This is a genomic window from Pseudoalteromonas sp. P1-7a (assembly GCF_001401855.1).
Lineage (GTDB): Bacteria > Pseudomonadota > Gammaproteobacteria > Enterobacterales > Alteromonadaceae > Pseudoalteromonas.
Map to the genome: position 1 here is coordinate 57,672 of NZ_LKDU01000006.1, position 92,050 is coordinate 149,721.

The 92,050-nt window shown below is 40.9% G+C and carries 86 protein-coding genes, 5 tRNA genes and 1 other RNA gene (1 of these 92 running past the window's edge); 31 read left to right on the top strand and 61 right to left on the bottom strand.

Features of this window, described 5'->3' with window-relative positions:
- Both glnD and dapD read left to right on the top strand, forming a co-directional pair.
- A protein-coding gene (gene glnD, locus AN389_RS06260) for a [protein-PII] uridylyltransferase (RefSeq protein WP_055018257.1) crosses the window boundary here: on the top strand, positions 1-424 show its 3' end. Its footprint begins 2,195 nt before the window's first position; the window shows 424 of its 2,619 coding nt (coding positions 2,196-2,619); its start codon lies beyond the left edge, outside the window; it ends in the stop codon at positions 422-424.
- 9 nt (positions 425-433) lie between these two features.
- Positions 434-1,261, top strand: a complete 828-nt coding sequence (gene dapD, locus AN389_RS06265; protein ID WP_055016171.1) for a 2,3,4,5-tetrahydropyridine-2,6-dicarboxylate N-succinyltransferase — start codon at positions 434-436, stop codon at positions 1,259-1,261.
- A gap of 146 nt (positions 1,262-1,407) precedes the next feature.
- Here the strand turns inward: dapD and AN389_RS06270 are convergent, their stop codons facing one another.
- The 9 genes from AN389_RS06270 to pspA form a co-directional block, all read right to left on the bottom strand.
- Entirely contained in the window at positions 1,408-2,406 is a 999-nt protein-coding gene (locus AN389_RS06270) for a DUF2971 domain-containing protein (RefSeq protein WP_055016172.1), read from the bottom strand.
- A gap of 245 nt (positions 2,407-2,651) precedes the next feature.
- On the bottom strand, positions 2,652-2,996 hold the full coding sequence (locus AN389_RS06275; protein WP_055016173.1) for a 4a-hydroxytetrahydrobiopterin dehydratase: 345 nt from the start codon (positions 2,994-2,996) through the stop codon (positions 2,652-2,654).
- Positions 2,997-3,034: 38 nt separating this feature from the next.
- A complete protein-coding gene (gene phhA, locus AN389_RS06280) occupies positions 3,035-3,832 on the bottom strand; it encodes a phenylalanine 4-monooxygenase (protein ID WP_055016174.1) in 798 nt (265 codons plus the stop codon).
- 237 nt (positions 3,833-4,069) lie between these two features.
- Positions 4,070-5,251, bottom strand: coding sequence for a methionine gamma-lyase (megL, locus tag AN389_RS06285; protein ID WP_055019465.1), 1,182 nt, complete (start codon positions 5,249-5,251; stop codon positions 4,070-4,072).
- Between the two features lie 142 nt (positions 5,252-5,393).
- A complete protein-coding gene (locus AN389_RS06290) occupies positions 5,394-6,422 on the bottom strand; it encodes a YcjF family protein (protein WP_055015782.1) in 1,029 nt (342 codons plus the stop codon).
- Entirely contained in the window at positions 6,419-7,843 is a 1,425-nt protein-coding gene (locus tag AN389_RS06295) for a YcjX family protein (protein WP_055015783.1), read from the bottom strand. Before AN389_RS06295 ends, AN389_RS06290 begins: the two co-directional genes overlap by 4 nt.
- Positions 7,844-7,900: 57 nt before the next feature.
- Positions 7,901-8,302, bottom strand: coding sequence for an envelope stress response membrane protein PspC (gene pspC / locus AN389_RS06300; RefSeq protein WP_055015784.1), 402 nt, complete (start codon positions 8,300-8,302; stop codon positions 7,901-7,903).
- On the bottom strand, positions 8,299-8,532 hold the full coding sequence (gene pspB, locus AN389_RS06305) for an envelope stress response membrane protein PspB (RefSeq protein ID WP_004586907.1): 234 nt from the start codon (positions 8,530-8,532) through the stop codon (positions 8,299-8,301). The genes pspC and pspB overlap by 4 nt, the downstream gene beginning before the upstream one ends.
- A gap of 66 nt (positions 8,533-8,598) precedes the next feature.
- Positions 8,599-9,258, bottom strand: coding sequence for a phage shock protein PspA (gene pspA / locus AN389_RS06310; RefSeq protein ID WP_004586906.1), 660 nt, complete (start codon positions 9,256-9,258; stop codon positions 8,599-8,601).
- 186 nt (positions 9,259-9,444) lie between these two features.
- Here pspA and pspF point away from each other — a divergent pair, with 186 nt between their 5' ends.
- Genes pspF through AN389_RS06340 form a run of 6 tightly spaced genes read left to right on the top strand, consistent with a single transcriptional unit; the run spans position 9,445 to position 15,800 of the window.
- Positions 9,445-10,509 carry a phage shock protein operon transcriptional activator gene (gene pspF, locus AN389_RS06315; protein WP_055015785.1) on the top strand — a complete coding sequence of 355 codons (1,065 nt, stop codon included), beginning with the start codon at positions 9,445-9,447 and terminating at the stop codon, positions 10,507-10,509.
- A 15-nt stretch (positions 10,510-10,524) separates the two neighbouring features.
- Positions 10,525-12,132, top strand: coding sequence for an ABC transporter substrate-binding protein (locus AN389_RS06320; RefSeq protein ID WP_055015786.1), 1,608 nt, complete (start codon positions 10,525-10,527; stop codon positions 12,130-12,132).
- Entirely contained in the window at positions 12,132-13,166 is a 1,035-nt protein-coding gene (locus AN389_RS06325; RefSeq protein ID WP_055015787.1) for an ABC transporter permease subunit, read from the top strand. The genes AN389_RS06320 and AN389_RS06325 overlap by 1 nt, the downstream gene beginning before the upstream one ends.
- The gene (locus AN389_RS06330; RefSeq protein WP_055015788.1) at positions 13,153-14,046 is read left to right on the top strand and encodes an ABC transporter permease subunit; all 894 of its coding nucleotides are present in this window, start codon (positions 13,153-13,155) and stop codon (positions 14,044-14,046) included. The genes AN389_RS06325 and AN389_RS06330 overlap by 14 nt, the downstream gene beginning before the upstream one ends.
- A complete protein-coding gene (locus tag AN389_RS06335; RefSeq protein WP_055015789.1) occupies positions 14,047-15,039 on the top strand; it encodes an oligopeptide/dipeptide ABC transporter ATP-binding protein in 993 nt (330 codons plus the stop codon).
- Complete coding sequence (locus tag AN389_RS06340; RefSeq protein ID WP_055015790.1) at positions 15,039-15,800, top strand: ATP-binding cassette domain-containing protein; 762 nt, start codon at positions 15,039-15,041, stop codon at positions 15,798-15,800. The genes AN389_RS06335 and AN389_RS06340 overlap by 1 nt, the downstream gene beginning before the upstream one ends.
- Positions 15,801-15,865: 65 nt before the next feature.
- Here AN389_RS06340 and AN389_RS06345 read toward each other — a convergent pair whose 3' ends face one another.
- From AN389_RS06345 to AN389_RS06395, 11 genes are all read right to left on the bottom strand, one after another.
- Complete coding sequence (locus tag AN389_RS06345) at positions 15,866-17,767, bottom strand: SurA N-terminal domain-containing protein (protein WP_055015791.1); 1,902 nt, start codon at positions 17,765-17,767, stop codon at positions 15,866-15,868.
- Between the two features lie 172 nt (positions 17,768-17,939).
- Positions 17,940-18,239, bottom strand: a complete 300-nt coding sequence (locus tag AN389_RS06350; protein WP_286247754.1) for an HU family DNA-binding protein — start codon at positions 18,237-18,239, stop codon at positions 17,940-17,942.
- Between the two features lie 183 nt (positions 18,240-18,422).
- A complete protein-coding gene (gene lon, locus AN389_RS06355) occupies positions 18,423-20,783 on the bottom strand; it encodes an endopeptidase La (RefSeq protein WP_055015792.1) in 2,361 nt (786 codons plus the stop codon).
- Between the two features lie 150 nt (positions 20,784-20,933).
- A complete protein-coding gene (gene clpX / locus AN389_RS06360) occupies positions 20,934-22,217 on the bottom strand; it encodes an ATP-dependent protease ATP-binding subunit ClpX (RefSeq protein WP_004586896.1) in 1,284 nt (427 codons plus the stop codon).
- A 135-nt stretch (positions 22,218-22,352) separates the two neighbouring features.
- Complete coding sequence (gene clpP, locus AN389_RS06365) at positions 22,353-22,970, bottom strand: ATP-dependent Clp endopeptidase proteolytic subunit ClpP (RefSeq protein ID WP_055015793.1); 618 nt, start codon at positions 22,968-22,970, stop codon at positions 22,353-22,355.
- A gap of 163 nt (positions 22,971-23,133) precedes the next feature.
- Complete coding sequence (tig, locus tag AN389_RS06370; protein WP_055015794.1) at positions 23,134-24,438, bottom strand: trigger factor; 1,305 nt, start codon at positions 24,436-24,438, stop codon at positions 23,134-23,136.
- A gap of 355 nt (positions 24,439-24,793) precedes the next feature.
- A tRNA-Pro gene (locus AN389_RS06375) sits at positions 24,794-24,870 on the bottom strand.
- 51 nt (positions 24,871-24,921) lie between these two features.
- Positions 24,922-24,998 (bottom strand) — tRNA-Pro (locus AN389_RS06380).
- Between the two features lie 15 nt (positions 24,999-25,013).
- Positions 25,014-25,089, bottom strand: a tRNA-His gene (locus tag AN389_RS06385).
- 24 nt (positions 25,090-25,113) lie between these two features.
- A tRNA-Arg gene (locus AN389_RS06390) sits at positions 25,114-25,190 on the bottom strand.
- 54 nt (positions 25,191-25,244) lie between these two features.
- Positions 25,245-25,321 (bottom strand) — tRNA-Pro (locus AN389_RS06395).
- A 341-nt stretch (positions 25,322-25,662) separates the two neighbouring features.
- Here AN389_RS06395 and folD point away from each other — a divergent pair.
- Entirely contained in the window at positions 25,663-26,517 is an 855-nt protein-coding gene (gene folD / locus AN389_RS06400) for a bifunctional methylenetetrahydrofolate dehydrogenase/methenyltetrahydrofolate cyclohydrolase FolD (protein ID WP_055015795.1), read from the top strand.
- Positions 26,518-26,590: 73 nt separating this feature from the next.
- On the opposite strand, the gene cysS is transcribed toward folD, so the two are convergent.
- The gene (cysS, locus tag AN389_RS06405) at positions 26,591-27,970 is read right to left on the bottom strand and encodes a cysteine--tRNA ligase (protein ID WP_055015796.1); all 1,380 of its coding nucleotides are present in this window, start codon (positions 27,968-27,970) and stop codon (positions 26,591-26,593) included.
- A 413-nt stretch (positions 27,971-28,383) separates the two neighbouring features.
- Here cysS and AN389_RS06410 point away from each other — a divergent pair, with 413 nt between their 5' ends.
- The 3 genes from AN389_RS06410 to AN389_RS06420 all read left to right on the top strand — a co-directional run bounded on the left by AN389_RS06410 (position 28,384) and on the right by AN389_RS06420 (position 30,551).
- Positions 28,384-28,875, top strand: a complete 492-nt coding sequence (locus tag AN389_RS06410; RefSeq protein ID WP_024032242.1) for a peptidylprolyl isomerase — start codon at positions 28,384-28,386, stop codon at positions 28,873-28,875.
- A gap of 85 nt (positions 28,876-28,960) precedes the next feature.
- Positions 28,961-29,698, top strand: a complete 738-nt coding sequence (locus AN389_RS06415) for a UDP-2,3-diacylglucosamine diphosphatase (protein ID WP_055018771.1) — start codon at positions 28,961-28,963, stop codon at positions 29,696-29,698.
- Positions 29,699-29,750: 52 nt separating this feature from the next.
- Positions 29,751-30,551: an ABC transporter substrate-binding protein gene (locus AN389_RS06420; RefSeq protein ID WP_055018772.1), complete on the top strand. Its 801-nt coding sequence runs from the start codon at positions 29,751-29,753 to the stop codon at positions 30,549-30,551.
- Positions 30,552-30,582: 31 nt separating this feature from the next.
- On the opposite strand, the gene miaE is transcribed toward AN389_RS06420, so the two are convergent.
- Positions 30,583-31,353: a tRNA isopentenyl-2-thiomethyl-A-37 hydroxylase MiaE gene (gene miaE, locus AN389_RS06425; RefSeq protein WP_055015799.1), complete on the bottom strand. Its 771-nt coding sequence runs from the start codon at positions 31,351-31,353 to the stop codon at positions 30,583-30,585.
- 211 nt (positions 31,354-31,564) lie between these two features.
- Between miaE and AN389_RS06430 the strand changes: the two genes are divergently transcribed.
- Positions 31,565-32,164: a Yip1 family protein gene (locus AN389_RS06430; protein ID WP_004586887.1), complete on the top strand. Its 600-nt coding sequence runs from the start codon at positions 31,565-31,567 to the stop codon at positions 32,162-32,164.
- 98 nt (positions 32,165-32,262) lie between these two features.
- On the opposite strand, the gene purF is transcribed toward AN389_RS06430, so the two are convergent.
- The 10 genes from purF to fabB form a co-directional block, all read right to left on the bottom strand.
- Complete coding sequence (gene purF, locus AN389_RS06435; RefSeq protein ID WP_055015800.1) at positions 32,263-33,789, bottom strand: amidophosphoribosyltransferase; 1,527 nt, start codon at positions 33,787-33,789, stop codon at positions 32,263-32,265.
- Positions 33,790-33,807: 18 nt separating this feature from the next.
- A complete protein-coding gene (locus tag AN389_RS06440) occupies positions 33,808-34,302 on the bottom strand; it encodes a CvpA family protein (protein WP_055015801.1) in 495 nt (164 codons plus the stop codon).
- Positions 34,303-34,471: 169 nt separating this feature from the next.
- The gene (locus AN389_RS06445) at positions 34,472-35,110 is read right to left on the bottom strand and encodes an SPOR domain-containing protein (protein WP_055015802.1); all 639 of its coding nucleotides are present in this window, start codon (positions 35,108-35,110) and stop codon (positions 34,472-34,474) included.
- Positions 35,111-35,121: 11 nt separating this feature from the next.
- Positions 35,122-36,387: a bifunctional tetrahydrofolate synthase/dihydrofolate synthase gene (gene folC, locus AN389_RS06450; protein ID WP_055018774.1), complete on the bottom strand. Its 1,266-nt coding sequence runs from the start codon at positions 36,385-36,387 to the stop codon at positions 35,122-35,124.
- A 25-nt stretch (positions 36,388-36,412) separates the two neighbouring features.
- On the bottom strand, positions 36,413-37,288 hold the full coding sequence (gene accD / locus AN389_RS06455) for an acetyl-CoA carboxylase, carboxyltransferase subunit beta (protein WP_055015804.1): 876 nt from the start codon (positions 37,286-37,288) through the stop codon (positions 36,413-36,415).
- A 140-nt stretch (positions 37,289-37,428) separates the two neighbouring features.
- Entirely contained in the window at positions 37,429-38,223 is a 795-nt protein-coding gene (gene truA, locus AN389_RS06460; RefSeq protein WP_055015805.1) for a tRNA pseudouridine(38-40) synthase TruA, read from the bottom strand.
- Between the two features lie 146 nt (positions 38,224-38,369).
- Positions 38,370-43,103 carry a FimV/HubP family polar landmark protein gene (locus AN389_RS06465; RefSeq protein WP_055019466.1) on the bottom strand — a complete coding sequence of 1,578 codons (4,734 nt, stop codon included), beginning with the start codon at positions 43,101-43,103 and terminating at the stop codon, positions 38,370-38,372.
- 352 nt (positions 43,104-43,455) lie between these two features.
- Complete coding sequence (locus AN389_RS06470) at positions 43,456-44,472, bottom strand: aspartate-semialdehyde dehydrogenase (protein WP_055019467.1); 1,017 nt, start codon at positions 44,470-44,472, stop codon at positions 43,456-43,458.
- A gap of 45 nt (positions 44,473-44,517) precedes the next feature.
- Entirely contained in the window at positions 44,518-45,639 is a 1,122-nt protein-coding gene (locus AN389_RS06475; protein WP_055015808.1) for a 4-phosphoerythronate dehydrogenase, read from the bottom strand.
- Positions 45,640-45,751: 112 nt separating this feature from the next.
- Positions 45,752-46,966, bottom strand: a complete 1,215-nt coding sequence (fabB, locus tag AN389_RS06480; protein WP_055015809.1) for a beta-ketoacyl-ACP synthase I — start codon at positions 46,964-46,966, stop codon at positions 45,752-45,754.
- A 182-nt stretch (positions 46,967-47,148) separates the two neighbouring features.
- Here fabB and mnmC point away from each other — a divergent pair, with 182 nt between their 5' ends.
- The 5 genes from mnmC to AN389_RS20650 all read left to right on the top strand — a co-directional run bounded on the left by mnmC (position 47,149) and on the right by AN389_RS20650 (position 53,104).
- A complete protein-coding gene (mnmC, locus tag AN389_RS06485; protein WP_055019468.1) occupies positions 47,149-49,158 on the top strand; it encodes a bifunctional tRNA (5-methylaminomethyl-2-thiouridine)(34)-methyltransferase MnmD/FAD-dependent 5-carboxymethylaminomethyl-2-thiouridine(34) oxidoreductase MnmC in 2,010 nt (669 codons plus the stop codon).
- Between the two features lie 106 nt (positions 49,159-49,264).
- Positions 49,265-49,588 carry a hypothetical protein gene (locus AN389_RS06490; protein ID WP_055019469.1) on the top strand — a complete coding sequence of 108 codons (324 nt, stop codon included), beginning with the start codon at positions 49,265-49,267 and terminating at the stop codon, positions 49,586-49,588.
- A 169-nt stretch (positions 49,589-49,757) separates the two neighbouring features.
- Complete coding sequence (locus tag AN389_RS06495; RefSeq protein WP_055015812.1) at positions 49,758-50,393, top strand: NAD(P)-binding oxidoreductase; 636 nt, start codon at positions 49,758-49,760, stop codon at positions 50,391-50,393.
- A 355-nt stretch (positions 50,394-50,748) separates the two neighbouring features.
- Positions 50,749-51,816, top strand: a complete 1,068-nt coding sequence (locus AN389_RS06500) for a hypothetical protein (RefSeq protein ID WP_055019470.1) — start codon at positions 50,749-50,751, stop codon at positions 51,814-51,816.
- A 385-nt stretch (positions 51,817-52,201) separates the two neighbouring features.
- Positions 52,202-53,104: a YbjQ family protein gene (locus tag AN389_RS20650; protein ID WP_235575955.1), complete on the top strand. Its 903-nt coding sequence runs from the start codon at positions 52,202-52,204 to the stop codon at positions 53,102-53,104.
- A gap of 108 nt (positions 53,105-53,212) precedes the next feature.
- On the opposite strand, the gene AN389_RS06510 is transcribed toward AN389_RS20650, so the two are convergent.
- From AN389_RS06510 to ssrA, 7 genes are all read right to left on the bottom strand, one after another.
- A complete protein-coding gene (locus AN389_RS06510; protein ID WP_055019471.1) occupies positions 53,213-53,716 on the bottom strand; it encodes a hypothetical protein in 504 nt (167 codons plus the stop codon).
- A 396-nt stretch (positions 53,717-54,112) separates the two neighbouring features.
- A complete protein-coding gene (locus tag AN389_RS06515; protein WP_235575956.1) occupies positions 54,113-54,586 on the bottom strand; it encodes an inovirus-type Gp2 protein in 474 nt (157 codons plus the stop codon).
- A gap of 477 nt (positions 54,587-55,063) precedes the next feature.
- The gene (locus tag AN389_RS06520; RefSeq protein WP_055019472.1) at positions 55,064-55,531 is read right to left on the bottom strand and encodes a hypothetical protein; all 468 of its coding nucleotides are present in this window, start codon (positions 55,529-55,531) and stop codon (positions 55,064-55,066) included.
- Positions 55,524-55,802 (bottom strand): AlpA family transcriptional regulator, encoded by a 279-nt coding sequence (locus AN389_RS06525; RefSeq protein ID WP_055019473.1) that lies wholly within the window; start codon positions 55,800-55,802, stop codon positions 55,524-55,526. Before AN389_RS06525 ends, AN389_RS06520 begins: the two co-directional genes overlap by 8 nt.
- An 81-nt stretch (positions 55,803-55,883) precedes the next feature.
- Positions 55,884-56,612, bottom strand: coding sequence for a hypothetical protein (locus AN389_RS06530; RefSeq protein WP_055019474.1), 729 nt, complete (start codon positions 56,610-56,612; stop codon positions 55,884-55,886).
- Complete coding sequence (locus AN389_RS06535) at positions 56,613-57,845, bottom strand: integrase domain-containing protein (RefSeq protein WP_055019475.1); 1,233 nt, start codon at positions 57,843-57,845, stop codon at positions 56,613-56,615.
- A gap of 185 nt (positions 57,846-58,030) precedes the next feature.
- Positions 58,031-58,387, bottom strand: a transfer-messenger RNA (tmRNA) gene (gene ssrA, locus AN389_RS20145).
- Positions 58,388-58,652: 265 nt separating this feature from the next.
- Between ssrA and AN389_RS06540 the strand changes: the two genes are divergently transcribed.
- Entirely contained in the window at positions 58,653-60,278 is a 1,626-nt protein-coding gene (locus tag AN389_RS06540; protein WP_055019476.1) for a DUF342 domain-containing protein, read from the top strand.
- Here AN389_RS06540 and rnt read toward each other — a convergent pair.
- Positions 60,262-60,954 (bottom strand): ribonuclease T, encoded by a 693-nt coding sequence (gene rnt, locus AN389_RS06545; RefSeq protein WP_055015815.1) that lies wholly within the window; start codon positions 60,952-60,954, stop codon positions 60,262-60,264. The two genes, AN389_RS06540 and rnt, sit on opposite strands and share 17 nt — an antisense overlap.
- A 201-nt stretch (positions 60,955-61,155) precedes the next feature.
- On the opposite strand from rnt, the gene AN389_RS06550 reads away from it, so the two are divergent.
- Positions 61,156-62,034, top strand: a complete 879-nt coding sequence (locus tag AN389_RS06550; protein WP_055015816.1) for an OmpA family protein — start codon at positions 61,156-61,158, stop codon at positions 62,032-62,034.
- A gap of 133 nt (positions 62,035-62,167) precedes the next feature.
- The gene (locus AN389_RS06555; protein ID WP_082430540.1) at positions 62,168-63,370 is read left to right on the top strand and encodes an aromatic amino acid transport family protein; all 1,203 of its coding nucleotides are present in this window, start codon (positions 62,168-62,170) and stop codon (positions 63,368-63,370) included.
- A gap of 48 nt (positions 63,371-63,418) precedes the next feature.
- Here AN389_RS06555 and ggt read toward each other — a convergent pair whose 3' ends face one another.
- Both ggt and AN389_RS06565 read right to left on the bottom strand, forming a co-directional pair.
- Positions 63,419-65,092 (bottom strand): gamma-glutamyltransferase, encoded by a 1,674-nt coding sequence (ggt, locus tag AN389_RS06560; protein ID WP_055019477.1) that lies wholly within the window; start codon positions 65,090-65,092, stop codon positions 63,419-63,421.
- 95 nt (positions 65,093-65,187) lie between these two features.
- Entirely contained in the window at positions 65,188-65,724 is a 537-nt protein-coding gene (locus tag AN389_RS06565; protein WP_055019478.1) for a GNAT family N-acetyltransferase, read from the bottom strand.
- A 57-nt stretch (positions 65,725-65,781) separates the two neighbouring features.
- Here AN389_RS06565 and AN389_RS06570 point away from each other — a divergent pair, with 57 nt between their 5' ends.
- Positions 65,782-66,150, top strand: coding sequence for a hypothetical protein (locus tag AN389_RS06570; protein WP_055015819.1), 369 nt, complete (start codon positions 65,782-65,784; stop codon positions 66,148-66,150).
- A gap of 108 nt (positions 66,151-66,258) precedes the next feature.
- Here the strand turns inward: AN389_RS06570 and AN389_RS06575 are convergent, their stop codons facing one another.
- Positions 66,259-66,597 (bottom strand): P-II family nitrogen regulator, encoded by a 339-nt coding sequence (locus AN389_RS06575; protein WP_004588371.1) that lies wholly within the window; start codon positions 66,595-66,597, stop codon positions 66,259-66,261.
- Between the two features lie 178 nt (positions 66,598-66,775).
- Between AN389_RS06575 and AN389_RS06580 the strand changes: the two genes are divergently transcribed.
- Together AN389_RS06580 and AN389_RS06585 are read left to right on the top strand one after the other, a co-directional pair.
- Complete coding sequence (locus tag AN389_RS06580) at positions 66,776-67,327, top strand: GspH/FimT family pseudopilin (protein ID WP_055019479.1); 552 nt, start codon at positions 66,776-66,778, stop codon at positions 67,325-67,327.
- A gap of 79 nt (positions 67,328-67,406) precedes the next feature.
- Complete coding sequence (locus tag AN389_RS06585; protein ID WP_055015821.1) at positions 67,407-67,937, top strand: GspH/FimT family pseudopilin; 531 nt, start codon at positions 67,407-67,409, stop codon at positions 67,935-67,937.
- Positions 67,938-67,951: 14 nt separating this feature from the next.
- On the opposite strand, the gene AN389_RS06590 is transcribed toward AN389_RS06585, so the two are convergent.
- The 13 genes from AN389_RS06590 to murJ all read right to left on the bottom strand — a co-directional run bounded on the left by AN389_RS06590 (position 67,952) and on the right by murJ (position 82,826).
- Positions 67,952-68,374, bottom strand: a complete 423-nt coding sequence (locus AN389_RS06590) for a type IV pilin protein (protein ID WP_055015822.1) — start codon at positions 68,372-68,374, stop codon at positions 67,952-67,954.
- Between the two features lie 9 nt (positions 68,375-68,383).
- Positions 68,384-71,605 carry a pilus assembly protein gene (locus AN389_RS06595; RefSeq protein ID WP_055018093.1) on the bottom strand — a complete coding sequence of 1,074 codons (3,222 nt, stop codon included), beginning with the start codon at positions 71,603-71,605 and terminating at the stop codon, positions 68,384-68,386.
- 2 nt (positions 71,606-71,607) lie between these two features.
- The gene (locus tag AN389_RS06600; protein ID WP_055019480.1) at positions 71,608-72,111 is read right to left on the bottom strand and encodes a hypothetical protein; all 504 of its coding nucleotides are present in this window, start codon (positions 72,109-72,111) and stop codon (positions 71,608-71,610) included.
- The gene (locus AN389_RS06605; RefSeq protein ID WP_055019481.1) at positions 72,099-73,094 is read right to left on the bottom strand and encodes a PilW family protein; all 996 of its coding nucleotides are present in this window, start codon (positions 73,092-73,094) and stop codon (positions 72,099-72,101) included. Before AN389_RS06605 ends, AN389_RS06600 begins: the two co-directional genes overlap by 13 nt.
- A 1-nt stretch (position 73,095) precedes the next feature.
- The gene (gene pilV / locus AN389_RS06610; protein ID WP_055019482.1) at positions 73,096-73,656 is read right to left on the bottom strand and encodes a type IV pilus modification protein PilV; all 561 of its coding nucleotides are present in this window, start codon (positions 73,654-73,656) and stop codon (positions 73,096-73,098) included.
- Positions 73,657-73,763: 107 nt separating this feature from the next.
- Complete coding sequence (locus tag AN389_RS06615; protein ID WP_055019483.1) at positions 73,764-74,468, bottom strand: LytTR family DNA-binding domain-containing protein; 705 nt, start codon at positions 74,466-74,468, stop codon at positions 73,764-73,766.
- The gene (locus tag AN389_RS06620; protein WP_055019484.1) at positions 74,468-75,499 is read right to left on the bottom strand and encodes a sensor histidine kinase; all 1,032 of its coding nucleotides are present in this window, start codon (positions 75,497-75,499) and stop codon (positions 74,468-74,470) included. The genes AN389_RS06615 and AN389_RS06620 overlap by 1 nt, the downstream gene beginning before the upstream one ends.
- Positions 75,500-75,539: 40 nt before the next feature.
- Positions 75,540-76,469 (bottom strand): 4-hydroxy-3-methylbut-2-enyl diphosphate reductase, encoded by a 930-nt coding sequence (gene ispH, locus AN389_RS06625; RefSeq protein ID WP_055015829.1) that lies wholly within the window; start codon positions 76,467-76,469, stop codon positions 75,540-75,542.
- Positions 76,469-76,909, bottom strand: coding sequence for an FKBP-type peptidyl-prolyl cis-trans isomerase (fkpB, locus tag AN389_RS06630; protein ID WP_004588360.1), 441 nt, complete (start codon positions 76,907-76,909; stop codon positions 76,469-76,471). Before fkpB ends, ispH begins: the two co-directional genes overlap by 1 nt.
- Positions 76,906-77,406, bottom strand: coding sequence for a signal peptidase II (gene lspA / locus AN389_RS06635; protein WP_004588359.1), 501 nt, complete (start codon positions 77,404-77,406; stop codon positions 76,906-76,908). Before lspA ends, fkpB begins: the two co-directional genes overlap by 4 nt.
- Positions 77,407-77,418: 12 nt before the next feature.
- Positions 77,419-80,247 (bottom strand): isoleucine--tRNA ligase, encoded by a 2,829-nt coding sequence (ileS, locus tag AN389_RS06640; RefSeq protein WP_055019485.1) that lies wholly within the window; start codon positions 80,245-80,247, stop codon positions 77,419-77,421.
- Between the two features lie 29 nt (positions 80,248-80,276).
- Complete coding sequence (gene ribF, locus AN389_RS06645) at positions 80,277-81,203, bottom strand: bifunctional riboflavin kinase/FAD synthetase (protein WP_055018089.1); 927 nt, start codon at positions 81,201-81,203, stop codon at positions 80,277-80,279.
- 84 nt (positions 81,204-81,287) lie between these two features.
- Positions 81,288-82,826, bottom strand: coding sequence for a murein biosynthesis integral membrane protein MurJ (gene murJ / locus AN389_RS06650; protein WP_055015841.1), 1,539 nt, complete (start codon positions 82,824-82,826; stop codon positions 81,288-81,290).
- 294 nt (positions 82,827-83,120) lie between these two features.
- Between murJ and rpsT the strand changes: the two genes are divergently transcribed.
- Positions 83,121-83,381, top strand: a complete 261-nt coding sequence (gene rpsT / locus AN389_RS06655) for a 30S ribosomal protein S20 (RefSeq protein ID WP_004588355.1) — start codon at positions 83,121-83,123, stop codon at positions 83,379-83,381.
- Between the two features lie 70 nt (positions 83,382-83,451).
- Here rpsT and AN389_RS06660 read toward each other — a convergent pair whose 3' ends face one another.
- On the bottom strand, positions 83,452-83,835 hold the full coding sequence (locus AN389_RS06660) for a response regulator (RefSeq protein WP_055015832.1): 384 nt from the start codon (positions 83,833-83,835) through the stop codon (positions 83,452-83,454).
- A 102-nt stretch (positions 83,836-83,937) separates the two neighbouring features.
- Here AN389_RS06660 and AN389_RS06665 point away from each other — a divergent pair, with 102 nt between their 5' ends.
- From AN389_RS06665 to smrA, 3 genes are all read left to right on the top strand, one after another.
- Positions 83,938-84,375, top strand: coding sequence for a hypothetical protein (locus AN389_RS06665; RefSeq protein ID WP_055019486.1), 438 nt, complete (start codon positions 83,938-83,940; stop codon positions 84,373-84,375).
- Positions 84,376-84,481: 106 nt separating this feature from the next.
- Positions 84,482-84,727 (top strand): hypothetical protein, encoded by a 246-nt coding sequence (locus tag AN389_RS20655; RefSeq protein ID WP_082429328.1) that lies wholly within the window; start codon positions 84,482-84,484, stop codon positions 84,725-84,727.
- A gap of 128 nt (positions 84,728-84,855) precedes the next feature.
- On the top strand, positions 84,856-85,437 hold the full coding sequence (smrA, locus tag AN389_RS06670) for a DNA endonuclease SmrA (protein WP_055019487.1): 582 nt from the start codon (positions 84,856-84,858) through the stop codon (positions 85,435-85,437).
- Between the two features lie 137 nt (positions 85,438-85,574).
- On the opposite strand, the gene AN389_RS20535 is transcribed toward smrA, so the two are convergent.
- Together AN389_RS20535 and AN389_RS06675 are read right to left on the bottom strand one after the other, a co-directional pair.
- Positions 85,575-85,715, bottom strand: a complete 141-nt coding sequence (locus tag AN389_RS20535) for a hypothetical protein (RefSeq protein WP_162838342.1) — start codon at positions 85,713-85,715, stop codon at positions 85,575-85,577.
- Positions 85,716-85,811: 96 nt separating this feature from the next.
- A complete protein-coding gene (locus AN389_RS06675) occupies positions 85,812-86,729 on the bottom strand; it encodes a glyoxylate/hydroxypyruvate reductase A (protein ID WP_055015835.1) in 918 nt (305 codons plus the stop codon).
- A 161-nt stretch (positions 86,730-86,890) separates the two neighbouring features.
- Here AN389_RS06675 and AN389_RS06680 point away from each other — a divergent pair, with 161 nt between their 5' ends.
- Positions 86,891-88,597: a lysophospholipid acyltransferase family protein gene (locus tag AN389_RS06680; protein WP_055018087.1), complete on the top strand. Its 1,707-nt coding sequence runs from the start codon at positions 86,891-86,893 to the stop codon at positions 88,595-88,597.
- A gap of 41 nt (positions 88,598-88,638) precedes the next feature.
- On the opposite strand, the gene dapE is transcribed toward AN389_RS06680, so the two are convergent.
- A complete protein-coding gene (gene dapE, locus AN389_RS06685) occupies positions 88,639-89,823 on the bottom strand; it encodes a succinyl-diaminopimelate desuccinylase (RefSeq protein WP_055019493.1) in 1,185 nt (394 codons plus the stop codon).
- Between the two features lie 261 nt (positions 89,824-90,084).
- Between dapE and AN389_RS06690 the strand changes: the two genes are divergently transcribed.
- A complete protein-coding gene (locus AN389_RS06690; RefSeq protein ID WP_055019488.1) occupies positions 90,085-90,738 on the top strand; it encodes an OmpW family protein in 654 nt (217 codons plus the stop codon).
- Between the two features lie 60 nt (positions 90,739-90,798).
- On the opposite strand, the gene AN389_RS06695 is transcribed toward AN389_RS06690, so the two are convergent.
- Complete coding sequence (locus AN389_RS06695) at positions 90,799-91,335, bottom strand: thioesterase family protein (RefSeq protein ID WP_055015838.1); 537 nt, start codon at positions 91,333-91,335, stop codon at positions 90,799-90,801.
- A 103-nt stretch (positions 91,336-91,438) separates the two neighbouring features.
- Here AN389_RS06695 and AN389_RS06700 point away from each other — a divergent pair, with 103 nt between their 5' ends.
- The gene (locus AN389_RS06700; protein WP_055018086.1) at positions 91,439-91,933 is read left to right on the top strand and encodes a hypothetical protein; all 495 of its coding nucleotides are present in this window, start codon (positions 91,439-91,441) and stop codon (positions 91,931-91,933) included.
- Positions 91,934-92,050 lie beyond the last annotated feature (117 nt).

The window sequence follows — 92,050 nt, forward strand, 5'->3', positions numbered from 1 at the left end:
ATTTAACTTTGTAATACTAGAAGTGAGCGGCGACCCTATTGCAAGTAGCCGTGCTCAGTCAATTAAACGTGGGCTTGAGCAAGCACTGAACGAGCCACGTAAAAAAATACGCTTTAAAAAGAATCGCTCGCAACGATTTAAAGACTTTAATATTAAACCCAAAATTGTACTGCGCCCACACGCGCGTAAAGATCGCAGCCTAATAGAAATTCAAGCTGTAGATATACCCGGTTTACTAACCAAAATTGCCGAAGTTTTCCAAGCGCATTTATTACACATTCACGCTGCCCGTATCACAACGGTAGGTGAACGTGCCGAGGATTTCTTTGTCGTATCAAATAACGAATACCAAGCGCTGACTGATGAAGAGCAAGCCAAAATTCATCAGGCATTACGTAAAAAATTCAACGCCGAAACAGAATAAGGACACACCATGTCAGATTTAAAAACGATGATAGAAAACGCGTGGGACAACCGCGACAACATTAGCCCAAGCACCGTGTCTAGCGATGTTAAACAAGCTATTATCGATGCACTAGAACTACTAGATAGCGGCGCTGCCCGCGTTGCTGAAAAAATATCAGGCGAATGGGTTGTACACCAATGGCTTAAAAAAGCCGTATTACTGTCGTTTCGAATTCGCGATAACCAACCAATGAACGACGGCGTAAATCAGTTTTACGACAAAGTACCGCTTAAATTTAGCGACTACACGCCGGAGCAATTTCAGCAAGGCGGTATGCGCGTAGTACCCAATGCGGTAGCGCGTAAAGGCAGCTTTGTAGGTAAAAATGTGGTACTTATGCCATCGTATGTGAACATTGGCGCATTTGTAGACGAAGGCACCATGGTTGATACATGGGCCACAGTGGGCTCGTGTGCACAAATAGGTAAGAACGTACATTTATCGGGTGGTGTTGGCATAGGCGGCGTGTTAGAGCCACTACAAGCTAACCCAACCATCATTGAAGACAACTGTTTTATTGGCGCACGATCTGAAATTGTTGAAGGCGTAGTCGTAGAAGAAGGCGCTGTAATTTCAATGGGCGTTTATATCAGCCAAAGCACCCGTATTTACGACCGTGAAACCGGCGAAATTCACTACGGCCGCGTACCAGCAGGCGCTGTAGTTGTGCCAGGCGCGCTCCCATCAAAAGATGGCACCCACAGCCTGTACGCAGCAATTATCGTGAAAAAAGTAGATCAACAAACACGCGAAAAAGTAGGCATCAACGCCCTACTACGCTCAATTGATGATTAAAATAAGCGATAAGCTTTTAGTTGATTTGTGTTAAACGTAGGTTGGGTTGAGTGAAACGAAACCCAACAACACATTAAAGCTTATTGCTTTAGCTAAACTTTAATTGTATATAGAAAAGCGCTAAGTCCGTATGGGATTAGCGCTTTTTAAATTCTTCTAAATGAAGTTTCAGTGCTAGAAACTTTTACATTGTAATCTAATGAACTCAAAAGAGACCTCAAGCCTTTAACAGCCAAGTCTTTGTTCTCTGATGGGCCAACTATAATCTCTTCAATTGAATTTTTAGGAAAAGGTATCGCTCTATATGGGGCTATAATGCCAGACTTTAGGGTTCTGTAGCGTAAAGGAAAAAACTCTTTCACTCCATTTTCAAGCTCTATAAAATCAATATTTGAGGAGTCTATAAAATCAAAATAACCCTTTTCAGTATTTTCATTTAATGAGACTAAACCAGGGTAAAAAAGAGTAAAACGATACTCTTCTTCATATTCGAACGCTTGATCTTTTATGCTAGCAATCTTAAAAATCGCTTCATTAAAAATTTCAATTGCAGTAATAGCACATTTTTCATTTAGGTCATTTCCACTTAAATTTGGATCTAACACATAACTTAAAACCTCAGGCAGATAGTGTTCTTCAATTAAAGAATGAAGCATTTCCTCAGTTGGTTGGTAATCAACATCATCATAGCCACTCAAAAGTTTTCTTTGCCTAAAGTACTCATCATCAAATAGCTTTTCTTTATTAAACTTTATGCAATATGAAGTTTGCTCTGACCCGTAAGTTAGCCAGTGGTTTAGGCTATCACGCTTAGTTGTAAATGAAGTGGTATAAATTTCATCAATGGTATTATTATCAATTATATTCCATAGAAAATTTAAAAAATGATTTGCGAGATGCACGTCCTTACTTCGCATTTCTTTTTGGGTAACATCTAAAGGTATATTTTTGTGTTTGGCATAAATTTCTTCGAGTTTGATTTGTGAAAACTCAGACAAACTCCCTCTGAGTGATTTTATTCTATCAATTCCTTGCTTTATTTCTCTAAAATCATTTAGATACTCTGCGTTAGTAGCCCATAAACTTTTGCTCTCTAAAATTCCCTTTAAACCATCTGCAGAAGTGTAGTGATAAACATAATCCATATTTAAAGCCTAAAAAATTCCCGAGATTAACTCCGAGTCTAACTCTTTTATACAAAACAATAAAATTGAGATGACACAAAGTACTATAACCCTGTTGGGTTTCGCTTCACTCAACCCAACCTACGGCGATAAAATTAACGCCGAGCAGCTCGTCACTGATAGCTGACAACTAGAAACTTCCATTAAACCAATAAAAAAGCACTTATAAAAATAAGTGCCTTTTAATTTGCTCAATTAACTTTTAATTACAGCGCGTTAAAAACGTCGTCTGTTTTAGCTGCGCAAATAAAGTCGTTTTTGTGTAGGCCTTTAATTGAATGGCTCCACCATGTAACCGTTACTTTGCCCCACTCGGTTAATAAACCAGGGTGATGGCCTTCATCTTCTGCCATATCGCCTACTTTGTTAGTAAACGCCATAGCTTGCTTAAAGTTTTTAAACTTATAAACACGCTCTAGCTGCATGATGCCGTCGCGTACCTCGGGTACCCAGTCTGGAATTTTAGTAATTAATTGTGCAAGCTCTTCGTCAGATACTTTTGGTGCATCTACGTGGCAAGCTTCGCATTTTTGTTCACTTAATGAAGACATTTTAAATCCTTACTTTAGCGTTTCTTTTTAAATTAAAGTTAACTGGCTAATTTTTCTTTTGGTGGAAATTTTGGGTCGTGCAAACCAAGCGCTTTAGCTTGCTCAACCAAAGACATAATGTCCATTTGCGATATATCAAACAGATCATGAATCGAATTAATGGTGTAGTACTGTGGTTGCATAATATCAATGCGGTACGGCGTACGCAGCACATCAATGACGCTCATGGGCGTTATCTCTGGTGTATCTGAATACACGTATTGCGTTTCACCCGGGCTTGATAAAATACCGCCGCCATAAATACGCAGGCCGTTTTCGGTTTGCATTAAACCAAACTCAACCGTAAACCAATACATACGTGCAAGGTACACGCGATCTTTTTTCTGCGCTGCGTACCCTAATTGGCCATATTTGTGTGTAAATTCGGCAAAGTCAGGGTTGGTTAGCATGGCGCAGTGGCCAAATATTTCATGAAAAATATCTGGCTCTTGAAGGTAGTCAAACTCTTCGCGGCTACGAATAAACGTGGCTACCGGAAATTGTTTGTTTGCCAACAACCTAAAAAACTCGTCAAAATCGATAAGCGCAGGTACAGGCGCTACTTGCCAACCAGTAGAGGCAAGAAGCACTTCGTTAAGTTCGCTTAACTGCGGTATACGATCCAGAGGTAGGTTTATTTTTTTAAGCCCCTCCATATATTCATCGCACGCTTTGCCTTCTATGCACGCAAGTTGGCGTGCTACAAGCTCAGACCAAATTTTATTTTCTTCTTCGCTCCAATGTATAACACCATTTTCATCAGGTGTTTTAGAGGTGTACTTACTTGCTTTAGCCATAATAACCTTCTTGGGGTTAAGCCCTAAATGTGTGTCAGTGTGATACTCAAGATGAGTGAATATCTAATGCAGCCATACTATGCAAAAGTGAAGAAAAGTTTAATAGTTAAGCGTATATCGACATTTGGCACGATCACCTAAAATGTAAATTTAAAATTACACCAAAGGAACGAATAGTAAACACCTCCATTTATAAAGGCCTTAAAAGCCAAATGCACCGTATACAATTAAATACACTTAACCAATTTTGGTAAAAGCTTGGTTTAAATCACTAATAATGTCGTTAACATCTTCAAGCCCTACTGAGAGCCTTATTAAGCCATCACTTATGCCTGCGGCTGCTCGCTCCTCGGGTGTATAAGGCGAGTGAGTCATTGATGCCGGGTGCTGAATAAGCGTTTCAGCATCACCTAAACTTACAGCAAGCGTGCAAAGCTTCATGCTATCAATAAACTGCGCTCCCTGAGCAAGGGTGCCTTTAATTTCAAATGCAATAACGCCACCTGCAGCTTTCATTTGATTGCCTATGTATTTGTTACCAGGATGCGATTTAAGCCCGGGGTAATAAACAATATTAACCTGTGGATGCGCCTCTAAATATTCGGCAACCGTTTGCGCGCTTTGGCAGTGACGCTCCATGCGTATGGCTAAGGTTTTTAAGCCGCGGTTTATTAGCCAAGCGTCGTGCGGGCTTATGGTGGCACCAATATCTTTAAGTACCGTCATTTTTATTAAGGTAATGTGCTCTTGCGTTCCGCACACAAGCCCGGCTACTACATCACCATGGCCGTTTAAGTATTTGGTAGCGCTGTGCATAATAATATCTATCCCATATTGCTTAGGTGATTGCAGCAGCGGCGTTAAAAAGGTGTTGTCGACCACACTTATTAAATTGTGCTCTTTTGCAACTGCGCCAATCAGTGCCAAATCAATAACCGCCATAGTGGGATTAATTGGCGTTTCTACAAATATCATTTTTGAATTAGGTTTAATGGCAGCGCGGAGTTCATCCTCGCAGGTCATATCAACAAACGTGACTTCGATTCCCCAGCGCGGCAACATATGTGCAAAAAACGCGAACGTACAACCGTATAATGCACTTGATGCAACAAGGTGATCGCCCTGCGATAAAAAGCTCAATACCGATGCCGATACAGCCCCCATACCTGTAGCCGTCGCCGCTGCAGCTTCGCAGCCCTCTAACTGTGCTACTTTTTGCTCAAGTTCGGTGGTGGTTGGGTTACCTAAGCGGGTGTAAATATAACCTGGCTCTTCGCCTGCAAAACGAGCAGCGCCTTGTGCGGCGTTTTCAAAATGAAAGGTAGAGGTTTGATACAAAGGCGACGTGAGTGCGCCGTGCGGATCGTTTGCTTTTTGTGGGCCGTGAATGCATTGGGTATTAATATGATGCTTGCTCATTATGGGATCTCGTTTTTATTATGTGTGTCAATTACATAAATAAAACGCACCGCAGTTTAAATCACAAGCATGCCGGATGCTCAGACGGCTATTTGTACAAAAACCGCTCAGCGCGGTTTTGTACACAAATATTGCCACTTTTTTATCGCGTTGGCTCGCCCTTTTTTCGGTTCATAATTTTACTGGCGATACTTTGCACTGTGCCTTTTAACAAGCTGCGTTTATTTTCAAGCCTTGGTAGTGGGCGGCTAAGCTCCATTGCTTTGTAACCAATACGCGCTGTAAAAATACCGGCGCTTACACCTTGTGCAGCGCGCCCAGAAAGCTTGCCTAAAAGCTCAGCACTTAACGCTGTGGCTGCTAAATCAGATACAAGCTCAGCACTGCCTACAAACATCACTTGTTTTATAAGCATACGGTAGAGCTTAATACGGCTTGCGTAACCAAAACCAATGCCATAAATCTTACCAATTTGCTCAATCAACTTAGTACCGCGCCAAAGCACCGCCATCATGTCCACCAGCGCAAGGGGGCTTAGGGCAACAAGCAAGGCTGACTCTGTCGCAAAGCGGTTTATCAGCTTCTTAGCTTGCGTGTCTTGCGTTATAAGTAAGCTATTGGCGTAAAGGGTCATTATTTCTTTATCGCTGTGGTGGCTAGCCACTTGATTTTTAAACGCTTCGAAGTTGTCGAGCTGCTGGTGCTTATTTAGTTTTTCAAGCCAAGGTAATGCGCCGCCTACTTGCTCACTATTTAAGAGTCTGTCGGCTTCATGGCGGTGTAACTGATTGCGCTTTAAACTGCGCAGCATTTTATATTCGCGCCAAAGCATGCGCCCAATTAATAGCACACCGCTTACCACCGCCGTTAAATATACGCTGCCTAAAATAATCGACTGCTGAAATGCAAATACTAACGAATATGCAAACTCAAGCAGTACTAACACTAAAAAGCTTATAGCAAACACCCCTTTAAGCGTTTGCCACTTAGATTTTTTATATACCGGCTCTAGGTCTATTTCTTCATCAAGAAGTTCTTCTTCAGGCTCTTCAATGTAATCACTTTGACCTTGAGTAATTATTTTTGCAGGGGCAAGCGTTGCCTCAACCTGCTCATCAGCTTGGGTATCAATTCGCCTACCCGCCTGAAATGTTTGCTGTGTGTCGTTCATGATAATTTGTCTCCTAACAGGTACTGCATCACATGATCAAGGCGAATATGTTTAAGTTGCTTATCGGGGTTTGGCATAGGTGCGAACGATAAAAACTCAAAGCCCTGCGCTGGCCACTCATTTTTATGAAGCATGCGCTTTGGTGGCTGTGGAGGTAAATAAGTAAGCCAGTCTTGCTCGTTAAGTGGTTTGCCATAAATGCAATCTAACGTTTGGCCTTTATCGGCCACTTGGCGCGGCTGCGTTGCAGCAATTGACGACATGGCCATGGTTTCTATTTGTACGCCGTCAAATTTTAAGTGATTACTTTGCTCATGCACGAGTGAATCCAGCAGCAGTGCTAAGTCTTTATGATGTTTAGCACTGATATGATCTGACTTGTTAGCTGCAAAGAGTATTTTATCTATGTTGGGTTTAAATAAGCGCTTAAAAAAACCCGACTCGCCGTAATTAAAGTGAGCAAGTAATTGGTTTATAACACTACTTTGCTCTTGGAGTGTTTCGTGGCCTTCGTTTAAAGCGCTGAGTACGTCTACCAACACAATTTGGCGGTCAAAGTGTTTAAAGTGCTCATTATAAAATGGCTTAACCACTTCTTTTACATAGGCGTTAAAGCGCTTAATTAAATGCGCTAAGTTAGAGCCAGGCACTACCCCATCACTTTTTATATGCTGTGCATTTACTGGAAAAAACAACAAAAGCGGCGCACCTTGTAAGTCGCCTGGCATAAGCATTCGCCCAGGTTGTAACATGGCAAGCTTAGTATCTTTTTTAAGCCCTACCAGCATACTTTGATAAAGCGCTGCAATGTGCGCAAGTAAGCTTTCATCTACAGGGGCATCTAAATCAAGCTGTTCAAGCGCGTTTATAAATTCAGTAGAGGCGTTTACACGCGGGTACTGCAATAACAGCGGGTATTGTTGCTCGCACCACTGACTATAACTTTGCTCAAGCATGGGTAAATCAAGCAGCCATTCACCTGGGTAGTCAATAATATCTAAATACAGCGTAGATTGCGGCGAAAAATGCCCACGTAACCCTGAGGCACTTTGGTATTTAATGGCCAAACGCAGGGTGTTAATACGCTCGGTTGATGCAGGCCATGTAGGCTCCCCATCACTTGGGAGTAAGGCATTAAGCGCCCGCGGATAGTCAAATGTAGGCACTTTTAACGCCTCTTGCGGTACCACTTTAGTGGCTATGTGGCGGTGCTCTCGCATTACATCAAAAAACGGTAGGTTTTTATCATCACTTTGTGTGGTTAAGTGCTTAACAAGTGCAGTAATAAACGCGGTTTTACCACTACCACTTAGGCCGGTTACGGCCAATTTTACGTGTTGATCTAAACTACGATGAAGGGCTTTTTGGGCTGAACCTTTAATGCTTTTAAAGGTTTTTTTGGCAAATGAAGTGCTACTCATAATGGGCTAGCACTTCATTGATGCTGTTAATCACCGAATAAAGTGCTATTAAATCCTTTAAAGTTTGTTGATTTCACGGCTAACCGTAAACTCGCTTGAAGTAACATGGCGCTCCATATCTTGAAGGCGCGTGTCTATTCGCGCTAAACGCTCTTTTAAGTCTTGCAAAGCGCGGCGCGGTGGCTCGCCTTTTTGCCAAACTTTAAATTTAACCTCTAGCGGATCGTCAGTTTTAGTTGAGCTACTTGCATGTATAGTTGTGGGGTCTTTTTTATCTAAAATAAACCACGCTGCAATATACGCTACCACAAATAATGGGCCACCCGTTAGCAGTACCGCACTAACAAAAATAATGCGAACTAACCATAACTCCATATTAAAGTAGTCACTTAATCCCGCACATACACCGGCAATTTTACCGCGCTGTGGGTCTCTTAATAATTCGCGTTTGGCACTCATACTTTGCGTCTCCATTGTGGTGACTCTTGATCGAGTAATGCTTCAAGAGTTTCTACTCTGTCAGCCATTTTTTCGGCCTTGTGGGCAAGTTCCAATAACTGGCGATGTTCATGCTCACTTAACCCTTGGCTCACTTGCTTTTTGCTCCGGTAATGTAAAATTAACCACAGTGGCGCAACAAAAATCATGAACAAGATAAAAGGTGCAATTAGTATCTCTGGATCAAACATAATCCTCTCCTGACAATCCGTATTCGATGTTTAAGCAGTGGGGCACTTAAAGTACCCCTTTATAAGTTATTTATCAGCTAGCTTCTTTTTAAGTTCGGCAAGCTCATCATCTATCTTTTCATTTTTTTGTAGGTCGGCAATTTCATCAGCAAGCGACTTTTTACCTAAATCGTAAGACTCTATTTGAGATTCTAGCCCATCAATTTTAGTTTCGTAACGCTCAAAGCGATTAAGTGCATCTTCTACCTTAGAGCTATCAAGCGCTTTTTTCACTTCAAGGCGCGACTCAGCCGAACGTTGGCGTAAAATAATTGCTTTTTGACGTGCTTTAGCATCGGCTAGCTTTTCTTGTAGTGTGGTCACTTCTTGTTGAAGTTTCTCAATGTGAGACTCTACATGCTCAAGCTCAGACTCTACTGCCGCCACCGCTTCTGCCGATTTTTGCTTTTCAAGTAATGCTGAACGCGCTAAATCGTCGCGGTCTTTACTCAGTGCAAGTTCTGCTTTGTCTTGCCAGTCGCTTACTTGTGCTTTTAGTGTGTCTACACGACGTACTAATTCTTTTTTCTCAGCCAGTGTTTTAGCTGACGTAGAGCGAACCTCTACCAATGTGTCTTCCATCTCTTGGATAATAAGACGAACCATTTTTTCTGGGTCTTCTGCTTTATCTAAAATGGCATTGATATTAGAATTAACAATGTCTGCAAAACGCGAAAAAATTCCCATAACATTTACCTCTGTAATATAAACTTAGTTGGTCTGCTGTAACTAGTATCAATATGCTTGCCAACTTTTTAAAATCTAAAATACACTTTATTTTCATTAAGTTAAACTAAATATACAAATTCCTTTAGTTATCCCTGATTATGAAATACACTAACTGTTAGCAAAAATGACCAAGAGTTAGGAAAAATGAGCCAATATCGCCAACAGGATAATTTACTCGGCCAATCTGATAGCTTTTTAGCTGTACTTGATCAGGTATCGCAGTTAGCTAATTTAGATAAGCCGGTGCTTATAATTGGCGAACGAGGAACCGGTAAAGAGCTTATAGCCGCCCGTCTGCATTTTTTATCAAAGCGCTGGGATCAAAACTACGTAAAGCTTAACTGTGCAGCCCTTAACGAAAACCTCCTCGAAAGCGAATTATTTGGTCATGAAAGTGGTGCATTTACCGGAGCAAGTAAACGTCACGAAGGCCGATTTGAGCGCGCTAACAGCGGTACTTTATTTTTAGATGAGTTGGCTAATACTTCCGCTATGGTACAAGAAAAGCTTCTTCGTGTTATTGAATACGGCGAATTTGAACGTGTGGGCGGTAAACACACCGTAAAGGTAGATACGCGTTTAGTGTGTGCCACCAACGAAGATTTACCCCACCTTGCTGAGCAGGGCGAATTTAGAAGTGACTTACTTGACCGCTTAGCTTTTGATGTTATTACCCTGCCCCCACTGCGAGAACGTCAAGACGATATTATGCTACTTGCCGAGCAATTTGCGATGAATATGGCCCGCGATTTAGAATGGGAGTTGTTTAGTGGCTTTACCCGCAGCGCCACCGAAACCCTGCTAAATTACGACTGGCCAGGTAACATTCGGGAGCTTAAAAATGTAGTTGAGCGAAGTTTGTATCGTCATGGTAATGAACATATTCCCGTTCACCAAATTATTTTAGACCCATTTGAAAGCCGGTTTAGGCCCAAAGCGCGTATTAAAGCCCCAATTGCAGCACCAAGTGCATCGCCTGAGCCTATAGTCGTTACTGCGCCTAGTAGTGAAGCAAGTAACACGCGTAGTGCCCCGATTGAGTTCCCTTGTAGCTTAAAAGAGCGCTCTAACGAATTTGAAATAAATATGATTAATAAAGCGCTTGAGCATAGCCAATTTAATCAAAAGAAAACTGCAGAAATCCTCGGTTTAACGTATCATCAATTACGTGGTTATCTTAAAAAATACAATTTATTAGAAGATAAATAGTTAGAGGTTATGCGAGTGCATAAAATACTACTTGTTTTACTAGCCAGCACACTAACCGGTTGCTTTGATAGTAAAGAAGAAATAATTGAAGAAAAAAACCAAGGCCTCGTTTATTGCGCCGAAGCGAACCCTGTATCGTTTAACCCGCAAGTAACAACCACCGGCTCAACGATTGATATTATTGCTAATCAATTGTTTGACCGTCTAATTAGTATTGACCCTGTTACCGCAGATTTTAAAAGCGAGTTGGCTACCGACTGGAAAATTAGCAACGATGGTAAGTCGGTCACTTTTACGCTGCGTAAAGGCGTTAAATTTCATACAACGTCTTATTTTACCCCTACTCGCGACTTTAATGCAGACGATGTTATTTTTACTTTTAGCCGATTGTTTGACGTGTACAACCCGTACCATTTTGTTGGCGATGCAAATTACCCGTATTTTCAAAGTGTGGGGCTAGACCAACTAATTCGTAAAATTGTACGCGTGTCTGACTATCAAGTACGCTTTGAGCTATTTCATCCAGAAAGCAGCTTTTTAACTAATATGGCCACTGACTTTGCCGTGGTACTGTCGCAAGAATACGCCATGCAATTAAAAGCCCGCGATCAAACTAATTTGTTTGATCAGTACCCTATTGGTACAGGCCCTTATATTTACAAAGAATACCGGCGCGATCACTTAGTGCGCTTTTATCGTAACCCACTTTATTGGAAGCACGATGTTGCCCTTGAACAGCTGGTTTACGATATTACGACTAACGGCACTACGCGCATTGCAAAAATGCTGACCAAAGAGTGCGATGTAACCGCGCACCCAAGTAGCGCGCAATTGAGTATCTTAGCGCAGCGAGATGATATAAACGTTGAAAAAGAAACCAACCTTAATATTGGTTATTGGGCCTTTAATACAGAGCGCGCCCCTTTTGATGACATTAGAGTACGCAAAGCCCTTGCACATGCAATTGATATAGACAAAATAATGCAAGCTGTTTATTACGGAAATGGCATACGCGCGCAATCGATTTTACCGCCAACCTCGTGGGGGTTTGAGCCACAAGAAAACATTCCTATGTTTGACCCAGAGCTGGCTAAAAAACTACTTATAGAAGCGGGGTTACCGAATGGCTTTGATATGACCATTTGGGCCATGCCGGTGAGTCGAATTTATAACCCTAATGCCCGCAAAATGGCAGAGCTGATGCAAAGCGATTTACGCAAAATTGGGGTTAACGTAAGTATTGTAGAGTACGAGTGGAATACTTTTATTCAGCGTATAGGTGAGCACCGCCACGATAGCGTATTACTTGGTTGGGCTGCCGATACCCCCGACCCAGATAACTTTTTTAGTCCATTGCTGAGCTGCACCGCCACGTTTAGCGGTAAAAACCCTGCTAACTGGTGTAACCCGCAATTTGACTTATTGCTTACCCAAGCGCTCGACACCACTGATTTAAGTTTACGTAAACAGTATTACGAACAGGTTCAAGCGCTCATTATGGATCAGCTCCCTTTAGTGCCTATTGCTCATGGCATGCGTTTTCAAGCAAATAGTGCCGATGTAGAAGGGATAACTCTTGGCCCATTTGGGGCTATTTCACTCGCAAACGCGAGGAAAAAATAATGATACTTGATTATATATTACGCCGCCTTGGCTTGTTTTTATTCATGATTTTAATGCTCAGCATATTTACCTTTTCGCTGAGCTATTTATTCCCTGGTGATCCGCTTAGCAATTTAAGTGGCATTCCTAGTGGTAATTTTTCTCAACACAGTGAACTTGAAGATAAATACATGTATGACAGTAATTACGTTATGCAGTATTTAGCGTTTTTAGGACGTATATTCCAAGGAGATTGGGGCGTGTCGTTTGCCTCAGGAGATAACGTTTTTCAGCATATTTTAGATTTAATACCCGCAACATTAGAGCTGTGTGTTTATGCTCTTATTGTATCGGTTGTAGTAGGTGTACCAGCAGGCATTTTGGCCTCAGCATACACACGCCGCTGGCCGGATAAGTTAATTAGCTCTACCACCATGATTGGCTACTCTATTCCCGTTTTTTGGTTAGCGCTGTTACTTATTATGATTTTTTCGCTCAAGCTGGGCTGGTTTCCTATGTCGGGTAGAATGGGGTTACTATTTGAAATACCATCTAATACCGGGTTTATATTAATCGATATTATGCTCGCGGGTTTCCCTTACAAAGGTGAGGCTTTTATAGATGCGCTGCATCACTTAACACTACCAACCATAGTACTGGCCATGTTTCCTACCACTGTTTTAGTGCGCTTTACCCGCGACTCTATGCTTAAAGTAATGGATCAAAGCTTTATTAAAACAGCCAGGGCAAAAGGCCTTAATCGTCGTCAGTTAATCATGCATCATGCGCTACGCAATGCATTACTGCCGGTAATAAAACAAATAGGACTGCAATTTAGTACGCTTATTACGCTTGCAATGATAACTGAAGTCATTTTTTCTTGGCCAGGTATAGGCCGTTGGCTAATCGATAGCATTTACCAACGTGACTACCCTGCTATTCAAGGCGGTTTAATGGCGGTCTCTATGTTTGTTATTATTGCCACTATTGTTGCCGAGCTTACATATACTCTGTTCGACCCAATTTCGCGGAATCAGGCACATGGTAAAGTTTAAATTATTTTCTGAAGAGTCGAATAAATCGCCGCTGGCGCGTTTTTGGCGCAAATTTAAAAATAATCATCCTGCGTTAGTGGGATTATGGATCTTTATTGCGTTTGCATTATTAGCAGCCAGTGCGCCCTTTTTAGCACCTTATGGGGTTAACCAGCAACATAGTGATGCATTACTTATACCGCCGTCATGGCGAGAAATGGGTGATGTGCGCTTTATTTTAGGCACCGATGATTTAGGCCGCGATGTGCTCTCGCGCCTAATGAATGGGGCAACCTACACGTTTGGCTTGTCGGTAGTGGCTGCATTTATTACCACCATTATTGGCGTTTTAGTGGGGACGTTTGCAGGTATAAGCCGCGGCCTTCGTTCAAGTTTTTTAAATCATTTACTTGATATCACACTCTCTATTCCCTCTTTGCTATTAGCGATTATTATTATTGCTGTTCTTGGCCCAGGGTTAATGAACACGGTATGGGCAATTATACTGGCGTTGTTACCGCAGTTTATTCACTCTATTCGTAATTTAATTGTTGATGAGCTAAGTAAAGACTATATTACCGCTTTTAGGCTTGATGGCGCCTCTAATTGGCATATATTGTCGCGGGGTATTTTTCCTAATATTTATGAGCATATTGTGGTTATTTTTACCACCGCGCTTTCTACTGCTATTTTAGATATTGCCGCTTTAGGCTTTTTAAAACTAGGTGCACAGCCGCCCACAACCGAATGGGGCGCCATATTGGCCGAGAATTTAGGCCTAATATATTTAGCGCCTTGGACCGTTGCACTACCGGGTGTATTATTATTTTTAGCGGTTTTGTCTACCAATTTAGTAGGTGATGGCCTACGAAAAGTGCTCAAAGCACGTAAGGCTGATTAAATGCAATTACTCGACGTTAGAAATTTAACCATAGAGCTGCGTACCTCTGAAACCGTAATTAGAGCCGTAGACAGAGTCAGCTTTAGCCTAAAAGAAGGTGAAGTACATGGCTTAGTGGGTGAATCAGGTTCAGGTAAAAGCTTAATTGCTAAAGCCATTGTTGGAGTACTTAACGAACGCTGGGACATAACAGCTGATAGAATGCATTGGCGTGGGGTTGATTTAATGCGCTTAACCCCAGAGCAACGCAGAAAAACAGTGAGCCAAGATATTGCCATGATCTACCAAGATCCTAGCCGCTGCCTTGACCCGACCGCTAAAATATTTGACCAAATCGCCGAAACACTGCCTGAAATATCCACCAAAGGCTTTTTTTTAAAGCGCAACAGAGAGCGCAAAGACCGCGTGAAAGCACTGATCCATAAAGTAGGGATTAAAAACCACGACGCGGTGCTTGACAGTTACCCTCATGAGCTCTCTGAAGGTGTGTGCCAAAAGGTAATGATTGCTATGGCCATAGCACGCACTCCTAAGCTACTAATTGCTGATGAGCCTACTACAGCGCTTGAAAGCACCACCCGTGCTCAGGTATTTAGGTTGCTAAAAAGCTTAAATCAATTAAAAAACATGTCTATTTTGATGATTTCTCATGAGCTTGAAGAAATAGCCGACTGGTCACACGGTATTCATGTTTTATATTGTGGGCAAATGGTTGAAGCCGGCCCAACACAGCGTATTTTTCGCCAGCCTCGCCACCCTTACACGCAAGCGTTATTAAAAAGCCTGCCCAATTATGAGCAAGGTTTAGCACATAAAGAGCCCTTTTACGCACTTAAAGGTACTATCCCTACTTTGCAACATTTACCTATAGGGTGCCGATTAGGCCCACGCTGCCCACAAGCACAAAAAGAATGTGTAATTACCCCTGCACTTACTAAGCAGCATGGACATAGCTATGCGTGTCATTTTCCACTTATCAAAGAGGTGAAATAATGCAACCAGTATTGAAAGTGCAAGCGCTTTGTAAAACTTTTAACGTGCGAGCTGGTTTATTTAGTCGCAAAAAATTTGAAGTCCTAAAAAATATTTCATTTTGTGTTGGCAAAGGCGAAACAGTAGCAGTCATTGGTGAAACCGGTGCGGGTAAAAGCACGCTCGCTAAATTACTTGCAGGGGCCGATAATGCCGACAGTGGGCAAATTTTATTAGAAAGTAATATTATTGAAGATGGTGGCGTGCGCGATAACCAATGCCGACATATTCGTATGATTTTTCAAGACTCCGCAGCATCGCTCAATCCAGGACTGACCATAGGTGAAATGCTCGATGATTGTTTACAATATAACACTGACTTTGATGAACCCGCTCGCCAAGAAAAAATAGATGCCACGCTGTCTAAGGTGGGGCTGTTAATTGATCATCAACATTACTATCCACATATGTTCAGTGTAGGCCAATTACAACGTGTAGCGTTGGCGCGAGCACTCATTTTAGACCCTAAAGTGGTTGTGCTTGATGAAGCGCTGTCGGCTTTAGACCCCTCTGTTCGTGCGCAAACTGTTAACTTATTGCTTAAGCTGCAAAAAGAAACAGGCTTAACATACGTGCTAATTACCCACCACTTAAGCTTGGTACGGCACATTAGCGACCAACTGGTTGTGCTTGAAAAAGGTCAAGTCGTTGAGTACGGCGCTACAGAAGCCATTTTTAAAGACCCACAATCTAAAGTTACACAACGCTTAATCTGCTGCTAGAAACGGTTCATAAAAAAAGGCGCGTTACTGTGAAAGTCACGCGCCTTTTTTAATATTTAGTGCAATTATTCTGCTGCTTGCTCAACTACAGGTAGGTTAAGCTCAGCTTTAGCCTTTAAAGACTCAATAAACGCTGAGTAGTTTTTGTTAGCTTGCGCAATAGTAATGTTTTGCTGTAGTTGCGGGTCGATATTTGCGGTTGCTTGCGCATCGCTTACCGACTTAAGTGCAACAATGGCCGCATCACCGTTGTTTAAATCAACCACGTCTGTGCTTGGTGCATCAGTAGGACGTGGCATTTTAAACGCTTGCGTTACAATAGCAGGCGAAACCGTGTAGCTTTGACGCGTTAAACTTGCTTCTTCGCGTACAGTTAGGTTTTGCTCACTGGCAACATCGCTTAGTGTTTTACCAGCCTGAACTTGTGCAAATAATTCACGTGCTTTTTCTTTAGCAAGTGTAGATGCTTTTTCGTTAACTAAACGTGTTTTAATCTGCTCGCTTACTTGTGCAAGCGGTTTAGTCGCAGATGGCTCGTATTTATTTACACGGACTACAATAACGTGTTCATCACCTAGCTCAATAACTTCTGAGTTTACTTTATCTTCAAGTAATTCTACTGAGAATAGCTGTGAAATTACCGCAGGTGTATTAAGTGGCTCTGGCAATGCATTGCGGGCAACAAGTGGTGTGGTTTTAACTTCAACGTCTGCCACTTCTGCTGCATCGTCTAAACGGTCAGAAATCTCAAATGCTAAAGCGCCCATTTCTGTTTGCTTTTCGTAAAACGCATCCACTTTTTCAGTTTGCTCAAGCTCTGCACGTAAATCGGCTTTTACCTCGTCATACGCTTTCACTTGCTCTGGCTGTAAGTCAGTAAGTTTAATAATGTGGTAACCAAACTCTGATGCTACAACTTCTGAAATATCGCCTTTGTTTTGAAGTGCAAATGCTGCCTCTTCAAACGCTGGGTCCATTACATCGCGCTCAATCCACTCTAGGTCACCGCCCATTTCGCCACTCACAACATCATCAGATGATGTCTCTGCAAGCTCTGCAAAATCAGCCCCTTGTTCTAACTGCTCATGTAATGCATTGGCTTTTTCAAGCGCGGCATCATCATCTTCGCTGTTATCAATTAAAATGTGCGATACACGGCGTTTTTCAGGCTCAATGTATTGCGCTTTATTTTGCTCATAATACGCTTTTACATCGTCTTCGGTTACCGACTCTACGTTAATATCTTCGGCTTTAAGCTCAATGTAATCAACCGATACACGCTCAGGTGACAAAAATTGTGAAGCATTTAGTTCGTAGTAATCAGCAATTTCTTGCTCAGATACGTCTACGTTTGCTTGTAACGCTTCTTTACTTAACACCAAGTAGTCTATGCTACGCGTTTGCTGCTGTAGGGCTGCAGCGCGTTTAAGCTCGTTTTCAAGTGCAAACTCAGTACCAGCAACCGCAGACACTAATTGGCTGCGTGTCATGTCTTTACGTAGGTACTCACGAAAAGCATCTGGTTGAAAGTTCATTTGACGAATTACTTGTAGGTAACGGTCGTTATTAAATTTTTCACCAATTTGAAAGTACGGAAGTTCTAAAATTGTTTTACGTACGCTGTCGTCGCTTACGCGAAGGCCTAAATCTGCCGCTAATTGTGATTGCAATTCTTGTTGTACTAAGCGGTCAATTACACCTTGACGAATTTGCGCCATGTAATTTGGATCTGCACTGATTTGTGCAAAGTATTCGCCAAATTGTTGCTCTAAACGACTACGTTCGTTTTGATAAGCACGATTAAATTCGGTTTGGCTAATTTTAATTCCATTTACTTCAGCAACGGGTTGTTCTGGGGTTTGACCTAAGTAACTACCGATCCCTGCTAAGGCAAAAGATAAAATCACCGCGCCTAAAATTATTTTGGCTACAGGACCCTGTGAGCCCTCTCTGATTTTCTCAAGCATTTGTTTATCTCTTATTGATCAAGGTATTTTACCTTGTCATATGTAAAAAAAGCGTATCTTACCAGATACGCTTTTTCACTTGAAGTAACTGGCGGTGAAGTTACTTAATTCATCGATTAGGATAATTAAGTTTATGTACACTCGCCATAACTAATCTGTATTTAAACAGTGATTAGTTTACTGCGTCTTTCAGCGCTTTACCGGCTTTGAAAGAAGGAATATTTGCCGCAGCGATTTGGATAGTTTCACCAGTTTGTGGGTTACGGCCTGAACGAGCAGCACGCTCGCGTACTGAGAAAGTACCAAAACCTACAAGTGCAACTGAATCGCCATCTTTAAGCGCTCCAGATACAGACTCGATGAATGAATCTAGTGCACGACCTGCAGCCGCTTTAGAAATGTCAGCGTCAGCTGCGATTTGATCGATTAATTGAGATTTATTCACAATATCATCCTCTTTCATTGTTATTATCAAGAGCGATTGTTTTTTAAACTAACATCACTTTTTTGAAAATTTTAGAGCAAACTTTTAATGCTCACATGATTATATTTTTCTTAAGCCTAGGCCCCGTAAGGGCTAGGCTCGAAAACCAGTGCTTAACTTATCATACCGATTAGATTTGAAAAGCCCTTTAAAGCACTTTTTTTGGGTTTTTTATTGGTTTTTCGGTGTTTCGACTGAAAAACTCTCAACAGGGTGCACTAAAGCTAACTTTAATACTTCATCAATCCATGTAACTGGGTGAACATCTAAGCCTGCCAGTACGTTATCTGGGATCTCTTTTAAGTCACGTTCGTTAATTTTAGGAATGATGACTGTTTTAATTCCACCACGGTGTGCAGCAAGTAGTTTCTCTTTTAAACCACCAATAGGCAGTACTTCACCGCGCAGTGTTATTTCACCTGTCATGGCTACATCGGCTTTAACGGGGTTACCTGTTAAGCTCGATACTAAACCCGTTACCATTGCTGCACCGGCACTTGGGCCATCTTTAGGGGTCGCCCCCTCTGGTACATGCACATGAATGTCGCGTTTTTCGTAAAAATCGCTATTAATACGGAACGTATCAGCACGATTTCGAACTACCGTCATGGCCGCTTGTATCGACTCTTGCATTACATCGCCCAGTGAGCCGGTGTAACTTAATTTGCCTTTACCTGGCACAGCCGCACATTCAATGGTCAGTAAGTCGCCGCCTACTTCGGTCCACGCTAAGCCTGTTACTTGGCCAATGCGGTCGCCGTCTTCTGCTTTACCGTAGTCGTAGCGCTGTACACCTAAAAACTCTTCTAGGTTATCTTGACTGATAGTGACCGTTTTAGTCTCTTTATCTAATAAGATATTTTTAACAGCTTTACGGCATAGTTTAGAGACTTCGCGCTCTAAATTACGTACACCTGCTTCACGCGTGTAATAACGAATAATACCAATAATTGCACTGTCTTCTATTACTAGTTCAGACGGTTTTAAGCCATTGCGTTTAACTTGCTTAGTAATTAAGTGCTCTTTTGCAATGTTTAGCTTTTCATCTTCGGTGTAACCCGATAAGCGAATAACTTCCATACGGTCTAATAGTGGACCAGGAATATTAAAGCTGTTTGATGTTGCTACAAACATTACATCCGATAAATCGTAGTCTACTTCTAAGTAGTGGTCAGCAAAATGACTGTTTTGCTCCGGATCGAGTACTTCTAATAGTGCTGATGCTGGATCGCCGCGCATATCTGATGACATTTTGTCGATTTCATCTAACAAGAATAATGGGTTTTTAACGCCCACTTTTGTCATGTTTTGAATCAGCTTGCCTGGCATAGAGCCAATGTAAGTACGACGATGGCCACGAATTTCAGCTTCGTCACGTACACCACCTAATGCCATGCGCACATATTTACGACCCGTTGAGCGGGCAATAGACTGTCCTAGCGACGTTTTACCTACACCCGGTGGCCCTACTAAACATAAAATAGGTCCTTTGAGCTTATTGGTGCGTTGTTGCACCGCGAGGTATTCAATTATGCGTTCTTTAACTTTATCTAAGCCGTGGTGGTCGCTATCAAGAATTTTTTGCGCGCCTGCTAAGTCTTTTTTCACTTTAGAGCGTTTTTTCCAAGGTACGTTAATTAACGTATCAATGTATGAGCGCACTACCGTGGCCTCTGCAGACATTGGCGACATCATCTTAAGCTTATTAAGCTCAGCTGATGCTTTTTCTTTTGCTTCTTCTGGCATCCCTGATTCTTCAATTCGCTTTTTAAGCGCTTCAAATTCGTCAGGTACATCATCAAGCTCACCAAGTTCTTTTTGAATGGCTTTCATTTGCTCGTTGAGGTAGTACTCGCGCTGAGACTTTTCCATCTGCTTTTTAACGCGGGTACGAATTTTTTTCTCAACTTGCAATAAGTCTATTTCACCTTCCATTAGTGCCATTAGGTATTCTAAACGCTCTGTAACGCTTGAAATCTCTAACACTTTTTGTTTTTCAGGCACTTTTAAGGGCATATGTGCTGCCATTGTATCGGCAAGGCGAGCTGGCTCATCAATGCCTGACACAGAGGTTAATACCTCAGGCGGAATTTTTTTATTAAGTTTTACATAGCCTTCAAATTGGCTAACAGCGCTTCGAATGAAAATATCTTGTTCTTGCTCATCCACTGAGTCAGATTCGATGAACTGAGCATTCGCTACAAAAAACTCATCGTTATCTACAAATTCTTCAATTTGTGCGCGCTGCGTACCTTCGACTAAAACTTTAACTGTACCGTCTGGTAATTTTAATAACTGAAGTACAGTCGCAATAGTACCGATACGGTAAATATCGTCTTGTTCAGGTTCGTCTACAGTTGCATCTTTTTGTGCAACCAAGAAAATTTGTTTGTCTTTATCCATTGCCGCTTCGAGGCATTTTATTGATTTTTCACGGCCAACAAAAAGCGGGATCACCATGTGCGGATATACCACAACATCGCGCAGTGCTAACACTGGGATTTCGACTCGATCGGTTCTCTCAAGCGTCATTATAGTTTCTCTTCGCACTTCATTTATTTAAAAGATTACTCAAGTATATGGGGATAATCTAATTAAAGTTCAACAAATTTCCCCAACTCGTTCAAATTAATTATAAAAAAAGGAGCCTAAGGCTCCTTTTTTATACAAATAGCTTAAAAACTACTCTGATGCAGCTTTATCTTGATTATTATTTTCATAAATCAAGATTGGGTCAGATTCACCTTTTATCACGGTTTCATCTATAACCACTTTGCTTACGTCATCCATTGATGGAAGTTCATACATGGTATCAAGTAGCACGCCTTCAACAATTGAGCGAAGTCCGCGAGCACCTGTTTTACGTTCCATTGCTTTGTGAGCAATAGCGCTTAGTGCATCGTCACGGAACTCTAACTCAACGTCTTCCATACCAAACAATACAGAGAACTGTTTAGTAATGGCGTTTTTAGGTTCACTTAATATTTGTACAAGTGCCGCTTCATCAAGCTCAGTTAATGTAGCAACAACAGGTAGACGACCAATAAATTCAGGAATTAAGCCGTACTTCACTAAATCTTCTGGCTCTACGTCTTTAAATGTTTCGCTTAAAGAGCGGCTCGACGCTGACTCTTTAACGTTTACACCAAAGCCAATTCCGGTATTTTTGTGGCTACGCTGTTCGATTACTTTATCTAGGCCTGCAAATGCACCACCACAAATAAATAAAATCTTAGAGGTATCAACCTGTAAAAACTCTTGCTGCGGGTGCTTACGACCACCTTGTGGTGGGACTGAGGCAACCGTGCCTTCAATTAGTTTAAGCAGCGCTTGCTGTACGCCCTCACCCGACACGTCACGTGTAATAGATGGGTTATCTGATTTACGCGAAATTTTGTCAATTTCATCAATGTAAACAATACCACGCTGGGCTTTTTCTACGTCGTAATCACATTTTTGTAGTAGTTTTTGAATGATGTTTTCTACATCTTCACCTACATAACCTGCTTCGGTTAATGTAGTTGCATCTGCCATAGTAAACGGTACATCAAGTAAACGCGCAAGTGTTTCTGCCAGTAATGTTTTACCACTACCTGTAGGGCCAATAAGCAAAATGTTACTTTTACCTAGTTCTACTTCTTGCTTTGTAGATTGGTTGCGTAGGCGCTTGTAGTGATTGTATACCGCTACAGACAATACTTTTTTAGCATGGTCTTGACCAATTACGTAGTCATCTAAGTGATTACGAATTTCTTTTGGCACAGGTAGTTTATCAGACGAATTATGCTTAGGAGCAATGTCTTTGATTTCTTCCCTGATAATATCGTTACACAGCTCTACACATTCATCACAAATGTATACTGAAGGACCTGCAATTAATTTACGCACTTCGTGTTGGCTTTTGCCACAAAAAGAGCAGTATAACAATTTATTACTTTTGTCGCCGTCTGTAGGAGTGTCAGACATTCAGCTACCTCTTTTATACGTTGGCTGCCAAATAAGGTTGGCAACTATTTCAAATTCGCTTTTAACTATACCAAAATTTACTGGTTTTCGCATAGTAACTCAAAGTGGCAAGCAATTATTTGCTTGCCTACACGCTTACTTGCTTTCGCGATTTGTAAACACTGAGTCAACCAGGCCGTAATCTACAGCTTGTGATGCACTCATAAAGTTATCACGGTCAGTATCGCGTGAAATAACCTCTAATGGCTGGCCTGTATGCTCTGCCATTAAGCGGTTAAGTTTGTCTTTAATAGACAGAATTTCTTTTGCGTGTATTTCAAAGTCAGATGCTTGACCTTGGAAACCACCTAACGGCTGGTGAATCATTACACGTGAGTTTGGTAAACAAAAACGCTTACCTTTAGCGCCAGCAGTAAGCAAGAATGCACCCATGCTTGCAGCTTGGCCAACACAAATAGTACTTACATCTGGTTTGATAAAGTTCATTGTATCGTAAATTGCCATACCAGCGGTTACCGAACCACCTGGTGAATTAATATATAAAAAGATATCTTTTTCAGGGTTCTCTGATTCTAAAAATAGCATTTGCGCTAAAATTAGGTTTGCCATGTTGTCTTCAACTTGGCCCGTTAAAAAGATAATTCGCTCTTTTAATAGACGCGAATAAATGTCATACGAGCGCTCACCTTTAGCTGTTTGTTCAACAACCATAGGGACTAATGCATTTAGGGGATCTGTCATACCAGTGTTCATACTTTTTTAATTCCTTATGCGCTTATGCTTTTTCTTACTAAAGGAAGCATAGTTATCATTTTTCGCAAATTATGGGGCACAAACTAAAATGGCCCGGGCACACTGCATAAACAGAGTAACACGAGCCATTTAATCGTTAGCGAGCGCTTAAGTCAATGACTTATTAAGCACCTTGCTGAGGATTCATGATGTCATCAAATGCTTTTTCAACGTCAGACACGTTTGCTTTAGCTAAAATAGCTTCAACAGCTTGCTCTTCCATTGCAACATTACGCATTTGCTGCATAAGTTGATCATTTGATTTGTAGTATTCTACTACTTCAGTTGGATCTTCGTAAGCAGATGCAACTGTAGCAATTAATGCTTCAACTTTTTCATCATCAACTTTGATATCGTTTGCTTTGATCACTTCACCTAGTAATAGGCCAGTTTTAACGCGAGTTACTGCTTGCTCGTGGAACAATTCAGCTGGAAGCTCAGGCATGTTTTTAGCGTCGCCGCCAAAACGTTGAGCTGCTTGCTGACGTAATGCGTCAACTTCTTGATCAACAAGTGCTTTAGGCACTTCGATTTCGTTGTTTTCTAAAAGACCTTTAATTGCTTGATCTTTCACGTTAGCTTTAACCGCTTGGTCTAGCTCACGTGTCATGTTCTTTTTAACTTCTTCTTTAAGCGCGTCTACACCGCCTTCGGTAACACCGAATTTAGTTGCAAACTCTTCGCTTAATTCAGGTAGCTCTTGTGCTTCAACTTTTTTCACTGTGATAGTGAATTGAGCTGCTTTACCTTTAAGATTTTCAGCGTGGTAATCTTCAGGGAAAGTTACATCAGCAACGACTTCTTCGCCTGCTTTTTTGCCAACGATGTTGTCTTCGAAACCTGGGATCATACGACCTTGGCCAAGTTCAAGTGGGAAGTCTTCAGCTTTGCCGCCTTCAAACTCTTCGCCGTCAATAGTACCTACGAAATCAACTGTTACACGGTCGTTTTCGCCAGCGGCTGCATCAACATCAGCCCAAGAAGCGTGTTGCTTACGAAGTGTTTCTAGCATGTTTGCTAAGTCTTCGTCAGTTACTGTTACAGCTGGTTTTTCTACTGCAATTTTGTCTAAACCTTGAACTTCAATTTCAGGGTATACTTCAAATGTTGCAGTAAATTCTAAATCTTTACCTGCTTCAAGTGATTTTGGTGCAAATGATGGTGCGCCAGCTGGATTAATTTTTTCAGAAACAATTGCTTCAATGTAATTACGCTGCATTACTTCGCCAGCTACTTCTTGACGAACCGCAGGTCCAAAACGCTTGTTAATTACTGAAACTGGTACTTTACCAGCACGGAAGCCATCAATACGCTGCGTTTTTGACAGTTGTTGTAAGCGTTTTTTTACTTCGGTCTCAACGTTCTCTGCAGGAACGGTGATGGTCAGACGGCGCTCAAGGCCTTGAGTCGTCTCAACAGAAACTTGCATGATTTACCTCAATATTCAATTTTGGCGACTGTTCGCCTTCCTTACAAACAAAGTAATCTTCATGAGTCTTGATAAATTTTAAAGCGATTTTTCACTAAAAAGCATCCGTCACTACCATGAGATCCCATTGCTGCTCTGCCCTTCGGGCACTATGTTAAACAATAGACGCGGCATTATAACCTAATAATTATGATAGTCGAGTGTAGGGGGCAATTATTTGGACTAGTTTAGCTACGATCGAGACCAACTGCGTAAAAAACAGACTAACAAGTACGTTAAAGCGATATTTTAGTAGGAAGTAAATAGACGTTATTGCTGAGTGATTACTCGTTTACTTTCTTTAAGGTTAAGAAAGTGGTCGGCGATGCAGGATTTGAACCTGCGACCCCTTGGACCCAAACCAAGTGCGCTACCAAACTGCGCTAATCGCCGATAATTATGTTGAATACTTAAATGTTGAATTTAAAGCCACTTATAAGAAAGTGGTCGGCGATGCAGGATTTGAACCTGCGACCCCTTGGACCCAAACCAAGTGCGCTACCAAACTGCGCTAATCGCCGATACTCGAAGTAAATTGGGGTGACTGATGGGGCTCGAACCCACGACAACCGGAATCACAATCCGGGGCTCTACCAACTGAGCTACAATCACCACGGTATTTACTTTGTTTTCAAATGGCGCACCCGGAAGGATTCGAACCTTCGACCAACGCCTTAGAAGGGCGTTGCTCTATCCAGCTGAGCTACGGGCGCATCGAAAACTTCATAGTTTGCCAGTAAGCTTTTCAATTATAAAAATAAAAGAAGTGGTCGGCGATGCAGGATTTGAACCTGCGACCCCTTGGACCCAAACCAAGTGCGCTACCAAACTGCGCTAATCGCCGATGCTTACGATTGTCTGCGAGTGACCTCGTTGACAACGGGGTGCATAATAGTGATTTGCCTAAGAGAGGTCAAACGTTTTTTGCATAAAATAAATCAATCGGTCATTTTTAGTTCATAATGGTTAAATATTGCAAAATCCAGCTGAAATTTAGACGCTTTTTTTGAAAACACCGGTTTATAACTTAAAAGCACCTTGGCGCTTCGGGCCTTTTCTGCGAAAATAGCCTGCATATTAAAAAAGCATTAATAAAATTAATTTTTTGCATACACCCCACTTTATATGCTGGTGCTTTTAAAATATAAGTATCGAAGTTTATTTAACCCCAATTAAAGGTCCCCCATGACGGCAAACATCATTGATGGTAAGGCAATCGCAAAACAAGTACGTAGTGCAGTGGCTGAGCGCGTAAGCGAGCGCGTTGCAAACGGTTTACGTGCACCTGGTTTAGCAGTAGTACTGGTAGGGCTTGACCCTGCAAGCCAAGTTTACGTTGGCTCTAAGCGCAAAGCGTGTGAAGAAGTAGGATTTATTTCAAAGTCATTTGATTTACCTGCGCAAACCAGCGAAGAAGAACTACTAGCATTAATTGATGAGCTAAATAACGATGGCGAAGTAGATGGTATTTTAGTACAACTACCGCTACCTGAAGGCCTCGATGCAGAAAAGATTTTAGAACGCATTACACCCCATAAAGATGTAGACGGTTTTCACCCGTACAATATTGGTCGCTTAGCGCAACGTATGCCGGCGCTTCGCCCATGTACACCAAAAGGGATTATCACCTTACTTGATTCAACAGGCGTGCGTTACAAGGGAATGCATGCGGTAGTGGTTGGCGCCTCTAATATTGTTGGTCGCCCTATGTCGCTTGAGTTACTACTTGCCGGCTGTACTACAACGGTATGCCATAAATTTACACAAGATTTAGAAACCCATGTTCGCCGTGCAGATTTATTAGTAGTGGCCGTAGGTAAACCTGAATTTATTCCGGGCGATTGGGTAAAAGAAGGCGCGATTGTGATTGATGTAGGTATTAACCGTTTAGATACAGGTAAATTAGTCGGTGATGTTGAGTATAGCATTGCAGAGCAAAAAGCTGATTTTATTACTCCTGTACCAGGTGGTGTTGGGCCAATGACTGTAGCAAGTTTGATTGAAAACACACTTGAAGCATGTGAAAAATACCACAGTTAAGCATTTAACTGATACCAATAAAAAGGGCTGCCAGCTGGCAGCCCTTTTTAGTTTAAAAACTATTTTAACACGTTTACGCTTTACGCCACGTTGTTTTACCGGCTGAGTCTTCAAGCACAACACCGAGTGCATTGAGTGCATCACGTGCTTCATCAGCGGCGGCCCAGTCTTTATTTGCGCGCGCTTCGTTACGTTTTACAATCAGCGCTTCGATAGTGGCTACTTCATCATCATCTTGCCCACCTTGCAAAAACGATTCTGGTGCTTGCTGAGCAACGCCAAGTACTTCGCCTATGCTGCGTAGCACAAATGCTAATTGCCCTGCTTGCTGTGTATCGGTGTCTTTAACACGGTTAAGCTCTTTAGCCAGTTCAAATAAAACCGGTAACGCCTCTGGTGTATTAAAGTCATCGTTCATCGCTTTTCTAAATTTAGCCACGTACTCATTGCTTTCAATGTCGCACGCTAATGGCTCTACACCACGAAGTGCTGTGTAAATACGTTCAAGTGATGAGCGTGCTTGATCTAAATTCTCTTGTGAGTAATTTAGCTGGCTTCGGTAATGCCCTGATATTAAAAAGTAACGAACCGATTCAGCATCATATGTTTTTAATACCTCACGCACAGTAAAAAAGTTGTCTAATGATTTAGACATTTTTTCTTTATTTACTTGTACCATACCGGTGTGGATCCACGTATTTACATACTTACCATTGTTTGCACAGCATGATTGGGCAATTTCGTTTTCATGGTGCGGAAACTGTAAGTCAGAGCCGCCACCGTGAATATCAAAATGCTCGCCTAAATGCTTTGAGCTCATTGCTGAACATTCTATATGCCAACCTGGGCGCCCTTCTCCCCACGGTGATGACCAAGAAGGTTCGCCTGCTTTTGCTTTTTTCCACAATACAAAATCAAGCGGATCGTCTTTATCTTGTGCAACTTCTACGCGAGAGCCTGCTTGGAGCATACTTAAATCTTGTTGCGATAGTGCACCGTACTGTTCAAACGTAGAAACATCAAAAAGCACGTCGCCGTCGTTTGCTACGTACGCATGGCCTTTTGCAATTAAACGCTCAACCATTTCGATGATTTCGTCCATATGGTTTGTAACCGTCGGTTCAATATCTGGGCGCAACATGTTTAGGCTATCAAAGTCTTCGTGCATGGCTTTGGTCATACGCAAAGTTAGGTCATTAATTGACTCGCCATTTTCGTTTGCGCGTTTAATTATTTTATCATCTACGTCGGTAATATTACGTACGTATTTTAAGTCGTAACCAAGATGGCGAAGATAGCGGACAATAACATCAAACCCGACAAATGTACGCGCATGACCGATATGACAAAAATCATAAATGGTGATACCACACACGTACATGTCGATTTTGCCTTCGACCATAGGTTTAAACTGCTCTTTTTGTCGCGTGAGTGTGTTGTATATTTGTACCATTTACTTTAAGTCCTTGACTGTTTGCTGAGTTGGCTATGTTAACACTTGAAAAGCCCCCGCTCTAGCGCTTTTTATACCCAAACCTCTTCAATACAGTTGTTTAAGCTGGAATTAAAACCAATTTAGGTTAGGCCTTGATTGTGTGTCAGAGAGGTTCTGTTGTTAAAATTAATAACACTGTAAAAATCGGTTTTAAATCACCCTGTTTATTGCTCAACGGGCTTTTGTTCTGTGCATAGCTACATATTGAGAGAAAATACAACAACGACAAAATACCACCTCGATATTAACCCCCTGTAAAACGCACAAGTATATACCCTGAGCAGCTTTGGATATATTGAACAAGCACTTTGTTTATCTTAGTTAACTAAGATAAAATAGCGCGACTAATTAAACCAGATATAGGAAACCACATGGTTGTTCTACACACTAATTTTGGTGACATCACCATTAAAATGTTTGAGCAAGAAGCTCCAAACACAGTTAAAAACTTTTTAGAGTACGCAAACTCAGGTTTTTACAACGGCACTATTTTTCACCGCGTAATTGACGGCTTTATGGTGCAAGGCGGTGGATTTGTACCTGGTATGGAACAAAAAGACGTTAACGACCCAATTCAAAACGAAGCTAATAATGGCCTATCTAATAAAGTAGGTACATTAGCAATGGCACGTACGCCTGATCCACATTCAGCAACGGCCCAATTCTTTATTAATGTTAACGACAACGACTTTTTAAACCACAGCAGCGAAACGTCGCAAGGCTGGGGTTACTGTGTATTTGCTGAAGTAGTTGAGGGCATGGACGTAGTAAATAAAATTAAAGGTGTTGCAACAGGCAGCGCTGGTTTTCACCAAGATGTACCGCTTGAAAATGTAATCATCGAAAACGTTACTGTAAGCTAAACGTTCACTCTTACACTGAGTAATTAAGCGGGCATGGTACATTAATGTATTCGCCCGCTTTTATTTAACCTAACTAGATGCCTTTATGACTTCTCAAACCTACTTTATTGCAGATTTACATCTAAGTGAAAACCGCCCAGATATTAGCGAGGCCTTTTATCGCTTTATAAATACGCATATTATCGGTAAGCCCGTAGATGCACTGTATATTTTAGGTGATTTTTTTGAAGTATGGGTTGGGGATGACTACGTAACAGAATTGGCCAGTGAAGTTGCAAAACATTTAAAAGCCGTTAAAGATGGCGGAACGCCAGTGTACTTTATACATGGTAATCGTGATTTTATTATGCGTGAGCAATACGCTAAACGCGCTGGTATGGTATTGCTAAACGAGCAAACGGTTATAGATTTGTATGGCACACCCACTGTTATTTTGCACGGTGATGAAATGTGTACTCAAGATATAGAGTATCAAAAGTTTCGCAAAAAAAGCCGTGGCTGGTGGTGGCCTAAATTAATGTTAGCAATGCCACTTTGCTACAGAAAAAAAATTGCGCGTAATGCCAGAGAAAAAAGTAAATTAAGTCAAGCCGACAAACCCATAGAAGTTTTAGACGTAGTTGATGACGCCGTACTGGCGATGTTTGCAAAACACAATGTGAGCAACATGATACACGGGCACACGCATCGCCCTAATGTGCATAAGTACACTGTAGGTAAGCAAACACTAACACGCACTGTGCTTGGAGATTGGTATACTCAGGGCTCATACTTAGTGGTTACACCAGACAGTCAAAAACTTATTAATACGCCCTTCGCATAATCTCAAATCCTGACTATTATTTAAGTACTTTTTGGTAATAGGATAAGGATATATGAATAAAGCTATTTTTTGCTTATTGCTTTGTTGCATTTTTTCCAAAGGGTACGCCTCTGAAAATTGGCAACTCGTCGCTGAAAACTCTCCTCCTTATATTGGTGAGCGATTAATGGATAATGGTTGGGTGACAGCCTTAATTAAAGCGGCTTTAATAAATCAAAATATTGATAACGATATAGAGTTTACCAGTTGGAACAGAGCCCTAAAGCTAACCAAAATAAATAAAAAAGATGCAATTTTAGGCGCTTTTTTTACACAATCTCGCACTGAGCTTTTTTACTACTCACGCCCGCTGGCTAACGTATATGTCGGCTTATTTAAGCTCAAAGGCAGGCAAATAAACTATGACGGCAGTATGAACTCTTTACAGCCATACAGTATTTGTAAAGGCGTTGGCTATGCAGTTAGCGAGGCTTTTTCTGAAAGTAATGGCCTGGCTGTAACCTCCACTCGTGGGTTAATTAATAGTTTATACATGCTACAAAAAGGACGGATAGACTTAGTTGCAGGCACTAAAGAAGTGGGGGAATATTGGTTAAAAAACACCGAAAAGCTTAATGAGCCCGGCGCGCCACAAGTTGAATATATTTCGCCGGATTTAGAGCACCACCAACTCCATGTAATGTTTCCCAAATCTGACCCTAATGCAAAACATAAAAGGGACGCACTTGAGCAAGGCTTTACCGCTATTTTATACAATGGCACCGCAAAAAAAGTGTTGATGAAACATGGTTTTTCTCAAAGTGCAGCACTTGAACTTATAGACTTTATAGAAAGAAGTAGCGCACCAAACTAGCCAGTGCGCTTGAAGAGCAAATAGCACCGATTTAGTTAGTGACTTGTGCAGGTGCACCACTGTGAAACTTAAAGTCTTCATCGGGGCTGGTAATTAAATCAGCCTCAACTTTACCAAAAAAGTCGACTCGCTCAGTAATATCAAAATCAGCAATTTCTTGTGCCAGTGTTAAGTAATCTTGATAATGGCGTGCCTCAGAGCGAAGCAACGAAATATAGAAATCGCCTAAGCGTTTATCAACATGCGGCGCAAGCTTTGCAAAACGCTCACACGAGCGAGCCTCAATATAAGCGCCTACAATAAGCTTATCGACGAGAGCATTAGGTTCAAACGTTTTAACGTTACGTAGCATCCCCTTAGCATAGCGACACGGTGTGATACTTCGGTACTCTACGCCATATTCGTCCATTATTTCGAGCACTTGGTAAAAGTGATGTAACTCTTCTTTTATTAGCATCACCATTTTATCAATTAAATCTTGCCCGTATGGCGAGTTTGACTTTGGAATAATAGATTTTGTCAGTTTATTTTTAGCCGCCAAATCACGCCAATTGCCTTCACGCTTATAAATAAGTGTTTCAAAAGGTTTTAGCCATTCGAGTAATGCATCACTGCTGTCTTTATCGACCGCGTACTTACGGATTAAAAACATTGCACTTTGCGCTGCTTTTAACTCACAAATTAAATGGTCGATTAAGATAACCGATAAATTCTCTTTTTTTACTGCTTCATCTACCCAGGCATTCGGGGTTTCGCACAATAAAAAATTATTAATAGGGGCTAAAAGTTCGCTATGTGGCACAGGGCTGCTCGTTACTTCAAATAATAAAAAGCCATTTTAACACGAAAAATAACGAAGAATAAAACAAGCAAAAACAACCGACTTAAAATGTTAATAAGCAGTTAACTTGACTTTGTATCTGAACTAAACCATAAATATAAGTGCTGTATAAAAAACAAACTAAAAATAAATTATAACCAACAGTAAACCGTTCCTTTTATGGAGTACCGCTATGATACTGAATCACCTGTGGGGCATTTATGCTCATCCACTCGAAGAATGGCAAACAATAGATAACCGCCACGAAAGCCTAACTTACAGCTTGTCGCATATTTTACTTATTGCATTATTTCCATCGATTATGGGGTATTACTCATCGGTGTATTTAGGCTGGAGTATTGGTGCAGGCAACCCAGTATTTTTAACGCATGAAAGCGCACTGCTAATTGCCGTGGCTATGTATGGTGCGTTAATAGCCGGAGTGTTTGCTTTGGCCTATTTAGCCCATTGGATGGCCGTTACATTTGGTGCTAAACCTACGTTTACACAAACGCTTGAGCTTGCCGCTTATACTGCTACACCTGTGTTTATGTCGGCCTTAGCCGCTTTTTTACCTGAGCTGTGGTTTGTTGTTTGCGTAGGTATGATTGCCCTAGCCTACTCGGTGTACTTACTGTATACGGGCGTGCCAATACTTATGCATATTCCGCAAGAGCGCGGCTTTATTTATGCCAGCTCTGTTGTCACCTGCGGGCTAATTTTATTGGTAATAATTTTAGCTGTAACCGCAATTCTTTGGACTAACGGTATTGTGAGTCCAATGTTTACCTAATCAACCACGTTGTTTGATATGAAGTGTTCCCTTTCTTTCCTTCGCAAAAAAGGAGCTAATTAGCTCCTTTTTTTATGTCGATTATGTTTAGTTACACATTAGTCAGCTTCGTTGGCATCTTGATTATGTATTTCAAGGCCTGATGACATGGCATTTTCGCGGTTGCTTTTAGCCGAGTCGTTACGTAGTTGATCAATATGATTTAGGTAATCTTGATCAATATCGCCGGTAATGTACTGCCCATCAAATACAGAGGTTTCAAACTTAGTAATTTCTGGGTTTTCTTGGCTCACCGCTTCAATTAAATCGTTTAGCGATTGAAAAATTAAGCCATCAGCACTGATGCTTTGGTTAATGTCTTCAACTTCGCGGCCATGTGCAATAAGCTCTGCTGCAGAGGGCATATCAATACCATACACATTCGGGAAGCGGATTTCAGGAGCGGCTGAGGCAAAATACACATTTTTTGCTCCGGCTTCACGGGCCATTTCTACAATTTGCGCAGAAGTAGTACCGCGCACAATTGAATCATCAACCAGTAAAACGTTTTTACCTTTAAATTCACGGTCAATCGCATTTAGCTTTTGACGCACTGACTTTTTACGCATTTCTTGGCCTGGCATGATAAATGTACGACCAATATAACGGTTTTTAACAAAGCCTTGGCGGTAAGGTAAATCAAGCATGCGGGCAATTTCTAATGCTACATCGCATGAGGTTTCAGGAATTGGGATAACTACATCAATGTCTTTATCGCTCCACTCACGCGCAATTTTTTCACCCAGTTTAGTACCCATGTTTACACGCGTTGCGTAAACCGACATACGATCGATGGTTGAATCAGGGCGAGCGAAATAAACAAACTCAAAAATACAGGGCGCATAAGAGGCTTTTTCTGCACAACTTTGTGAATGAAATTGACCGTCTTCAGTCACATAAATAGCTTCACCTGGCGCTACATCTCGCACAAATTCAAAGCCGTCAGGCTTTAGTGCTACGCTTTCTGATGCAAACATGTACTCAGTGCCTTTAGGCGTTTCACGCTTACCAAATACCAGCGGGCGAATACCATTAGGGTCACGAAATGCTAAAACACCGTGACCAATAATCATCGCAATAGCGGCGTAGCCACCTGTAACCTTGTTGTTTACTTCGGTTACTGCGGTGAATATATCTTCAGCGTCTAAATGTAATTTGTCAGATTTACTCAGCTCATGCGCCATAATATTAAGCAGTATTTCTGAGTCTGACGTTGTATTAACATGGCGACGCGCTTCTGAAAATAATTGCTGCTTGAGCGTTTCAGCATTCGTTAAGTTACCATTGTGCGCAAGCGCAATACCAAATGGTGAATTAACATAAAACGGCTGCGCTTCAGATGAACTTGACGAGCCAGCAGTAGGGTAACGAACGTGGCCAATACCAATTGTGCCTTGTAGTCGCTTCATATGGCGGGTGTGAAACACATCCTTTACTAGGCCATTTGCTTTGCGCAAGCTGAACGTATTGTTTTCAATGGTAATGATGCCCGCGGCATCTTGACCTCGGTGCTGCAAAACAGTTAAGCCATCATAAATCGCCTGATTAACAGGAGATGTTCCGACTATCCCAACGATACCACACATGTAATTTATCCTCGCCGATTAACGGTTTACTGAATTTAAAAAGCTCGAGTTGTTTTCTAGGTACGAAAAAAACCATTCAACAACAAAGCCAAATTCTGGAATCAAAATAGAATTGCCCCACCAGTGCGTGTTTGGTGCACCAGTAAAAGCATCAAGAAAGAAGAGTAACGCGCTCACGACCAACACGCCTCGTAGCGCACCAAAAACAATGCCAAAGACACGATCGGTGCCAGATAAACCAGTACGCTGTACAAGCTCACCTAAAATGTAGTTTAGTAAACCGCCTAACAGTAGCGTCGCAAAGAAGAGTATGGCAATGGCCGCCGCATTTCTTAAAAGGGGTTCAGAAATACTTGTTAGGAAGGAAGCTAAATATTGGTAGAACAAACTAGAGATGATAAATGCGCAACCCCATACTGCTAATGACATAGCTTCTTTAACGAAGCCGCGTATTAAACCTATGATGGTAGACAGTGCAATGATGCCAAGAATGGCGTAATCAACCCAGATCATATTAACCAATTAGTCGCTATTTTGGGGCGCATTCTATACCCAAACCTCCTAAATATGCAAGTTAAAGCGGGAGATAACCAGCAACTATCTAATACAAAAAATTAACATTTAAGAGGTGTGTTTTTTAGCGCTAAATTAAAAAGGCCTTACTAAGTAAGGCCTTTAAAAATCAGTGAGTGACGGTATATTGCGTTACTTTGCCGTTGAGCTTGGTCAGCGCTTTTAGCTCAGGTAACTTTTTAGTAAGCTCAGCCTTATCAAGCGAAGGACCCACAAACACTTTAGTCAATGTACCATTAGGCGTTTTGATGGGCTTTGTAAACGTTTTAAAGCCTTTTGCTTTGAGCTTTGCTTGTAAAGCCTTTACATTAGCCGCATGAGAAAAGCTACCAAGCTGAATTACATAGGCCATATCAGTGAGGTTTTCTTCACTCTTGCGTGGCGCAATAGGGTTGGCTTTGACAGGCTCTGGCACTTTAGCAACAGGTTTGCTTGGCACACTCTCACCTTCTATGCTGCCCTCGACTACTTCTCGATCTGCCGCGAATTTGCTTTCTTGGCTTGTGAGCACGTCGTCATCAGCAGCTACATTCTCTATTGGCGCTTGCTTTAAGGGCTCGGCTTGCGCTACTTTTTCATCTATAGACTCTTGAAGGTCGATAGTTTTAAACTCAGAGCGTTCAGGAATAGCTTTAAAGCCCTCTTTATAGTGGACCTTTTCGCCATCGAGTATATTAGGAATAAACACAATTGCTGCGATCACCACAATACTGGTTCCAACTAAACGATTTATAAAACCTGAGTTCACCGACTTTCTCTCTATTTTTTAAAGTAGTTTATAGCATCTGCAACAGTAAAAAATGACCCAAACACAATTAAAAGCGTATCACTTTGCTGTGTAGGCATAATTACATTAAGCGCATCGTGCACACTATTATAGCGTTCATGCGTGCCTGTATGAGGTATAGTTTGCAACGCGGCGGCCATATTTTCAACGTTATCGCCACGTGGTATGTGTAAGCTAGTAAGAGACCATTGATCAATTACAGAGCTTACCTCTTTTAGTACACCCGCTTTATCTTTATCAGCAAGCATAGCGACTAATGCATGAATTTTAAAGCCTTTATCTTTATAGCTTGCAAGCTTTAGTGCTAAATAACGAGCAGATTCGGGATTGTGCGCAACATCAGTAAACACTAAAGGTGTAGTATTGAGTTGTTGAAATCGGCCCTCAACAACTAAATTAGCTAAACAACGTTTAATTACCTCATCGCTTGGTAGTAAATTTAACGCTGCTAAAGTAGTTAAAGCAGTTGCGGCATTTTGTGCAGGAATTGCTGGTTTGTCTAACGCCAGATCATAATGCTTATATTGCCATGTGAAATGCGCTGGGTGCTCTTTGAATATAAAATCAGTGCCCGATATAACCATATTGGCTTTAATCTCAGTGCCGTAATCGGTCATAGTGTGGGGTATGTTCAAATCACCAATAATAGCTGGCGTATTTTCACGAAATATACCTGCTTTATCATAAGCAACCAGCTCGCGTGTATCGCCTAGGTATTCTTTGTGATCTAAATCGATAGTGGTGATCACACTTGCATAAGGTGTAACGATATTGGTGGCATCAAAACGCCCACCCAAACCAACTTCAAGCAGCACATAATCAACCTCAAAATGCTTAAAAATAGCCAATGCACCAAGAGTGCCATACTCAAAATACGTCAGTGCCGTGCTACCGCGACCTTGCTCTAGCGTGTTAAAGGCATCAACATGGTATTGATCTTCAAGCTCTTGAGCATTTATGCGCACACGCTCGTTGTATTTAATTAAATGAGGAGAGGCATAAGTGCCAACAGAATAACCTTGAGCCAACAATAAAGACTCTAAACAGCGTGCTGTTGTCCCTTTGCCGTTTGTGCCGCCAATCAAAATGATTTTGCTGGAAGTGTTTAATAAGCCAATGTTGTTTGCAACAGTAGCGACGCGTTCGAGGCCCATTTCAATATTTGCAGGGTGAACACTCTCTAAATAACAAAGCCAATCATCAAGGCTTGATGATTGGCTAGGAATTATATTTGTCATAGCGTGTAATCAGTAAAGCTGAAATTTACGCTACTCTATGCTCTTGTTCAGTAGAAGGCAAGTTCATAAATTTAGCAAGCACACGTGCTAACGTGTCACGCATTTCGCGACGGTCAACAATCATGTCTATCGCACCGTGCTCTAATAAGAACTCACTACGCTGAAAACCTTCAGGCAGAGTTTCACGTACTGTTTGTTCAATAACGCGCGGACCAGCAAAACCAATTAAGGCTTTTGGCTCTGCAACGTTTATATCACCTAACATCGCAAGTGATGCTGATACACCGCCCATGGTTGGGTCGGTCATAACTGATATAAACGGCAGGCCTTTTTCGCTCATTTTAGCAAGTGCAGCACTGGTTTTAGCCATTTGCATAAGCGACATAAGTGCTTCTTGCATACGTGCACCACCTGAAGCTGAAAAACACACTAATGGCATGTTGTGCTCTAAACATTGGTCTACGGCATCAACAAAGCGTGCACCTACAACCGAAGCCATTGAACCACCCATAAATGAGAATTCAAAAGCAACCGCTGCAACAGGAATACCTTTTAAGCGGCCTTTCATCGCTACTAGTGCGTCTTTTTCGCCACTTGTTTTTTGGGCTGCGCTAATACGATCTGAGTATTTTTTTGAGTCTTTAAACTTTAATACATCTTTAGGCTCGTGCTCAGTACCTAGCTCTGTGCGGTCGGCTTCATCTAAAAAGTGCTCTAAACGCTTACGGCCGCTCACACGCATGTGGTGGTCGCATTTAGGACATACGTTTAATGACTTCTCTAGTTCAGCTTTATATAAAATTGAATCGCAAGCTGTACATTTAGCCCAAACGCCCTCTGGAATTTCTTTACGACCTGATGACTTAGTCGTTTTAGGTAAGATTTTTTCTAACCAACTCATTTGCAACTCTCTTAATGCTGTTCTGTGTCGCGAGCCTGCTAATAAGTAGCAGACAGATTTTTTCAATTAAAACATGAATTACACAAACACGGTATAAAAAACTGGTCTTAGTAGTTAGATAAACGCTTATAAATTCAGCACTAACATTCCGTATCAGGTAAAAATAATGGCCCTAACGGCGTTTTAGGAATGTTAAAATGCGCTGGGTAATCAACATCCACTAAGTACAACCCTGCCGCTTTTGCCGTGGCACTGGCTTTAGCGCGCTCTTTTAAATCTAATAGCTCTTTTAACCACACTGGCTGATGTTTATGTAAGCCTATATCCATTAGACAGCCGGTAATATTGCGCACCATATGGTGTAAAAAAGCATTCGCTTTAATATCAATAATAACGTAATCACCCTGTCGCTGTACCGATAAATGATGAATTGTTCTGTTTGCTGTATTAGCTTGGCAATGCAGTGCTCTAAAAGAAGTAAAGTCATGCTCACCAATTAAGTACTGACACGCTTCTTGCATTTTTGTTTCATCAAGTGGGTGATGAAAATGTGTAACCCCTTCATTCATCACTGCGCCCCTGTAGGCGTAATTATAAATAACATAACGGTAACGACGCGCTGTTGCGCTAAAACGTGCATGGAAGTCTTCACTTACGGGCTGTGCAAAACGAATTGCTATGTCTTTAGGCAGTAGCGTATTCATCCCCATGGTAAACGCCACCATTTCACGCGGAGCATGAGTTTCAAAGTGGATAACTTGGCCAGTGCCATGCACCCCAGCATCTGTGCGCCCCGCGCACACTATTTCAACCGGATGATTACAAATGCGCGATAACGCTTTTTCTACTTCTTGTTGTACGCTATTTACGTGAGACTGGCGTTGCCACCCACTGTAACGCGCGCCGTTGTATTCAACTCCAAGTGCTACTCGCATAATTACTGCTTTACCTACTGTGCTAATGAACGAGGCATTTTATGCTATCTCGCGGTGCAATAAAAGCCAGTGTGTTGTGATCCAATAAATACCTACAAAAAAGCCGCAATAATTACCTTATTGCGGCTCAAATCGCGTTTACAACGCTACTTTAATTTTGCTTTTAAGCTTTGGGCTTCTTCTTGCACATCTTCAGGGCCACTTTCAATAACATCTTCAATCACTTTTAATGCTGAGTCAAAGTCGTCAATTTCAATATACGCCCTTGCCAAATCGAGCTTGGCAGAATAACCACCGCTCTCTAAGTCAACATCTGTAGGGTTGTCTCCAGCAAGTAAGGATTCAAAATCACCTAACCCTACATCCATATTAACTTCGTCATAAGGTTCGTGCTCAAGTACCGAGTCGTCACTTTGTTCGAGTAGCGCATCAATATCAACGAAATCGTCGGCAGTAGGCTGCTCTGTATCTTGTATAGGGTTATCTTGAACCGCTTTCGTTTCAATCTCACTATCTAAATCTTCATTAAGTAAGCTATCGAAATCGACGTCAAATTCACTGCTGTCCTCTAAATTTAACTCATCTGGTTCAGCTAGTTCACTGAGTAACGCATCAAAATCGGTTTGCGTTAGATCAGCCATAAACTCATCGTCTAGCTGCTCGTCGGGTATAACCTCTTCATTAGTTTGCTCATCAGGAGCTTGCGTTAGCTCAGCTTCTATCTGCGAGTTTGTTATTTCATCTTCAACGTCTTCAGAAAGTGCTTGTTCTAAAATTGCATCGTCAAAATCAGGCTGTTCTTGCTTGCTGTCCGTAATCTGCTCTTCACTGAAAGACTCCTCTTGCGAGAGAGGTGTCTCAACATCATCGTCAATCAGCGGCTCGTCATCTAAGTCAGCATCTAATGCATCAATACCAGTATTACCAGCAAGTGCATTCGCTAAATCTTGCTCAGCTTGGCTTGGGGCCATACCGCTTGACTGTCCATCAAGTTCATCACCTTGCAACTCTTGGGGACTATATGATTGCTGATCATCTAAATCAAAATCGTCGTTATCAAGCTCTAATTCAGGGTATTCATCAAGCTCTTCGCTTGGGGTGACTTGCTCATCTAATAATGCATTAAGCTCTTCGTCTAACCCATCAATGCTTTGCAGTAAATCGTCATCGAAAACCCCTTTGTCTTCATCCGTATTTTCAGGTAAATCTAGCTCGCTTGCGACATCCGTTAATTCATCCGCCGATAAATCCGTTTGAGCCCGGCTATCATCTTCACCGATTTCTTCAGCGGCAAGCTGTGGCTCTAATTCCAGCTCTGAAAAATCATTATCAATGAGTAATTCATCATCAAAGTCGTCTTCTAGGCTATTTAATTCATTGCCCGAAAGTGCGTTTGCTAAGTCTTGTTCAGCTTGGCTTGGCTGCATGCCTGTAGCCTCACCATCAAGCTCATCGCCCAATAACTCATCAGGTAAGTATTGCTGTTGTTCTGTTACATCTAACGCGTCTCTCTTCTCATCTGAAAAGTCTATATCATCGCTGAGTGTATCATTTACAACCTCATTTTCAGGTTGAGTATCTAAAAGCGGATTCGCTGGTGTTTCCTGTGAATCTAGCGGATCGTCACCTAAATCGACCTCTACCTCTTCAATATCATCATCAAGGTCATCAAGTGCCCAATCAGGGTTTTCAACATAGTCTTCGTCTGTAGCTTGCTCAAGTTCACTGAGTAATTCATCAACACTTTTTAGGGTATCGTCAGTGTACTCATCCTGCGCATCTTCTGGGTCAAGTAATGTTTCTGAACTATCTGTGAAGACGGTATTTTCAAGCAAATCATCACTAAGCTCAGGCTCTTCTTCAAGCTCAGGCTCCTCGAGAAGCTCAGGTTCTTCTACAAGTTCAGGTTCTTCTTCAAGCTCAGGCTCTTCTGCAAGTTCAGGTTCTTCTTCAAGCTCAGGCTCTTCTACAAGCTCTGGTTCTTCTGCAAGTTCAGATTCTTCTACAAGCTCTGGTTCATCTTCAAGCTCAGGTTCTTCTAAAAGATCAGGCTCATCTTCAAGCTCAGGTTCATCTTCAAGCTCAGGCTCTTCTAAAAGATCAGGCTCATCTTCAAGCTCTGGTTCTTCTACAAGCTCTAGTTCTTCTACAAGCTCTGGTTCATCTTCAAGTTCAGGTTCTTCTACAAGTTCAGGTTCTTCTACAAGCTCAGGCTCATCTTCAAGCTCTGGTTCTTCTGCAAGTTCAGGTTCATCTTCAAGCTCTGGTTCTTCTACAAGTTCAGGTTCATCTTCAAGCTCTGGTTCTTCTGCAAGTTCAGGTTCATCTTCAAGCTCTGGTTCTTCTACAAGTTCAGGTTCATCTTCAAGCTCAGGTTCTTCTAAAAGCTCAGGCTCATCTTCAAGCTCAGGTTCTTCTACAAGTTCAGGTTCTTCTACAAGCTCAGGCTCATCTTCAAGCTCTGGTTCTTCTAAAAGATCAGGCTCATCTTCAAGCTCTGGTTCTTCTACAAGTTCAGGTTCATCTTCAAGCTCAGGTTCATCTTCAAGCTCAGGTTCTTCTACAAGCTCAGGTTCTTCTACAAGTTCAGGTTCTTCTACAAGCTCAGGTTCTTCTACAAGCTCAGGTTCTCCTAGCTCTGGTTCATCAATAAGTGAAGACGCTAAAGTTTCAATATCATCTTCGTTAAAATCGCTCTGTGCATCAGCCAGTTCTTCAACAGAATCAGCCAAAGCGCTATCTATATCTCGCTCTGTATCATTATCTGTTGTTACTTGAGCTGCAGGTGAATCTTCAACTTCATCAATTAGGCTGTCTATGTCATCTAAATCAAAGTCATCGCTTTCTTCAACGAGTGCACCAGCTGAGGTTTCATCAGGTGTGTCGCCCGCGTCATCAATTAGACTGTCTATGTCATCTAAATCAAAGTCATCGCTTTCTTCAACGAGTGCATCAGCCGGGGTTTCATCAGGTGTGTCGCCCGCGTCATCAATTAGACTGTCTATGTCATCTAAATCAAAGTCATCGCTTTCTTCAACGAGCGCATCAGCTGGGGTTTCATCAGGTGTGTCGCCCGCGTCATCGATTAGGCTGTCTATGTCATCTAAATCAAAATCATCGCTTTCTTCAACGAGTGCATCAGCCGGGGTTTCATCAGGTGTGTCGCCCGCTTCATCAATTAGGCTGTCTATGTCATCTAAATCAAAGTCATCGCTCTGTTCAACGAGCGCATCAGCTGGGGTTTCATCTGGTGTGTCGCCCGCTTCATCAATTAGGCTATCAATGTCACCTAAATCAAAGTCGTCGTTTTCTTCAACGAGTGCATCAGCAGAGGCCGTATCGGTGGTATCACTCGCTTCATCAATTAAGCTGTCTATGTCGTCTAAGTCAAAGTCATCGTCTTTTGGTGAGTCTGTATCAGCTTGTTGATCTAATAATTCATCAATATCAAAGTCATCGCCTTCTTCTTGGGCAAGCTCTTCGCTTAAGGCGGCCAACTCATCATTGCTTTCGACATTACTATCAACACTCGGTTGCTCAACCTCAGGCAAGTCAATTTCAGGTAAGCTATCGTCCTCATCAAATAAATCGTCTAGATCATCGCTGCTTAAAATATCGTCTGACTCTTTTGCATCACCTAAATCGAGGTCAATTTCATCCTCTGGTTTCTCATCTACAGGCTCATCAAAGCCCTGCTGCATGAAAATATCTAACTCGTCTCCTGCACCGCCTTCATCATCAAAAACAATATCATCACTTAATAAGCTTTCTAATTCGTCTTGATCGAGCAAGTTTTCAGTATCAGAAAACTCCTCGTCTAACGCATCATCAAGAGAATCGTCAAATGCAATATCACCCTCTGGCAAAATATCGTCGCTATGATTGTCATCAAGTTGAATATCTAAATCATCAAGAGGGTCAGGAATGATTGGATCGTCTGGCGCATCATTACTTTGCGGCTCGCCTTCGGTAAAGCTGGGCGTTTGTGGTAGAAAGTCGTCGTCATCTTGCGTTTCCTCATCTTTGTTGGTGCGCTTACGTAAAAACATCACCACAGCAAAAATAATTAATAATGCAGGAATGGTCATTAATAAAATAAGTACAAGCGGTTTAGACATGAAAGCGCCTAAGTCAAAAGGTTCTTCTTTTGGTACTTCTTGTACTTTTTGTTGCGCAATTATTTCATTTTGCTTTTCAATGAGTTCTTTTAACTGTTTTTGAATTTCGCTGTCTTGGCCTAGTTGCTCTTTTACATTAGCTAGTTCTTTTGAAATGCCCGACAGTTGCTTTTTGAGATTATTATTTTCAGCTAATATTTCTTCTACATTATTAACCGAACTTTTAAATTGCTGCTGCAGCTCTACAAGTTTATTACCTTGCTGCGTTTTTATTTCATTTAATTCTTTTTGAATTTCTTTTTTAGCGTCGTCAACATCGGCTTTACGTGCTTGAGTAACTTTAGTTTGCGCAGCGTTAATTTCACTCGTGGTTAGTGTGCCATTTTTCTTTTTTTCCCACAGCGCGTCGTCTTGCTCTGAGCGCTGTTTAGCAAGCTGTGGATCTACGCGTCTAATTTCCGCTAAAGTGGGTATTTTTAAATAGGCACCACTTTGCATGTGGTTTAGGTTTTGTTCTAAAAATGAATTAGGGTTTTTGTTATACAAGGCTTGCATAACTTGGTAGATACTAACTGAATTATCTGGGCGTACTTTGGCAGCAATACGCCATAGTGTATCGGTTGGCTTTATAGGCCCTATTGATCGCCCTTGCGCACCATAGTCAGCGCCTTTTGGCCCCTTTAATTGGGTGCTGTCTTGAGAGTAAATTGGAGTTACTACCAATGCAGACGCTAATATAATAAGTGAAGCTAAACCGCGCATGCTGATCCTTTAATGTGTAAATGTTAAATGCTTTGCTATTTATTAAGCTGCTCAACATTAATTATTCTTGCCGTAACCAGCCAAACAGCTGATCTACATTTGTTATTACAATCTATTTTTATTGCAAGCTCTATTCCAGTTACAAACTATAAACCAGTTACGGTCTAATATCCATTGCAACGCTTTGAAAATAAATACCTTAAAACTTTATTCTTAATACTATTTTATCGTGATAGATCAAGGCGTTTAGCTTAGTAGCAACGCTAAGCGGCAATAATTTGGCTTCTCCAAAAACAAAAGCGGCAAACTCTTAAAGTTTGCCGCTTAATTTACACACAATATTAGCTGCTATTTATAAGTAGTTAGCGATTAACTCTTCAGCTATTTGTACGCTATTTGTTGCAGCCCCTTTGCGGGTGTTGTCACTCACAACCCACATATTTAAACCATGCGGGTGCGAAATATCGGCGCGCAAGCGGCCAATGTAAACCGTATCATTACCACTGGCATCTGACACCGCTGTTGGGTAATCTCCTTCGTCTTCAATAAGTTCGACTCCTGGCGCATCATTTAAAAGCTGCTTAACGTGCTCAAAGTCATACGGCATGCGTGTTTCAATATTGATTGACTCTGAATGGCCAAAAAATACAGGTACACGTACACAGGTTGGGTTAACCGCAATGGTAGTATCGCCCAAAATTTTATGTGTTTCGTTTATTATTTTCATTTCTTCGCGTGTGTAGCCGTTATCTTCAAAGGTATCGATTTGAGGGATAACGTTAAATGCAATTTGCTTAGGAAAAATTTCGTTTTCCATTGGACGCGCATTCATCAAATTGGCGGTTTGTTTTGCCAGTTCATCGACTGCTTCTTTGCCTGCACCAGATACAGCTTGGTAGGTAGATACATTAATGCGGTCAATACCATAAGCATCGTAAATGGGTTTAAGGGCAAGCATCATTTGAATAGTAGAGCAATTAGGGTTTGCAATAATATTGCGGTTTCTAAAGTCTTCAAGGCTTGCTGCATTCACTTCTGGTACCACTAGCGGCACTTCAAAATCATTTCTAAAATGTGAAGTGTTATCAATTACAACACAGCCAGCGTCGGCCGCAATTGGCGCGTATTTTTCTGACACACTGCCACCGGCTGAAAACAAACCAATGTGTGCTTGGCTAAAGTCAAAGCCTTCTACGTCTTGTACTTCAATGGTTTCGCCACGAAACTTTATGTCTTCACCTGCGCTGCGGCTACTGGCTAGTAAAAAGAGTTGGTCTACCGGAAACTTACGATCTTCCAGGGTTTCAATAATTTGACGACCTACTAAGCCTGTAGCGCCAAGCACAGCAACATTATATTTTTGCGACATATTTTATCCTCTTTAAGCACTGTTATAACAACAATGCTAGTTAAATTAGTTTGCGGTGTTAAAACCAAGCTGAGCGAGTGTATTTGTATACTGCCCATTCCCTTGCACTGTTAAAGTGCTAAACTCACGCCTTACTGGGTAGTTTTTACGTAAACTATCAAACCCATCTTTTGCTAAGTGACGTAGCAAAATGCCATCATCGCGGCGTACGTCGTAGATTAAATGCACTAAGCGCGCAATATCAGCCTCAGTAAAGGTACTTTCTAAATTTAAGTTTGTAACAGCAGGTTGTGGTAAAAAATCAGAAAGCGATTTTTCTGCGGTTACATCTTTTAATTTACATAGAGCCTGATACAGCATTTGTGTGCCGCGGGCTTTTCCTTCAAGGGTATGCCCGGCAATGTGCACGCTGGCATAGCGCACATGATCAAGCAATGGAATTAAAATGTTAGGCTCGTTTTCCCACACATCAAGAACCAAATCTAAGTCTGCCCCTTGCTCCATAACCGATAACAAAGCCTGGTTATCAATCACTTCTCCACGGCTAGCATTTATAACAGCCAACCCAGGCTTTAACGCGTTTAGGCGTTTTTCATCTATTAAATGATGTGTTTTATGCTCACCAGTTTTAATCAGCGGCACATGAAAAGTAACCGCATCTACACGCTCAAGTAGGTCATCAAGTTCTACATGCTCGGTTAATAAGCCCTGCTCATGTTTAATTGGGTCACATAATAAAACATCAACATCAAGTGCTTTTAGTTTTTGAGCTAAACAGCTGCCAATATTACCCACCCCAACAATACCTATTGTTTGCCCACTCAGTGAGGTTGCGTTTTCTTGGCTTAAAGCAAATAAGCTACTTATTACATATTCAGCCACCGCGATTGCATTACAGCCAGGGGCACTGCTAAAAGCAATGCCTTTCTCGTTAAGTAAAGGTGTATCTATATGATCAACACCAATGGTGGCGGTACCTACAAAGCTTAATTTATTAGCCTTTGCAAGCAGATCACTGTTTACTTTAGTAACCGAGCGCGTAAGGAGTACATCAACATCAATTAACGCATCAGGTGTTAAATTTCGTCCATCAAAGCGCGTTACCTCACCAAAGTCTGCAAAATACTGCTCAACTAAAGGCATGTTTTGATCGGCAAGAATCTTCATTGGGGAGTCCGTATGGCAAAATGAGGCGCTATTGTAACGAACAACCAAGCAATTACACAAACTAAAAAGCCGAGCAATGCTCGGCTTTTAATCACTATAAAGAGAAAACGAATTAACCTTTATATTTACTCATAACTAATGTGGCATTTGTACCACCAAAGCCAAAGCTATTAGACATTACCGTATTAAGCTGTGTATCGCGGCGCTCTGTTACAATGTTAAGGCCTTGTGCTTGCTCATCTAGCTCTTCTACGTTAATAGATGGCGCTACAAAGTCGTTTTCCATCATTAAAATTGAGAAAATAGCTTCGTGAACACCCGCAGCACCCAATGCGTGACCCGTTAATGATTTAGTCGCACTAATAAGCGGCGAGTTACCACCAAACACTTCTTGAATGGCGCCTAGCTCTTTAACATCACCTACTGGCGTAGAGGTACCGTGCGTGTTTAAATAATCAATGGGTGCATCAACGCCTTGCATTGCTTGGCGCATACAGCGTACAGCACCTTCACCTGACGGTGCTACCATGTCGTAGCCATCAGATGTGGCGCCATAGCCTACAATTTCTGCGTAAATATGTGCGCCACGAGCAAGTGCATGCTCAAGCTCTTCTACGACAACAATACCGCCACCAGCAGAAATAACAAAACCATCGCGGTTTGCATCGTACGTACGTGATGCTTTTTCTGGTGTTTCGTTGTATTTAGTAGACAACGCGCCCATTGCGTCAAATTCCATTGCAAGGGTCCAGTGTAGCTCTTCACCACCACCGGCAAAAATAACATCTTGCTTGCCTAATTGAATTTGCTCAACCGCGTGACCTATACAATGTGCAGAAGTTGCACACGCAGAGCTTATAGAATAGTTAACACCTTTAATTTTAAATGGCGTTGCTAAACAGGCCGATGTGGTGCTCGCCATTGTACGCGGTACCATATATGGGCCTACACGTTTTACACCTTTTTCGCGCAAAATATCGGCTGCTTCTACTTGCCACTTTGAAGAGCCACCACCTGAGCCTACTAATAAACCCGTGCGCTCATTAGATACTTGCTCATCTGATAAGCCAGCATCTTCAATTGCTTGCTTCATAGAAATATAAGAGTAAGCAGCAGCATCTCCCATAAAGCGCATTGCTTTACGGTCTACGTGTTCTTTAACATCAATATCAATTTTGCCCGATACATTACTGCGTAAGTTGTAATCGGCAAATTCTTGGTTAAAAGCAATACCGCTTTTACCCGCTTTTAATGACTCTAAAACTTCTTGTTTGTTATTACCGATGCTTGATACAACACCGATACCCGTAATTACGGCTCTTCTCATGGGTAATTCCCTTAGCTTGAAACTAAATTACTGTGTATTTTACGCTGTTTTTAGGTGTTAAGTGGTCAGCTTTCTAGCGTACACCTGTACTCTGAATTTAATAGCTTATAAATAACGCCAGACTATTTCAAAGAAAACCCGTAAAATAATAAAAAAATACTGTCTAAAAAATTTAATAAGTCATGATAAAAAACGCCCAAATACACTTTAATGAAGTAGGCACACCGGTAGCCGATAACTTTGACGATGTTTATTTTTCTAATGACGACGGCCTTGCTGAATCGCATTACGTGTTTTATCAACAAAACAATATACAGGCGCGGTTACAAAATCATGACCAAGCGCATTTTGTTATTGCCGAAACCGGTTTTGGCACGGGTTTAAACTTTTTAAATGCATGGCAGCACTTTAATGACCACCTTGCCAATCAACAAGTTCAAAATCAAGTAGACAAACGTGTTAAGCGTTTGCATTTTATTTCGTTTGAAAAATACCCGCTTAATGCTGATGATCTAAAAAAAGCATTACAAGCGTGGCCAACACTGCACAAGCTAAGTGATGAATTAACAACGCATTACCCAATTAATTTAGCTGGCTGCCACCGTATTGAATTTAATAACGGCCAAGTTATTCTTGATTTGTATTTTGGCGACGTGCTTGATTCCATAAACGCGATGAGCTACCCGCAATCGGGGGTGGTCGATGCATGGTTTTTAGACGGCTTTGCACCGAGTAAAAACCCCGACATGTGGCAACAAAGTGTGTTTAATGCCATGGTTGATATATCACGCAAGCAAGCAACACTAGCCACCTTTACCGCGGCAGGCTTTGTACGCCGGGGCTTGATAGCCGCAGGCTTTAATATGCAAAAAGCAAAAGGTTTTGGCCGCAAACGGGAAATGCTAATAGGCCAATTAGCCGATGCTAATAGTGCACAGTCATCACCCCCGTACTTTGAACACCCCCCTGCCAAGCTAGAGCATGTTGCTGTAATAGGCGGCGGAATTGCAAGTAGCTGTATTTTACACAGTTTGGCTAAGCGTGGCATTAAAAGCACCCTATTTTGTCAAGATGAAAAACCAGCTATGGGGGCTTCACATAATGTACAAGGTGCGGTTTACCCGCACTTACAAGCTAAAAATTCACCGCACAGCGAATTATTTTCGCATAGTTTTTTATACGCTAAACGCAGCTACCAGCAACTACTTAAAAACGGCTTTAATTTTGATCATAGTTGGTGCGGTGTGTTGCAACATGCGGTAAAAAAACCACTTGCCGATAAACACCAAAACTTAGAACAAAAACAGCTATGGCCTCAATCCTTAATGCGCAATGTAACTGCCGAGCAAGGAGACACACTTGCAGGCGTAACAACCAGCTACCCCGGCGTTTATTTTGAGCAAGGCGGTTGGGTAAACCCACCACAATTAGTAGAAGCAATGCTTCAGGCTGCCCACACTTTACAGCCTTTTAGCCGCCATTTTAACTGTCATGTTAAGCAGCTTAACAAAACACCCGAAGGCTGGTATTTAGCCGCTAATAACATTGAGTACGGCCCATTTAGTGATGTAATAATATGTGCTGGTGAGCATAGCGATGCGTTTGAGCAAACAAACGCACTACCTATTGTAGGAGTACGCGGCCAAGTATCGCATATTCAAGCCAGTGAACACTCTAAAAAGCTTAAAACTGTGTTGTGTCATAAAGGTTATTTTACACCCGCCTATTTAGGTAAACACTGTATGGGCGCTACATTTGAAAAAAACACAAAAAGCCGCGCTGTTACAGAAAAAGATAACCAATTAAACCACGAGCAACTCCTTAGCTTTTACCACCAAAGCGACTTTGCCACCTCATTAGGTGATATAACGTCTGCTAAAGCTGCTGTGCGCTGCACATTTATAGATCATTTGCCAATGGCGGGACAATGGTGTGAGCAAAGTGATTACATCAACGCCTTTGCTAATTTACGCTTAGGTAAACGCTATCAATACTTGCCTTTGCAAAAGCCACAACAAGGCTTACATATTTTTACCGGATTTGGAGCGCGTGCATTATGCAGTGCACCGCTATTAAGTGAGCACTTTATTAGCACCTTAAATAGCGAGCCACGTCCATTAAGCGAGCGTGTAAGCCAAGCTATTCACCCAGCGCGTTTTATAGTGCGTGATTTAATACGAAATAAAATTTAAATGACATCATTCTTTTTTTGCGTAAAATAATACCTATAAAAGGAATTTATATTACCCATGCGCAGCCTATGTACGAATGCGAATGGGTATAAATAAAAGGAAAAAAATGAAAGCTTTAACTTATGCTGTAGCAATACTTGCTGCTATATCGTTTAACGCATTTAGCCAAAACGTAAGCGAGATCCCCTTACCCGAAGAGTTTGTCACTACCATGGATGTAACTAACGAATACCCAAAGGTACGCACTGGGTATTTAGCCGCCTCTATCAATGATATTGCTAAATTTTATCAACACGCACTTGGTGAGCCTCTCAACATTAAAGGCGATAACAACTACCGCACCCTTTACTATAACTATCAAAGTCATGCCGTACGCATTAGCTTATACCATCATAATTATGTTACCGAAGTCAGTATAATGATTGAATAAACACGGCAAAAAGCGGCTAATTTTCACGCTCAGTTCAGACTCCTACTTTATTCACCAGCAAATTTACTATTTGTGAAGAATAATCATGTTTTACCCTTTAAAAACGCATACCTACCCCAAGGTCTATTTGTACTAAACACCTTTACACTAAATTGAGAAGGAATTAATTATGAGTAAGACCCTAATTATTGGCGCTAGCGGACAAATAGGTAAAATGGCAACCGAGCTGCTTTTAAACAATGAGCAAAATGTATCTGCATTAGTGCGCGATAAAAGCAAGTTAAGTGATTTAGATAGCCCGTTTTTAACTATTGTAGAGCAAGACCTCGAAGGCGATTTTTCTACTGCGTTAAAAGATTGCGACCAAGTAATATTTGCTGCAGGCTCTGGCGGAAGTACAGGCACAGATAAAACTGTGCTAATTGATTTATGGGCGGCTACCAAAGCAGCCACGTATGCTAAAGAGCATGGCGTTAAGCATTTTATTATGATCAGCTCTATTGGCGCTGACGATCCAGACTCGATAGAAAGCGACTTAAAACCTTACTTAGTTGCCAAACATATGGCCGATGAGCACCTTATCAACAGTGGTTTAAACTACACCATAGTGCGCCCTGGTACTTTAACCAATGAAAGCGCCTCGATGAAAGTAACCACAGAGCGCCCAAGCGATCGTTCTAAAGCTAAAATTAGCCGCGAAAACGTAGCCAATGCCTTGTTGCATATTGCTAAAAATACATTTAATGGCAACCGCGTTTTTGAGTTATTTGATGGTGAAACACCGATTAAAACAGCTGTAAAATAAATTAGGCCTTGTTGCCCTTTGCAACTCCCATGCAAAGGGCACTCTACTTAGGTGCAACAGAACCCTCTATGCACCGCCTCCTCTTTAAATTTATAAATGTAAACAACACGTTTAAATCGCTTTAATAACACAAATCAACATCGTCCCTAATAAAAGCACAGAAAAAACAAGTATTTCCGTTAAAACGGCTATAAAACAGCATGTTGAGATTATGAAAGGTTAATTTTTGTTCAGGCTTTTTTACTAGTTTAATAAGGTTAAATACTAGAAACCCCTTATTTTATCTGGTAAATTAACAGCGTGTTAAAACAATAATAAAATTCCTCAACGGAAGTTGCACGAATAAGGACATAGCGTGAGCGCCTCATTTAAAATTATTTTTAATGGTCAGTTACATCAAAATGCTGACATTAGTACCGTACAAGAGCAACTTTGTCAGTTTTTAAAAATTCCCCATAATGTCGTTGTAAAATTATTTGATGGCCGAGCCTATGCACTCGTTAAAGACCTATCGAGTATTGATGCAGTTAAAACCGAATCACAGCTGAAAAGCTTTGGCTTAATAACTAAGGTTGAACCGCACGCAAGTGTAAGGGCGCCCCAAAGTACAGCGGGTACTAAACTAATTGTTACTAACAACGAGCCAGCGGGAAAAAACATAGCCAATACAATAACCAGCATTAAAAAGGCCGGCGTAAATAGCCCTGCCACCCTGCCTAAACTTGCACTGCAAAGTGCGTTATTTTTTTGCTATAGCTTATTATTCATCTGCCTTATTTGCTCAGCAGTAATAAGCTTTAACACACTTAAAATGAGTATGATAGACAGCTCAATAGCTTCACCCTCTACAACATTAAATTACGTTAATTATAAGCAGTACTTAGCAAATCAAAAAAAGCACCCAGAAGTCACCTTGCCTAGCACCCACAGCACAGATGAGCTTAACCAAAGGGCGCAGCAAAAAATTGATAGCTATTTTGCTCGCTTTTCAGCGCACATAAACAGTTACGCAAAGATTCTAAAGCAACCAAACATAAACAGCATGGGCGCAGGAAAGTTAAAGCAGCACTTACAAGAAATAGACGCGCTAGGCACGGAATATATATTTTGGGAGCAATTAATTAACCTTGCTAAATCGCTCAACAACGACGCCCATGTAATGAGCAAGCTTGCTAATGATAACCCAGATAAAATTCAGTGGATCAACGCCGTTGACTGGATAAGCCAAAGCTATATTAGGCAACAACAAAATAAGCCTGACGCTTTACCGGCCTCGCCTACAAACACACAACTCGCCAAGTCACCAATTTTAGATTTAACTCTGCTAATTAGCTTAATGTCGTTCTTAACGCTTATTATTATTAGTATTAAAATGAAAGTAAGATCGTTAAAAATGAAGCTAGCCACGATAAGCGCCGCTTAGATTAAGCCCATAAAAAACCGCCAATTTGATTACTCAAATTGGCGGTTTTTTATGGTTTTTAAGTAACGAACTTAAATACCTGTATTGGTGGGCTGGGGGAGTCTTAATCGGATACATAACAAACTGAAAATAAACTAATCTCACCTTCACAAAACCACTTGTTGTTACGATTGTTGTGACTATTTGTTTTTGTGTGGGTTCAAATTCGTGTTTTGCAGCTGAACCAATACAACGAAGCTAATTATTATTGTGGCTATCATTTACTACAGTAGTTATTTAATACATTAGGCTAAACAAACAATAATTAAGTACATTGCTAAAAAATTAAACATTTGTCATTCTACATAAGTATTTATTAATTTATAAAATCACACTAAGGATAGATATGTTTTTTTCTAAAAAAACAAAAACTGAATCAGATAAAAAAATTCCAATGTGGAGCATTTCTGAAAAAGGACTTAAAAACACAATAACCAATCAACTATACGATACCAGAGGCCTTTCTTACTGCTCAAAAGCTGATGGTGATAATGTTCATGCCACCATTTGGTACAACCATAAATACTTATGCAACTTAACTGTTGGAGCTAATCAATCTAACGTATTTAGAAATAATTACATAAGTGAATGTGACGCCTTTATAGATGATTTTGCAGACGTTGAATTTACTGATCTATTCGATAATGCAATAGAGTTATCAATACCAAACCTAAAAATAAAATCAGAAAGCTATGTATTAAGTGGTATAAGAACTTTAAACACTAACTCGGGTTATAAAATTCATCACTATGGCAAATATTTAACCACTGTTGACGAAAGCTATGCAAATTTAATTGAGCAAGCTAAAGATATACACCTAAAAAGAAAGTGTGGTGTTTTTGGCAGTAATACTAAAAAAAAGCTAGATGAAGCAAAAAAGAATAAAGCAGAACTAAATAAACGACCCATTATAAATCCAGACCAAATCTTAGTAACAACTGAAACAGCACCAAACTTAAATATTATAAAGCGTATTGACGTAATTACAGCTGAATGTGTTTATGGAATGAATATTTTCAAAGATATTTTTGCCAGCTTTACTGATGTTTTTGGTGGGCGCAGTAACAGTATTCAAAACACGCTAAGAGATGCAAGGAAAACAGCCTTAACAGAACTGAGAAAGGAAGCAGCTTTAGTTGGGGCTAATGCAGTAATAGCCGTTGATTTAGACTACAGTGAAATTTCTGGCGGTGGTAAATCTGGTATGCTATTTATTGTTGCCTCTGGAACAGCTGTGGTTATCGAGTAGTTCTTTGATTATTGAAAGAATTAAACTCAGCTAATTTCTGACTTACTGTTTTCTTGAACACATTAAATTTTCATGTGTTCAAGTTCACACACTTTGAATAACTAAATTTTAATTAAAACCTAAATCCTCTTTTTTAGCATTTGGTTTTGTTAAGCCATGATACCCGATTGAAAACACAGAATTTGTATTAATGCCAATTGTTACAAAAGATAGCGTCAATACAAAATCAGAGCTTTTCCATTGAAGTGATGTTTTATTTCCCTCAACCTGTGTGTATTCACCAAATAGAGTATTTAATTTATTAAGCAAAGCACCATAGTCGTCGCTATTATAATATACCGCTACACCGTTCAAACGATTTTCAGCATCAAAAGAAAAATATAATTTTTGATCCTCTCTAGGCACACCTAAAACTTCTTTTGAATCTTTTAATTCAAGCCAAACAATATCACCAATACTTTCTTTGTTCGTATTGGGTAATTTGTTTGCGACAGCTTCCAACGAATCACCCCATTGTGTACCAAAAACACCATCGCCAAACAACTCTGTAATAGTTGTCGCTTTTGAAGGGGATAGAAAGAGTAAAAATATAACACCTAATAAGACTCTCATGACTTTCCTTAATTTGAATCGTAGGGTAAGTTTGGACTTGAATAAACTTACCAAGCCAATAAGTTATTGTAACACTTATATATGAACTGCTTGCCAGTAAACAGGTAGACTAATGTAAGAGATCGGCTTCTTGACTAGAGGTAAAAAGCTTACATTACTTGAATCGTAATAATAGCTCTCTTTTTTAGGACTCAATAACCCCTTGCGCATATCTCTCCGTAAAAGCTTGAACGGGTGTATTTTCGTAAATAAATGTCAAGTTTTATCAGGTTTTGTGGGGAGTATTTAGTACGCCCGTTCATTAAAATAGTTAAGTTATGTTAAGTTTTAATGAGGTTTTATGAGGTAGGTCATATAAAAATAAGCTATTAGGCTGCTCGTGACTTACGAAAACACCTATTTAATTTGCTTAGGCTTAACCCTACTAGAACCATGGTTTTTGGTTTGTGGTGGTTTGTAGCCCTTCCCTCTGGCTTTAGCAAGGTAAGATATACGCCATATAGCGCCTTGCTTTTTATCATACTCATTTCGTTTAAATCTATAAAAACAATTTTCTGGTAACCATGGACGCACAGCCAGTGTATTTCCGATTTCTAAAATAAATTCATTTATCTTGCTTGGATAGCTTACTTTGTTGGCATCAAGAATAACGACCACATGATAATGCTGCTTTTTCGCTCTTTCTTGCTCCCGCGTCCAATGGTAACCAAAAATAGGCATTTTATACCTTTGCTCTATAAAGCCGCTCAAGCTTTCCATAACAGCAATAATAAAACGGTTAGCATTTGTTTGATATGGAATACCAATATCAAATCTTAAAACTAAAACTTGGCTATAGTGCGTTAAAACTGACTCGAGTTGATCTAACATGCTTTTCATTTGCATGGTGTATATACCACTTTTTTTACATGAACCTGCCACAAATTTTGACCGTGTTGTATCACTGGTGAATGACTCACATACTGATAATTTGCCACACCAACTCCTAAGCAAACTAATAGATAATATAAATATCCGATAAATTACAAAGCAATAATTAGAATGAGAAAACTCGCGTTACACTTAAACAAAAAGCCTATAAAGTTAAGAGGCACTCACAATTAATTAAAATTTGAGTGTCGTAAACCTATTAATCAACACCGCTTATAACCGCATTTTTTACAAACTATGCAAATTGACTTATGGATAAAGGTGTTTCGAGATAGTAACAACTAACATTTCTAAGTAATTTCATGGTGGGAAACAGTACAAATCTTATGTAAGATATCGGTTGCTGGTGGGGCAAAAGCACCACCAGCTTTACATACCTTTCGCTGATTTTGACTGCCATCTTAATCAGCTTTTTTTCTAATCGTCATTACTGGCTTTGAGCTTTTCAGATAAAAACTTAACCCGACTAATAGCCCAACCCTCGCCCCGTTCTTTAATGTCTTTTATGTAGGCTTTATCTTTGCTAATTCGCCTTAACGCATACACATTACTTTGAACCTTTTTTCTTTGGTTCTCTCGGTCATTAAAAAAGTCGAAAATTTGCTGATATGTCATAAAATGCCGCACATGATTTCCTCGTACTCTTTCACTTGTAAACTCTATGAAATAACTTGTTTTGAGTGCGCTGGATACTGCATCTTCTTTATCTATCTCTATATCTGCATAACCTCTACCAATAGGGCTAGAACTCATACCATTAAGCCAAGCAAGTAAAAGCTTCCTATGCTCTACCTCCATGCTTAAAAGCTCTTTAAACGCATCAGGGGCTTTTATCTCTAATGACTCTAGTGTGATAAGCGAGTGTATATCGTTAAAATTAATCATTAGCTGCCTCCAAATGAGTGTATTGCGCAAGTAAGTTTTTGCGTTTAGTCACCAGTTCACGTACAAAATCTTTTATTTGCTGGTTACTGTAGCCAGCAATAGTTACTGCTAAAGTTGCATTAACCTCATGCTCATAGAATGCTACGGCTCTTAAACCTAATTTTATTGGGGGTGGTATTAGACCTGAATTAATCTTGTGCTGCAGAAGTGTCTTTCCACAAGCAAAGGTGTTTAGTAATTCGGACTTTCTAACGAGTTTTAAATTAGACATTTTATTGTTCCTTAAGAGTTGTTTAAACGTCGTAACGAACAATAAGTTATTTGTACTTTGGGCGTTGGCATATGAATATATTCATTTGCCAACTATTTTATCTTTTTTAAACCACCGTCTTACAGTATCAACTTTATACGTGTTAATGATTTCATCAGCCTCAGCTTGAGAAAATTTACTGCTGAAGCGGGTAATTGCCAACTCTGCAGCGCGCTTAACTGAATAATTATTTTCATTTAAAAGTTTTTTGGCTATCTCAATAATTTCTTGTTTATGCGAACCTGGCTTTGAGCCACCTGGGTTACACTTCAAAACTTGATTTTTAATACCATCAATTTTTAGTTGAGTGATTACCAAATCTAAGCTATCTGCGTAATAATCAAGTGAAGCACCTAATAACGAACTTTTAACTTCATTTAAAATATCAATTAGATCTAGCTCCTCTTTTTCAGAGTTCATATTTCTGAATCTTGCCTGCTTAGCTAGTAGTACCTCATAGGGGATCATGTTATTTTCTGCATTGCAAAGCTGGTATTTTAAAATAGCTATTTCTTTATCTGAATCAGATAATCTTTCTAAATCAGTTAAAAATTTATCACTATTTTTTTTAAAACTATCTCCGATACTCTCGCCTAATTTTATTTCTTCATCTGGATTAGTATCTTGAATCTCACCAAAAACAATATTATCGATTATCTCATCTCTTATTAAGCATTCAGCATCTGGGTACTGTTCTCGTGGTTTAACTAGTAATTCTTTTAAAAAATCACGATGCTCTTTTAAGCCTTTTTTTCTTTCATCCTTATCCATTTAAACCACCTTCAAACCTTTAATACCAGCTAACGAACTGCTGCCACTTGCCGCACTTTCGATATGTTCAGACCACCAGCACATCATGGTTTTTCTGCGCTCAAAATAATCAGTGCGGTTATATGCTCTCCTTACCTCATTTGTATCTATATGTGCTAAAGCTGCCTCTATTACATCAGGGTCAAATCCTTGTGCATTGAGCGTTGTACTAGCAAGCGAGCGTAAACCATGCGCTACCAGCTCGCCCTTAAATCCCATACGCTTCATTGCTGCGTTAGCTGTTTGCACGTTTGTGTGGCTGCGTGGGTCTCTATCTGCGGGAAATACATATTCGGGGTGTGCGCTTATTGGTTTCATTAGCTCAAGTAAAGCAAGTGTTTGCGGTGTAAGGGGTATGCGTTGCTCTTTGCCTTTTTTCATTTGCTCGGCAGGTATAACCCACACACCAGCATTTAAGTCTATATCTTGCCATTTAGCCGTTGCAGCCTCATTAGGGCGCGTCATGGTGTGTAACTGCCATTCAATTAAACAACGTGTTGTAAGCTTAATACTGGCACGATTTAAAGCACTCATTAACTCTGGTAGCCTATCCGCTTCAATAGACGGCATAGCGCTTTTTTTAGGCGCTTGGAATGCTTGTCTTATATTCGCTAGTGGATTGGCTTCTATAAGCCCACAGTTAACCGCATGAACCATTACTTCGTTAATACGCTGGCATAGCCTTTTAACAGTCTCTAAGCTCCCCTTTGCCTCTACGGGGCGCACTAGCTCTATTACCTGAAAGGCTTTTAATTTACTTATTGGTTCATCACCAAACGCAGGAAAGGCATGATTTTTTAAAAGGTTGAGTGCTGCTTCGGCTGTTTGTGGTTTAATTTCTGTTTTCTTTTTCTCAAACCACATTAAAGCAACGGCTTTAAATGTTTGTAGGTGTGTTTCTTGTGCTTGTTTTTCATCTAGCTGGCGCTGGTGGATAGGGTCGATATTTTCAAGCACTAAGGCTTTATATTTTCTATGGCGCTCACGGGCTTTTGCAAGGCTTATGTCTGGGTATGAACCAAGCCTCATATTTTTACGTTTTTTAGTAATAGGTGCTGTGTAGTTATAAAGCCAAAACTTACCACCACTGGGTTTTATCCGTAATGTTAAGCCGCCACCATCAGTGAGATTATATTCCTTAGTCTCTGGTTTAGCTGCTTCGACCTGCTTTGCATTGAGTTTGTGAATAGCCATTTGTAACAACGACCCCTATGTAATATTCCAGTTGTTACGTTTAGTGTTACAACAAATCGCGGTTGTTACGAGTTTTAAACGGTCACTAATGGTTAAGCTACAGGCATAAAAAAACCCGCAAGGCTCGAATTAACTAGCGTTGCGGGTCTTTCACGGTTCTTAGCAACGTATCTAAAAACCTTTATTGGTGGAGCTGGGGGGATTTGAACCCCCGTCCGAAAAGCCTCGACCGTCGGTACTACATGTTTAGTATTGTCATTTAGTTAACCTTTAAATCCCGGACAAACACGGTAGATAAAGGCGAGGCCGCTTAGTTTTAACGCTTCAACCCCGGCCAGGGTTTCCGTCGCGATCAGGTGTTAGGGTGACACTCCAAAATCCAGTCCACAAGAATACATGGAAGGAGCGCTAGCCAGCCTAAGCTGCTAGAGAGTAGTTATCGTCGTTTGCGATTACTTTAAATTGCGGCTTTTTTACGAGGCAAACCGCACCTCGACATGCACCTCAGGCTTCTTGAATTCCGTCGAATCCTAATCAGCCCCTGAAATATGAATTTCTTTCAGTGAGGGCAGTATAACTGAGTAAACGTCTGATACTCAAGGGGTGTGACACTTTTATTTTAGCCTACAGAATCAAGTGAACAGTTAATAAGCACAAGTTTGCAAAAAAGCAAACAAATACTGAACATTTACTTAACATACCGTTCAAGTTGTGCTCAAATAAGGAGTTAATTTTTACGCAGAGGCTTAAGTTTTTGTAGTGAAAGTAATAATCATAATAACAGGCATAATCGTAGGGAATTTATAAATGTCGGTTTTTTTATTTAATGAACAAACGGGTGAGCTGGCGTTATCTGCGCACCCTATTGATAATGGATTTCCGGTAACAAGCGCTCAGCTTATTGAGCTACTTGAGCAGTCGGATTATTGCGAGTTTGAAGTGCTCTCTGGCAATATTGGTAAGTTATTTTCACCAAGTAAAAATTATCAGCAAGAGTCATTAGTAATTGCCAAAGCAACGGACGCGAGCCTTGTTATTAATGTTGATGAAAAAAACATGGTTGCTGAGGCAACACTTACCACGGCCAGAGGCGGTGCTTTACTTTCTATGGAAGCCGCTCAAGCCGCGCTGGCTGAAGCTGGTGTGAAAAAAGGGATTAGCCCTCGTGCACTTGATACGTTTTTAGGACAGCAATTTTCTCATCCTGCAGGTACAGCATATAGCGCTATTGTGGCCCATGGCCGAACCCCCAAAGAAGGCAGTGATGCGAGGTTTGTTCGCCTTTGCTCTACTGCGCAAGACCGCGTACTTAGCCCTCAAGCAAAAGAAGGTGGCAAGGTGGATATGAAAGACCTTGGCGCCATTATTACCGTAAAACCCGGCACTCCTTTAATGCAGCGTGTAGCTGCTACACCCGGGGAGGATGGCTATACGGTTTTTGGCGACCTAATTAAGGCCACGCCAGGTAAAGAGCATGAATTACAGCCCTTTGAAGGCACAAAAATAGACCCTAACAACCCAAACATGCTCATTGCCGATTGTAAGGGCGTGCCTGTTGCACTACCCAGAGGCATGCGGGTGGACGACGTTTTATGCTTTCATAATGTAGATGTAAGCACGGGCCATGTTGATTTTGATGGCAGCGTAATTATCTCTGGTGATGTTAAAGATGGTATGCGGGTTAAAGCCAATGGCGATATTACTGTATTAGGGTTTGTTGAATCAGGCACGATTGAAAGTCAAAGCGCGGTCACTATTATGCTCGGCGCTATTGGGCGCAAGCGTGAAAATGAAGAAGCATTTACTTGTGAAATTTCAGCTAAGCGTACCATTTCTATTGGCTATGCCCAGTACTGTAATATTAAAAGTGCACAGGATTTGTTTATAGAGCGCCAGGCCTTGCATTGTAATTTAAGTGCAAGGCGCTTAATACGGGTAGGTAAAGCAGGTAACCCGCGCGGAAAAATAATTGGGGGTAATATTCTTGATGCTATGCGTATTGAAACAGGGGAACTAGGTGCACCTGCAGGCACTAAAACACGCGTGTTTTTAGCTCAAAACTGGCATGAACTGCGCTCAAAGCAGTCTCAGATAATTGATTTTGAAAAGGTGTTAGCAAGTAAAACATCGGCGCTTAATCAAGCTAAAGAAAAAGCGATAAAAATTCCTGTTGCAGCTCAACGACAACAGCTGTTAGATAAAATTGCCGCTAATGAGCAGCATATAAAAACGCGTGCTATGCACGTACAACGTCAAAAAAGATTGGTGAAGCAAAAAATTTCTCAGCTATTAGCCACTAGCCGCTTAAAAATTAATGAAATAATGCACCCAGGTGTGGAGCTTAAAATAGCAAAAGACACAAAACAGTTTTCGCGTATTTACCCACCCCACTTGGTAAAACTGTCTGAGGGGAAAATCACTCAGTCGTTTTAGTATCCTCTTGAGTGTTTTCAGTTTCTTGAGCGTCACTTTCAGGTAGTGGCGCTAACGGCCAGCCCCCTAATTCTTGCCAACGATTTACTATTAAACAATACAGCTCTGCTGTGCGCTCTGTATCGTAAAGTGCAGAGTGTGCTTGGCTGTTATCAAACTCAATGCCCGCGGCTCTACATGCTTTAGCCAGTACCGTTTGGCCTAACGCTAATCCTGCAAGCGAGGTTGTGTCAAAGCTTACAAATGGATGAAATGGCGTACGCTTAATATTGTTACGCTCAATGGCTGCATTTAAAAAACCATGATCAAAGGCAGCATTATGTGCCACTACAACTGAGCGTTGACACCCGGCGGCTTTTTGCGCTTTACGTACTGCTTTACAAATTTCTTTTATTGCTTCTTCTTCAGGTACAGCGCCACGCAGTGGACTAAACGGGTCTATGCCGTTAAATTCAATGGCAGCTTGTTCTATATTAGCACCTTCAAAAGGCTCTACATGAAAATGAACGGTATGATCTATGCTGAGTAACCCTTGGTCATCCATTTTTAAAATGGATACGGCAATTTCAAGTAAGGCGTCGGTTTCTTTATTAAAGCCGGCGGTTTCAACGTCGATTACAACAGGAAAAAAGCCGCGAAAGCGTTGTGCGAAAAGTGTTTGCTCAGTATTTGCCATAGTCTTCTTGGTTTGTGAGGATAAGCTCACTATTATGTCAAAATTGAGGGCGACTCGGCTAGGGCTTTATAATTTTTTTAATGAATATATTGTAGGCATGCTATTTGCTTTCTAATAACTGCTACCCGTATTGGCTATTAATTGAGCCTAGCTTTTGTAGCACGCCAAAATATTGGCTTAGTAGATTAACTGGAGCGTTTTATGAAGTGTAAGTTGTTTTTTATTAGCGTAAGCCTTGGCACCGTCCTGATGAGCTATTCATCGCAAGCGGCTATGCGTCAATACAGCGCAAATCAAGATAACTCTAACTGGGAAGTTATAAAAACAACACGCTTACAGTGCCAGCTAAACCACGAAGTGCCCTACTATGGCGAGGCTATTTTTAAGGCATCGGCAAGTAAAAATAAAAATTTAACTTTTAATTTAGATATGGTTGTGCGTCCGGAAAATTATGATATAGCAGGTTTAAAGGCGGTGCCACCAGCATGGCGAGCAGGCTTGCCCACGCGTGATATAACTTCTATGAAGTTACTTAAAAAGTTTGATGGTGAGCTTGGTAATAAAACCGCATGGGAAATGCTGAGCGAACTTGAAAAAGGGTTTCATCCTACCTTTTACTACCAAGACTGGCAAAATAGTGCCGACAAAATTGCCGTTGGTATTTCAAGCGTTAATTTTAAACAAGCCTATTGGGCATTTTTGCAGTGCCGAGATGAGCTTTTACCGTACAGTTTTGAGGATATTTCATTTACCGTAATGAACTACCAATCAAATAGCAGCAAGCTCACTAAAGAGTCACAAAAGCGCTTAGATAAAATTGCTGAGTATTTAAAAAATGACACGAGTATTGAATCTATCAGTATTGATTCGTATACCGATAGTTACGGTGGCCGCTGGAATAACTTAGACTTATCGCGTAAGCGTGCCAATGCGATAAAAGACTATATGGTCAGCTTAGGTGTTGATGAAAACAAAGTACAAACCACAGGCCTTGGTGAAAAACGCTTTGTTGATACCAATGAAAATATTTTAGGCCGAAATAAAAACCGCCGCTTAATTATTCAAATAGCGAAAATGTAACTACTTTAAGCGCGTAAATACAGCTGTAAATTCATGGTTACATTATTATTTACGCGCATTTATTACAAAACTATTTATGTTTTAAGTAACTAGTTATATCTTGAGTGCCTCTCACACATTTTAGGATAGTTAAGTGCTTAAAAATAAAACAATAGGCAGCATGTTAATTGTTGCAGGCACCACCATAGGCGCTGGTATGCTAGCGTTACCCATTGCCTCTGCTGGGCTTGGCTTTAATACTGCACTTGCACTGATAATAGCCAGTTGGTTACTAATGACCTACACCGCTTTATTAATGCTAGAGCTCCACCAACACGCTCCCAGAGATGCAACCTTGAACACTTTAGCAAAACGCTGGTTAGGAAAGCGTGGGCAATATATTGCTAATTTCTCGATGGTATTTTTATTTTACGCCCTGTGTGCAGCTTATATTGCCGGTGGTGGCGCACAGTTACAGTCGCGGATTAGTAGTGATTTAAGCATAAACATCGCACCACAAATAGCCTCTGTGGTTTTGGCCGCTGTAATTGGTAGCGTGGTTACTTTAGGTACCAGTAAAGTAGATAAACTCAACCGCGTATTATTTACTATTAAAATTATAGTATTAGGCAGTTTGTTTTATATGCTTACGCCCCATGTACAAGGTAAGCATTTACTTGAAATGCCCGTAGAGCAAGGGCTTATTTTATCTGCCTTGCCGGTTATTTTTACCTCGTTTGGTTTTCATGGCTCTATTCCGTCAATTGTTAAGTATGTAGGGCTAGAAACAAAAGTATTGCGTAAAGTAATGATTGCAGGGGCTGCTTTACCTTTAGTGATTTATATTTTTTGGCAACTGCTTAGCCAAGGTATTATGCAGCAAAGTGATTTACTCAATAGTAATGGCTTAACTGGCTTTGTAGAGAGTGTCGCGAATATTGCGCATAATCCGCAAGAAACAAGCGCCGTTACACTGTTTGCCGACTTAGCATTAGCCACCTCTTTTTTAGGTGTTAGCTTAGGCTTATTTGATTTTTTTGCTGATGCATTTAATAAAGGCGATACCAAATCAGAGAGAATAAAAACCGCACTAATTACCTTTATTCCTCCTTTAGGGTTTGCGTTGTTTTACCCTCAGGGATTTATAATGGCGCTGGGTTATGCAGCCATCGCCCTTGTGGTACTAGCTATATTTTTACCCGTGTCGATGGTTTATAAGCAGCGTAAGGTGGGCCCGCAATCAGGGTATAAAGTACGAAGTGGTAATGTTGGTTTAGCCGTTGCTGGGCTGTGCGGTATTGCAATTATTGTCGCCCAATTTATGCAAATGTTGGGATTAGTACCCGCTATTGGTTGATAAATTAAAGGCTAACCCCTTTAGCTTAAAGGGGTTAGCTCCAAGCCTTTAAAAAACGCGAGACTCACCGCGACCTGTAGCCTGAGACGCAGCTTGTAGCTCACCGTCTTTGTTTACAATAACCTGCAAGTCACCAAAGCCTCGCTCATCCAGTGTGTAGCCCATTTTTATAAGCTCAGTTTTTGTGTTTTCACTAAGCCCTGCATGCACTCTGATCACGTTTTTAGGCCACAACTGATGATGAAACCGCGTGCTGTTAACAATCTCCTCGGCGCTCATGTTAAATTCAACCGCATTTAAAATCGATTGATACACCGAGCTAATGATTGTTGTACCCCCAGGCGACCCCGTAACCATTTTAACGCGATTGTTTTTAAGCAGTATGGTTGGCGACATTGAGCTAAGCATACGCTTTTTTGGCTGAATTTCGTTTGCTTTACCACCGAGCGCGCCAAAGGCGTTCATTACCCCAGGTTTAGCGCTAAAGTCATCCATTTCGTCATTTAATATAAAGCCCGCACCTTCAACCACAACGCCACTACCAAAGCTTAAATTAATTGTTGTGGTATTGGCCACCGCATTACCCATTTTATCAATAATAGAAAAATGTGTGGTTTGCTCACTTTCTTTAAGCCCAGGTTTTATATTTTCGGTGGTGGAAATAGCGGTTAAAGAAATATCTTTACTGCGCCCTTTTAAATAATCAATATCAGTAAGCTCAGTCACTGGTACGTCAAAAAAGTCAGGATCGCCCAAGTACTCTGCTCTATCGGCAAACACACGTTTGCCTATTTCAGCAAGTAAATGTACGTATTGAGTAGAGTTATGTACTAGCCCCATTTCGCTTTTTTTAAGCTCAAACATTTTTAGCCACTGTAAAATAGCTATTCCACCAGAACTTGGTGGTGGAGCAGTTAATACTTCATAGCCATTCCAATTAGCCTTAATAGGCGTGCGCGACACAGCAGAGTAGTGAGCCAAATCTGCTTCATTAATAATACCGCCATGCTGGTGCATAAAGTTGGCAATAATGCGGGCTGTTTCACCTTTATAAAATCCGTCTTGGCCGTTATCTCTTATTCGTTTTAAAGTAGCCGCTAGCTCGGGTTGTTTAAACACCTGATTTGCTTTTATATCTGCAAAATAGTGCTTAAAATTTACATTTATTTTTTGCTTGTCTAAATGAGCAATGTATTGCTTAACGCCTTTGGCCAATTTGGGCGGCACCTTAAAGCCTTGCTCTGCTAAGGTAACCGCCGGCTGTACTAATGTTTGCCATTTTAAGGTGCCGTGTTTTTTGTGAGCCAACCACATACCAGCTACACTCCCCGGTACGCCACTGGCGTGAATACCATAAATTGACTTGTTTTTAATTACATTGCCCTTGGCATCTAAATACATATCTCTGTGCGCTGCTTGGGGGGCGGTTTCACGATAGTCTATAAAATCACTTTTTCCTTCTTTTTGTATAAGCATAAAACCTCCCCCGCCAATATTACCTGCCTCGGGAAGTGTTACCGCCAATACAAATTGCGCAGCTATAGCTGCATCAACAGCATTTCCACCTTGTTCTAAAATAGCTTGCGCGACATCTGCACTGAAAGCGTCAGGCATTGCTACCGCGCTTTTAGCAACTTGCTCTGCCTGCACGCTAAATATGCAAAATTGTGCAATCAATACACTCTTAACAATGAGCCTGCTTGGTCGAAAAAATAACCCCATAAAACATCCTTACTTTATTATTTTAATCTCGCTTGGCTCATTTATGCATACCATAGAATGCTAGGTCAATGTTTATACACGTTAATTTTTGTATGCTATAACGGCTTAGCGTATAAAACGGCATTTAAGTCGCCTTGCTCATCGGTATGCACATAATTTTTTACCCACCTAAGCCCAAGCTTTTGCATGACGCTAATTGAAGCTTTATTATCGGCCAGTGCCATTGCCGATAATGTTTTTATCTCTGGCTGCATTTTTAAAGCGTTACATAATGCGCTCGCAGCCTCAGTTGCAAAGCCTTGCCCCCAACTAGATTGTTTAAAGCGCCATCCTATTTCAATATTTGAAAAATCGGGCGTTTGAGTAAAAAAGTGCATAGGCCTAATAAGTACCCACCCTATAAAAGAGCCGTCTTTTTTTAGGGTGATTTTCCATAGCCCCCAACCTTTGTTTGCATTTTTGTAGGCAAGCATTCTGGGGATTCCTATTTCTTTAATTTGCTTTAATGAAGAAGGGATGCCCCGATTTATATATTTCATTACCGCGGGGTCTTGATCTAGTTCATACAACAAAGGCCAGTCGTGTTCATTCATTAATTCAAAATTTAAGCGTGTTGTTACAGGTGTGTTCATTTTCGTTGTTCTATTATTAGGGTGAATTAATTACTTGTCTCTAAGGAGAGATAGCACATGAACAAATTAGCAGGTTTAGCTTTATTAGGCACTTTAATTACACTTACGGGCTGTGAAGATGCCCAACAAGCACAAGAAGATGCAAAAGATAAAAGCGCACAAATGCAAGAGCAGCTTGGTGATACATGGAACGATGTAAAAGATAAAGCCAACGAGCTTAAAAACGATGAGTCGTTAAATGAGCTACTTGAGCAAAGTAAAGCGATGGGCTTAGACATGTACGACGATGGCAAAGAAATTGCCGTTGATGCATGGATAAAAAGTAAAGAAGCCGCAGGCGAGCTAACTGAAAAAACAAAGCAAAAAGCGCAAGAAATTGCACAAGAGATTGAAGAAGCTCGTGAAGCGCATTCTCAAGAGCAATAAGCTTTAGTAGTTTTACTACTTAAAGATTAGTACCTTACAAAAAGGCTGCAAATATAACTATTTGCAGCCTTTTTAGCTTTATATACAAAAATGTTTTGCGCTATAAAATTAAATTGCTTCTTCGTCTTCTTCTGCTGTACGGATACGCACTACACGCTCAACATCAGTGACAAATATTTTACCATCACCAATTTTGCCGGTTTGCGCTGTTTTTACTATTACTTCTATTGCGCGCTCAACGTCTTCATCGGTTAGTACAATATCAAGTTTAACTTTAGGTAAAAAGTCCACCATGTACTCAGCGCCACGGTAAAGTTCTGTGTGCCCTTTTTGACGGCCAAAGCCTTTTACTTCACTTACAGTCATACCCGTAATACCTACATCTGATAAGGCTTCGCGTACATCGTCTAACTTAAAGGGCTTGATGATTGCTTCTATTTTTTTCATGCTCACTACTTATTAAAGCTTTAGTTGCCTCGATTTTAGACAATCATGGGGTTCATAGCAAACAAAGCAATTGAATTCGATGATAAAACAACCGAGCATGGTATAATTACTTACAAGTCCAATTTATAAATATTCTCAACTCGCTATAACAATAACAAATGTAGTAGGTGTAAAAAATATGAAAAAATTCCAAACCGGTTTAACTTTATTAGAGCTTATGGTGGCAGTGGCCATAGTGGGTATTATTGCCTCTATAGCGCTTTGGGACAGCAGCGATATGCTTGAAGAAAACCGCGCTGAAAACTTCTTACTTGAACTAAAACGTAATATTAGTTTTGCCCGTTCGCAAGCCGCCAGTACAGATGAAATTGTTGTTGTATGCCCTACCGGTCAAGGTAAAATTAAAAACAGCAAAGATACTTTCAATTGCAACAAAAAGTGGGACGAGAATAAGATTATTGTTGTGTTTATCGATTTAGATAACGACGGGCACTATAATGGTGCTACCGATACATTGCTGAGAGTAATGGAAGAAATTTCAGATAACGACAAACTAACCTTTACAGGCAATGAGCGTCGCTTACGATTTAATACCAGTGGACGAATTACCACTAACCCAGGTGACTTTGTTTTTTGCCCCAATGGTGGTACTGAAAATAATAAAGCCCTTACTTTATCGCAATCTGGCACCGCTTTTTATGCCGGTGACAGCGCACTCAAATGCGGTTAAAAAATATACAATTTAAGTTGTCATATTTTTATCATTTACTACACTGAGCTAATACATTTTTTGACTCAGGGCTTCAGGGATGAGGTTATCTACCCAAACTCAGGCTGGCTATACGCTTTTAGAATTGATGGCATCTATTGCTATTGTGAGTATTGTTAGCCAAATTTCTCTATCGGTTTTTCCTGACTTTTTAGCGAAAAACCGCGCCGATAACCATGTTAGTTTGCTGCACCGAAACATTAATTATGGCCGCCTTTACGCCATTGAAAATGGCACTTATGTTACTTTGTGTGCTTTAAAAAATAATCAATGCACTAAAGATGAGTGGGATGGACAAATGTCGTTATTTATTGATAACGACAAGTCTACATCATTAGACACCGACGACTTGTTAATAAGCACTTTTGAAAAAATCCATAATGCCGATTCTATGCAGTACCCCCGAAGTGCAATTACCTTTCGGCCCGATGGCTCTTTAAATGGTTTTCAAAATGGAACATTTATATACTGCCCAAATAAAGAAAAAGCCAACCTTGAGGGGCTGGCTTTATCTGTTAGTCAAACAGGGCGTATACGAATTAAATCAACCGACAAATGTCAGCGCGACTAGTTAACCAGATTAAGTTAACGTCCCCAACAGTACTCAACGTCTGAGTTACCTTTAGTGCCTTTTGCGCCTTTATAGCCCGTATCAGTGATTGTAATTTGTGTGCAATCACCGTCGCCTTTTACTGCACCTGCAATAGGTTTAGCTGTAATTACAAAGGTATTGTCGTCCTCTTCCACATCAATCGACAGCTCAAAATGGCCGTTTTCTGTGGTGTCTTGTATACCTAAGTCTGAAAATGACTCTGTGTACTCACGATTGTCTACAAAGTATTGCTCTTGTTTGTTTGCAGCATCTAAAAGCGCTGCTGCAGCCTCTGCGCGAGATGAGCGTTTTACATACTCAGTATAATTAGGCAGTGCTATTGAGGCTAAAATACCTACAATAGCCACGGCTATCATTAACTCTATCAACGTGAATCCGCGTACGTGTTTATTCATTAATATTCCTTAATCATCAATTTCATCATTCTCTTCACGTTTATAAATATAGGTTTGTTGGGTTTTAAAACCAAACCCTACATTATCGTCGTCATTAACTAATTGTACTGTACCATCTACAACCGTTAAGCCTGGGCCCATTATTTCTACTGGCTTCATTGGGTTTTGCGCATTTTCGCCTTTTATCCCCGGCCCAATTAGGTAAAACTGGCTTTCTTCGGTCACTTCAATGGTTGGGTTATCATCACACATGCCATCACCGTTGCCATCTGCACACGATGGGGCTTCACCGAAGTACAATTGTGGTGTATCGGGTACATCATAACTAGTGGTAAACTTTAGGTCATCGTAGACTTTGGTGCCATAATGTAGATGGAACGCATATAACGAGCCGCCACCGCCACTTAACGAACATTGGTTCTCTGTGGAAGTTTCAGATGAAGGTGTAAAGCTTGTATAATAAGCGACACCGCCAACCACTGTTGCAGCGGCTAAAGATTTTTCGCCCGTGCTTAACTCATAACGCCACCCTTTGAATTTAGCTAAATCAACTTCTAAATCAACAAACTCATCTACATCGTCTAATGCATTACCAAACGGGTCGCTGTTCATTAGCATTAGATCTGCTGGTTTAATCGCTGCTGGTGCAGTCGTGAATGACTGAGTTACTGTGTTTTCGTCTCTTATCATAAACAGTTGATCGTCTTCATTGGTCCCGGTGGGTTTTGAGCGGTTACCGCTACCAATCACAATCGCGTCATAAGGTGTATCTAAACGTGTAATAACTGTTTCGCCATTAACGGTTGTTTCACTTACCTTGCTATATAGTGTGCGCGCCACCATTGGTTGATAAAAAAAGCGACGGTCTTGGCTTGCTAAACTGCTACCTAGTTCTGCAAGTTTAAAATGCGTAAAATTACTGGTGCTAGTGCCTGGCATGTCAATACGCCAAATATCGCCCCCAGTATCGGCAGCATAAATTCTGTCAATGTAACCATCGTAATCTGAATCAAGCGTAGATACATTTGCTGCAATAGAGTGCTTACCTTTAAATCCGTTTTCGCTTGGTGTTAAAGCCCACACTTTTTTGCCTGTTTCGGCTTCTACAATATAAATACCACGACCTACAGAATCTTCACTTCTCACCACGGCATCTTTATTCGTGTCATACCCTGCACCAAAAACAAGTAATGGTTTATCGCCAAATGCTTTTATGTAGGCTATTTGGGGTTTTGACCACGTTTGAGCAAGCTCTTTAAAATCGCCTTTACCACCCTCTATAGGATTATCCCATAGTTTTTTAGGCTGATCGGGGTTAGTGATATCAAAGGCATAATAGTTTTTCCCGCCACGGCGCATGCCTGCAAACGCCCACACGTCATCACCATCGCTCGCATCAACAATACCATCATTGATGCCATCATCATTTAAGCTTTTATCACTAAAGTAAACACTGATTGGGCCGTCCATACCATAGAGTTTACCGGTGTTTTCATTGCGTAAAGGCTGAATAATATCGTAAAGATCGGAGGGAATGAATGCCCAACTTTCGGTTACTTGATTATTAGTATCATCGTCTTTAAACATATGTAAAAAGCCGGCATTAGTACCAATCAATATGCGTATGTCGTTATTACCATAGTCGATTGCTACGGGCTTAGAGTGTAAAGGGTCACCAAAAATATCACTACGTTGATCGGTGTTAGAGCCATCGTTATCTTCATCATCAACATCTATTCCCATTGCCCATTTTATATCAGAACTGGCTAGGCTAATCGGGTTGTTAGTTACTAAGTCTAAAATGTCGCTCACAATACTGGTTGTAAACTCAACTATATCGCCTTGTTTATCGGTATAGAGGTTACGTCTGCCCTCAGCGGGTGAGCCTGTTAATGAAGACAAGTGATAATTTACTCCCCCTTGTGCTACTAAGTTACCATCAGCAGACTGGCCATCTGGCAACCAAAATGTTTTAGCATCAGTATCGATTAAACCATCAGAGTCAAGCGCGGTGTTGCCAACTGAGTCGACTATTTCACTGCCTGATACTTTTAATTTTTTTAAGTTACCGCCCCAGCGTGTGTTTGTTTCTGGATAAAACATGGCAAAGTAAATGGCATCACGGCTACGTGTTTGGTCTACGTTGTTACTTGCTACCGAAGGCGATGAAAAGCTATCGTTAACTTCACGAATGCGAGAAATTGCACTATTTAATGAGTTAGAGAGCTCGTCAGGTGTACTCGCTGGTAAGTTTTCACCGCCACCTAATAAGGCTGCACGCCTTAATAACTCTTGACCTTCGTCACTCATGCCAGACCCAAAACCTATGGTGTATAAGCGGCCTGTTTCGTGAATATCAGCAGTAGCAGGGTATAAATCAACAGTAACATCACTTGTACCATGAATAATTTTGGCCATTTGGTGTAAATAATTACTGTAATAACTATCGGTGTCCCAGTTTAATGGCTCTCCAAAGTACTTTTCGTGTTCATCACTAATATCACTATCGCTGCCGTTATCATTAGATGGATCACCATCGGTCATGTAAATGATGTTGATTGAATTATCACAACGAGCCGCTTCAGCTTCACTGTCTGCAAATGGCGATATATATGTATACTCGTAATTATCTCTGACTATATTTTCACATTCATACACCCAACCTCGACGGCGATTCCAAACCCATTCACACTCAACATCTGTCCATTGGCTACCCGTGCGTAACTCTACATTTGTATCACGCTCTGCAGTGGTAACCCCCTCTCCGTATTGAACCTCCTGTCCAGTGATATACAAATATGCTTCCCAAAGCGTCTCTGTCAGTGGTGTCCCCCCATCTGCTGGTAACCCTGCGATAGAAGTACGTACTACTGATGAATCACTACCAACTCCATTTACAACATATCCTCCGGCTGAATTTCTTTCAAAGCGCATTAGGCCAAAATCGATAGTGTCTTCATTATCTAATACCACTTTATTCATCGCGAATTGCGCAGCTGCAAGGCGGCTGTCTATACACAAGTTATACAAACCTAAAAAATTATTATAACCACAGTTATTACCATTAGAGGATGAAAAAGCCATACTGCCTGAGGTATCAAATATAAGTAAAACCCTTGGCTTTTCTTCCACATCTACATCGTGGTTTACATACAACTCTATATCTTCGGCAGCAACATAGCTGCTTAAGGTGATGCCAATTAAAGAGGCGAGAACTTTATTCGGTTTCATCTTTAAATCCCCTTACTTATACTGGCCATTTCTTGAGCAACACCGGTTACAATTGTAAGTTCGTGTTTTGCTTTAGAGCCATATTTTATAGTGGTAGAAACTTGCAACATATTGCACGATATACCCGCAGTAAAATTAAATCGGCGTGGGCATTCTAAATCAAGTGCCCCCTGATTAAGGTTTACCATTTTGCTTTGCATGTCGTCATGCGCGGCGATGACCATTCCCTCATCGTCTGCGCCTGCATGAGTTGAGACTTCATCTGGCGTTAAAAAAAACTGATTAGCGGCGCCTTTACTTGCTTCATCAGAAATCATGCGCTGTACCTCACCAATAAGCTCATTTTCAGCCACTTCACGCTCTTGGGCAGCATTGGTAATTTTTATGTCAACGCTACTACTGCTCATTAATGTAACGGCAATACCCGTTACTGCAATAACCATAATGAGGGCTGTAATAAGCACTACACCTTGTTGTTTATTTGCGTGTTTACTTAGATACGCCATAAATTTGCTCCCACGTTATTTAAACGAATGGTGGTGGTAAATACTGTTCTTCTGTAAGAGTCATTAAAAGTAAGCTCTCGAGCGTCTTCATCTTCACCTAAAGTATATGTTTGATTTTTTATTTTAAGTCCCGGATCTGGCTGCAATGCTCTTACTAATAAAAAAACTTGTACTGTTAGAATGCTTTTGCGGTTTTCCCAATCAGTGTGTTGCATGTCCTTAATGCTTCGGTAAGAGTCTACACGGCTATCACTATCTGTATCTAAACCAAACACAAAGCGCATATTTTCAACGCCCTCCATAATGGTTTCGGCCTTCATATTGGCGCCATTTAAGCGTTTTCGCATTAATGCTGGGACTGTAAGGCTTTTATTATTTACCGTATAAGTTTGCTCTGCGAGGTAATAAACATGATGGCTATAGGGCCACACCGTGGCATTTACGTTTAAACTACCAGCAGCTACAACGCCTCGGGTAAATTCTGCGCTTTCTTGCTCAGCTATAAAATAGTTCTCACCCGCTTGTGTTTCATTCGTTGCACCATCAACAGTGAGCTGCTCACCTTGTAAAAACTTAATTTGTAAAATATCAGTCCCTGCAATTGGCTTAGTTATACAGCTAAGCTCGCTTGTTGAACTGGCTTCTTTTGCATAAATAGTTCTGAAATTACTAGAAGATGTTAAATCTGGAAAGCTACCGTTATTAAGCCCCTCAAAGCAATCTCCACCAGGGGTAGCAAGCGTTTGTGTGTTTGCTGCCGTGAACGAATCATCATAATAAGTTCCCCAAAAGCCTACCTGCTCAATATCGCGCTGCATAATATTAATTGCTAAGCGACCAGACTCTTGCAATTCACCTATTGTCATTGTGTCTTTTGTGGTTACCTTCATACCAATATAGGTAAACATCACCCCACCTAAAATAAGCCCACCAATAAATAATGAAATCATCATTTCTATTAGTGTAAAACCTTTTTCTCTCATGTTAGCTCCTTAGGTATATATAGCTATTTAATGCAACCAAGCGGCGTTTTTTGTCATCAGTACCACATTTAAGCGCTTTGGTTTCATCATTAGCATTAAACTCTTGACGACCTTGCCAAGACACTATGACCTCAATATTAAAGCCACGCCCCCCCGTGCCTGCTGCAGCCGTAGGGTTTATACACACTGTGGCATCATCAAGTGTGCCAGTATTTTCGCGTGCACGAATGGCGCGTTTCCATTGTTGTAAATCGAGGGCTGCAACTTGCGCTGCAGTGCACGACCCACTAAAACACGCAGTAGAGGTAGATGTTGAGGTTTTGCTCGTGAATGTTTGCGTATATAAGGCAACGAGCTGTGCGGTATCATTTGCTCTAATGCGTTGAATAATGTCATTTCCTAACGCGACTGCTGCTGCGCGCTGCATAGAGTCAAAGCTTGCCTGCTTAGCTTTTGCCTGCAGTGCAACAGCGCCTAATAAGCCAAAGCTTAAAATAATAAATGCAATTAGCACTTCAATTAAAGTGAAGCCTTTTTGAGGTTTTTTGTGAGGTGAATGCATAGTAAAACCAAATCAATTTTATCTGATTATAAGTTTATGCATTAAAAAATAAGATGCAATGAGTACTAGGATAAGCGGTTAAATTTGTTGATAAACGGTAAACAAAGCTACTGTAATATACTTTTTACTGTTTTTAGTTCTCGCCTACTCACGTTTAATTGCTCCTTACACCCAGCGAGTTCTACACTATGCACACCTGAATTTAGGGTGTGTAAGGCAACAAGCCTTTGCTTATTTATCAGTGTATTTCTGTGAATACGCAATAATTGCGTTGGGAAGCGCTGCTCAAGTTGCTTTAAGCTTTGCTCAATTAACGCCTCGCCCCCTTCAAATACCATATTGGTGTATTTTTCTTGAGCATTAAAATAATATACGAGATCAAGTTCAATACTTTTAATCGTACCGCCAAGCTGATAACTAATTTTTGTAGACTGCTGCGTTTGCATGTGTGCTTTATTTAAACGCCCTACCTGTGCTAATACTTTATCTAGCGCTTGCTCAGTGACTGGTTTTACTAAGTAGCCTGCTGCACTGAGCTGTAATGCATCAAGTGCATGCTCTGGATAGGCGGTCACAAATACTATCGCTGGTGGCACACTTAAAGTATTAAGTTGCTGTGCCACTTCTAAACCATTGATCCCGGGCATATCTATATCTAAAAACACCAAATCGGGTTGAACCTGCTTGATAAGGGCAAGCCCCTGTGCGCCATTATCCCCTTCACCCTGTACTAAAATATGCTCATTGTGCTGCAGTAAACGTTTTATTCTAGCGCGAGCAAGTGGCTCATCATCAATAATTACAACATTCATTAGGTATTCTCAAACTGTTTAGGGATCACCACTTTTACTCTAAACACATTTTCTTTGTGCGTGACTGAAAGCTGTGCTTTTTCTTTGTAATATATAAACAATCGCTGGCGAATATTTTCAAGCGCCATACCGTTATTTGGTCTTGTTAACGCCTCAGTATGAGTAATCGGATTGGAAACAATCAATGTTAAGTATCCCGTTGTTACATGCAGTTCTACATTAATAACAGCCCCCGTTTCACTGGGCTCTACCCCGTGGCACACCGCATTTTCTATTAACGGCTGAAGGGTTAAGCACGGAATACTAATATCGGGCAAGTCAGCAGGCAGTTGCCAGTTAACCTCTAAGCGGCTGCCAAAGCGCCATGTTTCCAGCGCAACATATTGTTTTGATAAGGTCAGCTCATCCTCGAGAGAAACGCGTTGCCCTGAACGCATAGCTGCTTGCGATAACGCTGCAAGCGCAAGAATTGCTTGCTCTGCAGCATCGGCATCGTGGTGTGTTAGCTCAGCGGCGGTATTCAAGCTATTGTACAAAAAATGTGGGCGTATTCGGGCTTGTAAAGCGTCAAGCTCTGCGCGCGAAAGCGCTTTTGTTTGCTGCTCTTTTTCAAAATAAATCAGTAAAAACTGTACAAATAAAGCCGTAATCAAAAAAACAATTAAGCAGTTTCGTAGTACAAAATAAATACTCGTTTCATTATTTGCAATATCTAAAAAGTAGCGGGCACACAGCGCACTGAATAAAGCGGTACTGACTAAAAAGGAAATAAAAAAAGCAAAAAGTTGAGTGGTTTGCGGCTTTTTTTGTAAAACACGCTGAAAAGAGTATAAAGCAGAAATACTGACCAGCACGGTCATATGAGAAAATAAACTAATTACGCCAAGGCTTTGCCAGCTATCCCCCTCAACAAAAGGAGCAAATGCTAAGATGGTAGCAACAACTTGGGTAACAATAAGCGTGGCAAGTACCCCTCGCTCATTAAAAAGAGCCGAAAAAAGCAATGTTTCACCTTGCGGCAACTTGCTCATAACGGCTCTCCTTGTAATCTAAATAATTAATTTATATAGATTAACGCAGCTCAACAGGAACGGCAAATACGATATTCTCTTCTTCACCTGGGTTTTCAACTACCTGCGTACCGCCAAGCTCTTTTAAGCGCGCAATAACTTGTTGAACAAGCACTTCTGGCGCAGAAGCCCCCGCAGTTACTCCCACAGCGCTCGTGTTAGCAAACCACTGTGCTTCAACATTTGTTGCATCATCGATTAAATAAGCGGTTGTGCCCATTTTATCTGCAAGTTCACGTAAACGATTAGAGTTAGAGCTGTTTTTTGCTCCCACAACTAAAAGCACATCAACTTTATCTGCTAAATCACGCACCGCATCTTGTCGGTTTTGTGTGGCATAGCAAATGTCATCTTTACGCGGGCCATCAATTGCTGGGAATTTTTCGCGCAGCGCATCAATTACATCTGCAGTGTCATCTACTGAGAGCGTTGTTTGGCTGCAATAAAATAGGTTATCAGCATTTTTAACGTTAAGTTTGGCAACATCTTCTGCGGTCTCTACAAGGTAAATACCACCGTCGTTGTTGTCATACTGTCCCATAGTCCCCTCAACCTCTGGGTGACCATGGTGACCAATTAAAATACATTCAATACCTTTGCGGCTCGCACGTGTTACTTCCATATGCACTTTAGTAACTAATGGGCATGTTGCATCAAATACTTTTAAATCTCGGCGTTTAGCTTCTGAGCGTACCGCTTGCGATACACCGTGGGCGCTAAAAATAACAATGCTGTCATCAGGTACTTGGTCTAGCTCTTCAACAAATACGGCACCACGGTTTTTTAAACCATCTACTACGTAGCGGTTATGCACTACCTCGTGGCGTACGTAAATTGGCTTTTCAAAAATATCTAAAGCGCGCTCTACTATGCTAATTGCACGATCTACCCCTGCACAAAAGCCTCGCGGATTCGCTAATAAAATATCCATTAGCCTTGCACCTCAATAATATCTACTTCAAACGTTAAGCGTTGGCCCGCTAACGGGTGATTAAAATCGATAGTAACCGACTCACCTTGTACTTCGCGTACCAGTCCTGGCAGCTCAGTACCATCTGGCTGAGTAAAGGCAATAATTGCGCCGACTTTAGCTGGCGTTTCTGCACCAAATTTACTGCGTTCTACATAGTAAATATTATCTGGATTAGGTTGGCCAAAAGCATCTTCTGGTTCTAGCTCAAACGTTTTGCTTTCGCCTGCGCTTAAACCGAGCAAACACTTTTCAAAATTAGCCGTTAAGCTACCATCACCCATCGTTAGCTTGGCTGGTTTATTATGCACCTTTGTTGAGTCTGCGGCAGAGCCATCTTCTAGTTTAATAGAAAAGTGAAAAATAACCTCTGAGTTTTCACCAATTACAGCTTGGCTCATGCTTTATGCTCCTTCGGACTTTCGCCTGTAAAGGCATCAAATAATAATAATGCGGCACCAATACAAATTGCACAGTCGGCAATATTAAATACTGGAAAATGCGAGTTTTTATAAAACACATGTATAAAGTCAATTACATAACCATAAGCAACGCGGTCATACAAATTACCAATAGCGCCAGCAAGTACTAACGCATAAGCACTACATAATATTTTATTTGTCGCTGGTAAGCGCTTTAACCACCATACTAATAGCGCGCTAATAGCAATGGCAATAAAACTTAAAAACCAACGTTGCCAGCCACCAGCTTCACTTAAAAAACTGTAGGCCGCTCCATAGTTATGTACGTAGGTAATACTAAAAACAGGCAGTAAATTAATCGACTCTTGATAAGCCATGGTATTTACAACAAGTGTTTTAGTGGCAAAGTCTATTACAAGCAGTAATAGACTTAACCAAAGCCACACTAAACCACTTTTTTGGGCTAGTTTGCTCACTGAGTAAAACTCCTAAGCGAATTGACGCTTTTCACCTTCGCCGTCAACATTGCTTACACAACGACCACAAATTTCAGGATGTGCAGGCTCAGAGCCTACATCGTCGCTGTAATGCCAGCAACGCTCACATTTAGTTGCATCTGTGGCTGCTACGCTAATGTATAAACCTTCAATTTCGGTTGTTTGTGTATCACTTGGCTGGCTATCTACTGCAGATACAGTAACCGCAGAGGTTAGTAATACAAAACGTAGCTCATCACCTAATGCTGCTAACTTATCAGCCAATGATTTTTCGGCATATAAGTTAACACTTGCTTGCAGCGTTGCGCCAATCACTTCTTCTTTACGGGCTGCTTCTAGTACACGGTTTACTTCGTCACGTACATTTAGAATCGCTTGCCAGTCATCGTTGCTAAATTGGCTGTTTGTCGGTGCATGTAAACCGTCGTACCATACCGATGTAAATACGTAATCGCTACGCTCGCCCGGTAATGCTTCCCAAATTTCTTGCGCTGTAAAGCTCATAATTGGCGCCATCCAACGCGTCATTGCTTCTGCAATGTGGTAAAGCGCCGTTTGACAAGAACGACGTGCATGACTGTCGCTTTTTGCTGTGTACTGGCGGTCTTTAATTACATCTAAGTAGAATGAACCCAGCTCACCTGTACAGAAGTTCATTAGCTTTTGCGTTACTAATAGCATTTGGTAGCTATCGTAGGCTGCTAAAATTTCTTCTTGTAATTGGGCGGCACGGCCAACAATCCACTTATCAAGCTCAACCATGTCATCAACAGCAACTTGGTCTGTTTTAGGATCAAAACCACTTAAGTTAGCTAATAAGTAACGGCTTGTGTTACGAATACGACGGTAGCGATCGGCAGAGCGTTTAAATATTTCATCCGATACGGTCATTTCTGCCGTGTAATCGGTTGAAGCAACCCATAAACGTAAAATGTCAGCGCCAAGTTTGTTCATCACATTTTGTGGTGAAATAACGTTGCCTAACGATTTTGACATTTTGCGGCCGTTTTCATCTACGGTAAAGCCATGCGTTAGTACTTGCTTGTAAGGAGCGTGACCGTTAATAGCAACTGAGGTCATCATTGATGACATAAACCAACCACGGTGCTGATCAGAGCCTTCTAGGTATAAATCCGCTGGGCCAACTAACTCTTCACGTGCATCAACAACAGAGGCATGTGTTACGCCCGAATCAAACCATACATCTAACGTATCTTGTACTTTCATGTATTGCTTGGCATCGTCTTCGCCTAACAAGGTGGCAGGCTCTAGGTCATACCACGCTTGAATGCCTGACTTTTCTACTAGTTCTGCAGCTTGTTCTATCAGTTCTTGCGTATTTGGGTGTAAAGCACCGGTGTCTTTATCAACAAATAAAGCAATTGGCACACCCCAAGTACGTTGACGAGAAATACACCAATCTGGGCGACCTTCAACCATGTTTGCAATGCGGCTTTCGCCCCACTCTGGCAACCATTGAGTGTTTTTAATTTCGCTTAACGAGTCTTGGCGTAAGTTAGCCTGATCCATGCTTACAAACCACTGCGGTGTAGCACGGAAAATAATAGGTGTTTTGTGGCGCCAGCAATGCGGGTAGCTATGCGTAAGCGCATGATGGTGCATTAAGGCACCACGCTCTGTTAATACATCAATTACACTGGCGTTTGCTTTAAATACGTGCTGACCTGCAAATAATTCTGTATCAGGTAGGTAAACACCATTAGCGCCTACAGGGTTTGCTACTTCAAGATTGTAATTTAAGCCTGCCGCGAAATCTTCTTGACCATGACCTGGCGCAGTATGAACCACACCCGTACCTGATTCAGTAGTAACGTGATCTGCTACAATGACCGGTACATCAAAATCGTAAAATGGGTGAGCAACCTGTAAATTCTCTAGTGCTGCACCTTTAACATAACCTAGTACGTGGAAATGATTAAACCCGTAACGGTCCATTGCATCTTTAACAAGCTCTGAGCCTAAAATTAAACGTTGCTGCGACCCTTCATCATCGACTTGTACTAAGGCGTACTCTAAATCTGCATGAACAGCTACTGCACGGTTAGCGGGTAAGGTCCACGGTGTTGTAGTCCAAATAACAGTGCCTACACTGCCTTGTCCTTCATGGCCTTCTGCTAAATCAAAAGCTTTAACAACCGCGTCTTGATCTGCAAAAGTAAAGCGCACATCGATTGCTGGTGATTGCTTATCTTGGTACTCAACTTCTGCCTCTGCAAGTGCAGAGCCACAGTCTGTACACCAATGCACAGGCTTTGCACCTTTATGAAGGTGGCCATTTTTAATAATACGGCCAAGCACGCGAATGGCGTTTGCTTCAAAGTCATAGTTCATTGTTAGGTAAGGTTTGTCCCAATCGCCAAACACACCTAAACGTTTAAAGTCTACTTTTTGACCTTCAACTTGCTTTTTAGCGTAAGCACGGCATTTTTCACGAAACTCGCTCGCAGTTACTTTAACGCCAGGCTTGCCTACTTTTTTCTCAACCATTAACTCAATTGGCAAGCCATGACAATCCCAACCAGGCACGTAAGGGGCATCAAAGTCAGATAAAGTTTTAGACTTTACAATAATGTCTTTTAAAATTTTATTTACTGAGTGGCCTAAATGGATATCGCCGTTTGCATACGGAGGACCGTCATGCAAAATAAAGGTTTTTTTACCTTTTTTAGCGCTGCGAATTTGACCGTACAGGTCGTCTTCATACCATGCTTTAAGCATTTTTGGTTCACGTTGTGCCAAATTGCCACGCATTGGAAACTGTGTTTCCGGTAAATTCAAAGTATGTTTGTAGTCGCTCATTAATCCTACTTTCCGTATCTATCGGCTACCTAATTTAAACCAAAACACTGTTTTGCGGCGGCAACATCGGTTGCTATTTGTGCCGTTAACTGTGTTAATGTCTCGAATTTTTTCTCATCGCGAAGTTTTTCAATTAACTCCACGTGCATAAACTGTCCATATATATCGTGTGCAAAGTCAAAAAGGTGAACTTCTAACAAAGCACGCGTTCCATTAAAAGTGGGCTTATTACCAATATTGGCTACCCCATAAACCTGCTTGCCGGCAATGTTTGCTTTTACAGCAAACACCCCATTTACAGGGCAAACTTGGCGTTTAAGCGCTATATTTGCAGTTCGAAAACCAAGCTCTCGCCCTCTTTTCCAACCATGTATTACACGTCCTGAAATAGCATAATTATGCCCTAGCATTAACTTAGCATTTTCTAAGTCGCCTGCTGCTAATGCTTCACGTATTAGTGTGCTGCTTACTCTAGCATTTAATTGGCGAAAACTCGCGGTGCTTTTTACATCCATGCCCGCTTGTTTGCCCATACTGCGCAGTAAATTAAAATCCCCTTGGCGCTGTTTACCAAATTTAAAATCATCGCCTACTGTTAATGCTTTTACACCTAGCTTTTTAATTAAAATATCGCTAACAAATTGCTCAGCGTGCATATTGGCAAATTGTTGATTAAAGCTAATACAAATAACGCGCTCAATACCTAAGTTACTAAGCAGCTTAAGTTTATCGCGTAACCGAGTAAGTCGAGCAGGTGCATTATTTTTGGCGAAAAACTCTTGCGGCTGTGGCTCAAATAACATCACCGTACTGGGTAAGTTATGTGCTTTGGCATCCGCTAACAGCCCTTTTAACACTTCACCATGGCCTAAATGCACACCGTCAAAATTACCAATAGTCAATACGCAACCATAATGTTGCGCTCGAATATTGTGTATACCTCTAATTAACTCCATGCCACCTAATGCCTTTTTCAGCGAGTATTATTAACGAGTTTAAAATTGTTCAAAACCACAGGGCTGCCGATTATAATCTTTTTTTTAGTTTGATTCAGTAGTTGCTACACTTTTTATCGTATTTAGTCTTACGCCAAGTAAAAACAGCACTGCAAAGTAACTTATTGCAGCAACCACCAACAGTACAATTAACAACATTATTTGCTCATGAAAGTGCCATGTAGCCCAATAATAACGGCTACTGACATACCAAGTTAGCGCGCCCATGGCTAAGCTTGCCACTATGCATTTTATGGTAAAGCGTAGGCTCATAGCAGAGAACTGATACACGTTTTCTTTTTTTAGTTGCCTGTAAAGTAAAAAGGCATTGCAGCTGGCCGACATAGACGTTGCTAAAGCAAGCCCCAAATACCCAATAAATGGGGCTAACATTATATTGAATACCATATTAAGTACCAACGTAATAATTCCAATGCGCACAGGCGTTTTAGTATCTTGGCGCGAGTAAAAACCCGGCGCTAAGACTTTAATAAGCATAAAGCTAACTAACCCTACCGAGTAGGCGACCACCCCTAAACTTACCGCTTTAACATGATCAACATCCGCCTCCTTAAATGCGCCATGATCAAACAGCACAGTAATAATAAGCGGGCTTATAATCATTAACCCGACCATAGCGGGTATGCCTAAAAAGATGACAAAACGCACTCCCCAATCCAGCGTATGCTGAAAATCGCTGCGTTTTTTACTGCTATGTAATTTAGAAAGTGCAGGTAAAATAACAGTGGCAATACCAATACCAAATAAACCAAGTGGAAACTCAATTAATCTATCCGAGTAATAAAGCCATGCGATAGACCCCGTCATTAATAACGAGGCAATCATAGTATCGAGTAGAAGATTAATTTGGCTTATCGACACACCAAATAAGGCCGGCAACATAAGCTTACGCACTTTTTTAACGTTTTCATCTTGCCAAGCCCAGCGCGGGCGCGCCAACATTTTTGCGCGGTATAAAAATGGTAACTGAAACAACAATTGCACCACCCCACCCACAAATACACCAACGGCTAACGCATATGCCCCAACGCTAAATTTGTCGTGCAATAAAATAGCGCAGGTAATAATAGAAACATTAAGTAATACGGGCGTAAAAGCAGCCACTGCAAAGCGATTATATACATTCATTACTGCACCGCTAAGTGCCACTAAACTTACAAATAGCAAATACGGAAAGGTTAATTTTAGTAATGAGCTTGCTAGCACAAATTTTTCTGCATTGGGTCCTCCTTGCCACCAATCAATAAACCAGCCGGTTCCAAACAACGCGGCAATAACAGGTGAGGCAACAACGCCAAAAATAGTTACGCACAGTAAAATAGTGCCCAGCGTACCAGCCGCTTGTGCTACAAATAACTTAACTTTATCATCACCATGGTGTTCTTTAATTTCGCTAAGTACAGGCACAAAAGCCTGAGCAAAAGCCCCCTCTGCAAATAGACGTCGTAAAAAATTGGGAATACGGTTAGCAAATAAAAAAACATCGGCAGCAGCACTTGCACCTAATAAGTTTGCAACGACGGCATCTCGTACTAACCCTAAAATACGCGATATCATTGTCATAGCACTTACAATCATACCGGAGCGAAATAATCCTTTTGACACCTTAAACCTACTTAAAAACCTTTAATTGAGGCAATTATGCCACAGTCTTTTTTATAAATCGCTTTAAAGCACTAGGCTGGGCGTCTGTGCTTTGTTACAATAGCGATATTAACTGCTGAAGCGGCAAATTGATGTTCGTTATAAGGAGCAGTTTTTCTTGAATTGTTAAATTTACATTGACATTCATGATAAAAACAGGCATATTCCACGGCCTTTAATTTAAGCTTTATTTAAGATTGTTAGGAGCAAACCTTGGCTAACATCAAGTCTGCAAAAAAACGCGCTATCACTAGCGAAAAAAACCGTCAGCACAACGCAAGCCGTCGTTCAATGATGCGTACTTACTTCAAAAAAGTAACCGCTGCTATTGAAGCTGGCGATAAAGAAGCTGCACAGCAAGCTTTCTCTGTTGCTACACCTATCCTAGACCGTTACGCAACTAAGGGTCTAATTCATAAAAACAAAGCAGCTCGTCATAAGAGCCGTTTAGCAGCTAAAATTAAAGCGCTATAATTTGTTTTATGATTAAAAAACCGGCTTAGGCCGGTTTTTTTATGTCTACAGTTTAGTGCTTAAAAAATGACTAAACGCTTTCTAGATCGGGATAAAACTTTTTCAACATGGCTGCTATTTTTTTAGGTGTAAATGGCTTTACTACAAACCCTTTAGCACCTTTATCAATGGCTTCTTTCACGTTTTCTACTGCTGAATGGGCCGACACCATCACCACATTAGTCTCAGGGTTAATATTATTAATTTGCGCGATTAACTCTTTACCATCACCATCAGGCAGTTCTATATCTAAAAAAATCATATTGTAATTAGCAGCCTGGCATTCGCTAATACACTGTTTAGCCGTTGAAGCCTCTTTAACGTTTTCTATTCCTAAGTGCATGAGCGTTTGGCTCAAAAAACTACGCACTGTGCTAACATCATCCACTATTAAAATTGATAGCTGCGTATCCATGTATCTTCCTCGTAGGCTAAAAGCATTGTATAAGTTATTATATAACTAGATATTTAATCATTTTATTATAGAGACCTAAGCTCAAAAGGCCAGATTTGCTTTATGTCAAACAATACAAAAAAACAATCATTGCTTGGTAAAACACCACAAAAAAGAAAACCCCCTGTAAAAAAGCCTCGCAATAGGTCGCAAACAGCACCGCAATCTTCAGCTAACCCAATAGCTCCCCCAGCAGAGCAGCCAGTAAAGTCTAAAAAAGGGTTACTTATTACGTTGGCTATAATTTTTGCTGTAGCCATTATTTTTCCAAAACCAACTTTGCTCACCTATAAAAAATTAGGGTTAGTAAGCGAAAGTATTTATTGGCCTGGCGTTTTTGGTTATGGCCGTACACTGCTTGACTCAAACTTACACCCGCAACTAGACGAGAAGCGTAATGCCCTTTATTTATGCGCAGATATGAAGGTGCCGCAAAACTGTCAAAAGTACCAACTAATAAAAAATAATGGCTTTTTTGCTGCATTGACTAGCTACATTTAACATTAAAAAAACTAATCTGAAAATTTAAAATTACTTGGTTGAAAGGTGTGCAAAAGATCACCATAATGGCGCTCCTTTTTTCAACAACTGAACTATTGAAACGACCATGCTAAACGAGCTAGATTGGCTTTTAAACACTGTATTACTTGCACTAGGACTAGGTGCATTCTTTATTAATAATATAACAATACTGCGCGTTGCCGCCATTAGTGCGTGTGGACTGTTATTTTTGTCTTTTAGCTTGGATTTGATGTCGTCGAGTGTTATTTCGAATATGAGTTTAGTGTTGATCAATACATTTTATTTGTTCAAAGTGTATACGTTTGGGCAGTTTAATGTAACGCAGAATTAACATTTCCCCTTAGAATATTTTATAGCCCAGCCTTGCTGGGCTTTTTTATTTAAAAAATTAAAAGGTTTGGGGAACAGATTGAACTAAGATAATATTTACCGCGTATTAATCCTCATTTAGGTCTTACTATGTCTTTATCTGATTTTGATTTATTTTTATCTTCTATGGAAGATGTAACACCTATAAACCACGATACTGTAACTCCTCTTGCAAGTAATCCCAGTGTCACCCTTGCACAACAAGAGAAACGCAAAGCTGCTGAGCTTAGCCTCGCGAATGATGAAAATTACTTACAAACTGAGCATGTAGAACTATTAGACCCACATGCATTATTAAGCTTTAAAAAAGACGGTGTACAAAGCGCTGTTTTTAAAAACTTACGCTTAGCAAAGTACCAAGTTGATGCCACATTAGACTTACATGGCCAGCTACTTAAAAATGCCCGTACAACATTATTTAACTTTATCACTGATTGCCATCAACGAAACATTCGTGTTGTATTAGTGCGCCATGGTATTGGCATAAAAAATAAAGCGAAGCCCGGTATACTTAAAAGCTATGTTAATAAGTGGCTACAGGCGCTACCCGCAGTTTTAGCTTATCATACCGCCCTCAAACATCACGGTGGCAGTGGTGCAACCTACGTATTACTTAAAAAAAGTGATGAGAAAAAACACGAAAACCGAGAGAACCATGCTAAGCGCTATTAACTAGCTTGTTGCTAGATAATTAAAACAAGCTAAAGCAATTGTAAGGTTATATGAAAGGAGGGATACTCTTGAACATTCAGGCTTAGCCATGAATGAATTAAAAGAGTTCCCTTTTTAGAGCATATTGAAGAGTGTAACTACTCACTTTGCGTTGACTGTGCGTTGCCACTTTGAGGTAACTGATCGGCACTCGCTTGGTTTAACCAAGCAGAAACGCCCAACACAATAATAGAAACCACCACTAAACTTAGTTTTACTCCGCCTTGACTTGATTTCATACGTCACTCTTATTATTTTTATTTTGGTGTTTAAATTCTACATTAATTAAAATTACAAATGTTAACAAGGTGTTTTCTAAACCAATTTGTTATCTATTAATAACCTTTTGTTCTATTAACACGATTGTTTAACTTAAGCCCCCTATTTAAGCGATTAATATTCTCTGCTATTTGTATTGCCACACTATTTAAGTCTGATATTGCTGCGCAATGTGGTGTGATAGTCACTTTAGTGTGCTGCCAAAATGGGTGTGAACTCGGTAATGGCTCCTCAGTGAACACGTCTAGGGTTGCTGATCTTAGATTATCTGAATCTAAAGCTGATAATAAATCCGATTCAATAATATGCTGCCCTCTTGCTACATTTATTACGCAGGCGTGTTTGGGAAGCTTTGCTAATAATTGTGCATTTATGATGCCTTTCGTCTCGTCAGTTAGTGGCAATAAACACACTAAAAAATCTATTTGAGGTAACATTTCATCAAGCCCTGTTCCAGTGTATAGCTTAACATGTTGACTCTCTTTAGCCGTTTTAGACCATGCGCTTAGCGTAAAGCCATTAATAAGTAGCTTATCTGCGCATGCTTTTGCGAGTTCACCAAACCCCAAAATACCGACATGCTTATATTTGTAACCGCGTTTGGGTTTCCAGTTACCTTGCGATTGCCTAACAAAGTACTCTTGTAAGCGTAGCTTTTGAGCTAACACATGGGTTAGTACATACTCTGCCATATCGTCAGCTAGTTGTTTATCTACAATACGCACCACATCTACATGCTCATGTAATAGCGACAGATTAATACTATCCACACCAGCTCCAAATGAAGAAACAGCTCTTAAATTAGGCAATTGTTGCCACAAGTCATTTGGGGCATTCCAGGCGAGTACAAACTCTACATCACTGGGGTTTTTACACGATGGCCATTCTTCAATGGTCTCATTTGGTAGCAACTCAGTTAGCCTTGCGATTAACTTTGTATTATCACGCCCTGTAATGGCAACTAAAACTGACATGTAAACTCCTAATAAGCTTAAATAATTTTATATTTCTCACTGAGTAAATGTACTCTTGGTTATTTACTCTTTAAAAAGTCACACTACTGCAAAGTAAATGTCACACCCTTTTTTTACTCTAAACAGGATGGCGAATAGGCCAAATTGTAAATGAGGTTAATATGATAAGCGTTGATAAAGTAATAGCAGCAAACTTACCACAGTTAGAGAACTCCCCTAAAGTAAAAGGTTTAGTTAAAAAAGGGCTTGGCTACTTATTACATGAACAAGAATTTGTTGCCTTTGGCGATGCTTACCCTCATTTACAAGGGCTAGAATTTGTTGAACAAGTACTTGATGAACTTGACTTTGATACCCGCTACAAACCAAAGCAAATTGAAAATATACCCAGCGAAGGTAAATTAGTAATTGTAGCTAACCATCCCATTGGCTCGCTCGACGCGCTCGCACTGATAAAGGTACTATCAAGCGTTAGGCAAGACTTAAAAGTGGTTGCTAATCGCATGCTAATGTCTGTTACCCCTATGCATTCATTGCTGTTGCCAGTAGATAACTTATCTGGAACCAGTAAAAAACAAGAATTAGGCAATATTCAAAAACACTTAAAAAATGAAGGTGCTTTGTTAATTTTTCCTGCCGGCGAAGTCTCTAGATTAAGCCCTACCGGAATTAAAGATTGCAAGTGGAACAGTGGCTTTTTACGCATGGCTAAAAAAGCAAACAGCCCTATTTTACCTATTTATATAAAAGCTAAAAACAGCCCACTCTTTTATGGTACATCAATGATTTACAAGCCGCTTGCGAGCTTATTATTAGTAAAAGAAATGTTTAAGCAGCGACAAAAGTCATTAGAGTTTGAAATTGGCGCTTCCATTCCGCCTGAATCATATTTAATCGAAAATTTAAAAGATAAAGAAATCGTTAACCTCATTCGCAAGCAACTTTATCGCCTTACCACTAAAAAGCCCCTTCCCCTTAAAACCCAAACCCCTATTGCAATACCCGAGTGCCGCAAAGAGCTAAAAAAAGCCATAGAGAGTTGTCAGTTATTAGGTAAAACACAAGATGGTATGCATATTCATTTATATCAATACACGGGTAGCTCAGCGGTGTTTAGAGAGCTTGGGAGGCTCAGAGAAATTGCCTTTCGAGCGGTAGGTGAAGGCAGCGGTAAACGCCGCGATATTGACAAATATGATATGGATTATCAACACTTAGTGCTATGGGATCCTACGCAATTAGAATTAGTGGGGGCATATCGCCTTGCTTGTGCAAAGGAAATAATAAATAAACATGGCCGAGAAGGCTTATACACCGATAGTTTATTTAGTTACACACAAGCAATGCAACCGTATTTAGAACAAGGTATAGAGCTTGGTCGCAGTTTTGTGCAACCTAAGTATTGGGGGCGAAAAAGTTTAGACTACTTGTGGTATGGTATTGGTGCATTTATTAAAAACTACCCGCAATATCGTTACTTATTTGGCGCAGTTAGCGTCTCTAACGCCTTGCCTGAACAAGCAAAAGCCATGCTCGTGTATTACTATCAACATTATTATAAATCAGAGCAGCACCTCGCCACCCCTAATAACGAGTTTAAATTAAGCGAACAACAACTTACTCAGTGTAAAACTGTTTTTAATGGCAATGATGTAAAAGAAGACTTTGTAGAATTAAAACACGTACTGGCCAATATGGGTGCACACGTTCCCACCCTATTTAAACAATATACCGAACTGTGTCAGCCTGGTGGCGTAAAGTTTTTAAGCTTTAGTATCGACCCCGACTTTAACAACTGTATTGATGGGTTAGTGCTGGTAGACTTACAAAACGTAAAAGAAAATAAAGCTAAGCGCTATTTAGGTTAGTCAAACAGCGAGGTAATTCTCGCTGTTTATTTTTATAAGGCCTATTTATGGCTAAAAATCCGCGCTAATAAGTCGGTATAAATGGCCTCAATTTTAAGTAAATCCTCAACTGGAACATGCTCGTTTACCTGGTGAATGGTACTATTTTTAACTCCGCACTCAATAACTTGGGTATGCTGGTTTGCAAAAAATCGCCCATCAGACGTGCCACCGCTGGTACTTAACATGGGGTAGTTTCCTGTTTGCGCATAAATGGTGTGCTCTAACTGCTGTAATAAACTCCACCCGTTTGTTGGTGCTGTATAATAGGGCTCACACGCTCGCTCCCATTCAACATCAAGGTGCTGAGCGTACTCACTCAGTGCCGCTGATATACACTGCTTTATTGTACTGCTTGTATAACCATGGCTATATCGCACATTAAAGGTAATTTCGCACTCACTAGGCACTAGATTATCAACAACATTATTTATATTAATACCAGTCACTTGCAAGGTGGTTTTAGAGCTTGGCTCATCTTCAGGCCATGTTAAATTGCTTAAACAATTTACAATATTACCCGCAATATGCGCCGCATTTATAGTGTTCTGCGGGTAGGCAACATGTCCAGTCTTGCCATGTACTTTTATACGAGACGATATAGCGCCTCGGCGACCATTTTTAATTGTATCGCCTACGTGTGCAGAGCTTGTCGGTTCACCAACAATACAGCCATCAAGTTGTATATTATTTTTTGCAAGGCACGTGGCTATTACCTCTGAGCCAAATTCTGCCTCGCCTTCCTCATCGGAGGTGATAAGCCAGTAAAAACGCCCTTTTTTATTTTTTGTATCATTTAATAGTGCCTTAGTGGCACCTAGCATAGCCGCCACGCCACCTTTCATATCAGCAGCGCCACGCCCATACACGGCATTATTAATAATATTGCCGGCAAAAGGCGGACTTAACCAGTTGCCCGACTCTGCAGGTACAACATCAATATGCCCAGAAAACGCAACACAAGGCCCTTCTAGCTCAAAATTAATGTAGGCAATTAAATTGGTAACGTCTTCACACATAAACTGCTCACAGTTAAAACCAAGCGCAGCTAACTCATTGCTAAGCCAATCTATGGCACCGCCTTGGTGAGGCGTTACAGATTCAAACCTAATAAGCGTTTGCGTATTTTTGACCACCGCGCTTAAAGGTTTACTTACACTGTTTTGCGATACTTTTGCAAAAGACATAACAACACACTCAATAACCATAAGAGAGATTATTAAAGCGCGCTAATATGACCAAATAATGGCAAAGTTAATACAGTGCGATGACTGTTAAATACATAGCAGTGTCAATTAATTAAAATACTTTTTGCAGCAACTTTAATCTAAATCAATAAAAGGATTCACATGCTTCAAACATTTTTGAAACTTTGATCTAGAACAGGTTTTTAACGCTCGGAGGTTGTAATAATAGCGGCAATCAAAAAGTAGTTATTGGAGCACAACATGAAAACCCAAATCAGCATTGCATTACTTACCTCTTTACTAGCTATGACCCCTACGGCACACGCTAACTTAAGCATTAATGTTGGCGCTATTAATGTAAATCCAGATAACAGCAGCTCGGCCATTAACGAAGCGCCAACACTGGGCCTTAAAGGCGACTCTGACACGCAGCTAGGTATTACAATCGACTATGCATTTAACGATAAGTGGGTGGTAGAACTTATTGCCGCTACGCCGTTTTCGCACGATGTAAATGGCGCGGGTGGGCTAGCGGGCAGTAAGATTGCCGACATAAAACAGCTTCCGCCATCATTGGTTGCGCAATACCACTTTTTAGATACCAGTTACGCGCTACGACCGTTTATTGGTGTAGGGTTAAATTACACCACCTTTTTTGACGAGCAGCCTTCACAAGCGCTAAAAGCAACCCTAGGTACTGATGATGTTGAAGTAAAACTCGATGATTCGTTTGGCTTTATAGCACAAGTAGGCGCTAACTATAAAATCGATCAACATTGGGGGCTACATGCTATGGTATCAATAATTGATATAGATACCGATGCCACAGTGTATGCAAACGGAGCAAAAGCCCTTACATCAACCGTTGAGCTTGACCCAGTCGTTGCTATGTTTGGTGTAAGGTACAACTTTTAGTTAAGTGTGCAGTGCCTATGTTCTATGTGTTTAAGGCCGAAAGGCCTTATTTTATGAAAATTATTTAGGCAGGTTATTCACCTTTTTTTGCTCAAGCATTTCTTTCCAATGCATAATTTCAGCTGGCAAAATAGGCGCCACGCCATCAAACTCGGCTACTTCAAGCATTTCTTCAATAGAAACTATGCCTTTTTTGTTTTTAAACACACCACGCACATACGCTATAGCGTGCAGGCCACGCGCAGAATGAAATTTTTGTTCAATGTAAAAATATTTATGATCCCACCCCACCAGCCGGGTACTGATGGTATAACGCTGCATAGGTTTAATATCGCGAATATAAGTGATGGCTGTCGCATTAACTATTGGAAACCAACGGCGCTTCATTACTTGTTTTAATAAGCCTATTCGCTCAATCATCCAGGTGCGCGACAAGTCCATCATCGCCAAATAACGCGAATTTGTTAGATGCAGGTTTATATCGCAATCTGTGGGTAGTGCTTTGTAATCAATATCTACCGTATCAAGTAACTGTTGGTAGTCACGGTTGCGCTTAATTTTAAAAAATAATAAAAGAAGTCTAATATATAAGTTCACGAGAAGGTCTTACCAGTATAAAGTTAACTCAGTGTAACATAACCACTTGTTAAGGCGAATGTTCCGTTTTACTCTCAAATTATAAATATAAAAAAGTCATAGTATGAAATATAAATTAGCGACACTTTTTACCATCAGTTTATTATGCATTAGCCCCAGCGCATTGGCCGATTTTACAATTAAAGGCTCAGGCGCGGTGAGTTACCCCACAGGCATAGAAAAACCATTTAATTTTGGGTTTGCATGGCAGCAGCAACTGGGTAAATTTACAATAGGAAATAAAAGCTACGATATGTCGCAATTACCTAATTCATACTCGGTGGCAATCACGTTAGCTAAAGATGATAGCCAAGTGTGGGTACAAGAGTTTAATAATGGCTTTATTGAAACGTTTGAATGGCATATAGGTAAACATACTGTCAGTCTAAAAAAGCAGCAATTTAAAGACCCCGTAAAAGGCAATTACGTGATTGAGCTCAATGGCCGCAGTTACTTTTTTACTCGTAATAACGCAAGCATAGTGATTAATTTTGATGAAAATGGCATAGAAACAATCGCCATTGATGGAGTTACAAAAAACATGGGCACTAAAAACTAGGGCGTGTTGACCTTTGCGGATTGAAATTTGTTCAACCTAGGGGCGATTAAATCGCGGCGCGAGGTTTGTAACCTAGTGGGCTCGATAACTGCTCCTGCGTTATTCTAATGACTTACA

Coding starts and splice junctions, on each gene's coding strand:
- dapD (WP_055016171.1), top strand. CDS start 434: ATGTCAGATTTAAAAACGATGATAGAAAACGCGTGGGACAACCGCGAC.
- AN389_RS06270 (WP_055016172.1), bottom strand. CDS start 2,406: ATGGATTATGTTTATCACTACACTTCTGCAGATGGTTTAAAGGGAATT.
- AN389_RS06275 (WP_055016173.1), bottom strand. CDS start 2,996: ATGTCTTCATTAAGTGAACAAAAATGCGAAGCTTGCCACGTAGATGCA.
- phhA (WP_055016174.1), bottom strand. CDS start 3,832: ATGGCTAAAGCAAGTAAGTACACCTCTAAAACACCTGATGAAAATGGT.
- megL (WP_055019465.1), bottom strand. CDS start 5,251: ATGAGCAAGCATCATATTAATACCCAATGCATTCACGGCCCACAAAAA.
- AN389_RS06290 (WP_055015782.1), bottom strand. CDS start 6,422: ATGAACGACACACAGCAAACATTTCAGGCGGGTAGGCGAATTGATACC.
- AN389_RS06295 (WP_055015783.1), bottom strand. CDS start 7,843: ATGAGTAGCACTTCATTTGCCAAAAAAACCTTTAAAAGCATTAAAGGT.
- pspC (WP_055015784.1), bottom strand. CDS start 8,302: ATGAGTGCCAAACGCGAATTATTAAGAGACCCACAGCGCGGTAAAATT.
- pspB (WP_004586907.1), bottom strand. CDS start 8,532: ATGTTTGATCCAGAGATACTAATTGCACCTTTTATCTTGTTCATGATT.
- pspA (WP_004586906.1), bottom strand. CDS start 9,258: ATGGGAATTTTTTCGCGTTTTGCAGACATTGTTAATTCTAATATCAAT.
- pspF (WP_055015785.1), top strand. CDS start 9,445: ATGAGCCAATATCGCCAACAGGATAATTTACTCGGCCAATCTGATAGC.
- AN389_RS06325 (WP_055015787.1), top strand. CDS start 12,132: ATGATACTTGATTATATATTACGCCGCCTTGGCTTGTTTTTATTCATG.
- AN389_RS06330 (WP_055015788.1), top strand. CDS start 13,153: ATGGTAAAGTTTAAATTATTTTCTGAAGAGTCGAATAAATCGCCGCTG.
- AN389_RS06335 (WP_055015789.1), top strand. CDS start 14,047: ATGCAATTACTCGACGTTAGAAATTTAACCATAGAGCTGCGTACCTCT.
- AN389_RS06340 (WP_055015790.1), top strand. CDS start 15,039: ATGCAACCAGTATTGAAAGTGCAAGCGCTTTGTAAAACTTTTAACGTG.
- AN389_RS06345 (WP_055015791.1), bottom strand. CDS start 17,767: ATGCTTGAGAAAATCAGAGAGGGCTCACAGGGTCCTGTAGCCAAAATA.
- lon (WP_055015792.1), bottom strand. CDS start 20,783: ATGACGCTTGAGAGAACCGATCGAGTCGAAATCCCAGTGTTAGCACTG.
- clpX (WP_004586896.1), bottom strand. CDS start 22,217: ATGTCTGACACTCCTACAGACGGCGACAAAAGTAATAAATTGTTATAC.
- clpP (WP_055015793.1), bottom strand. CDS start 22,970: ATGAACACTGGTATGACAGATCCCCTAAATGCATTAGTCCCTATGGTT.
- tig (WP_055015794.1), bottom strand. CDS start 24,438: ATGCAAGTTTCTGTTGAGACGACTCAAGGCCTTGAGCGCCGTCTGACC.
- folD (WP_055015795.1), top strand. CDS start 25,663: ATGACGGCAAACATCATTGATGGTAAGGCAATCGCAAAACAAGTACGT.
- cysS (WP_055015796.1), bottom strand. CDS start 27,970: ATGGTACAAATATACAACACACTCACGCGACAAAAAGAGCAGTTTAAA.
- AN389_RS06410 (WP_024032242.1), top strand. CDS start 28,384: ATGGTTGTTCTACACACTAATTTTGGTGACATCACCATTAAAATGTTT.
- AN389_RS06415 (WP_055018771.1), top strand. CDS start 28,961: ATGACTTCTCAAACCTACTTTATTGCAGATTTACATCTAAGTGAAAAC.
- AN389_RS06420 (WP_055018772.1), top strand. CDS start 29,751: ATGAATAAAGCTATTTTTTGCTTATTGCTTTGTTGCATTTTTTCCAAA.
- AN389_RS06430 (WP_004586887.1), top strand. CDS start 31,565: ATGATACTGAATCACCTGTGGGGCATTTATGCTCATCCACTCGAAGAA.
- purF (WP_055015800.1), bottom strand. CDS start 33,789: ATGTGTGGTATCGTTGGGATAGTCGGAACATCTCCTGTTAATCAGGCG.
- AN389_RS06440 (WP_055015801.1), bottom strand. CDS start 34,302: ATGATCTGGGTTGATTACGCCATTCTTGGCATCATTGCACTGTCTACC.
- folC (WP_055018774.1), bottom strand. CDS start 36,387: ATGACAAATATAATTCCTAGCCAATCATCAAGCCTTGATGATTGGCTT.
- accD (WP_055015804.1), bottom strand. CDS start 37,288: ATGAGTTGGTTAGAAAAAATCTTACCTAAAACGACTAAGTCATCAGGT.
- truA (WP_055015805.1), bottom strand. CDS start 38,223: ATGCGAGTAGCACTTGGAGTTGAATACAACGGCGCGCGTTACAGTGGG.
- AN389_RS06465 (WP_055019466.1), bottom strand. CDS start 43,103: ATGCGCGGTTTAGCTTCACTTATTATATTAGCGTCTGCATTGGTAGTA.
- AN389_RS06470 (WP_055019467.1), bottom strand. CDS start 44,472: ATGTCGCAAAAATATAATGTTGCTGTGCTTGGCGCTACAGGCTTAGTA.
- AN389_RS06475 (WP_055015808.1), bottom strand. CDS start 45,639: ATGAAGATTCTTGCCGATCAAAACATGCCTTTAGTTGAGCAGTATTTT.
- fabB (WP_055015809.1), bottom strand. CDS start 46,966: ATGAGAAGAGCCGTAATTACGGGTATCGGTGTTGTATCAAGCATCGGT.
- mnmC (WP_055019468.1), top strand. CDS start 47,149: ATGATAAAAAACGCCCAAATACACTTTAATGAAGTAGGCACACCGGTA.
- AN389_RS06490 (WP_055019469.1), top strand. CDS start 49,265: ATGAAAGCTTTAACTTATGCTGTAGCAATACTTGCTGCTATATCGTTT.
- AN389_RS06495 (WP_055015812.1), top strand. CDS start 49,758: ATGAGTAAGACCCTAATTATTGGCGCTAGCGGACAAATAGGTAAAATG.
- AN389_RS20650 (WP_235575955.1), top strand. CDS start 52,202: ATGTTTTTTTCTAAAAAAACAAAAACTGAATCAGATAAAAAAATTCCA.
- AN389_RS06510 (WP_055019471.1), bottom strand. CDS start 53,716: ATGAGAGTCTTATTAGGTGTTATATTTTTACTCTTTCTATCCCCTTCA.
- AN389_RS06515 (WP_235575956.1), bottom strand. CDS start 54,586: ATGTTAGATCAACTCGAGTCAGTTTTAACGCACTATAGCCAAGTTTTA.
- AN389_RS06520 (WP_055019472.1), bottom strand. CDS start 55,531: ATGATTAATTTTAACGATATACACTCGCTTATCACACTAGAGTCATTA.
- AN389_RS06525 (WP_055019473.1), bottom strand. CDS start 55,802: ATGTCTAATTTAAAACTCGTTAGAAAGTCCGAATTACTAAACACCTTT.
- AN389_RS06530 (WP_055019474.1), bottom strand. CDS start 56,612: ATGGATAAGGATGAAAGAAAAAAAGGCTTAAAAGAGCATCGTGATTTT.
- AN389_RS06535 (WP_055019475.1), bottom strand. CDS start 57,845: ATGGCTATTCACAAACTCAATGCAAAGCAGGTCGAAGCAGCTAAACCA.
- AN389_RS06540 (WP_055019476.1), top strand. CDS start 58,653: ATGTCGGTTTTTTTATTTAATGAACAAACGGGTGAGCTGGCGTTATCT.
- rnt (WP_055015815.1), bottom strand. CDS start 60,954: ATGGCAAATACTGAGCAAACACTTTTCGCACAACGCTTTCGCGGCTTT.
- AN389_RS06550 (WP_055015816.1), top strand. CDS start 61,156: ATGAAGTGTAAGTTGTTTTTTATTAGCGTAAGCCTTGGCACCGTCCTG.
- ggt (WP_055019477.1), bottom strand. CDS start 65,092: ATGGGGTTATTTTTTCGACCAAGCAGGCTCATTGTTAAGAGTGTATTG.
- AN389_RS06565 (WP_055019478.1), bottom strand. CDS start 65,724: ATGAACACACCTGTAACAACACGCTTAAATTTTGAATTAATGAATGAA.
- AN389_RS06570 (WP_055015819.1), top strand. CDS start 65,782: ATGAACAAATTAGCAGGTTTAGCTTTATTAGGCACTTTAATTACACTT.
- AN389_RS06575 (WP_004588371.1), bottom strand. CDS start 66,597: ATGAAAAAAATAGAAGCAATCATCAAGCCCTTTAAGTTAGACGATGTA.
- AN389_RS06580 (WP_055019479.1), top strand. CDS start 66,776: ATGAAAAAATTCCAAACCGGTTTAACTTTATTAGAGCTTATGGTGGCA.
- AN389_RS06585 (WP_055015821.1), top strand. CDS start 67,407: ATGAGGTTATCTACCCAAACTCAGGCTGGCTATACGCTTTTAGAATTG.
- AN389_RS06590 (WP_055015822.1), bottom strand. CDS start 68,374: ATGAATAAACACGTACGCGGATTCACGTTGATAGAGTTAATGATAGCC.
- AN389_RS06595 (WP_055018093.1), bottom strand. CDS start 71,605: ATGAAACCGAATAAAGTTCTCGCCTCTTTAATTGGCATCACCTTAAGC.
- AN389_RS06600 (WP_055019480.1), bottom strand. CDS start 72,111: ATGGCGTATCTAAGTAAACACGCAAATAAACAACAAGGTGTAGTGCTT.
- AN389_RS06605 (WP_055019481.1), bottom strand. CDS start 73,094: ATGAGAGAAAAAGGTTTTACACTAATAGAAATGATGATTTCATTATTT.
- pilV (WP_055019482.1), bottom strand. CDS start 73,656: ATGCATTCACCTCACAAAAAACCTCAAAAAGGCTTCACTTTAATTGAA.
- AN389_RS06615 (WP_055019483.1), bottom strand. CDS start 74,468: ATGAATGTTGTAATTATTGATGATGAGCCACTTGCTCGCGCTAGAATA.
- AN389_RS06620 (WP_055019484.1), bottom strand. CDS start 75,499: ATGAGCAAGTTGCCGCAAGGTGAAACATTGCTTTTTTCGGCTCTTTTT.
- ispH (WP_055015829.1), bottom strand. CDS start 76,469: ATGGATATTTTATTAGCGAATCCGCGAGGCTTTTGTGCAGGGGTAGAT.
- fkpB (WP_004588360.1), bottom strand. CDS start 76,909: ATGAGCCAAGCTGTAATTGGTGAAAACTCAGAGGTTATTTTTCACTTT.
- ileS (WP_055019485.1), bottom strand. CDS start 80,247: ATGAGCGACTACAAACATACTTTGAATTTACCGGAAACACAGTTTCCA.
- ribF (WP_055018089.1), bottom strand. CDS start 81,203: ATGGAGTTAATTAGAGGTATACACAATATTCGAGCGCAACATTATGGT.
- murJ (WP_055015841.1), bottom strand. CDS start 82,826: ATGACAATGATATCGCGTATTTTAGGGTTAGTACGAGATGCCGTCGTT.
- AN389_RS06660 (WP_055015832.1), bottom strand. CDS start 83,835: ATGGATACGCAGCTATCAATTTTAATAGTGGATGATGTTAGCACAGTG.
- AN389_RS06665 (WP_055019486.1), top strand. CDS start 83,938: ATGTCAAACAATACAAAAAAACAATCATTGCTTGGTAAAACACCACAA.
- AN389_RS20655 (WP_082429328.1), top strand. CDS start 84,482: ATGCTAAACGAGCTAGATTGGCTTTTAAACACTGTATTACTTGCACTA.
- smrA (WP_055019487.1), top strand. CDS start 84,856: ATGTCTTTATCTGATTTTGATTTATTTTTATCTTCTATGGAAGATGTA.
- AN389_RS20535 (WP_162838342.1), bottom strand. CDS start 85,715: ATGAAATCAAGTCAAGGCGGAGTAAAACTAAGTTTAGTGGTGGTTTCT.
- AN389_RS06675 (WP_055015835.1), bottom strand. CDS start 86,729: ATGTCAGTTTTAGTTGCCATTACAGGGCGTGATAATACAAAGTTAATC.
- AN389_RS06680 (WP_055018087.1), top strand. CDS start 86,891: ATGATAAGCGTTGATAAAGTAATAGCAGCAAACTTACCACAGTTAGAG.
- dapE (WP_055019493.1), bottom strand. CDS start 89,823: ATGTCTTTTGCAAAAGTATCGCAAAACAGTGTAAGTAAACCTTTAAGC.
- AN389_RS06690 (WP_055019488.1), top strand. CDS start 90,085: ATGAAAACCCAAATCAGCATTGCATTACTTACCTCTTTACTAGCTATG.
- AN389_RS06700 (WP_055018086.1), top strand. CDS start 91,439: ATGAAATATAAATTAGCGACACTTTTTACCATCAGTTTATTATGCATT.